Genomic DNA, 115,343 nt, shown 5'->3' with positions numbered 1-115,343 from the left:
GAAACCGGAAGTCCAGAGAGTCTCAGGCACTCGTGCGCCGTATGTGCAGATGGCCCTCGCGGGGGAAGGCGGGCGGTGCCGCGGGCAGGATGGTTTCGAATTCGTAGCGGCTCTTCTGTGCGACCCGGCACGATGCCAGGTTGTCCACCTGGTGCAGGAGTTCGAGACGTTCCAGCCCGAGGGCTGTGAAGGTGTCGAAGGCCCAGCCGGTGAGTGCCTCCAGAGCGCGGGAGGCAACTCCCCGCCCGCGAGCGTGCGCCGCGGTCCAGTAGCCCACTTCGGCAGCCGGTTTGCCGGCAGTCACTTCCTTGAGAACCACGTTGCCCATCAACTCTTCCCGAGCCGAACCGGGTTGTGCCTCAAAGACGGCGAAGCCGAACCGGTCCCCCGCTGCCCAGCCCTGCTGGTGAGCCTGCACCCAGCGTGCCCCGTCGGCGTCGTTGCCCACAACGGAGCTCCCCCACTGGCGCAGTGCGGGATCCCGGCTCACCTCGACCAAAGCGGCAACATCCTCCATGCGCCAGGGGCGAAGAACGAGAGCGGGAGAGACCGGCGACGCGGCCACCTGAAGTACGACCGGGGCATTCATCAACCGATCTTATGCGCCGGAGTTTCCACCCGACTCCAGCCGCGTCCGCCCATGCCGCCTTGCGACCGCCCCGTCACTGCTGTGTCCGGACGCGCAGAGCATGGACGGACCAAGCAAACACTGGAGCCAGGCTCTCCGGGGCCGGCCAGCCGTTGACCACTGCGAGCAGCTGCAGGTATCGCTCCCTGCGTGGATCGTTCACGGTCTCCAGCCGAGTCGCGAGCCGGCGGCGAAGCTCGACATCATCGGGGCGACCGAGGATGTGCGCGTAGTGCGCCGTGAACTCCGCGACGATTCGATCGGCCTGGGGTGAGGCCGGGTCGATGCCCGCGGTCAGGGCCGGGCCGGTGTGGTCACGGACGACTGCGGCGATGTCGCGGCGCGGACCCACGTCGCTTCGGGTCTGCTCGGCCGCCTGGTCCACGGCCATCCGTCGCACGACGGCGCGGAACCCCGGGTCCAGGGACATCTCAGCCAGCTCCACCCACGCCTGGACCTGCTCTGCCTCCGGGTTGTCGGGCAACTCGGGGGTCATCGAGCGCATGACCCCCGCGAATGCGGGGACGGCGTCAAGACCGCCGAAGACGGCGTCGAGGAAATCGCCGATCAGACGTCCGCGTTCGTCCTCGGAAAGCTGGGCCAGCCGGTGCATGAGTTCCGTCTCCTCAGGTGTGGACCCGCGCTCGGCCACCGCCGTCAGCACCGCACGCCGCAGGCGCAAGACGCGAATCTGCACGGCCAGTGCGTCGGCGTGCGCTGCGGCGACCTCGGGAAGCGACAGCTCACGGTCCACGACCTTGCGGATCGTAGGAAGATCCAGTCCCAGCTCGCGCAGGGTCCGCACGAGGTCCAGGCGTGCGACGGCGTCGATGCTGTAGAGGCGGTAGCCGGCCGGGCTGCGGTCCGTCGGCGCCACGATTCCGCGATCGGAGTAGAACCGAATGGTCTTGACCGTGAGACCGGTCCGCCGAGCCAGTTCGCCGATCGAGTAGAGCGAGTCGCCGTCCATGTCCCCACCTTCGTGTCTCCCCCTACTGGAGACTCAAGCCCTCCCGCACACCAGCCGGCTAGCACCCCTCATGCCCAAGTCCTGACAACTCCTCCCCCACGATCGCCGTTGTCCTCCCGGTCCCACGACTGAGCACATCGGCCCTCCTCGTCCGGGAGAAGGTCCACGGTGATGCGTGGGCACGCCGTGTCGAACTCCGCCATCTCCGGACCTGTGGAGTACCAGCCGACTGAGTACCGGCGCAGCAGCCGCGACGGGGCGTCCGGCAGCCGCGTGTCCAGGTCGTAAGTGCGACCTCCCTGGGCGTCGTAGACCGTCAGCCCGACGTAGTCATCCCGCCAAGAGACAAGCCGGACTTCCAGCCCGGCGAGATGATACGGAAAAGGGGCGTGTCGTCAGCGGAGTGAGTGCCGCCTTCCGGGGTAGAACGGCTGTTGGCTCGTGCGGTAGCAGGGGCCGGAGCACGCCCGGAGGACCGGCTGTTCCTAGGCATGAATCGAAGGATCCACCAGTATGGCCAGCGGCACCGTGAAGTGGTTCAACGCCGAAAAGGGCTTCGGCTTCATCGAGCAGGACGGCGGAGGCCCAGACGTCTTCGCCCACTACTCCGAGATCAAGGGCAGCGGGTACCGCGAGCTGCACGAGGGCGAGCACGTCACCTTCGACATCGGCCAAGGACAGAAGGGCCCGCAGGCCCAGAACATCGTCCGGGGCTGACGGACACGGGGATGTCAGAGAGGTGGCGGCCCGCATCGGGCCGCCACCTCTCTCACCAGTGCGGGTGAAGGACCGTAAGGCTGCCTGCCGCATCGCGCGGCGCCACTCCTGAGCAGCCCATCGGCCCCTTGGGGCACTGGCCCGAGTCCGGCGAAGACCCGGAGACGGAACCAGCGGGTCTCGTCGCCGTCGAGCGTGAAGTGGTCGACGACCTTGTCCCGGCCCGGATCCAGGTGGATTCCCGTTCGCGCCGTCGGCGGGCGGCGCGAACGGGACGCGGCTCAGCTAATCGGGCCGAAGATCTCGGTGCGGTCGAAGTCGGCATCCATGCCGTCCAGCACCGCTCCCAATTGCTTCTCCTCGTACTTGAAGTGCGTCTCCATGACCGCCTCGATCCCGTCCAGGTGGCGGTGTGCCACCTCCGGGTCGGTCGAGTTGGCCACCGCCTTCTGCAATCCACCGATGAGGTGCTCGATCATGTTGTGGTCCTGAGTCAGCTTGGCGACCACCGGCGCCAGGTCGGGTCGCGCCCGTACCAGTTCCGGGAACAGCGAACCGTCCTCGGCGCGATGGTGGCCGGACAGGGCAGCGCAGAACCCGTGGCAGAACAACAGCAGGTCGGTGGCGGCGTCGGCGGGGTCGCCGCCGTCCAGTCCCGCCCGCGCCAGCGCCAGCGCATTGCGCAGCTTGCCGTGCACCCGCTGCAGTTCCCCGCCCCAGGCGGTGACGCGGTCAGTCGGCAAGAACGCCCTCCCGTCGCAGCCAGGCCGCGCACGCGGTCGTCCAGGACGCGGTGTGCGGCTCGCGCGCAATGAACTTATGCGGCTCGCCGCCGTATTCCACGCCGTCGGCGAGGCCGATGCCGTGGCTGCCGCCCGGGTAGACGTGCAACTCCACCGGTACCCCGGCGGCCGCCAGCGCCCGGGTCCACTCCAGGGCGTTGGGCAGGCCCGGCGGGTCCTGAGCGGTGGCCCAGACGAAAGTCGGGCACACCGACGCGTCCACATGCTTGGCCGGGGATAGCTCGTCCTTGATGGGCAGCAGGTCGCCGAGCAGGTTCTCGACCACCGGCGGCGGCAGCAGGTCGAGGTCGGCCAGCGCGTAGGCCAGGATCGCGAAGTCCGGTCGGGGCGGGTCGGCGACGCCTTCCTCGATGCACAGAACCTGGCCGGTCATGAGCAGGCCAGCGAGTTGGCCACCCGCGCTTGATCCGATGACGCCGACCCGGCCGACGTCGAGGCCGTGGTCGCCGTTGCGGATGTGGTCCAACCCGGCCCGGGCGTCTTCGAGCGGGGCCGGGAACCGGTCTGGCAGCAGCCGGTAGGACAGGACGAAGGCGTGGATGCCGAGGCCGGACAGCCAGCGCGCGTAGCCTTCGCCCTCGTGTGGTGGAAGTTCCCGAAAGCCGCCACCGGGCAGGACAAGGACGGCGGGTCGGGGGCCGAAGAACCGGTCCTCGGCGGGGTAAAGCGTGATCTTCTGTGAGATTGGGGTGGGAATGGCCGTAGCCACCTTTCGATACGACGCCTCCATGCCTGACGAGCCATCCGCCACCGACACGCGACGCTGCCTGGAACTATAACCGCGAAGACCAAATGGGCGGTTGCGTTGCGCTGCCGCAATGGCGTCAGGGTGAGCACGCAGTCTCCAGGACCGCGAGTCGGCGCCATCGCCTCACATTGCGTTCTCGGCAACATCCCAAGCAGATCCGGGCCTCAATGCCTGACGCGCCAACCCCTCCAGGCTGTGGACCGCATCACCGGTCCACAGCCGCCAGCTGTCCGGGAAAGACGCGCAGCACCCGGTCAAGCGCGCCTTGCGCATGCCGCCTCCTCAAGCAGCCGCGCGGCGGCCCCTCCGACTGGGATGCTGGTTTTCGTAACACCCGGGAAAGGCACACGCCGATGCACCGCAGCGCGTCACAGGCCGGAGCGCCGGCCCTCCAGAAACGGGGCGCCTGGAGCCGTTCACCGCACCCACTCGTACTCGTCGTCCTCCCCGCCGGCGTCGCGGTCGTCGTCGCTGAGGAGGTCGTTCACCTCATCCTCGGTCAGCTCGCAGCGAGAACGGCACGGTCTGCTCCCCGCACCAGCGGGGAGGACGCCACTGCCCGCTTCGGTTTCCTTTCGGTCGCCGGAACGCCCGCGCTTTGCGAGGGCAGGCAGTTAGCTGGCCTCGGTCACAGCCAGCCGTTGCGGCGGAATGCCCGGTACAGCAGCCCTGCTCCCAGGGCCATGAAGGCGAGTGCGCACGGATAGCCGTAGCGCCAGTCGAGCTCGGGCATGTGGGCGAAGTTCATCCCGTAGAGCCCGGCGACCATGGTGGGAATGGCGAGGATGGCTGCCCAGGCGCTGATGCGGCGCATGTCGTCGTTCTGCCAGGTGCCCACTTTGGCGAGATGAGCGTCGAGGACGGAGGCAAGCAGGGAATCCAGGGCGCGGACTTCCGTGTCGGTGCGGGTGAGGTGGTCGGTGACGTCGCGGAAGTACGGAAGGATTTGCGGTGACCAGTCGTCCCGCCCGGTGGTGAGAGGCTGCAGGACGGGGACGAGTGGCTGGATGGCGTCGCGGAACTCCACCACCTCGCGCTTGAGGGAGTAGATCCGCTCGGTGAGGTCGTCCCGGGCGGGCGAGAAAACGCACCGTTCCAGCTCGGTCAGGTCCGTACGGACCCGGGCGGCAGCCTCGGCATAGGCATCGACGATGACATCGGCCACGGTGTACAGGACGGCGACCGACCCGAGCCGTAGCATGTCCGGCTGCCCATGGAGGCGGCGCGCGGCCTCCGCTGTGGGGTCGTTCACGCCGTGCCGTACGGTCAGCGCGAACGAAGGTCCGAGGAAGACCATCACTTCCCCGGTCTCCACGTCCGCGGTCTGTTCGACGAACCACAGCGTCTTCATCGCGACGGCCAACACATCGCCGTAGCGTTCCTGCTTCGGCCGCTGATGCGCCTGGACAGCGTCCTCGACGGCCAGGGGATGCAGCCCGAGGTACTTGCCGAGCCGCTGCAACTCCTCTTGACGGGGTTCGTCCACGCGAATCCAGGCGAACTCGTCCGGCTTCAAGCCCGCCAGACGCTCCAAGGTGACATCACACGCGTCTGCCTGCCCGCAGTCGATCTGCTCGCACTCGCCCGCCGACTTCCGATAAATCACGTACTCCATGCCCCTACGGATGCTTCCGCCACCGCATTCCATGCCTGGCAGTGCGCCATCCGCATCGCCGGTCGGCCGCTGCTTCACCGCAATGCTGGAACACCCCGGGCAGCACGGCAGTCCGATCGCCCAGTGCCTCGACATGCTGCGCGCAGGCACCGCTCGGGGCGGCTGAAGCGCATCGTGTGCTAATCCGTGCTGCGCGACAGCAACGAGTGGTGTGCGGTGCGTGCGGCTGAGGGAGGGCCTTCGAACTGCAGCGGGTGCAGCCGGTTCCAGTAATGGTGCAGCACCTGAGCCGGGGAGTCGGCAGGGGGCATGGTGCGGTCACGGAAAGCCCAGTGCAGTTCCTCGACTCGATCTCCGGCCGGCACGTCCGGAGCACTGTGCGGTGGGCGGCCGCAGCTCCACCAACGCGCGGTCAGAGCAGCTCCGGCGGCTGCCGCAGCGGTAATGATCAGGACCTCACGAAACGGCGTGGTCCGCATGGCACTCCCCCAGTTCCCCGTACTGCACTCGACGCTTGGCTAAGGGGGTGTCCCGCGCAGGACGATTCATTCCCACGCAGCCTGACCCTGCGCCTGGCCTGCGCCTGAGCCGAGTGTGGGGCACAAAGGGCGGCCCGGCCGGCCGCCGCGTCCTGAGCGGGCAGACCGGGCCATGCGCGAGGCGAGCATCCCGATGTCACCGGTGACCGATGCCTCCCAGCGGGCCGTGCTGGAGGACTGGGAGCGTCGGCGCACGTCAACCACGGACCCGTCTGTCGACAGGGAAACCTTCCGCGAAGCGAGAGGTCCGGCGAGATGTCGAGGATCGGGCGGCCTCGCCACCGTGGGCCGCCCGCGGTCCGCGAACTGCTCACCGAACGGACCGCCCGGACACCCGAGGCTGCGTTCTCGCTCGTCTCAGGGCATCATCTCGTACGCCCCCGACAACGCCTCGACGCGCTGCCAGACGCGCTCGGAACGTGCCGCGTCGACGACCGGGCGCCGGACCGCGTCAAGGGCCCACTGCTGCTGCTCCTCGGTCGCGGAGTCCTTGCCGTGCAGCTCGACGGCGTGGGCGGAGAAGTCCCGTACGAGGACGGCAAAAAGCTCGTCGAGCACGTCCTCGTCGAGATGCGAAAGCGCCGCCTGCTCCAGGGCCAGCTGGCCGTGGACGACGAGCGCGAAGAGCTGGCCGATGGCAAGGAGTAGGTCGAGGTCACGGCTCTGCTCCTCGTCAGGAGCGGCCGTGCGGACGAACTCGCACAGTGCGTCCGCCTGTTCACGGAAGCGTGCGACGTTGGGCAGGTGGGCGTACGTGTCGTAGGCCGGTCGCCAGTCGTGGAAGCGGATCGAGCCGAGCCCGCGGGCCGGGCCCTGGCGGAAGAGGAAGTCGTCGTCGGCCGCGTCCAGGCGGGTGGGGACGGGCTCGTAGGGGACCGGATCGAGCAGGTGGTTGCGCATGAACTTGAGGATCAGCGCCAGGTTGACGTGGACAGTGCCCTCCAGCTTGGGCAGGCCCCGGATCTCGACTGCCGCCTGCGCGAAGTAGTTGTCCTTCTCGAAGCCCTTGGCGGCGATGACATCCCACATGAGGTCGATGACCTTTTCGCCCTCCGTGGTCACCTTCATCTTGGTCATAGGGTTGAAGAGGAGGTAGCGGCGGTCGTCGGGGCCCGCGGTGCGGAAGTAGTCCACGGCGCGGTCGCTGAACAGCTTCATACCGACGAGCCGCACGTAGGCGTCGGTCAACTCGCGTCGTACGTGCGGGAAAGCGGTGACGGGGCGACCGTAGAGGATGCGGTTCTGGGCGTGGGTGACAGCCTCATACATCGCGTGTTCGCAGATGCCGATCGAGGCGGTGCACAGGTTGAACTTGCCCACGTTGACGGTGTTGAGGGCGGCGTCGAAGGCGGCGCGGCCGGTGTGCAGGACGTCCTCCGTGGCCACGGGGTAGTTCTCGAGGCGGAACTCGCTGACGTACTTGGAGGAGTCGACGACGTTCTTGACCAGGTGGTAGGCCGGGTGCCGGCTGTCGGCGGCGAAGAAGACGTAGCCGTCGGGGCCCTCGACGTCGGTGCGGCGGCCGAAAACGGAGACGAGGCCCGCGGCGTTGCCGTTGCCGATGTAGTACTTGGAGCCGGTGGCGCGGAAGCCGCCCGTGCCGTCGGGCTCCAGGAGCATGTCGGTGGAGTAGATGTCGGCGCCGTGCGCCTTCTCGGAGAGGCCGAAGGCGAACACCTCACCCCGTGTGAGGAGTTCGGCGGCGCGGGCGCGGGCGGCGGGGTTGTCGCTCTGCCAGACGGGGCCGAGGCCGAGGATGGTGACCTGCCACGCGTACCAGTAGTCGAGGCCGTAGAAGCCGAGAATCTCGTTGAGGGCGGCGATGCGGGCGGTGTCCCACCGCATGTCGCCCTCGCCGTCCGCGGCTGCGGAGGCGGGGGTGAGGAAGGTCGCGAAGAGCCCCTCCTTGGCGGCGAAGGCGAGGAAGTCGCCGAGCCAGGCGCGCGTTCGGTAGTCCTCGATCAGCCGGCGCCTGCCGCGCTCCTCGAACCAGTCGACGGTGGCGCGCAGCAGCCTGCGGGTCTCCGGGTCGAAGTGCGCGGGGTCGTAGGTGCGCGGATTGAAGAGCAGCGCGTCGGCCATGAGTGCCGCCTTTCGGCTGGGAGGGGTGAGGGTGGGGGTCCGCGTTCGGATGGGGTGCGGATGCGGGTCCCGGGCTGGTCTGCTCGGCCGGTCAGCGACCGGTGTCGAGCCGGGCCAGGGTGGCGAGGACATCGTCGAGCCAGGCGATCATCATCCGCTCGTAGGCGATGCCGCCGCGGAGCACGGCGTGCTGGAGCTCCCGCTCGGCGTCGAGCCGGCCGTCCGGCGGTGGGTCGCCGAAATCGCGGGTTTCGCCGGCGAGGTAGTGGGTGAGACGGTCCGTGTGCGCCTGCCGGTGCCGCTCGACCTGGCTGATCAAGGCGGTCGGATCGTCGAAGGCGGCGCCCCGGACCTTCACCGCCAGGTCGTGCCGGACGCTTTCGGGTTCGGTCGGTTCGTTCAGCCACGCGGAGAGCGCGTCCCGTCCGCGCCCTGCGACGGAGTACTCCTTCTTGTCCGGGCGCCCGTACTGGGCAACGTCCCGGACCTCGACCCAGCCGTCGCTCTCCATGCGCTTGAGCACCCGGTAGATCTGCTGGTGGCTGGCGGTCCAGAAGTACCCGATGGACCGCTCGAACCGCCGGGCCAGTTCATAGCCGGAGCCCGGCTTCTCCAGTAGGGAGACAAGGATCGCGTGCTCGAGCGCCATGCGCACGATCTTCCTATGCACTTTGTTGCATAGCAACGTCAGCGAGGTGAGACACGGCTCACGCTGAACGGGTCAGCGAGCAGGTGGCGGGCCTGTGACCGCCGTGGTGACGGTCAGGTCGGGTTGACGGCCCTCGGCTGGGGACAGACGGCGGGAGTGGATACTGCCGTGCATGCAGGCAGGAACGGATAAGGAGCATGGTCAGTGACCAGCGACAGTCGCATAGGACCGCCCTATTTCGGAAGCGAACGCGAGACCCTGCGGGCCTTCCTCGACTACCACCGCGCGACTCTCGCCATGAAGTGCGAAGGGCTCACCGACGAGGAACTGCGACAGCAGTCGATGCCGCCGTCCACCCTTTCGCTGCTCGGTTTGGTGCGACACATGGCGGAGGTGGAGCGTGCTTGGTTCCGTCGAGTGTTCGAGGACAACGACGTGCCCCTGGTCTGGTCCGACGAAATCGACTTCCAGGCGGCGTACGACGCGAGCGCGTCGACCAGGGAGGAGGCCTTCACAGCCTGGGAGGCCGAGGTGGCGAACTCGCGCCGCATCGAGCGGGAGGCTGAGTCCTTGGACCAGGCTGGGTATCAGCCACGATGGGGCGAGGAGGTCTCGCTGCGGATGGTGATGGTGCACGTGCTTCTGGAGTACGCCCGTCACAACGGGCACGCGGACTTTTTGCGTGAGGGTGTCGACGGAACCGTGGGCGCCTGAGTCCGCAGGAGCCAGATGCCGATCCCTTCCGGAGTACACGGCCGGGAAGAGGGAGCCCAATGGCATTGTCTGAAAACAGAGTTGGACTCCCCCGCCACCGCTGCATGTGTCAATCGTGTGTCACATGGCACAGGATCTCGTCGGCCAGGCGCGCATCGAGCGTCGAGGGCAGGGTGTGCCCCATGCCCTCGATCAGCACCAGGCGGGCGCCGGGTATCACGGCGGCGGTGGCCTCGGCGTGGGCGGGCGGGAACATGGGGTCTTCCGTGCCGTGCAGGACCAGCGTCGGCGCCGTCACCGAGGCCAGGTCCGCAGTCGAGCGGCCCGTGCCGGATGCTCCGGCGAACGTGTGGTTCAGCGCGGCCCCGAGGTCGCGGGCCCGCTGGTACACCCGCCTCTCCATCGCCAGGTACTCGTCCCGTGGGAACGGCAGCACTGGCCCATGCAGCACCTTCCACAGCGGCAGCCGGGCGGCGAGGTAGTCCTCGATGCCGCTGCCCGGCTGCGGGAAGGCCGAGGCGAGCGCGGCGAGCAGTTCAGGGGCGGGCGGCGGGAGTTCGTCCCGCAGCGGCGCCTCCCCCGCCATGACCCGCTGCACGGCCGCAGCCGTGTCGGTGCCCAGCGGCTGCGACGACAGGCTCGTGAGGGTCTGTACGCGGTGGGGGTGTGTGACGGCAAGGAGCTGGGCGATGATCCCGCCCAGGGAAGCGCCCACGAGGTGCGCCCGGTCTACACCGAAGGCGTCGAGGACGGCCAGCGCGTCCGAGGCCATGTCGGCAACTGTGTATGGCCGGGCGGCAAAGTCGACGGTGGAGGAGCGTCCGGTATCGCGGTGGTCGTAGCGGACGACGCGCAGGCCGCCGTCGACCAGCCGTCGAACGAAGCCGGCGTTCCACTGGATCCCCTGCGCCTGTGCTCCCATCACGAGGAGCACCGTCGGGTGGGCCGGGTCGCCGATCTCCTGTGCCCACAGCTCCAAGCCGTCCGTGTGCACCATCTGTTCGCGTTGCGGCGTCTGCGTGAGTTCATTTTCCTGCATGGTCGTTCAATATAATGGTCTGGTGCGGTGCGCGCATCTGCTTTGCGGCGGGTGCCCCGTTGGACTCCCGGCCGCATCCCGGGCACCCTGATCCCCATGGCTGGGGTCAAGGGACAGGTGCAGAAGCGGGGCGTGGAGCGGCGCAGGGCCATGGTCGACGCAGCGATCGAACTGTTCGCCCGCCACGGCGTGCGGGGCACCGGCGTGGCGGCCGTCGCCGAGCGGGCAGGGACCACTCCGTCCGCGGTCATCCACCACTTCGGCAGCAAGGACGGACTCGTCCAGGCCGTCCTGCAGGAGGCCGACCGGCGGGCGCTGGAGCGGCTGTCCGTGCCCGTGAACGCGGAACCGACTCTGGAGCAGGCCCTCGACTGGCTTGTACGGGACGCTGAACACACGGCTGTCGCCGAACGGGATCTGGCCGCGCTCCACACGACCCTCACCGCGGAGAACCTGGGGCCGGGCTCGGCGCTGCACACGTGGTTCCTCAACCGCGGCCGGGCACTTCGGACCCACCTGGCCGCGCTGTTCGCGCGAGCCGCGGCCGACGGCTCCGCCCCCGCCGGGGTGGCCCCCGAGGTGCTGGCCGCGGAGGCGGCCGCGTTCCTGGAAGGCGTACACCTGCTGTGGCTGCTGGACCCCGAGCAGATCGACCTGGTCGCCGTGCACCGCAGCTACACCGACGGCCTGATCGCGCGACTGCGGGGCTGAGCCGACTGCTGCGGCGGGCTTTCGTGCGCCGCGCGCTACCGCCGAGCCGGGACGGGAGACGCGTCTCGCCAAGGCGCACCCGCTGCGCCTGACCACACGCTGGAAGATCTCCCCCGGGCTCCTACTCCTTCACCCTCCAGGTCAACGGGCGTCGCTTCCCCGGGGTCGCCTTCACCGTCCTCGGCGCCTGACCCGCGCTCTCGCTCTTCCCGCCCCGATCACCCGTTCCAGCCGTCGCGCGCCGCGGCCCGGTCCGTGCTGTCCGCAACTCCCCGAAGGAGTGATCCGACCTGATCGAACGAGTTTGAGAGGTGACACCCCGGAGCCGGCACGGCCCGACTCCGGCATGCGAACTTGCGTTCTCCGAATGCCCTCCGCTGGGCCGTGACGGGACCGGATCCGCCGCGTTTTTAGAGCATCAGTGCCACACAGACGCCCAGACGGAGGACGCCATGCATCCCACCTTCGGCCCCTTGCAGCAGCCTCCCGGAATCGAACGGCAACCCTGCCCGCTCACGTACCGCGTTGACGGCACACGCATCTCAGCATGTCCGGGTTCGGGGTGGGCGGCATGAGTAAGCCCGTCGATGCATCAGCGGACAGCGTTCCGGGACCGCGCACCACCACCGCGCCGCCCTCCGTCCCCGCCCCCGCGTCCGAGGCGCAGATGCGGTACGTGGACCTGACCGGCAGCCGCGAGGCGGCCGGCCGCTCGATCCGGATGCGCGACATGGCCCGCCGCCTGCCGCAGCTGGTGCGCCGCTCGCTGGCCCTGGCCTGGCGCGTCGACCGGCGGGCGACCGTCGGCCTGCTGCTGTGTCAGCTGGTCACCGGCGTGATGCAGGCCCTGGGCCTGGTCGCCATCGCCGGCACTCTGACCGCCCTGCTACGCGATGGCGACGTCTACCACCGCCTCCTTCAGGCGTGGCCCTCGGTCGCCCTGCTCGCCGGGGCTGCGGGCGTGCGCGCGCTCCTCGGCATCACCGTCAACTGGCTTTCCTCCCGGCTGGGCCCGCTGATGTCCCGCGAGGCCGAGCAGATGCTGCTCACCGGCTGCGCCGAGGTCGAGCTGTGCGCGTACGACGACCCCGACTTCAACCGCGACCGGGAGGCCGCCGACCGCGGCGCCCAGGTCACCGGCGACCTGATCAACGAGGGCCAGGACCTGATCGCCTCGGCCGCCGCCTTCGTCGCCGGGGCCGTGGTGCTGGCCGGCGTGCACTGGGTCCTTCTCCCCCTCCTCGTCGCCGCCAGCCTCCCGCAGGCCCTCGCCCAGGTCAGCGCCGCTCGCGTCCGCTACCTGGCCAACCTCCGCAGCAACGGTGACAACCGGATGCTGTCCGTGCTGCGCTGGCACATCTACACCAAGGACGCCGCCGACCAGATCCGCGCCGGCACCATGGCCGACTTCCTCTCCGGCCGTTACCGAAGCACGGTCGCTCGGATCAACCGTGAGGACCGGGCCGCGGCCGACCAGGGCGCACGGATGTCCCTGGTCGGCGCTCTGTGCGGAGGGCTGGGGTCGGCAGTGGTGTGGGCGGCGGTCGTGTGGCTGCTGGCGACCGGTCGGATCACCGTCGGACATGCCGGCACGGCCGTCTTCGCCCTGCAGACCGTCGGCATGGCGGTCCGCGGGCTGGTGGCAGTCGGCGCCCGCGCGGTGCGGACCGGGCTGTACATGGACGACTGGACCGGATTCCTCGACAAGGCCGGCGGCTTCCGCATGCGCCGCGGCCCGCACCACCCCGCGGCGCCGGAGACGATCGAGGTCAAGGCGGTCACCCATCGCTACGCCGGCAAGGACCGCGACGCCCTGTCCAGCATCTCCCTCACTTTGCGCCGCGGCGAGGTCACCGCACTCGTGGGCTTCAACGGCTCGGGGAAGTCGACGCTGTCGAAGCTGGTCAGCGGCCTCTACCTCCCCACCGACGGGCAGGTGCTGTGGGACGGCGTCCCCACCAGTGACTGTGACCCGCAGGCCCTGTGGCGGCAGGTCGCTCTCGTGCCGCAGGACTACGCACACTGGCCGCTGACCGTGCGCGAGAACGTCACCCAGGGCCAGCCCACCGCGCGGGGCGACGCAGCGGTTCGCGAGGCGTGCGAGGCGGCCGACGCCGACGAGGTCGTCTCCAAGCTCAAAGCCGGCCTGGACACCCTCCTGGCCCGCGAATGGCTCAACGGAGAGGAACTCAGCGGTGGCCAGTGGCAGCGTATCGCCCTGGCCAGGGCGTTCTTCCGCCCAGCCGGTCTGCTGGTACTCGACGAGCCGACAGCCAATCTCGACCCCCGCGCCGAATTCCGCATCTTCCAGCGGCTCCGGACCCTCGCCCGGGAGCGGGCGGTACTGCTGGTGACCCACCGCATCACCAACGTGGCCATCGCCGACCGCATCGTCGTCCTCGACGACGGCAAGATCGTCCAGGAGGGCACCTACGTCCAGCTTTCCCAACAACCGGGCCTCTTCCAGCAGTTGCTGTCCTACCAGGTCACGTCCGATTCAGACGGCGACAAGCACGAGACCCCCACGTGAGCCGCCCCGGCACCACAATCACGCGCCCCGCCAAAGGCGGACGCTTCCACCGCCGCGTACCACCCCGCCCCTCTCCCGCCGTCCCGAGGTGATGACGTGCCGCTCACCCGCTCCCTCACCCGCAGAACCGCCGAGGCGTACCTGACCCACCATCCACACGAACGGGACTCCCCCGCCGGGCTGCTCTCCCTCCTGGACTGCGCCTACGGCCCGGCCGACCAGGCCCCGGCCGAGGAGGCGCATCAGGTCATCGACGCGACTCTCGACTCGGTGAGCGGGATCGCCTATGACTCCGCCCACGGTGACCCCGAGCTGGTCGAGCGCGGCCGGCGGACGCCGGCCCGGCTGCGCGCCGAGCACCATGACTTCCTCCCACCGACAGGAGAAGCCCGGTGAACCCTGACATCGCGCCCAGCGCCGCGGCCAAGCCGCAGGACGCCGCCGGGCGAGTGCCGGTGCGCGCGGCCACCTCCGCTGACGCTGAGGGCATCATCCGGATGCGCTCCGAGCATGTCCTGTCCCAGCCTTTGAGCGAGCAGTGGATCGGGCGGTGCACGGACGAGTTGGCACCGCGGCTGAGTCCGGCCGGTGACGCGCGGGCCTTCATCGTCGACGCCCCGGACGGCACGATGGCCGCCTGCGCCCTCGGCCTGATCCACCCCGTACTCCAGGCACCGGCCCACCCCCGGGGCCTGGTCGCACGCGTGCACGTCGTCGCCACCCACCCCGGCTTCCGACGCCGCGGCTACGCCCGCGCGGTGGTCACCGCTCTGCTCGATCACCTCGGCGACGTCGAGGGCATCACCCTGTTCGAGGTCCACGCTGGCGTGGAAGCCCAGCCGCTCTACCGGGAGCTGGGTTTCACGGGCAGTCCGGCGCTGATGCGGATGACGCGCTTCGAACCGGCAGCCACGGCGGGCACCCCGAACAGCCGCCCGGACTGGCTGTCACCGGAGCAGTACGCCGAGACGGTCCCGAAGGCGACCGCGTTCGCGTGCGTCTACTTCACCGATGAGGACGACCGTCCGCTCCAGCTGCACTCCGTCTACTCCCCCGCCCACCCGTGGCAGCTGGCCGGTGGAACGATGGACCACGGTGAGCGGCCCTTCGAGACGGCCGTGCGCGAGTGCCGGGAGGAGACCGGCCTGACCGTGGCCGGCCCGCCCCGCCTGCTGGCCACCGTGTATGGGCTGCCCGGTGCCCAGTGGCCTTACAGCACCATCGGCATGGTGTTCGACGGCGGCCGGCTCACCGCAGGGCAGATCCGTGGCATCACCCTCGACCCGCAGGAGCACGACGACGTACGTGTCCTGCCCCTGGCCGAGTGGAAGGCGTTGATGCCCACCTGCGACTTCGCGCGCCTGAGCGCGGTGGCAGAGGCCCGCCGCACCGGGCAGGCCGCGTACTTCGGCACCTGGGACTGGGAGAGCGAATGAGCAGCATTGTGTTGATGTCCGACCGGCAGGTGGCAGCGATCCCCGCGCAGGACAGCGGCGAAGGCCCCGTCGACGTCCACGCCGACGCTGCCGGAGCGTGAGCGAGCTGCCGACGGGTGTGCGGCCCGTATCAGGGTGCCCCCGCCCGGCTGACCGCCTGACCCACGCCACACCTTCACCGCCCACGAACAAGCAACCACCGCTCGGAGAGGGAGGCCGACGACTTCTCGCGCTCGGCCTCAAGCCGCTGATCGCGCGACGCGGCACCGAACATGGCTCTGGACTCGGCACCCGACCCTGGGCTGTAGAGCGCGCCTTCGCCCAACTGCACTGGTTCCGCCGCCTGCGGATCCGCTGGGAGATCCGCGATGACATCCACGAGGCCATCCTCACCCTGGGATGCGCACTCATCCCTTGGCGATACCTGTCATTGCTGACCCGAGCCCCCACCCTCCCGCAGTAGCCACTCCCTGACCGAAGGAGCACGGTCAAGGAGCTGGCTGACCTGCATGCCTTCTTCGCGTGAGGTCACCCTCGGCAACGGGTTGAAGTCGGCGGGAAGCACGTCCAGCCAGCTCACCACGCGGTCTCCCGCACGCAAAGTGATCAACAATTCGCACCGCAGCTGGCGTGGGACCTCCGGGCGGTGGGCCAGGCTGTTCCACAGGGCCGGCCACAGGTAGTGGGCGCCATCGAGCGCTGCATTCGCCCGCACCCACGCCGGGTCCAGTCGCGAGTTCAGGCTGAGGTCACACGCCCGCTCCTCCAGCCTGAACAACGAGGCCGAATCGGTGACTTTGACCTCGCGAGGCAGTGGCTGATCGAAGGGCATCACCCCATGCTGCCCGACAGCACCCCACGACGAGGAGCCGACCCCAACACGCCATTCCGCTAGGAGTTCCCGGTGGGGGCATGGAGTCCGTGACCACCTTGCGTACTCCGTCAGGCTGCTCCGAGCTCATCCCAGACCTCAGGACTACTTGGGCTCACCGGACCAGACGGCATCACACATGAAAATGATTTTCGTGTACTGTTGGCATCCGCTCGGTGCGGCCACGGGTGACGGCCCTCGCTTCCGTCGAGGTCCCCCTGGTCCACCGGTCGGCGTGTTCCGCGCCGACTAACCGTCCTGGCTGAGAGGAACGCCCCCATGGCCGTGCCCAAGCGCAAGATGTCGCGTAGCAACACCCGTCACCGCCGGGCTCAGTGGAAGGCTGCGACACCGAATCTGGTGCCGGTCACGGTGGACGGCGTGACCTACCGGGTGCCGCAGCACCTCGTACCCGCCTACCGACGCGGTCTGCTGCGCCCGGAGGACTGACGCTGACGATCGCCCCGCCTGGCCGTACTCGCCGCGCCCGGGCATCCGGCGGCTTAGCGAGGACGGCGGTGTCGGTCGCGCAGTCGCCCCGGATCCCACATCTCGGGCCCGGCACCCTGGAGTCGTGAGGGTCGGCCATCTGACCCACCAGGGCCGGCTCCCGCATCCGCTTTGTCTCCTGCTGGAGCGGTCCCCTTCGCCGTCGGCTGTGGTACCTGGGCGTGAGCCCGGCACAGCACCTCATCGATCAGCGGGGCGTCCGCTGCGGCGGGAGCCGCATCGAGCAACTCACGGACCGGCCAGGCACACGCGGACCCTCGACGGGACCGGCGCCCGCCGCTGGGTGCGGTGGGCGCCGGTGTGCTCGCCGGAAGGGCGGAGCCGGTTCAGCAGGGGTTGATGTTGATCTTGAAGTTGGTGGTGTTCCGGATGTTCTCGGCGTTGTCCTGCATGCGCAGGCAGTTGAAGGTCGCCTCACCCACCGCGGGTCCCTGTCCGGGCTCGGGCATCTCGTTCGCCCAGACACCGATGCCGGACTTGGCGTTCCAGGCGTCGCCGCTCCGCTTCGCGCCCGTGATGGAGATGTCGGTGAAGACGGTGTCCTTCACCGGGTTCTCCGGCTGCGAACCGTTGTATTTGGTCTGGAACATGATGCCGCTGTAGGTGGGATCGACGATGTCCACGTGGCTCACCCGGATGCCCTGGAAGACCTTCGAGGCGGAGAAGAGCCAGATGCCGGGGAAGGTCTGGTTGCCCCAGAAGTGGCCGCCGGCCCGGACGATCGAGATGTTCTCGAAGTTCGTCGGGATGGTCCCGAAGCCGTTCATCGGGTAGCCGAAGTCCAGGGAGGAGATCGTGATGCCGGAGTAGACGAGGGTGTCGGCGATGTGGATGTTGCGGAAGGTGTTGTTGTAGCCGCCGTACACCGCGAGGCCCGCGGCCCGCCAGGTGAGCGTGGTCGTGAGGTTCTCGTAGACGTTGTTCTTCATGTCCGCGCCGCCGGCGTCGATCGCCGAGAAGAGGGCGAAGCTGTCGTCGCCGGTGGCGCGGGCCTCGTTGTTGGACACCAGGTTGTCGGTGGAGCCGTTGGTCATGTTGACGCCGTCGGCGAACATGTTGCGGATCCGCGAGTTCTTGATGGTGATCCGGTCGGTGTTGGCGCCCCAGTAGAGGCACACCATGTGCTCGTTCCAGATGTCGTCGATGACGATGTCGGAGACGTTCTGGAAGTCGAAGACCTTTCCCGGACCGTCGATGCGGGTGACGTAGTTGCCGAAGTAGGCGAAGCCCTTGAAGAGCGAGCCGTTCGCCGTGGCTTCGGCGCGGAAACCGATGTCGGTGTTGTCCTGCGTGGCCGGTGCGTGGAACTTCGTGTACCACGGGCCGGCGCCGACGACCTTGACCGCCTTGCCGTAGACCTGGAACTTGCTCGACGTCCCGTAGTCGCCGGGCGGCAGGTAGACGCCCACGAGCTTCCCGGTGGTGTCCATGCGCACCTTGTCGAGGGCGTTCTGCACATCCTGGTGGGTGAAGCCGGCGGGCACCGTGTAGGTGGCCGGGTCCGGGTTCGCGACCGGCGCGACCTGCTCCAGGTTGATGAAGTCGATCGCGTAGTGGGCGGCGGAGTTCGCGGCGTCCTTCTGGAGGCGGATCCTGCTGCCGGCGGGGATGGTCTCGCCGAACATCAGGTTGGCCTCGTCGTAGATGTGGCGCGGCGCACCGGAGCCCGGGTCATTGCCGGGGCCCGCCTCGGCGCCGTACAGCCAGGCGTACACGGAGGTGAGCGGCAGGGCTTTCTTCAGCACTCCGTCGACGTAGACGTTGAGGGTGGTGTGGACGCCGCCGCCGCTGGGGGCGTCGGGGACGGAGAAGCGGGTGACGAGGGTGTTGGTGGCCGCGCGGGTGGTGAACTCGACGTACTCGCCGGTCGCGTCCAGGGTCACCGCCTTGCGGCCGGACGCTTCACCGGCGATGTCGCCGACGGTCCGGTTGGGGCCGACGACGCTCGCCCCGCCGCCTGCGGCTCCGTCCTCCGCCTCATACATGGTGTACGGCATGTTCGCGCCGCGTCCGACGAACAGCGGCTGCGTCTGCGTGTTGTTCTCGCGCTTGACCGGCGGTTCGTCGGCGTCAGCCGCAAGGACCGTCTTGACGGTGTAGGAGCCGTTGGCGGCCGTCCACGTGCCGAGTCTCACGTCCGCCGACGCTCCGGGAGCCAGCACGCCGCTCTGTACGCCCGTCAGCTTCTTGACCACGTCACCCTGCGGGTTGATGAGCTCCAGTGTGACCGCGCGGTCACCGGCGGCGGTCGGTTCCGTGCCTTGGTTCTTCACCGCGACCTTGAAGGTGACGGTGTCGCCGGCGGTCGGGCTCGACGGCGTGGTCGTCACGGATGTGGCGACGAGGTCCGAGCCGGCGACCGGCTTGACCACGAGCGGGGTGGGCCGGGTGTAGGTGTTGTTGGTCTCGTTCTGTTCCAGGACTCCGTTCGTCTCGTCCGCGACCGCGCTCAGCTCGTAGGAGCCGGAAGCGCGTATGCCGAGGGGGACGGGGACGGTCGCCTGCTCGCCGGCGGCGAGGGCCGGGACCTGTCCGGTCGCGACCTTGGTGCCGCCGAGGCGGACGGCGACCTTGCTGGCCGCGGCGGACGCGGTGCCGTCGTTGCGGACGACGGTGGAGACGATGATCTCGTCGTCCTCCTCGGGCGCGGTGGGCGTCGTGGAAAGGCCGGTGACGGTGAGGTCCGGGTTGGGCGCGGGGACGCCGACGGCCTGGAACTCGGCGATCTGGCCGCCGGGAGCGCCGGTGTTGGCGGTGAACTTGAGCTGGACGTCGGCCAGCCGCGCGGTGAGCGGGAGGGTGACGGTGTTGCCGCTTGCGGGGTCGAAGGAGTAAGCCTTGGCCGCGGTCTTGCTGGTGAAGCCGGTGGCGCTCTGCTCGCGGCCGAGGACTTCGATGGTCTGGTTGCGGGCCTGCCAGGCCTGGGCCGGGTTGAGCTTCAGCACGAGTTTGTCGAGGTCGGCGTTGGCACCGAGCTTGACGGTGAGGGTCTGGGGGTAGGCGCCGCCCCCGCCCTCCCAGTAGGTGGCGGTGTCGTTGTCGTTGGCGTTGGCCGCGGTGAAGGTGCCCGTGGTCGAGGAGGCCTCGATGGCCTTGCCGACGGCGAGGTTGGAGCCGTTCCCGCCGGTTCCGTCGCGGGTGACGCTGCGGGAGGCGACGGAGGTGTTGCCCGCCGCGTCCTTGGCCACCACGTGGTAGGTGACGGTGGCGCTCGCCGGCTGGGTGTCGGTGTAGGTGGTGACGTCGCCCGCGACGCTGCCGCGCAGGACGTTGTTCGCGTAGACGTCGTACCCCGTGACGCCCCTGTCGTCGGTGGCGGCGGTCCAGGTGAGCCTCACCTGGCCGCTCGCGGGCTGGGTGAGGCCGAGGTTCGAGGGGGCGGTGGGGGCCTGGGTGTCACCGCCGTCGCCGATGCGGGTGACGGTGTTGCTGTCCCCGGACTGGTTGCCGGCCGCGTCCTTCGCCCGCACCCGGTACGAGACGGTCTGGCCGGCCGGCCGGTTGTCGGTGAAGCTCGTGACGTCGCCCGCGACGGAGGTCAGCAGGACGTTGTTCGCGTAGATGTCGTAGCCGGACACGCCGACGTTGTCGGTCGAGGCCTTCCAGGTGAGCTTGATCTGTCCGGTGGCGGGCTGGGTGTAGGCCAGGTTCGTGGGGGTGGTCGGGGCCTGGGTGTCGCCGGTGGTGGGGCCGTAGATCTCCAGCTCGGATATCTGCGCGGCAGGCTGGACGGTGTTCGCGGTCACCAGGACGCGCACGTGGCGAGTGGTGGTGGAGTCCAGGGTGATCGTTGCGGTGTTGTCGTTGCCCGCGTCGAAGGTGTAGGTCTGGGAGGCCGACAGGTCGGTGAAGTCGGTGCCGTTGGTGCTGCCCTGGATCTTCAGTGTCTGGCTGCGGGCGCCCCAGCCGGCCGGCAGCTTCAGGACGACCCGGTTCACGGCCACGGAGCTGCCGAGGTCGGCCTGCAGCCACTGCGGCAGGTTGTTGTTGCCGCTCTCCCAGTAGCTGGCCCGGTTGCCGTCGTTGGCGTTGGGCGCGGTGTACACCTCGGTGTGGCTGCCGGCGGTGAGGGTCTTGCCTGCGGCGAGGTTCACCGAGGAGCCCTCGGCCGCGTGCACCTCCAGCTCGGAGAGCTGCGCCGCCGGCCAGCCCGTGTTGGCGGTGACGTCGACGCGGACGAACCGGGCCCGGGTCGCCGGGAAGGCGACGGTGACCGTGTTGGCCGACCCGGGGCTGAAGGTATACGTGGCGGAACTCTTCAGGGTGGTGAAGCTGGTGCCGTCGGCGCTGCCCTGGAGGGACAGGGTCTGGTTCCGGGCCTCCCAGCCGGCAGGCAGCTTCAGCACCACCTCGTCGACACGGGTGGCGGTCCCGAGGTCGGCTTGCACCCACTGGGGCAGGGACGTGCCGGCGCTCTCCCAGTACGAGCCCTGGTTGCCGTCGGTGATGTTGCCGGCGCCGTAGCCGGACTGCGCGCTGCTGGAGGCGGCGGCGTCGCCCAGCGCGATGTTCGGTCCGCCGACGGCGTGGGCGGCCATCACGGGGGCGCCCAGGGCCAGCAGGGTCGTCGCGATCGCGGCGCTCAGGCACCGGGGCCGCCAGGTCGGGGTTCTCATTCTTCCTCGCTTCTCGGACCCGAGCCCGCCGCCTCGGGGATGGTCGGGAGCGGGCCGGGGTCTCGGCTGCTGTGCTGTGGGGGAAGGTGGGGCGCCTGCCTGTGGTGACGGGCGCCCCGGTCTGCGAGGGCGTCAGCCCCGGTTGAAGGCGAACTGCGTCCCGGGCTGGGAGCAGATGTCCCCCTTGGCCGAGTTCGTGACGGTGACGTTGGTCAGCGTGGCGCTGCCGCGGGCACCGGCCATGGCGAGGATTCCGCAGCCGTTGAGCGACTTGTCGATGCGCACGTTCGTGACCTTGACGTTCGGCATGGCACCGCCGCCGGTCTTGAACTGGATGCCGTCGTACGTCGACTCGTGGATGTCGGTGTCCCGGATGGTGACGCCCGGGATGTCGGGACCCTGGGCGAAGAGGGTGATCGCGCCGAACTCCTGGTCCTCGTTCCAGAACGCGCCGCCCGTGCGGTACAGGGCGTTGTCGGCGATCAGGGTCTGCCCGGAGAAGGGCAGCGGGTCGTGGTCCGTGGCCAGCATGATCCCCGGGTAGTTCATGGTGTCGGAGATGACGTTGTTCTCGACGGTGTTGCCGTGGCCGCCGTAGACCGCGATGCCGTTGGCCCGCCACGGGAGCTGGATCGTGTTGTTGCGGAAGTGGTTGTCGTGGCCGACGTCGACCGAGGGGTCCTTGACGTACTTGCTGGCCCAGACGGCGAGGGCGTCGTCGCCGGTGTTACGGAAGGACGAGTTGTGGACGGTGGAGTTGCGGGTGCCGTTGGCGAAGTTGATGCCGTCGGCGTAGGTGTTGCGGATCCGCATGCCGGTGAACTCCAGGCCGTCGCCCGGACCCCACAGCTCGGGGATGTTGGAGTAGTCGCGGCCCGCCCAGACGCCGACGTTGGCATGTTCGATCCAGACGTTGCTGACCTTGGTGTTCTTGCCGAAGCGCCCGTTGAGGCCGACGCCGCCCTCGGCGTTGCCGTCGCCGCCACGGATGGTGCCGGAGCCGAAGATGGCGAGGTCGGAGATCTTGGTGTTGTCGTCGATGTCGAAGCCGAAGTTGCCCTCGTGCGGGTGGTTGATCCCGTTCGCCAGGTGCGGCGGGGTGAGCGTGTGGAGCTGGGAGTGCCACATGCCGGCGCCGCGGATGGTGACGTCACGGATGCCGACCTGGTTGTGGTTGCCCCGGTTCAGCGGGTCGTCGGTGAGGATCTTCTGCTCCTGGCGCCACTGCCCGGCCGGGATCCACACGCAGGGGATGTCGCCCTTCTGGTCGGCGGTGACCGCCCGCTGGAGGGCGTCGGTGTCGTCGATGCCGTCGTTGGGCACCGCGCCGTACTCGGTGATCGAGACGCACTGGGCCGGCTTGGGGGCAGCCGGGGCGACCTGCTCCAGGTCGATCAGGTCGACGATGTAGAAGGCGGCGGTGTCACCGGCGTCCCGCTGGAGGCGGAACTTCGTGCCGGCCGGGTAGGACCGGGTCAGCAGGGCGTTGGACTCGTCGAAGAGGCGCCGCGCGTCACCGCCCGGGGTGTTGGTGAGCCCTTCCGGCTGGTCGGTGTTGCCGTAGAGCCAGCTGTGCTTGGAGGAGAGCGTGAGCTTCCGCACGAACTGCCCGTCCGCGTAGAGGCTCAGCGTGGCCTCTCGGCCGCCACCTCCCGGGGCGTCCGGTATCGAGTTCCGCACGACGATCGAGTTCGATGCGTTGGTGGAGGTGAACTCCACGTAGTCGCCGGTGGAGTTGAGGCGTACCGACTCGCGCCCTGAGGACTCGGTGGCGAAGTTGGTGTGGCCGAACGGGCGGGTGGAGTCGGTGTACAGGAGCGTGCCGCGGTAGGTGGCGTCCTCGGCCTCGTACTCCGTGTACGGCACGGCGGCGCCGCGCCCCACGACGAGGGACCGGCCGAAGACGTTGTTGTTCTCGTTCGTCTCCGGGACGGCGCCGGTGGCGTCGGCTGTCGCGGTCAGCGTGACGCCGCCGTCGGTGGCCGTCCAGGTCCCGGCCGGCGCGACGTGGGCGGTGTCCCCGGCGGCGATGGCCGGGGTCGTGCCGTTCAGGGTGGTGGAGCCGACCGTGAGCCGTGTGACGCTGCCGGCCGGCACGGCGGACGTGCCGCGGTTCTTGACCGCGACCGTGAAGGAGACGGGCGCGCCGACCGCCGGAGCGCCCGGGTTGGAGGTGATCCCGGTGACTGTCAGGTCCGGGCCGGGGGTCTGTGTGACGTTCAGTTTGTTCGTCGCGGTCCGGCTGTTGTTCCCGTTGTCGAGCTCGGGCACCGTGTCGGTCGGGTCGACGGCGGCCGAGACGGTGTAGGAACCCTCCGGACGCTTCCCGAGAGGCACTGAGAGGGCTGCCGACTGGCCGATGGCCAGCGCGGGGACCGGGGCGGAACCTGCCACCGAGCCTTCCACGCTGACGTCGACCGTTGCCGCAGGGGCGGCAGCGGTGCCGGCGTTGCGGACGGTGACCTTGGCGGTCACGTCGTCGGCCTCGGACGGGGTGGCCGGTTCCCAGAGGAGGTCGTTGACGACGAAGTCCGGCGCGGGCGCGGATCTGCCGATCACCTGGATCTCCGCCACCTGGACGCCGGGAGCGCCGTTGTTGGAGAAGCCGGTCAGCCGCAGGTCGGAAGCGCGGCCGGTCACCGGGATGGTGACCGTGTTCTGGCGCGATGCGGGGCTGAAGGCGTAGTCGGCGCGCGCCTTCAGGGTGGTAAAGCCGGTGGCGTCGGAGGCTCGGCCGAGGACTTCCAGGGACTGGGTGCGCGGGCCCCAGGCGGGGTCCGGGTTGAGTTTGACGACCACGGCCTCGATGTCGGCGTCCGCGCCGAGCCTGACGGTCAGTGAGCTGGGGAAGCCGGCCGACTCCCAGTAGGTGGACGTGCTGTCGTCGTTGGCGTTGCCGGCCGTGTAGTTCTGGGTCGTGGAGGTGGCCTCGATGGGCTTGTCGCGGGCCAGGTTTGTGCCGGTGACCGGGTCCTCGCCGTCGGGGTCGCCGTAGACCTCCAGTTCGGAGAGCTGGGCGGCGTTCCAGGCGGTGTTGGACGCCACCTGGACGCGGACGAACCGGGCGGTGGCCGGCGGCAGGTCGATGGTCACCGTGTTGGCGGCGGAGGGGTTGAACGCGCGCGCCTGGGCGGCGCTGATGGTGTCGAACGTGGTGCCGTCGGTGCTGCCGAGGACGGCGAGGGACTGGTTGCGCGCCTCCCAGCCGGTGGGCAGCTTGAGCGCGAGGCGGTCGAGGTCGACCTGAGTGCCCAGGTCGACCTGCACCCATTGCGGGAACGAGCCCAACGGCCCTTCCCAGTAGGACTGCTGGCTTCCGTCGGTGACGTGGGAGGCCGGATGGCCTCCGTGGGCGCCACCGGCCGTAGCAGCCCGGCCGAGCGCGAGGTTGGTGTCTGCCGCGGCCTGCGCGGGGACGGGGAGCAGTCCCAGGGAGATCAGGCCCGCTGTCAGCAGCCCGACCCCCAAGCGCCTGCTCGGATGTGTGCCTCTCATGGTGACCTCTCCGCGATGCGGTCAGCGCTCGTGATCTGCCTTCGCCCGGGTCGGTCCTTGCCGCGTGACGCGCAAGAGACCGGGGGAGTTCGCAGGCTCACGCGCTGGGGGACCTGGCATGACTCCGACAAAGATCGAATAGCGACCAGCCGATTAATTGAGTAACTCTGTTGCACATTTGCGTCGCTAGCCCGCCAGGTTTCTAGTCAGTGGGGCCTTTGTCAACAGTTCTCGTCGCCTGACGAACATCCGACGTCGCGCAGGCACGCCGACGGCACCGGTATCGCGCCGCTCAGTGCGGGATACCGGTGCCGTCAGGGACTTAGTGTTCGGTTATCGGGCGCAGGGCCGAGTCGGGTGGAGAACTGGGACAGGAAGCGCCCGGAGTTCAGCGCGCCGAGGGAGGAGCCGTCGACCCTCTGACGACGAGCTCCGGCTCGAAGAGCAGCTCCCCCAGGTGGTGCTGGGTGCCCTGGATCTGGGCGATCAACAGGTCCACCGCGGCGCGCCCCATCGCTTCGATGGGCTGGCGCACTGTCGACAACGGCGGCTCGGTGACGGTCATGAAGGCGGAGTCGTCGAAGCCGACGACCGAGACGTCCGCCGGCACTGAGAGGCCACGCCGCCGGGCGGCCCTGATCGCACCCAGCGCCAACGGGTCGCTACCGCAGACGATGCCGGTGACGCCACGGCCGAGAAGGCGCGCCGCGGCGGCCCGTCCGCCCTCCAGGGAGAAGACGGACCGCTCGACACAGGCGTCGTCCCACTCCATGCCCGCGGCCGCGGCCGCAGCGCGTGCCGCCTCCAGTTTGCGACGAGAGGGCACGTGATCCTCGGGCCCGAGGACGAGCCCGATGCTCTCGTGGCCGAGGGACGCGAGATGACGCCACGCCTGCTCGATCGCGACGGCGTCGTCACATGCGACGCAGGGAAAGTCGAGCCCTTCGATCGACGCGTTGACGAGGACGACCGGGATGTTGCGCTCCGCCAGCTGGTAGTAGTGCTCGTGCGGAGCGTCGGCCTGCGCGAAGAGACCGCCCGCGAAGACCACCCCAGAGACCTGCTGCTGGAGCAGCAGCTCGACGTAGTCGGCCTCGGAGACGCCGCCCTTGGTCTGGGTGCAGAGGACCGGGGTCAGCCCCTGCTGGGCGAGCGCTCCGCCGATGACCTCGGCGAAGGCCGGGAAGATCGGGTTCTGGAGCTCCGGGAGGACGAGGCCGACGAGTCTGGCCCGCTCCCCGCGCAGTTGCGTCGGCCGCTCGTAGCCGAGCACGTCGAGCGCCGTCAGCACGGACTGCCGGGTCGACTCCGAGACCCCGGGCTTCCCGTTGAGGACACGGCTCACCGTCGCCTCGCTGACCCCCACCTTCTTCGCCACTTGAGCAAGTCGTCGCGTCATGAGCGCAACTCTAACGCAAGTTATGCAAGAAGATTGCGTCCTTTGGTGGTCCACGGCAAGCCCGATTGCGCGTCGGACGCCTCATCCGCCGCAAGCGAGAGGCCGCACATGACCGCCCCGCGGTCGGCGGGGACGGTTCGCCCGACGGACGGCGGACCACCGCCGTGGTCGTCCGACGCTATGGGCCGTGACCCGCACACGGGCAACCGGGGTGTCACCCGTGCGACCACGGCGGGGATCGTGGCCGAGCGGGTCGGGGGTGAGCAGGCCGGCTGGGGGCTGCCCACAAGGAGCCTCCTTCGCTCGGCTCGGATTGCGCCGTGGTTTTCGTGCAGTGCTCAGGCGCGCAGCCAGGCTGCGGTGTCCGCGGGGAGGGTGCCGGCGGGGTCCAGAGGGCCGCTGGCGAGGAGCCGCGCCCGGTGGGCGGGGAGTTCGACGGGGGCGTCGGAGAGGTTGACGACGCAGATCAGGCCGTGGCCCCGGGTGAAGGCGAGAACGCCGTCCGGGGCCGGGAGCCAGGTCAGCGTGCCGTCGCCGAAGCCGGGTTCGGCCCGGCGCAGGGCGAGGGCGGTGCGGTAGAGGGTGAGCATGGAGTCGGGGTCGGTGTTCTGCCGGTCGACCGCGTAGCGGCCCCAGTCGGTGGGCTGCGGGAGCCATGTCCGGGTGCCGGGCGGGGTGCCGAAGCCGTACGAGGGTGCCTCGGCCTCCCAGGGCAGCGGGGCCCTGCAGCCGTCGCGACCGGGATCGGTGCCGCCGGAGCGGAAGTGCATGGGGTCCTGGATGCGGTCGCGGGGGATGTCGGCCTCGGGCAGGCCCAGTTCCTCGCCCTGGTAGAGGTAGACGGAGCCGGGCAGGGCGAGGGTGAGCAGGGCGGCGGCCCGCGCCCGGCGGGTGCCGAGCTCCAGGTCGGTGGGGGTGCCGAAGCGCTTCGTGGCGAAGTCGAAGGCGGTGTCGGCGCGCCCGTAACGGGTGGCGGTGCGGGTGACGTCGTGGTTGCAGAGCACCCAGGTGGCGGGGGCGTGGACGGGGGCGTGTTCGGCCAGGGTGGAGTCGATGGTGGCGCGGAGCCGGTCCGGCTCCCAGGGGCAGGCGAGGAAGTTGAAGTTGAAGGCGGTGTGCAGTTCGTCGGGGCGCAGGTAGCGGGCGAAGCGCTCGGCGTCGGGGAGCCAGACCTCGCCGACGAAGACACCGCCGTACTCGTCGGCTATCGCCCGCCAGGAGCGGTAGATGTCGTGGATCTCGTCGAGGTCGATGTAGGGGTGGGGGTCGACGCCCTCGGTGAAGTCGCGCAGCTCCGGGTCCTTGGTCAGCAGGGCCGCGGAGTCGATCCGGACGCCGGCGACACCCCGTTCGAACCAGAAGCGGAGGACGTCCTCGTGTTCGCGGCGGACGTCGGGGTGGGACCAGTTGAGGTCGGGCTGCTCGGGCGTGAACAGATGGAGGTACCACTCACCGTCGGGCACGCGGGTCCAGGTGGAGCCGGAGAACTGCGACGGCCAGTCGTTGGGCGGGAGTTCGCCGTCCTCGCCGCGCCCGGGCCGGAAGTGGAAGCGGTCGCGTTCCGGGCTGCCGGGGCCGGCGGCGAGCGCCTCCTGGAACCAGCGGTGCTGGTCGGAGACGTGGTTGGGGACGATGTCGACGATGACCCGCAGGCCGAGTCCGGCGGCCTCCGCGATCAGCTTCTCGGCCTCGTCGAGGGTGCCGAAGGCGGGGTCGATGGAGCGGTAGTCGGCGACGTCGTAGCCGCCGTCGACCAACGGGGACGCGTACCAGGGGGTGAACCAGACGGCGTCGACGCCGAGCGCGTCGAGGTGGGGCAGTCTCGCCCGGACGCCCGCGAGGTCACCGGTGCCGTCGCCGTCGCCGTCGGCGAAACTGCGCGGATACACCTGGTAGATGACGGCATCGCGCCACCAGTCGGCGGTGCGGGACGAGGTGGGGGCTGCCACGGAACGGTCCTTTCGGGCAGGGAGGCAGGAAGGGGTTCTCCGCCGTCGTCCCGGAATGCGGGACGGGATGGGCCCGGGACGACGGCGAAGGGCGCGAGGGGCGGGCGCGGGAGCGGCGTCAGCCCTTGAGGCTGCCGGCGGTCAGGCCGCCCATGATGTTGCGCTGGAAGATCAGGAAGACGATCAGTGTGGGAAGGGAGGCGATGGTGAGCGCTGCGATGAGGACGTTCACCGGCACCCCGTTGGAGAGCGAGTAGATGCCCACGTTGAGAGTCTGCTTCGCCGGGTCGGGCAGGGTCAGCATCGGCCAGAGGAAGTCCTTCCAGACGCCGACGACCGCGAAGATCGACACCACTCCGAGGATGGGCCGGGAGATCGGCAGGACGATCGACCAGAGGACCCGCATCGGGCTCGCCCCGTCCATCGACGCGGCGTCGAGGAGTTCCTTGGGGATCGAGTCGAAGAAGCGCTTCAGCAGGAAGATGTTGAAGGCGTTGGTGACGGACGGCAGCCAGATCGCCCACGGGGTGTTGAGCAGGTTCCGCTCGACGATCGGCACATCCAGCACGGTGAGGTACTGGGGGACGACGAGGACGGTCGCCGGGATCATCAGGGTGGCGAGCATCATGCCGAGGATCGCCTTGCCGAGCACCGGCCGCAGCCTGGACAGCGAATACGCCGCCGCGACGTCCAGGATCAGTTGGAAGGCGAGCGCGCCGAAGGCGTAGTAGAAGGTGTTGAACAGCAGCGAGGACAGGTCCATGACCTCCCAGGCACGGCTGTAGTTCTCGGGGGTGAAGCTCTCCGGCACCAGGGTCGGCGGGGTCCTGACGACCTCCTGGGTGTCCTTGAACCCGCTGGAGACAAGCCAGTACAACGGGCCGAGGAACACCACGGTGAAACCGCCGGTGACCAGGGCGAAAGCACTCCAGTAGAGGCGCTTGCCGCGACGCTTGGCGAGCACGGCCGGTGAGATGAGCGTACGTGTGGACATGCGGGTCTCCCGGTCCTACTCTTCCTCGGCGCGGCTGAGCTTGACGTACGCCGCCGAGAAGCCGGCGAGCAGTACGAGCAGGAGCAGGCCGAGGGCCGCCGCGGCACCGTAGTTGTCGAAGTTGAAGGCGTACTGGTAGATGAGGTAGACGACCGTGGTCGTGGACCCCTCCGGCCCGGCGCCGCCGGTGAGCAGGAACGGCTCGACGAAGACCTGCATGGTCGCGATGATCTGCATCAGCAGCATCAGCGAGAGGATCAGGCGGGTCTGCGGGATCGTCACGTGCCAGATCTTGCGGAAGAGCCCGGCGCCGTCGAGCTCGGCCGCCTCGTACAGCTCACCGGGGATGCCCTGGAGCGCGGCGAGGTAGATCAGGGTGGCGCCGCCCATGTTCATCCAGGTGGAGGCGATGACGAGGGCGAACATGGCGATGTCCGCGTCCTGGAGCCACTGCTGTTCGGGCAGGTGGAGGAGGCCGAGCAGCTCGTTCAGGAGGCCGTATCCCGGGTCGTACAGGTACTGGAAGAGGAGGACGGCGGCGACCGGTGGCAGCATCACGGGCAGGTAGACGAGGAGCCGCAGGTATCCCTTGCCGTGCCGGAACTCGTTGATGGTGATCGCCAGGACGAAGGGGACCAGGAAGCCGAGCACCAGGGCGAGCGCGGTGTACCAGAGGGTGTTGCCCCACGCCTGCCAGAAGGCAGGGTCGTTGAAGACGGTGCGGAAGTTGTCCAGGCCGACCCAGACGGACTCACCACTCTCGGTCCTCTGGAAGGCCAGGAGGAACTCCCTGGCCATCGGCCACCAGGAGAACACGGCGAAACAGACGACGGCTCCGATGAGGAACGAGTGGGCCGTTAGGTTGCGCCGCAGGCTCTTGGCGAAGGCGCCGCCGGGGGCGGGGCCCTCCGGGCGAGGAGTGGAGCGGCGGGAGCTCCCCGCCTTGCTCGGGGTCAGGCTGGGGGCCGACATTGCTGCTCCTTGGTACGGGACTGCCGTGTCCGCTGGCGGGTCGGTCGCTCGCGGGCCTCATCGCGCTCGAGGGCTGCGAGGGAGTGCTCTTCTGGGCCGGCTTCGGTGTACGACGTCGCCTCGTCACCTGGGTGAGGGTGCTCGTCCCGGGCGCCGAACCCAGCCGTGCCGCGACCGGTTCGCCCTGGTCGGGGTCGTCGCCGCACGGTGGACCGAGCGGCCCCTGCGGATCGCCGCCGGTACCTTCTCGGTGTCTGCGTGCTCTGCCTGATGGCCCAGGTGTGGAGCGCCGACGGGGGCCCGCGGGGGACAGGTGACGGTGGCGTCCGCCCCACCCGGTTCCGTCACCGGTCGGCCAGGATCTGGTTGACCTGCGTCTCCGCGGTCGACAGGAGCTTGTCGACGTCGGCGTCCTTGTTGGTGAGGAGGCCGGACATGACGTTGTCGAGGATCTTGTAGATCTCCTGGGCCTTCGGCGGCTCGGCCTTGCCCGGGACGGGGTTGTCCATGAAGGCCTTGAAGTTGGCGACCGGCATGGTCGCGTGCTCCACGCGGGCGGCGTCGTCCTTGGTCTTGGACTCGTTCAGCCAGAAGTTGGGCTGCGGGATGCCGACCGGGAGCTTGTCGGCCTTGGTGCGGGCCCAGTCGAACTGGCCCTTGCCGACGGTGAGGTTCTTGAAGTTCAGCCAGGCGACGGCCGCCTTGACCTTGTCGGACGAGATGCCCTTCTTGATCATGTAGCTGTTGCCGCCGGCGAGGGTGTTCTTGCCGCCGGGGATCGGGCCCATGCCGAAGTTCTCGTACTTGGCGCCGAGTTGCTGGACCATGTAGGCGATGTCGTCGGGTGCGGCGAGGAACATGCCGAGCTTGTCGGTGGCGATCTGCTTCTGGAGGTCGCCCCACTTGAGCAGCTGGGTCTTGCCCATGCTGTCGTCCTCCCAGCGCATGTTCTGGAGGTTCTTCGCGACCTGCTTGCCCAAGTCGTCGTTGAAGGCCGCCTTGGTGCCACTCGCGTCGACGATGTCACCGCCGAGGCTGTACAGCTGGGCGGTGAAGTGCCAGCCGCCGGTGTTGCCCGCGCTGTACTCGCCGAAACCGGAGATCCCGTCACCGAGGCCGGCGATCTTCTTGGCTGCCGCTCGGACCTCGTCCCAGGTGCGCGGCGGCGCGTCGGGGTTCAGGCCGGCGTCCTTGAAAAGCTTGCGGTTGACCAGCAGGCCCATCGTGTAGTTGCTGGTGGGCAGCCCATACAGTTTGCCGTCCTGTTTGAGGGAGCCGAGGACGTTCGGGTCGATGTCCTTCAGCGCCGGGACCGTCTTGTCGTTGACGTACGCGGAGATGTCCTCGGCGCCGTCCTCGGACAGGACCTGCGGCAGGTCGGTGAAGTAGGTGTAGAAGAGGTCCGGCTGGGACTTGGCCTTGAGCATGGCGGTGAATCGCGGCGGCTCCAGACACTGACCGGGGGTCGACCGGCCCTCGATCGTGACGTTCGGGTACGTCTTGTTGAACTCGGCGACGTCCTCCTTCCACTCCTTCAGCTCGGCCGCCTTCGCCGTCGGCGGCATGCAGTCGATCGTGATCGTGACCTTGGTCTTCGGATCGAGCGGAGCGGAGGCGTCGGTCGAACCGGTCGGTTGCGAAGTACCGTCGCCGTCGTCGTCGCTGCTGCTCGTGCCGCAGGCGGCGAGCGCGGTGAGCGTCATCGCGGAGACGAGGGCGACCGCGCTGACGCGGCGGGTACGGCGGAGCCTGGCACTTCTCATCGAGTGGTCCCCTTCGGGCAAGAACGCGGAGGTCGCCCCACCGAGGTCGGCGACTGCTGTGTGGGGCGCGGCACACTCAACCATCACTAACAAGGGAGCGCAAGATATCGCGCTCTCTTTGTAATTGCTCGACAACCACCCCATCGCCCTCGACCCCGGCTGCCCGCCTGCCGCATCAACTCCCGCCCGGCCAGCCCGAGCACGTCACCGGACGAGCCATGTGAGCGCACCCCGGCCGACTGACCTCCCCCATCACTCCGACCGCCTGCACCTCACATGCCGTACGTCCCTTGCAACATCTCTTTGCCTTTTTCCATGAGGTCGCTACCTTGGCCAACCGACCCGTCCTTCGCCGGCAAAGGACGATCGCAGTCGCCGTGCACCTCCTGCCTCACGCCCTGATTCCGAACGACCCGAGCCCCCTCCCCCGGCAGTCGTTCAGCGCCCGCTCTCCCAATTCCCTCGCCCCGAGCGGTCGGCCCCGCCGTCCGGTCCGTACGGACGCGTCGTGGACGGCTACGGCCCGTGCCCCCGTGAGCGGTGGGCGGGGGCCGGGTGGTCGGCTCAGGCTTGGCGTCTGGACAGACCAGGACGAGTCGTTGGCTGCCGGCGGTGTGCGATCAGTCGGGTACCGCGTTGACGGTGGCGTAGCTGGGCAGTACCTGGTCTGTGCCGGTCACGGCCAGCATCCGGCGCACCCGTTCACTGGGTGCGATCAATGCCAGGCGGGCGCCAGTGGCCCTGGTCGTGCGGTAGGCCGCGATCAGGCTGGTCAGGCCGGTGGAATCGATGAATGCGATCTCGGAGAGGTCCACCAGCACGCTCTGGTTTCCGTCGCGCAGTAGTGGCTGAAGAGCGTCGGAGAACTTCGGGGCGGTGTGCAGGTCGAGGGAGCCGACAGCCGTCAGAAGGCAGCGGCCGACGCCCAACGCGTCGACGTGGACCTGGAGGGTGTCTGTCCGGTCGGGCTCTTCCGGCCCTCGTGGGCTCATGGCCGCCTCCTTCTCGTCCAGGGGCGCGGTTGTCACGGGATCAGCGTGTGCTGGTGTCCGCCGCGCCACTCGGTGAGCAGCACGGTGGCATCGTCGTCGAGGGCGCCGTCATGATGATCCATGACGGCGGCCATCAGCCGGCGCAGGGTCTCGTGCAGAGTGTGGCGGCCGGAGTGGTGGCGGCGGACGAAGTCGACGAAGCGGTCCCGCCCGAACTCTCTGCCCTGCTTGTCGCGTGCTTCGACGATGCCGTCGGTGTAGAGCAGCAGACGGTCGCCGGGTTCGAATTGTTCGGTGGCCGTGCGGATCGGCAGGCCGAGGTCGGCTCCCATGGGGCCGGCCGGCGGGCAGGCCAGTTCGCTGGTCCAGCGGTTGTCGCGGATCAGGATGGGCAGGTGGTGGCCGCGATTGATCCAGGTCAGCCGACCGGTCTCCATGTCCAGGTCGGCGAGGATCGCGGTGACGTACCGGCTGGTGGCGAACTGCTCGATCAGGGTCTGCTCCACCTGGTGGCTGGTCTCGCTCAACGACGCGCCCTGGCGGCGGGCGTTGCGGCAGGCGGCCACGGCGACGTTGGCGGTGATCCCGGCGGTGGTGTCGTGGCCCATGGCGTCGAAGACACCCAGATGCAGGGTGCTGCCGGCGACCGCGTAGTCGAAGACGTCCCCACCGACCTGATAGGCCGGTTCCATCACCGCGCCCACGGTGGTGCCGAGCCCGGCAAAGGCGGGTGGCGGAGTGAGGTTCCACTGCATCTCGGCAGCCACATTCATCGGCTCGGTACGCACCAGGCGCGCATGCGAATCGCTGAAGGACCGCTTGCTGAGCAACAGCAACGCTGTCATGGAGGCCAGGTCGCGCAGAGACTGGCGGGTGGCCTCGTCGCCGGTCGCCGTGTCGGCCCGCAAGACCCCCAACCGCTCCACACCGTCAGTGATGGCCACCCACCATCGCCGCCCGCCCGGACGGTCGTCCGGCCCGTCCCGTTCGGGCTCGGGAAGCAGTTCTACACGCTGGTAGGCCTGCCCGGGCAGACTCCCCGCCACCGTGAACTCCTGCCCGCCGTCGCCGGCAGCCGGGCCCCGGCCGGTGAGCCGACGCAACACCGTCTCCCGGAGGTCGACCACGAAGACCGCCACATCACGCATGCCCGCCGTGGCAGCATGCTCGGCGATCAACTTCGGAAGCTGCTCCAACGGGGCCGTGTGACTGGCCTGCATCAGCCGCATCAAGGACACCGCACTACTCACCCTCACAAGCCGGCCCCCTCATCGGCAGACCCACGGCAGACTCGCCCGTCCGGCCGCCCTCGACGGCCACGCGGCTTCCGGCCGCACTGGCCGCACAGGTGGGTGACCCTTCGTTCAAGCATCATGTCGGGTACCCGCCTCCTCCTTGCACAGACGCCCCGCACAGGCCGGAAAGAGGACTGTCGACGGTGAGCCGGTGGTGCCTTCGTACACGGAGTGATGCCCGGGGTCCTGGTGCGACCCGGGCCACCGTCACTACCGCGCCTGGGTCCACCCGACTCGCGAGGAGGCTGTGCGGCGCCCGACGCGGCGCCGCGCCTTCGGGCTACAGGGAACCCCAGGTGGTGGCGTGGTCGATGAGACGCGTGCGCAGGTAGTGGACGGGTGGGGCGAGAGGGCCGGAGCGGGTGACGAGGTAGAGGGTGTTGAGTGGTGGGACGGGGCTGCGGTGGAGCTGTTCCAGTGAGCCGTTGTGGAGGGCGGGTTCGGCAAGGTAGCGGGGCAGGACGGAGATACCCGCGTCGGCGGTCACCGCGGTCAGGACCGCGCGGAGGTCGGGGACGACGACGGCCACCTGGTTGGGGGGCCGGCGGCCGAACTCGCTTCGCCAGTATCGGCGGATGATGGGCAGTTCCTTGGCGTAGGCGACCAGGGGGAGATGGGCGAGGGCGGAGACCGGATCTTCGTCGAGGCGGCCGGGATCAATGGACCGGGCCGCGGTGGACGTGCCCACCAGGACGAATTCCTCGTCGACGTACGGCGTCGCGGCCAGCCCTCGTATGGTCAGCGGTGGACGGATCGACGACACCACCAGGTCGAGCCGGTCCTCGGAGAGGAGGCTGAGCAGCGGTTCGGCCTGATCGAGGGTGAACATCAACTCCAGGCCGTGGCGGGTCAGGGGGGCGAGGGCCGACAGCAGGCGGGCGGCGGCGAAGTCGGACGCCGTTCCGAGCCGCACGGTGCCCCGCGGGGCGGTCTCCGCGTCGTCCCGTCTCAGGACGTGGCGCAGGCCGTCCAGGTGGGGGCCGACACGGCGGGCCAGTTCGTGGGCCTGAGGCGTCGGCCGGGCCCCGCTGCGCGACCGGACGAACAGCGCGCCGCCCACCTGTTCCTCCAAACGCATGAGCTGCCCGCTGACGGCGGGCTGGGACAGGCCGAGCACCTTGGCCGCACCCGTCAGTGAGCCGCAGCGGTAGATCTCCAGAAAGGTGGCGAGCAGATCCAAGTCCTTCACGCAACCGACCTTACATAAGCATTCTTATGCCTGCCGTGTGCCGTGCACGCTTTCCCGATGCACTCTGGACGTGCCCTTCCCGGACATCGTCCGTATCGCTCCCTATCGAGGACGTGACTCTCATGGCACAGATCCTGATGATCATTTCGGCGGCCGACACCTTGCCCCTGGCCGATGGCAGCACTCACGCCACCGGTTACTGGGCCGAGGAGGTTGCCGCGTCGCACAAGGTGCTGACGGAAGCGGGGCATACCGTGCGCATCGCCACCCCCGGCGGAGCCCGGCCCACCGTCGACGCGATCTCGCTCGACGAGCGCGGCGGTGTCGACGCCGCCGCCGCGGCCGCGTTCACGGCGTACCTGGACTCCATCGAGGAGGACCTGGCGGCCCCGCTCGACCTCGCCGCGGTCCACGCCGCCGACTACGACGCCCTGTACCTGCCCGGTGGGCACGCCCCGATGACCGACCTCGCCGACGACTCCCGCCTCGGCGCTCTGCTCGCAGACGCCGACAGCCGCGGGCAGGTCATCGCCGCGCTGTGCCACGGCGTCGCCGGGCTTCTCAGCGCCACGAAGGAGGACGGAAGCTTCCTCTTCGCCGGGCGTAGCCTGACCGGCTTCACCGACGAGGAGGAGAACCAGGGCGGACTGGGCGACCAGGCTCCCTGGCTGGTCGAGAGCCGGCTGACCGAGCGCGGCGCCGACGTGAAAACCGGCCCGGCCTGGTCCGACACGGTGATCGTCGACGGCAACCTGATCACCGGGCAGAACCCGCAGTCCAGCGTGACCACGGCCAAGCAGGTCCTCGCGGCCCTGCCGGACGCCTGACCGAGAACCGCCACCCCCGGCCCCGTCAGCCCCGAGGTCTGACGGGGCCGGCCCCTGTCACCGCGGGCGGCGCGAGCATCGTCGCCGTCGCCCGTCGACGCCCCACCCACCCGGCACGCCATGGCCGCAGACCTGTTACGGGGGAGGCCGGCCCTGCTGGAGGGGTCGTTCAGGAGCACTGGGCCATGGGCTGGTGACCAGGACCGACTGGGCCTTCGAGAGGCCCGCCGGGGGCGGGAGACGCGGCGCCGTGAAGCCGGGTGGGGCCCGGCACGCACGGCGAGCATCGATCACGATTCGAGAAGCGCCGGTACCCGCGGCATGGCTAACGTCGAAGCACTTCATATCGCACACGATCTGGAGAGGAAGCAGCGATGAGCGCGAACACCAGCACGGGCAGGGCGGGCTTCTCCGAGGAGGAGCGTGCTGCCATCCAGGAGCGCGCCGCCGAGCTGAGGAAGGAGGTGGATCGTGGCCGGGGAAAGAAGGCAGCCGCCGAGGAACTCGACGTGCTCTCGAAGATCGCCCAGATGGAGGAAGCGGACCGCGCAGTGGCCGAACGCATTCACACCATCGTCACCGCCACCGCCCCGGAGTTGTCGCCGAAGCTCTGGTACGGACAGCCGGCCTACGCGAGGAAGGGGAAGGTCGTGTGCTTCTTCCGCAGTGGACGCGTCGACAAAGAACGTTATTCAACCTTCGGCTTCACCCCTGCAGCGAACCTCGACAACGACAGCGGACTGTGGCCCACCTCCTACGCAGTGACCGAGCTGAGCGAGAGTGCCGCACAGATGATCACCGCCCTCGTCACGAAGGCCGCAAGCGGAGTTCCTTGCGGGCTGTCATCCCGAACCCATGCAGGTGGCGCAGAGCTGTCGGACCCTCGGTGCAACTCCGAGTCGTACAGCCGTCCGTGAAGCCCGGTCGCCGTGGCGGCGCGGCCACCTGCGGCTCCCGGAGCCAGGCCGGCACCAGTCGCTCAACGATCGCCGAGGCGGCAGGCTATCGATCTCGAGAAGAAGATTCACAGTCAACGGCCTTTTCGGCGCTGCTCGTCGAACCGACGCAGCACTCGCACCAGACGCCACATTCCGGCCGTCGCTCCGAGCAATGTGCCTCCGGTCAACACGCCTTTCTTCGCTGAACCAGAGAGGTCGCAGACCAGCGCGAGAGTCAGGGCGGCGACGAAGACCACCGCAGCCAGCGCGACGGCGGTCACCAGGGCGAAAACGATCTCCACCGTCATTGCATCCTTCTCCCACCGCGACTCACGCCCCATGTCCATGCTGGAAGTCTCACATCGCGGTCAAGCCATGACGGCTGCATGGTCGTGTCTTACCTACGGGAGCGCGATCGGCACTCCCGGAGGACCAAGGCGAGACGGCCTTCGGTGTAGGGGTCGCGAAACTCCTCGCTCGAGGGCCCGGTTTGGTCAGCGCTCCCCCATCGACGCGCTTATCCCTGTCGAGTTGCGTCCGTGGCCGTATGGAGCAACGGTTGAAGGGGGCGCTTCCACGTCGATTCCACGTCGGATGACGGCCGCTACGGCACCCGCATCGAACTGACTGCCCTCTGTCCGCGGGAGGTCGAACCACCGTGAGAAGGCACGCTTCACCCACCCGAACCGCGGTGACTCTCGTCGCAGCGGGCGTTCTCTCAGCCACCCTCATCCCCGTCACCGCGTCGCAGGCCCATGCCGTCTCCGAATGCGACAACGCCGCGGCGTATTACGACCGGAGCCCGGGAGGGGGCACCGGTGCACTCGGGACACAGCAAGCCCTGGTCTGTCTCATCAATGCCGAACGCGCACGACATGGGCTCCCGGCGCTCGCACACAATCAGTCTCTGACGAACGCTGCCTTCCAGCACTCCGACCAGGCCGTACGCCTGAAGTGGTGGGGGCCCGGCAAGGACTCGCACACCAATCCGCAGACAGGCTCGACGCCACAGAGTCGTATCAAGGCCGCGGGCTACTGTCCGAACCCCCGGTCCTGGAAGGTCAGCGAGATCACCTACACCGGTTGGGGCGGCGGGGGCACACCACGGGCAGCCGTCAACTGGTGGGTGAACGTCAGCACATGGGGGCACCGCCAGATCGTCCTCGATCCGTCGCTGAGGGAGATCGGGCGCTGGGGTCTGGCAGGCGCGGCTGATCCGGCCGGCGCCGGCGCGAGCGGAGCGGGAACCTACGTCGTGACGTTCGGAAGCTGCCAGCCGGCATGACGAACAAGTCCTCTCGCGGGTGATCGCCTCACTGACTGGGTACTTGCAGCCTGTCCCAGCTGAACCTGCCGGGGACTCCGTCGGCTGCGCTTCCCATGAGGCCCAGTTTCTGCTGCCAGGCGGCGTACGACCTGACATCGCCCGGGCCCCATACGTCGATCGCGGTACCGGTGGCGTACCGGTCGCAGTCCTCGGTGACGAGCCGGCCGTGCATTGCCGCGACAACGGGTGAGGTGCGTCCCTTTCGGAAGAAGGATGCGCCGGGAAAGGGCACGAAGCCCGGAACGGCGGGCGAAGGCGGCTGATCCGGCTGATCCACGAACGGTGGCCATGATCCGGGGTCGATGTGGTCGTTCTCCGGAACCTGGGAATGTCCGTACCATCCGCCCTGTGAGCGCCACTTGTCGTCCGGACACGTGTCGCGGGACAGGGTGGTCGGGCGGCCCATGGGCCAGACGTCCGGTACGCCCCAGGAACTGATCCACGAGTGGAGTTCGGCCCAGCCCTGGCACGGCGTGTCGACCAGCCTGGCGAAAACCTTGCCGTCGACGCGGCAGTGAGGGAAGAACAAAGCCTCGATCTGGATAACGACCTCGCCGGCCCGATTCGTTCGAGTACCACCGGCTGCGTCGGCCACGGCCTTGCTGCGGGACGTGGCGGGGAAGAACTGGGCGAACGCTCCGGCGAAGGGATCCCAGAGGATGTGCGGGGCCTGGCCTCGACCGTCGCCGGTGAAGAACCCTTTGAGATTGGCCAGGGGCAGAAGGTCCCGTGGGGCCCCTGCGGTTGCCTCCAGGTCCGCAGTGATGTGCGCGATCGCCCTTGCCGGGAACTGCGCATCACACGGCGCGTGATCCCCGAGGTCCGTCTTCAGTGCTTGCGGCATCCATGAAGTGGGCATGGTGGGATCCTTCCCTCTCTGGGCGGCACAGGGGCATGTCGCAGCAGAGCGAGGCGGAGGGAGCGAGAAGCCTCGCGGGCGACAGGCCGTGCGGCCGCCCGTCCTTCATGTCCCACGATGCGTCTGGCGGCGGGGTGGGGCAAACCGTGGTGTGCCCTGGGAACGATCTTCCTGCAACGGCTGCGTGTGCACCGGCCCGTTGACTGGGTGGCGGCATGCATGACGGCTCATCAGCCGGGTGGCTCGTGGGACCTCGATGTACAGCCGCACCGCCGCCGTGAAAGGGAACCGTTCTGGACTTTCTCACGTTTGCCGACCCTCGGAGGGAGTCGTAGCGTTGGGGACAGAGAGCAGCACGACGCCAAGTGTGTCTGGAACATCATGGCCAGGATTCCTCGGCGACATGTTTCCCGCGTAGCCACTGCAGCCGTTCTGTCGGCGGCGCTCGCCGTGCCCGTGAGCATGGCGGTTGCCACAGCAGGTTCTCAGGGGGTGTCCGGCGTCCGTGACGCAGCAGCGGCTCAGACCACGGATCCTCCACCGTCCCCTTCACCCAGCGATCCCGCGGAACCACCACCGTCGCCGTCAGATTCTCCATCGCCGACGGGATCGGAGGAACCGTCGGAACCCCCGACTTCCGTCTCACCCACGCCCAGCGACACGCCCGACGATACCCAGCCGACGGACACCGGTGGCACGGACAGGGAGAGTGTCGGTCCTCCGCCGGAACAGAAGACGGAAGTCGACTCGGCGGCAGAAAGTCTGGCAGGGCTGAAGGAACAAGTCCCCGAAGAGCTCACGGCGACCGTGGAAACGCTGATCACCCTCGTCACTACGGCGGCGGGACCGGAAACACGTCCGCAGGACCGGCAGGGAATCGTCGAAAGTGCGGAGCACTTGGCCGCCGCGCTGACCGTCATCAATGATCCGCAGACATCGCCTGAACTGCGAGAGGAGCTGACCTCGGTCGTCAAGCAGGTGACCTCGGCGCTCAAGACGGTCAGCGGCCCGAAGATTTCGCCCGAGGCGCGCTCCATGCTCATCCTGGTGGTGAGGCGTACCTCTGCGACCCTGCCCCTGGCCTGTGATCACCGTACGCGGCAAGAATTGCGGGAGCCGCTGCTCGGGACAGTCGCGGACATGAGCTTCGCGGCAGAGAGCAGCGAGAACGAGGGCGGCTCATCGGATGCCTCCGAGACACTGGCCGGGGGCGGCGGCACGCCAACGGTGTCCAAGGCTCTGTTCGCCGGCAGCACCTCGAACGCTCTCATCCAGGATGCACGGACACCACCTGAGCAACGAGACCAGCTGGTCAAGTCCACCCGGCAGTTCAGCGCGCTGCTGAGGAAGGCCAGTGACCCTCGGGCTTCTCAGGAGGAACGGTCCGAAGCAACGAAGAAACTTGACGAGGAAACTGCTCGTATGAAGGACGAGCAGGAGGAGGCCGCTTCCGCTCAAGAGCGCCCTGCTGAGTCTCTCGGCAAAGCTGCCGCGGTGTGCACCAGCGCCATCTTCGAAACCACCCCGGAAGCCGCGCTCGCACGGGGGTTGAAGAAACTGCTTCCCGCTGAGTGGGAAGCCGAGGGGGTCAAGGATTTCTGGAAGGCGGACGAGAAATCCGACGAAGAGCTCGACGTCCTCGCACAGCTGCGCAACAACGAGCATACCCACGGCCCGTTCGACGTCGTGCCACTCATCACCGAGCTCGCCGAAGTCGTCCCGGGTGACAGACTGTTCGGGACCCTCGCGGGATCTGCGCTCTCGTGTGAACAGGCTGCCGCGTACCTCGAGGAGGACCACGACGTCACCGTGGGCACCTGGCTCTCAAGGACCGCCGAGTGATGGGGCTCATACGCCGGCCGACTCCAGCAGTTCTGCCACGGAGACCTCCGAACCGACTCGTGCTCGAGCGGCGCCGTATCTTTCCATTTCTCGCCTTTCCTCACCATAGTCACCCAATGCCGAGTAGTTGAAGGGGAACGATGAAATGGACGATATGAACCGGCCGCCCGGCGACCAGACGGCCGTCACATAGCGGGGTTTTCGCGTCACGTTGATCAGGTTGTTGTTGTGGCGCACCCTTGCTTCATATATGAGCTGCCCCCCACACGTCGCAGGGTCACAATAGTAGCGTTCGTTCCGCTCGTTCCAGGATGGATGGGCGGATCTGAACGCCTCGACGTCCAGTTTCCCGCGGTCCTTCCTCATGTAGGCGATCTCCAACTCGACAGTCACGGTGTCGTAACCCACGTTTTTGGGAAGCTGAAACACACGCTCGACGGAATGTTCCTGACCTACGTCGAGCGATTTTCCCGACTCGTAGAATCTTCCGCTACTCACCGTGAAATATCTGAGCTTGTCGACGTAGCGCTCGGCCTCCCCCTCACGCGTCCCCTGCTTTCCCACACTGCGCCTCCACTCCCCCATCACGTCTCCCTCCCCACGCGAATACAAGGCAGCTCTTCCGCGCACCGTGTAGATGTCGTTGATGATGTACACCGGGATTCCTCCGGTATTCTTCATGTGCAACTTCATCGGAACATGCACGAAAGGGAGCTCGTCGTCCGCCCGCGCCTTCCCGAACTCCGCTTCGAGGGCAAAGTGCATGGGAGCGGACGCGGGTTGGTACATCGTCGAATATGCCAGGCTGACAGCAGTCAAGAGGGCCGTGGCGACTACCCCGGCCGCGATCTTCTTGGGCTGCGGAACTCCCTCCCATGACTTCTGACGGACAAGTACGACCAGCGCCCATACGGACCAGCAAAGGGCAGGGACGTACACCAGTAGATGGAGAGTGAACTCCCTCTCCTCCAGCCACAGAAGGAAAAGGATACCGTCTGTGGCGAGGGCAATGATCACTCCGATCAGGACAATGGCGCCGGAGAACTTGAACTGTCGCCTCCCCCAGTAATCGAGTGCCGCGATCGCCGAAAGTCCGAGAACTATGCCGGAGAGCACGAAAAGCACTCCCGTGATCCGTTGCGCGAAAGTCAGAGCTCCAGACGCGTCCGGCCAGCCGATGACTGCACTGAACGTCATGGAAGTGAGCAGCCCGGCCAACATGACCGACACGGTCAAGAGCCTTCTCCACCTGCGGTCGGGCCATACTTCGCTGCCACCCCCGCGCCAGCACAGGGCGGTCGAATCATTCAGATCCATATCCCTCGGATATCCAAGACGGCGGAGCACCTTTCGAAGGTCGGCCGGTGACCAGGCGCTGCCGACCGTCTCACCGCCGACGCTGACTCGACGGAGACCACGGTCGTCCGGCGGCTCCACGACGACCCAGGGGCGGATGCTCATGACCACAGACTCGAACCAGTGCGGGCTTCGCGCACGCTGAACTCCCCCGATCGCCGTTCCGTTCCGGCACTCCCCCACCGACGCACCGTTTCGTCCGGAACTTCGAGGCCGGTACCGACGGCATCTCCAGGGTCGTCGCGAGCAAGCGTGTCGCCGCGCCCCGGAGCTGTCCCGAGCGCGGTGCGGCGGTCACCGTTCCCGGGGCAGAGGTCCTACGTCGGAGTGACGGCCGGGGCGCACAGCGGCGTGGCGTTGCCCGGGGCCCGGCCCCGAACGGGCGGCCAGGGCGTCGGCGACGGCGCCGGTGGCGAAGGCGTACACCGTCTTGTGCAGCAGGTCGACGGCGAGTTCGCGGCGCGGCCAGGTCGGAGGCGGGGCGCCGACGCCGGTGGCGTTCTCCAGGATCTGGTCGCTGGTGATGCGGACGACGGCGAACTTCCCAGACGCCCAGGGCCCGCGCAGCCCGGCGTGCGACATGACCGACCGCAGGATCCCGAGGAGGGCGCCCTGCCCCACGTGCATGGCCAGGTTGACCGGCACAGGCTGCCGGCCAGGGTCCTCCCGCATGCCGGTCAGACGTTCCAGGGTCCGGGCGGGAACATGGGAGTCGGGACGGCCGGTCAGCCGCTGCTCCGCTTTCTCGCCCAGTGTCATGACCAGCACGCCTGCCGTGCCGGCCACCGCTCCCTGCCACAGCGCGCGCTTCATCATGCCGCGACGAGTACCCAGGCTTCGCGGCCGCCACCGTTTCGTCCGGGAGCGCGCGGCCCCCCGTGCCGGCCGGCGGCCGCCGGCCGATGAAGAAGCATGTGGGTCACGGGAGAGGGGGCAGAGGATGCGCCGTTCACCCTCCGGCCGGCTCCTGCGCTGAGCCGCCCGGCGTCGGGATCACAGCGCGATCCACGTCGTCCACGACGGTGACTCGGCCACCGTCACCGGGATCGGGATCGGGCATGATCGATTCCGGATCGACGAGGTAGACCTCGTGACCATCCAGAGTCAGTCGACGCACGACCTCCAGCAGTACGCGCCGTGCCACATCGTCGATCGAATAGACCCTCGTCAGGTCCAAGGCCACCCTGACATCCGAAGATGGAATGTCCACGGCTTGCTGGGAAACTCTCTCCGCCCCGGCGAAACCGATGCCGCCTTGGAGTTGCAGGACCCGCAGTGCGTTCGGTCCGCTGCCGACGACATGGTGGGATCGCACGACGGCACGCGCGGCGGCGGGGACCTCCATCACATGAAGACCCATGTCCGAAGAGAATCGTTCGAACAGCGACACTCCGCGCACGCTGTTCCCGTGCGTATCCAGCCGCGGCGAGAACGTGGCCATGCCGATCTGTCCGGGCAGGGCGCCGATCAGCCCCCCGGCGACCCCGCTCTTCGCCGGAATACCGACCTGGGTCGCCCAGTCACCGGCGGCGTCGTACATTCCACAGCTGAACATGACGCTCAGCACCTGACGCACCACCGGTTCCGGCACCACCTGTTCACCGGAGAGAGGGTTCCTCCCACGGTTGGCCAACGTCGCGGCCATCATGGCCAGGTCTCGCGTGGTGACGAGCACGGAGCACTGGCGCGTGTAGCCGTCGACGACGACCCGCGGGTCCTCGGTGAGGACGTCGTGACTGCGGAGCATGTGGGCGATGGCGAGGTTGCGGTGCGCGTGCTCCATCTCCGACGCGCATACCGCCTCATCCGTCTTCAGCTGACGCCCGGCGAACGCCGAGAGTCCCTGGAGCACTCTCTCCACTCGTTCCGCCGGATTCAGGTCCTCGGCGCCGGCCAGCGAGTGTACGGTGATCGCCCCGGCGTTGATCATGGGATTGAGAGGGCGCCCCGTATCACTTTCGAGGGAGATCTCATTGAACGCCTCTCCGGACGGTTCGACACCTACTTTCGCGAGTACAGGGTCGAATCCGCGATCGGACAGAGCCAACGCATAGATGAACGGCTTGGAGATCGATTGGATGGTGAACTCGGTATCGATGTCACCGGCACCATAGACCTCTCCGTCAATCATGGCGAAGGCCGCTCCGAGGTGCTCGGGGTCCGCAGCCGCCAGCTCAGGAATGTATCCCGCCGTTTCTCCGGACGTATCCGGTTTCACGTCAGCGAGTGCCTCGGCCAGGTAGTCCGGAATCATTGACCGCATGCGTCCTCCGTGTACAGCTGGGAATCTTCACCCTGCGATATCCGGGCAGTGATCGCCGTAGTGCCAGATCGTACCTGTGAGCGCTTCGGCGCGTCACCTCTCCGATGCATGAGGGAGATGGCCTCACGTGTCGCCGAGCGTGGCACGTGTGATGACTCCCATGTCGTCTGGTATCGGCCGGCGGAACACACCGCCGCGGGCGGTGAATGTGTCGCCGTGCGCCCGCAGATGGCGGGCGAACATCGGGCAGAGGGGAACGACGACGGCACGGTCGCGGATGCTGTCGGTGAGTGCCTTGCTCACGAGAAGTTCGACCAGATCACCTCCACCGAAAATCTGGTACACCTCGGTATGGAAAAATATCCGCTCTTCGCGCGCATCGGACATGACGACGAAGTCGGCCGTGCCGACGGGCGTTCCGTCGGCGCGTCTGACGGTGTAGGAGCTGATCGGGAAGGCGGGATCGAGCTCGACCGTCATGGATGCCTCGGTGGTTCCGGCCGATTCTCGATTCCTCTGGCTGTCCCTGCTTAAGAAACGTCGCGCAATTGGCACAGTTTCCCCGTTCGGCCGCGGTGCTTGTGTTTTCTGTTACGAGTGCTCGAGAAGTCTTGTCCGAGTGGGGGCGGCGGTGAGAGTACGCAGCCGGTCGGCGTCGACGTTGGCGCCGAAGGCGGGGGTTCCGGGTTCGAGCCGGACGCCCGCCGCGAGATCGCCGATGGTGAGTGCGTCAAATCCGAGGGCGTCTGTCAGCGCGGACACGACGGCGAGGTCCTCCGGCGCGTCACCGGCGATCGCGATGGCCTTGCGTCCGGGGGCGCCGCCTGGACGAGCCTCGGCCTCGAGGTCGTGATAGCCCATGTGGTTGAAGGCTTTCACGACACGTGCGCCGGGCAGGAACCGCTGAACAGCTTCGCTCGACGAGGTAGCGGGCGGGAGGATCGCGGCGCGGGGACCGTCGACCTCCCACCAGTGGTTCATCGCGTCGACGACCAGCTTTCCCTCCAGTTGCGGAACCGGGAGGTTGCGATATTTACCGAGCGGCAGAGCCAGGACCACCACGTCGGCGGCACTCGCGGCCTGGGCCGGCCACACGGCAGTCGCTCCTGGCGTGAGGATCTTGGCGGTGAGCGCGATCTTGGAGGGGTCACCGGACCCTGAGAGCAGGACTCGGAAGCTCGAGGCGACCGCCAGGCGCGCCAGGACGGTACCGAGTTTCCCGGCTCCCAGAATCCCGATCGTGGTGACGGGGTCGGTCATCGCATCGCTCCCGCCGTGGCCGCGGGCTGCTCGGCCAGAAGCTCCCGGACCCGAGGGATGACCTGGGTGCCGTACAACTCGACCGAACGCAGACGTGCGGAGGCGGAAACGGTGCCGGCGGCGGAGTAGATCATGTCGAACCGGCCCGCGTCCAGGGCCCGGACAGCGTGGGCGATCTTGGTCGCGACCGTCTCGACTGAACCGACGTACAGCGACCCGCGCTCCACCTCGGCGTCGAATTCTTCCCGGCGGAGCGGCTGCCAGCCGCGCTGCGCTCCGATCCGGTCGCGGATCTCCCTGTAGCCGGGGTAGAAGAGTTCTTTCGCCTCCTCGTCGGTGGCGGCGACAAAGCCGGGTGAATGCATTCCGACCGGCTGTGCGGTCGTGCCGAACTCCTCGCCGGCACGCCGGTACAGATCCACATAGGGCGCGAACCGGTCGGGGGCACCGCCGATGATGGCGAGCATGAGCCCGAAGCCGTACTGAGCGGTGCGGAGCACGGACTGGGGCGTCCCGCCGACCCCTACCCAGGTGTTGAGGCGACCCGAATCGGTCTTCGGGTACACGTCCGCATGGTGCAGGGCGGCCCGTGTGGTGCCTTCCCACGTGACCGGCTTCTCGTCCAGGAGCCGGTGAAAGAGGTCGATCTTCTCCTCGAACAGCACCTCGTAGTCCTTGAGGTCGTACCCGAACAGGGGGAACGACTCGGTGAAGGAACCGCGTCCGAGGATCACCTCGGCCCGGCCGTTCGAGAGCGCGTCGACCGTGGCGAATCGCTGGAACACCCGCACCGGGTCGTCCGAGGACAGCACGGTCACGCCCGAGGCGAGCCGGATGCGCTTCGTGGCGGTCGCGATGCCCGCCAGTACGGTCTCGGGGCTGGAGATCGCGTACTCGGACCGGTGATGCTCACCCAACGCGACCACGTCGATGCCGACTTGGTCGGCAAGGACCGCTTCGGTCACCGCAGCGCGGATCGCCTGCGCGTGCGAGACGATCGCCCCCTTCTCGTCTCGGGGCCGGTCACCGAAACTGTCGATACCGAACTCGATCTGCGAGACATCCATCGTGTCCACCTCGTCAGCGCTTTCGTCGTGTCGGGCTGTGATGGTGCGTGGCGTGCGACGACCGGGTGGGCCTCCGTGCCGGTCGACCTGGCCTTCGATCTCCCGCTCGCTCACGCGGTGCAGGTGCGAGCCTTGTAACGTCACCCCGCCCATCAGGACTCGTCCCGCGGGCCCCTTGTCACCCACACCATCTCCAACGATCTAGTTGATACGTAAACATGACACCTAGTGGTTGTCATGTCAACTAGATGGGGGTGCGGCGGGTGTCTCTGCACGTCAGCGTGCGCACTGCTGCCTGATCCATGACCGGGCCGCCCGTGACGGTTACGCCCGAGTGAGGGGTTGTGTGGTCGAGATGCCGGGCCGACCGCATGTGCGTATCAGCCCTTACGCGCCGAACGGCTGCCTCGGACGCGCCGCGCGGTGCGGTCGCCGATCTCCACCCGCTGCGCACGCGCACCGCAGAGGCCGCACAGAGATCGTGCGATGGTGATGCCGGGCGGACGGGTCCAGTCGTCGCGTGAATCCAAGACGGGCGGATCACCCGGTCCCCCTGCCGCCTGGGGCCGGTCCCAGCTCCCGCGCCGACGGGTCGCTCGCCCTCGGAGAGGTGCGCCGAGAAACCGTCCTGTCGACCGGGACGGTCGCCATCGCCGGCGAGTGCCCCTGGCCGGAGACACCGTCCGCGCCCGAGGGGGCCCGCGGAAGATATGACCCGCCGGTCGACCCTCCGATCCCGGACGAGTGGCTCAACGATGAGCGGCGCGTCCGGTCAGTCCGAGTGCTTCTCCATGTGGTCCAGGACGCGCTTGCTGAGCCGGGCCAGTGTGCCGAGCTGGTTCGGGGTCAGGGCGTCGATGAACAGCTGGCGGACGTGCTCGACGTGCTGGGGTGCGGCCTCTTCGATCGCGCGATAGCCGGCCGGGGTGGCGACGATGAACGCTCCGCGCCCGTCGTCGGGGCATTCTTCCCGGGCCACGAGCCCGCGTTTCGCCATCCGAGTGACCTGGTGGGACATCCGGCTCTTTTCCCACTCCACGAGTTTGGCCAGGTCCAGGAGACGCATCCGCCCGTCGCCCCTTTCGGTGAGGCTGACGAGCACGATGTAGTCGGAGGCGGACATTCCGGAGTCGGCCTGCAGGCGGCGGGACAGCCGTCCGATGAGCTTTTCCTGCATGCGGATGAAGTTGTCCCAGGCGACCTTCTCTTCCGGGTCGAGCCAGCGCGGCGGTGCGTCCATGAGCGCAGTGTAACGAAATTGTTGACAACTCATCCACTTACGAAGGCGGCAACCTGGGCCCGGGCGAGGTCTCCGGCCGGAAGTCGGGGCTAGTGACGCCAGCCGGTCCCCCGATTAAGTTGATGCATCAACCTGATGCGGTTAAGCTGCCGTTCCGGCTGACGGGATTCTGCTGGGTTCAGCGGGATCGGACCGCACGAGGAGGACACATGACGGTCGACGTGAGAGACGCGCCCGAAGCAAAGCGCTACGAGGCCCGCGTCGCGGGAGAGTCCAAGGTGGCGGGCATCGCGCAGTACATCCGCACAACGGAGCTCATCGCGTTCGTGCACACCGAGGTCGCAGCGGAGTACGAGGGCGCGGGAGTCGGGTCCGCGCTGGTCCGCACCGCCCTTGACGAGGCGCGCGCCGCGAACCTGCGGGTGCTGGCCACCTGTCCCTTCTTCGCGGGCTGGATCAGCCGGCACCCCGAGTACCAGGACCTGCTGTACCAGTCCCGCAGCAAGGTCAGTGACTGAGAAGCCGAACACGGCGACAAGTGGAGGCGGGCATGAGCCGCGAATCCGAGCAGAAGACATACCGGGCGGAGTCGATCACGGTGACCTTCGAGGCCAGACGTTGCCTCCATGCCGCCGAATGCGTCCACGGCCTGCCTGAGGTGTTCGACACGGCGAAGCGGCCCTGGATCCAGCCGGATGAGTCCACGGCCGAACGCCTGACTGAAGTGGTGCGGCGCTGCCCCTCGGGCGCGCTCCGGTACGAACTCGTAGGGGGCGGATCGGAAGCCCCCGACCGACCCACCACGATCACCCGCAGTGCCACAGGGCAGCTGACCGTACGTGGGGAGCTGAGTGTGGACACGCCGCAGGGCGCACGCGCCGAGACGAGGGCCGTGCTCTGCGGTTGCGGGCAGAGCGGCCTCCAGCCGTACTGCGACCACGCGGGGCCCTGCGGTCGGTGACACGACCGCGCGGCTGCCCGCGTACGGCACTCCTGACCTGCTGCGCATGCTCGATGTTCCGTGAGCAGGGTCTGCGGCGGCATGGCCCGCGGCCACCGCAGGACCTTCGTTCGTCCACACACCCGCCTGGCCCGGCGAATTCCCGCGCCCCTGCCGGCCGGATCCGAGGCAGGGGTCAACGCACGTCTCACGCTCCGCGCGGTCAACGGCGTAGCCGCGGGCGTGCACTCAGGGCGCACTGCTCCGCGGAGGCTTCGCTGCGGACGTCGGCACCGCGTACTCGCACGTAAGCCCGACGAGGGAGCCGTTCCGCGCCTTCGCGGCATCCTGCACAGAAGAGCACCTGGTGCTGCTCACGGCTCCGTCCGGCTGATCGTTCACAATTCCCGACAAGACGAGAAGAGCGTGAAGGCCATCATGACCACGACCTCCACCGCATTGGACCGCTACATAGGTCTCTCCGACCGAGCGGTCCACGACGAAACGGCCCTCAACGAACTGCTCGCGCTCTTCACGGCGGACGCGACCGTCGAGATCGGCCCGGAGCCGGCGCGCGGCGACAAGGCCGTCGCAGCCTTCTATCGCGCCCACTTCGCCGACCACGCCGAGATGAAGCACTTCTGGAAGACCACGGTCCTCGATGACGGAACGCTCAGGGCGGAGTGGGTGTGCGCGGCACGCAAGACGGACGGCGACCTCATCACCGTCGCCGGGGTGGAGCACGCCACGCTCGATGCCCAGGGGCTCATCAGTCATCTCCACAATGAGTTCACCCGCCTCCCCGGCTGAGCCGGCCGGTCGTCGCGGCTCCGGGCCGGCTCAGCTGAGGCGGTGGTCATAAGCAGTGCGGCGGGCCTGCCCGATCAGGCATGCGCCGCCTGCACCGACCTGCGGCACCTGTCGACCGGGCGGCTACCTGTCGTGAAGCTGGGTCACCGGGTGCTTGCTCATGATCGACACGCGATTGAACGCGTTGATGGTGACCGCCACCCAGATCGCGACCGATATCTGGTCCTCGGAGAGAACCTGTCGCGCGTCCTCGTAGGCGGCTGTCTGGGCCGCGGCGTTCACCGGATCGGTCGTGGCCTCGGCCAGAGCCAGAACGGCTCGCTCCGAGGCAGTGAACAGGCCGGTGTCCCGCCATGCACTCAGAACCCCGAGTCTCTGCGGTGAGTCACCGGCGCGCAGGGCCGCTCTGGTGTGCACGTCCAGACAGTAGGCGCAGCCGTTGAGTTGCGATACGCGGAGGTTGATCAGTTCCACGGTGGTGCGGTCGAGGCCGGCTTCGGCGGCTGCCGATCGGACCGTCTCCGAGACCTGAATCAGGGCCTGGAAAGCCTTGGGGCTCTGCTTGTCGATGAAGATCCTGCGGGGCGGGGAGATGGGGGTAGGGGTGGGGTCGCTCACGTCCGGGCCTCCTTCGGGGCCACGTTCGGAGTGGCCTGTGATGGTGGGGTGCATGGGCCGTCGGCCTGCCCCGTGACACTATAGTTGACGTGACAACCAGTTTGGCTGGGCAGTGTTCTCGGTGAGCTGACATGAGGATGCCCGGGGAAAGACCTGCCGCACGCCTGGTGCGTTGCGGGACCCGTCGGCAGCCTGATGTCACGCCAGGGCGGCCTCTTTGCGGCTCGACCGGTCGGGCCCCTCGACATAATGCAGGTCAGTCAACTGCGGTCACGCGCATAGGAGTTCAACCGCGATTGAACCCATCGCGATCTAGTTGACACATCAAGTGCTGGTGCTAATGTGGATGACACGTCACCTACTTGATCGGTCGGGCTGCCGTCACCGAGGCCGCACACCGGTCTAGGCAGAGGCCGAGTTCGCAAGCGACTCGATGCCGGCCGACGCAACGTGGTGATGGGGCCGAATCGGCTTCGAGAGCGACCGCGCGGACGCGTACGGCTGCATTCCTGCATCGATGTCACCGGCGTCCGCCCGAGCGCTCTGAATTCGCGGACACAAAGACCCGGAGAGGGACCCATGAGTAACGGAACGAAGTCCGGACTGCAGGCACTGCTGACGCCCGAGGAGAGCGTCGTCGTCCTGATCGACCACCAGCCGTTCCAGTTCGCCAACCTGAACAGCCATGAACCCACGATGGTCGTGAACAACGCTGTCGCCCTGGCCAAGGCCGCCAAGGGGTTCGACGTGCCGACCATCTTGACGACCGTGCTGGAGGAGCGCGGCGGCTACCTCATCAAAGGTCTGCAGGACGTGTTCCCGGAGCAGAAGCCGATCGACCGCACGCTCGTCAACACCTGGGAGGACGAGCGCGTCGTCGACGCGGTCAAGGCGACCGGCCGCAAGAAGCTGATCATCGCCGGCCTCTGGACGGAGGTCTGTGTCGCGATGCCGGCGATACAGGCGGCGGGTGAGGGCTTCGAGGTCTTCGTCGTCACCGACGCCTCGGGCGGTGCCTCGGCGGAATCCCATGACATGGCCGTGCGGCGCATGGTCCAGGCGGGAGTGGTGCCGATCACCTGGATGGCCGTGGTGAGTGAGTGGCAGCGCGACTACGCGCGTGAGAAGACCCTTCCGGCCCTGACCGAGGTTCTGCTGCAGCACGGGGGCGCCACCGGCGTCGCCTTCGGCTGGGAGACGCAGTTGCTCGCCACGGGGCGCGCCGGAAACGACGTCTGACACGGCTGAGGAGCGGGCGCCCGTCTCCTCCAGAAGCCGTTGGCCAAAGCAGTGACCGACGGTGAGCAAGGAGGTCGGTCAGTTCGAACATGCACTGCGCGGCGGCGTACTCGGTGATCAGCTCGGGAGGCTGCGCGCCGTTGTCACTACCAGCGGTTCTGTCGATCGAGCGGGAAGTCTCCGCAAGACTTCCCGCTCGATCGAAAACCCGCTGCAGTCCGCCGGCCGGCGAATGGCCGAGGCAGCCGGCGAAGTCGAGTCCTGTCGGTGGAGTACCAGCCCTCCGCTGCCGGCGATCCGGTTCGCGGACGGTGCCTCGCCTCGTGCGGTCCGACGCTCAGGCGATCGACAACCACACCGCGTTCCTCCCGGAGACGCCTGTGGTGTGTGCATCTCCTCCGTCTAACGGTTGACGGACCGCATGCCTGCCTCGTCGTACCGCTCACCGGCCGCCTCGGGCAGCTCCGCGTCGATGCGCGCCAAGTCGTCCTTCGTCAGGTCGACGTCGACGGCGGCGGCGTTCTGCTCCAGGTAGGTGCGGCGCTTGGTACCCGGGATCGGCACCAGGTTGTCGCCCTGGGCCAGCACCCAGGCGATGGCCAGCTGAGCCGGCGTCACGTCCTTCTCGGCGGCGATCTCCTTCACCTTCGCCGCCAACCGCAGGTTCGCCTCCAGATTGGTGTCCTGGAAACGCGGGTTCTGGCGGCGCCAGTCGTCGGCGTCCAGGTCTTCCGGTGAGGAGAACCGCCCGGCGAGGAAGCCGCGGCCGAGGGGCGAGTACGGGACGAAGCCGATGCCCAGTTCCCGGCAGGCGGGCAGCACCTCGGCCTCCACATCCCGCGACCACAGCGAGTACTCGCTCTGCACGGCCGTCAGGGGGTGCACGGCGTGCGCACGCCGGATGGTCCGGTCGCTCGCCTCGCTCAGACCGATGTAGCGGACCTTGCCCTCCGTGACCAGTTCGCCCAGCGCGCCCACCGTCTCCTCGATGGGCACGTTCGGGTCGATCCGGTGCTGGTAGTACAGGTCGATGTGGTCGGTGCCCAGACGCTTCAGGGAACCGTGGACGGAGCTGCGGACGTGTTCGGCCGAGCCGTCCTGCGGGCCGACCGTGCTCATGTCGCCCGGTACGGCGTCGTCCATCCGATAGTTGAACTTCGTTGCGATCACATACTCGTCGCGGCGTCCCTGGATCGCCTTGCCTACGAGGGACTCATTGGTGAGCGGGCCGTACATCTGCGCGGTGTCGAGGAAGTTCACCCCGAGGTCGAAGGCGTGCCGGATCGTCGCGACGCCCTCCTCCTCGTCGGCGGTCCCGTAGAAGGCGGACATGCCCATGCACCCCAGGCCGATGGCCGATACCTGCAATTCCCGCAGACTACGCTTCTGCATGTCGTGTCCCAGCCTTCCCTGCACGCTTGAACATCTCTGCACGCTTGATCGTCGTTCGGGCGGCACGAGGTCTCCCGTCCATCCAGGCACAGATGTCACCAGCCGGCATCCCCGGGAATGGCGGGCGCTTGAGACGCCGACCTCGTGCGCCGTCGTGTCCTCGACGCTACGACTTCGAGCGCACTCCATGGCAAGTGCTGGTTGAGGTAGGTCCGGCTCGTCCGCGGTGCGGGATGCGGCGCCCGGGACCCGGGTGATGCCGGCAGCCGCCGGTGCGCAGGACGACGCTGCCGGCGACGGTGTGCCACGTGTCCGCTCTCCCCTACGGGTGGGCAGTCACCCGGGAGCGACCGCCCGGCCGCTGTTCCCTGCCAGACGATGTTGACCGTGGTCACTTCCGGTCGGCGCATGCTTCAGGCGTGGAGGGTCGCCTCTGGGAACGGAGTCTCCGTGGCCTGCATCTCCTTCGCGGAGTCGGGGCGAAACAGTGGGGAGAGCAACGACCGCGGAGGAGGGAACGTGACCGACACGGGCGCGGGCCGGGGCGCAGTGCTGCCGGGCAGCGTGATGTCGAAGGGACGGGCCGGTGATCACCGATGACGAGATGGACACCCCGACCCGATGGCGGACGGCCCTCGGGGAAACCCTGCTCCCACACCTGGACGGCGGACCCACCCCCGCTAGGTGAGACGTGCGCGTCCTGCGCAGCGCGCGAACGCGCACCGGCCGACCTGCTGCTGTGTCTGACCTGCGGCCACGTGGGCTGCAGCGACAGCTCCCGCGGCGCTCACGCCACGGCCCACTTCGACTCCAGCGCACACCCGGTGGCACGCACCCTCGCGAGCGGCCGGGCATGGGCCTGGTGCTACGAGGACGAGGTGTATCTGGACCCGCTGGAAAAGCCCGTGTCGCGGTCCACCCCGCGGCCGCCCGAATCGGTCTGGGACTACCCGCGGCCGCCTGTCCTGCGGGAGGACGACCGCGACGTGCGGGTGGAGTGCGCCGGGCAGGTGGTGGCCGAGACCCGCAGGGCCGTCCGGGTACTGGAGACCAGCCATCCCCCCGTGTTCTACGTCCCTCCGCAGGACGTCCGCACGGAGCTCCTGTTCCCGGCGGTCGCGGGCCGGATCTGGTGCGAATGGAAGGGATCGGCCCGGTACTGGGACGTCATCGTGGGAAACGACGTGTGCGCTCGCGCCGCTTGGAGCTATCCCCGTCCCGAGCCCGGCTACGCACCCCTCGCCGACTTCGTCGCCTTCTACCCGAGCCGCATGGACCGCTGCACGGTCGACGGAGAGATGGTCACAGCGCAGAAGGGGGACTTCTACCTTTGATCTTGCGCAGTGCTCCGCCCTTCAGGGCGGAGGCATCTCAGAATTGCTCTGACCTTTGCTGTGGGCACGGATCCGCGCCGTTGGCCGGCGCCCGCGACGGCCGTCACACGGGGCGCTGTTGATTCTCGATGTACTGGCGGACGACGGTCAGCGGCGCTCCGCCGCAGCTTCCGGCAAAGTAGGAGCCGGACCAGAAGTGACCACCCCACAGGTGGCGGCGGACGTGAGCGTCGTACTCCTTGCGCAGGTAGCGGGAGGAGACGCCCTTGAGGGAGTTGACCAGCTTGGAGAGCTGGACTTTGGGCGGGTAGTGCACGAGCAGGTGGACGTGGTCCTCTTCTCCGTTGAACTGCTTCAGTTCAGCCTCGAAGTCCTCGCAGACCTCTTGCATGATCTCTTCGCAGCGCGTCAGCATCTCGCCTGTCATGGCCCTGCGCCGGTACTTAGTGACAAACACCAAATGGACATGAAGGTTGTGCACGACGTGACGGCCGGTGCGCACATCGGGATTTGGATTCCAGCGCGGTGACATAGACTGAAAGGTACGGTGTTCGCGTGGCAACGGAGCGTGCACAGGAGAAGCGACAGTTCGGGCACCGCGCCCGGCTTGCATTGACCCCTGCACAGATCCGGCTCGTCGACACCCAGGCGCACGCCGCCCGTACGACGTGGAACCTCCTGCACGACTGGTGGACGATGCTGCCGAAGGGCAAGCGCACGCTTGCCGCGGCGGACGCCGCGATCCGCCAGGCCCGCAGGGACATCGACTGGCTCGCGGCCCTTCCCGCCCAGGCCGCCCAGGCGGTGTTGAAGACGTACTTCCAGGCGTGGAAGAACTGCTGGGACGGCCGGGCCGAAGCGCCGAACTTCAAGGCGCGTTTCCGCACGGTGATGAGCGTGGACGTCCCGCAGGGTCGCGACCTCCAGATCAAGCGCGTGCACCGCCGGTGGGGCATGGTCAACGTCCCCAAGATCGGCCGCGTACGCTTCCGCTGGACCAAAGACCTCCCCATCGGCAAGACCGCCAGCATCGACAACAAGCTCACCGGCGCCCGGCTGGTCAAGGACGCGCTCGGCTGGCACATCGCCTTCCGCGTCCAGACCCTCAACGCCGTGCCCGAGCCGCACACCGGTCCCGAGGTCGGCATCGACGCCGGAGTCAACATCCCCCTGGCCCTGTCCGACGGCAACCACCAGGACCACGGTCGCCCCGCCCGCCTCCCGGACGGCACCGCCGACCGGGACAAGTGGCTCAACCCCGACGAAAAGACCAAGCTGCTCCGCCTGGAACAGCGGGCCGCGCACCGCAAGAGGTTCCGCAAGCCGGACCGGAAAACGTCCAACCGGCTGAAGCGGACCTATGACCAGATCGCAAGCCTCCGCGCGACAGCCAAGCGCAGGGCGAGTGACTGGCAGCACCGGACCACCACCCACCTCGCCCGTACCTACGGCGTGATCGTGGTGGAAAAACTGGACATCCCGAACATGGTCAAGAGTGCCAGAGGCACCATCGAGAACCCGGGGACGAACGTCGCCCAGAAGTCCGGCCTCAACCGTTCCATCAGCCAAGAGGCGTGGGGACGCACCGTGACGATGCTGACGTACAAGGCCGCCCGCCACGGCGGCACCCTGCACAAGGTTCCCGCCCCCGGCACCTCCCGGCGCTGCTCGATGTGCGGCTTCACTACACCGGGCAACCGGGAGTCCCAGGCCGTGTTCGTATGCAAGAACGAAGACTGCGGCTGGTCCGACAACGCCGACCACAACGCAGCCCGGAACGTCTTGCACCTGTACCGGATGGGCCACGCGCTCGTCCCGGCTGCCGGAAGGGCAGTCGGCAGGCGCCCACGAGGCGTCAAGCCCGCCACCGCAAGGTAGGAGGGAATCTCCCGGCTTCAGCCGGGAGAGCACTTCAAGGCGGCTGGGTCACCACGGAGGTGCGTGGGCCGTGCAAGGGCGCCCCGGGCACCCAACTGTGGTGAGGCGGTGACGGTGAGTACCGTCGAGTCCGGGTTCGCGGTCGTCTCCATCTCGCCCAGGGCGTCGGGCACGAGGAAGGGGCGACCCCCGATCAGGGTCGATGCCGAGCGCCTTGTGGCGCCTGCCCGGCGAACGCGGCCGGGCACGGCGCCGGCCACGGAGGCACACTTCAGTCCCCACCTTCGGCCGGCGGTCAGCGCGGCGGTCTCAGCCACGGGGGAAGCGAGTCCCCGGCACCGGGACCGGCACCGTAGGAAGCCGGGCGGGTCAGGGAGGGCCGCCCGGGGCCGGGGCGGGACTCAGCCGGGAGCTTCGCCGCTCGTGGCCGCCTCGGCGGCGGCGACGGCGAGGGGCAGCGGCGGCAGGCGCCCTGCCGGTGCACCCGGTCGCGTTCCAGAAGGACCTCCACTCGCGCCCGGACGTCCTCCCGCGAGCTGTCGAGCAGGCCCCGCAGGAGACAGGGGGTGCCGCGGAGCGCGCTGAGAGCGGTGCCGCGGACGCCGGGGTCCGGGTCGTCGGCGAACGGCGGGAGCGCGTCATCGGGCAGGGCGTCGAGCATGCGCAGGGCGGACAGGGCGCGGGCGCGGACCCCGGCGTGCGGGTGACGGAGGAGGGGGTGCAGCAGGGCTGCGTCCGCGGGGTACCCCTGCTCGGCCAGGCCGAGGACCGCGGTCGGAACGACGGTGGCCGGGTCTGCGCACAGGGTCTGATAATGCGCGCGGAGGTCGTACCCCTCCGTCAGGAGTTCCCGGCAGGCCGTCACGCGCACGCGTCCGGAAAGGTCCGTCAGGTGCCGGGGCAGTTCGTCGCCGCGGCCGGCATGGCGCAGTCGTCCCACGGCGGCGGAGCGCACGAAGGTGTCCCGGGCGCAGAGCAGGCGGTCGAGGACCGCGTCCCCTTCCGGGTGGGCGAGGACGGCCGCGCAGGCGTGGCGCCGGATCTTCCGGTACCGGTGGGTGGCGGCGAGAGTGGCGAGGTCGTCGGCGGTCAGGAAGCCGGTCTCCACGGCGGTGGCGAAGGTGCTGAGGCGGACACCGTAGGCGCATTCTCTGTCGAGGTGGGCGGAGAACCGGGCCCTGGCGTCGTCCAGGACCGCCCGCTCTCCGGAGGCGAGCGCCAGTCGTATCGCGGTGCGCACGCCCAGCGCACGCACGCCCTCGTCGCGGTCCTTTTCCGCCAGCGCCCAAGCCCGCTCCATGGCCGGCAATCCGTACATGGCGGCCGCCGTCAGGCCGGCGAGCCGGGACTCCCGGGTGCTCGTCAGGAGGTGGGTGAGCGCCTCGTCGGACAGTGCGCCGGGGCGTCCCGGGAGGGCTTCCCGCGCCCAGGCGCCGTACCGCCTCCGCATAGCCACCAGGAGGGCCAGTGAGGCCAGTTGACGCGGCAATGGCTTGTCGCAGTCGTCGAGCACACGGTCGAGGACGGTGCGGGCGAGGGTCCGCACACGTGCGTCGGTGTCCGCGCTCCGGATCAGGACGAGCGGCAGGACGGAGGCGGGCAGTTCCGCCGACTCCTCGAGGGCCAGCGCCGCCGCACGCATGCGGGGATCCCCGTGACAGAGGCCCAGAGCGATCTCGGACTCGGTCGGCGGAAGGCTCCAGGATGGGGCTCCTGTCCCGCTTGGGCCCTCCTGCCAGTACGGGGCCAGGTCCCAGTCCGCTGTCTCCCGTGCACTCACCGACCGGAAGCCGACACGTACCCAGGAAGTCGACCTCCCGCCGCGGAACGCCTTGTCAGAGGTGGCCCGATGGACACGTCTGTCGAGCCGGATCCAGTCCTCGGCCTCGCCGGCCCCAAGCGCGGACTGCACGCCCTTGCCGTGGAGCAGTCGCTCGGCAGGGGCGTAGAGCTTGGTGGGGCCGAGCTCGTACGTTGTCATGCCCGACTGTAGCCCGGCCGCCCGCCGTTCCCGCCAGCGGATTCCCAGGACGGACGAGGGCGCTCTGCTGCCGCTCACCGCCCTCCGGGGCATCACCCGCCGCGAGGGCCGTGGCTTCGCCACCTGGAACCCGCGCGAGACCCACCTGCGCGGCCTCGGCGTCGTGGGTCAGCCGGGCCCGAGCCGGCCCGTCGGCCAGCCTCTTGCGCAGTTCGGCCAGCGCCGAGTCCGTTTCACACTCCGCCACTCGAAGTGGTGAACAACCGGGGGCCGTGGAAAGCGTTTACACGGTATGCATCGCACACGTCGCGCCGCAGCCGCTCTGCTGCTCGCTCTTGCCACTTTCGCCTACTCGGCTCCCGCGCAGGCTGCCGCAGCGCCTCCGGCCTGTACTGAGGAGGGCTTCTTCGCCGATCCTGACGATCAGTCCAAGTTCTATCGCTGCGTGAACATGAACGGCGACGGCGAGGAGCTCACTCGCTTCGACTTCCAGTGCGGCCCGGGCACGCTGTTCCACCCCGAACTGGTGGCGTGCGTCCACCCGTGGCAGATGCCTTTCAACGAGGCGTCCGAAAACTCCTGAGGGCAGGCATCGCGGCGGCCGGGAAGGTGGCTCCTCCGCCTCCGCAGTGGTGTCCGCGTCCTCGCCCCGCCCGTGTTGGCGAGAACCTGCCCGGCAGCCGCGCCTGCGGGCAGCGGCCGCCGGGCCCGTGAAAGCGCCGCCGGGCGGGTCCGCGGGCGACCACGGGTCTTGCGGGTGGTGGACGCCCTCCCCGATCGTCGTCCCATGGGGATACTGACGACCTGCCTGATCTCGCTGGCGGCCGTGAACATCGCGATGTGGCTGATCCGATCGTGGCGACGCTCGGTCGAAGCCCGAGCGGTCGCGCAGGTGCGGGCCTGGCCGGGCCTCGACATCTATCACGCGGAACTGCTGAGCTCCGGGCAACGGTTGTGTTCCACCGACCACCAACCCGGCGACCTCGAACGCAACTCCTGTCGCGCGGCCGCTGTGGCCGTCCGCCTGATGCGACAGGAGGGCCTGATCGACGAATCCACCATGAAAGTGGTCCCGGACGCGGTCGAACCGACCCACCCGGTCACCGCGGCCGCATTCCGTTGCATCGACCAGTCCTACATCAACCCCAGTGAGCTGCGCACCGGGGACGTGGGCCGTGACTCCGACTTCCAGGCCGCCGTCCGTGCGCACCTCAAGGAGCTCTTCGTCCACGCCCCCACCACCCGCCGCCACCCGGCCACCACCACCGTGCAGGCAGCCATGTGGACCTACGGCATCGGCGCGGCGGCACCGGCCGTACACGTCTACCTTCTGCTCAGCAGTTCCGCGCCCGGCGACCCGGACACCGCGAAGGGCTCGTTCGTGGTGGCCTTCCTTGTCTTCGTGGTGGCCCTGATCGTCCTCACCGCCCAGGCGGGCAACACCTGGCACCCCCTGGAGGACACCGGGGTACCCGCCGGCCTCAGGGAACTGTCCCCGCCACAGCAGAGCGATCTTCCACCGGCAAGGGGGTGAACCAGCGCCGCGATCGCGGGCCGGGGGGAGATTTGAGGGATGGATCGGCTGGGGCAGCGTCATGATTTTTCTTCTCACCTCGCGGCGCGGCCGATGAGTTTGTGGCTTTCGGCCGGTCCAAGCTCATGACAGTCTGGAATAGGAGATCGCCATGTCGGAGCTTCTCGTCGACTTCATCACCTCCCTTGACGGCTATGCATCAGGAGAGGGCTGGCCCGGGTTCTGGGGCCTCGAGGGCCCGGAGTACCTCGCATGGCTCGGCGAGCAGCCCGAGGTCACCTACCTGATGGGAGCGAACACCTACCGCCTGATGTCGGGCTTCGCCTCAGGCGAGGTCCCGAAAGGCCAAGACGAGTTCAGGCCCGAGGAGGAGGCGTCCGTCGACGAGCTCACACAAGCGTCCAAAGTGGTGTTCTCCTCCTCACTCGAGGGACCCCTGACGTGGGCCAACTCCACACTGGTCCGTGACGACGCCGTTGAGGCGGTCCGCTCCATGAAGTCGAGCGGCTCCGGGCTCCTCAGCACGATCGGCAGCCTCAGCCTGTCCCGGTCCCTGCTACGAGCAGGACTCGTCGACCGCTTCCGGGTCGTGATGTTCCCGGTGATCACCGGAGCCACGGGCGAAGAGCGCATCTACGACGGCTATCCGGACGTCGCCCTGGAGATGATCGAGCACCGCACCTTCGACGGCCGCATCCAGCTGGTCGAGTACAAGCCCCGCGTCCTCGAGCACCCACCGCTCGGTGCCCCTGCGTGACGTCGCCCCCTTCCGAGATCCTGACTGGGCCAATGCCGTCCGGTCATGCCACTTGCCGTACAGCTGCGGTCCGCACCTAGCCGCAGCGCCTTGGCGTCGGCGTTTCGGCCAATCCGCCGTGGACGCGGACGCTTGCGCGGCAACGGTCGGTGCACTGCGCGCCTTGAGACAACCGCTCATCCCCGGGGTCCGCAACGCGTCCGAAAGAGCCGGTGTTCGACATGAGGGCTGCGTCGTTGAATACGGCGACGCCACCATCACGTCCACGGGGGAATCGCATTGTCGTCAGCCGAACAAGACACCGGCAAGGTCGAGAACGTGTCGGAGGCGGCAGCCGCGAATGGCGCCGACAGCACCCAGCCGACCGAGCCGGTCAACGCGTCCGCGATTATCCACGACGGCCAAGGCCGCTACCTGCTCCACCTACGTGACGCCAATAAGCCGTGGATCTGGGAGTCGGGCTGCTGGTCGCTGCTCGGCGGCGGCCGGGAGCCGCAGGACCGCACCCCCCTCGACACGGTCCGTCGGGAGCTGCGCGAAGAGGCCGGCCTGACCCTCCCGTGCCTGGAGCCGTACGCGGTGGAACACGTCACCGGCGCCGACGGAACCCGCGTGCCGATCCAGTTGTTCTCCGGACGCTGGAACGGCGACCCGACCCGGCTCTCCCTCACCGAAGGCGTGATGCTTGCCTGGGTGCGGCCCGAGAAGTTCCCGTACATGACAATGTTGCCGTCGACCAGGACGTTGCCGGAGCGGCACGCCGCCGAGCACCCCGCGCCCGCCGACGAATCCGCGCAGGCCGCAGGGGCCAAGTCGATGGAGGCGCCGGCCGGGACCGTACTGAACGTCGTCGGCGTCCACCTCTACCTGGAACGCGACGGCCAAGTCCTGCTGGGCCTGCGGCACCACGACTCGGCGTATGCGGGCGGATCCTGGCACGTACTGGCGGGCCATTGCGAGGCTGAAGCCGCAACCGCATGTCTCGTGCGGGAAGCGTTTGAGGAAGCGGGACTTGTGATCGACCCGGCCGACGTCGACCTGGTCCACACCGTGCACATGAGGGATCAACCCACTTCCCCGCCCCGGATCCAGCTCTACTTCCGCGCCCGCCACTGGGTAGGCACACCGGCGCTGCGGGAGCCGGACAAGTGCGTGGCCTGGCAGTGGTGGAGCGCCAAGGACCTGCCTGAGCCGATCGTCCGCTACACCCGGGCCGCGATCGAAGGCATCCAGGCCGGCCGCGTCTACACGGAACTGGGATGGGAGCGCTGACCGGAGCGCTGCAGGCGGCCGCCGCGCTGTGGTCTCCCCTCCCCCCGTCCGCCGCCTCATCAGGATGCCCGCACCGCCTCTCGCAAAGGACGGCCCTCATGTCCCCTGATCTCCAGGTCACCGACGCGAGCAGCCGGCGTGCCGCGCTGGTCGAGCGACTCACCTCCGCGGGCGTGCTCACCGACCCGCAACTGCGCGATGCCCTGCTCCGCGTGCGTCGCGAAGTGCTGCTGCCCCACGCCTACGTACGGGTCAGCGGCCCGGGGACCGAGCCGATCGACTGGCGCCTCCTCGACGGCTCCCACCCCGAGGACCGTCAGGAGTGGCTCGACCTGATCCACGGCGACGAGTCGGTCCTGCTCCAGCGCGACGGCGAACCCCTCGACACGCTCACTCGCGGTCCGGTGACCGGCGGCCGCATGACCTCCATGTCGACCTACACACCCGCCACCATCGAGGCCCTCCAGTTCCTTGGGCTCGCGCCGGGTCTGCGCTACCTGGAGCTCGGACCCGGTCCCGGAGTGTCCCTCGCGCTCGCCGCCGACATCACCGGCCCCGGGCTCGCCACCGGCGTGGAGCGGGACACGCACATGGCTGCCTTCGTGCAGCGGAACCTCCACCGGCTCGGCATCGACGCGGCAATCGTCGAGGCCGACGCGCTCGACGGGCACGAGGCCCGGGCACCGTACGACCGGATCCACTCCGGCATCGGCGTGCCGTGCGTCCCCTTTGCGTGGGTGAAGCAGTTGGCCCCCGGTGGACGGTTGCTGTCCACGCTCGCGACCCGTACGCCGAGCTGGCCCGGCCAGCTCCTCGTCACCCGCTCGGACCGGGGACGGGTTGAAGCTGTCCTCCGTGGCAGGCCGCGGGGATACCGGCCGATGCGGGGATACCGGTGGCTGTCCGCCCTGGAGCACCGTGCCCGCATCGAGGCCGACCCGGGCACGGCGCGACCCACCCGGCTCGTGCCACCGTCGGACGACGCCTATGGCTTCTGGCTCGCCGCCGCCTACCTCGCACCCGGTCTGGTGAGGGACTTCCAGGCCCGGACGCTGACGATCGTCGCCCCCGAGGACGACTCCTGGGCCGTGGCAGGCCCCGGCGACGGGACTGTTCGCGTCCACGGGCCGCGCGACGTATGGGCCGAACTCGAAGACCTCCACGTCCGCTGGCAGGACGCCGGCCGGCCGAACGCGTACCAGGTCGACCTCACCGACGGCACCGGAGCCCAGACAGTCACATCCGGCCCGGGGCCGCAGGCGCTGACCTGGACGCTGCCTCCCCTCGCCACCGTCCCCCGGCCGACGCCGTGACCTCGCCGCGTAGACCGCAGGTGCCTCGCACACCAGCCGTTCGGTGAACAGGAGTGCCGATGCCCCACACTCGACTCGGCGAAACTGCACCTGCACGGGAAGCGGGATCCTCTCGGGCGCCCGGGTCGCACCCCGGCACTCTGGACGACGAGCAGGTCGGGGGCGCCAGGTCCAGTGGGCCGCTTCTTCAGGTGTCCGGATGACGTGGTGGCGCCGCCTGGGCCGGTGTGATGTCCGGCAGGTAGTGACGGGCGAAGAGGGTGGCAACCAGGTCTCGGCGGCTGCGGACTCCCGTCTTGTCGAACACCGCCTTCAGGTGGTCCTGGACCGTGTGCGGTGACAGGCCGACACTGCGGCTGATGTCGGCTGTCGTCCGCCCCCGCAGCACCAGGGCCGTGATGTCCCTCTCGCGAGGGGTGAGCCCGTACGCTGCGACGATCAGCGCGATGTGCTCGGTGGGACCGGCCCGTTCGACAACGACAGCGGTGCGGGCAGAGGCCGCAGCGGGCTCGTGCAGGCGCCAGGCGTGCAACCGTATCCGCCCGTGCCTGCGGCTGTGCATCCATGAGGTGCGGGAGGCCGCAGCTCCCGCACCCTGCACCGCCGCTGCCAACGCGTACACCGCGGGAGGCAGTCCGCTGCCACCGGGTGGCACGGGGTCGTCGAACCACGTGGCCACGGTGGGCGTCCCATGGACCACCTGGTGGTCGCTGTCCAGCAGTACCAGTCCCGGCGCCGGACCTGCCGTGCTCTCCTCGGCGAGCCGCGTCAGGTGCAGCCGGCGCAGCGCGTCCCCCAGCGGCTGGGCCAGCGACGCCGCCACGGTCAGTTCCGGGGAGCCGAACGGGGGCGCGTCGTCCGCGCGGCCCATGATCAGGGCGCCCCATGCGCCGTGGCGGTCGCGCAGCAGCACACGTAACTCGTCGCGGAAGCCGAGGGGCCGCATGATGTCGCGGTAGCGGGGACTGAGGTCGAGGTTCCCGCTCGTCTCCCGGCTGAGCAGGCCCACCGGCGTCCGTCTGGCCGCCAGGTCCGACAGGTCGTTGGCGTCCCCCTCGCGGTACTCGATGTCGAGCATGCGCGGCATCATGGCGGGGGGCAGGCCGTCTCGGTAGTCGCCGCCGGTGTTCATCAAGGTCTGCGGATCCACGGTCAGACAGGCACAGATGTCGAACCGCAGAGCAGGCCGTATGACGCGTTTCACCGCCCCGAAGAACTCCTCGACACTCCGCGCGGACTGCGCCGCCCGTGCCGCCGTGTCTCCGATCCTGCCGGCCTGCGTCGTTCCCCCGTGGCGCCTCATGGTCCGAGGCTAAGCGTGTACCACGGTTCCCGGGCCCGGTTCGCACAGGCGTCTGTGCCTCCGCTTACCGTGCCCGGGAACTGCCGGTGTCCGATCCGAGACGTCCGGTGGACGCCTCGGTCCGGGTCAGCGGTTGTTGTGCAGGACGAGGTTGAGCTTCGCCCAGTCCTTGCCGCCGTTCTCCCCGTTGCGCAGCGTGATCTCACTGACCGTCGAGGTCTGGCCCGCGGGGACGTAGCGGTTGAAGTTGTACTCGGCGTCGAGGTCGGTGTTGGTGTCGTTCGTGCCCTCGTAGAACTGCAGCGTCACATGGATCCTGACTCCGCCGGTGCTGTCCGTCTCCGCGGAGACGTGCTTCTCCACACGGATCTCACCCCCGCACGTGGTCTCCCACCACACCGACGGTGTGCGGACCTCGTTCACCCAGCCCTCGGAGGCGACGTTGCCGCTGCAGTACGTACCGGCGGCGAAGATGCCTTCGTCGTCGCGGATCGTGTACGTGCCGGTCAGCGCGATGTTCCGCCACACGGAGGCCGTGGCCGCGCTGCCCGCAGCGGACGGCGTCGCAACAGCGGCCGGAGCTCCCGCCACCATCAGGCCGGCGGCGGTCGTGGCCGCGGCCAGCATCCCGACGGCCTTTCTTCGCATGGACATCTCTTCCCCCTCGTTGTCGTGACCGAATGCGCCGGAGGCTGCTCGCCTCCCCCGGCCGGGTAAAGAGTGCCGCAGCCGGCCGGCGCATCCCATCCCAGATGTCTGGGGGGTCTCACTGTTGGGGGTCGTGGGTGAGCAGCCGAAGCCATGGCAACTGCCCTCTCACCGTGCGGTGTTCCTGGATGGCCGTGGCTGCGCCATCTCCCTGAGGGTGTCGGCGACGGCGCGGGCGCCGGGTGCTCCGGGTTCGATGAGGGTGTAGTGGCCGGTGCCGGGAAGGACGACCGTCCTGAGGTCCCGGTGCACGGCCGCGTAGTCGCTGAACTGGGTGAGCGGGACCTCCTCGTCGGCGGCGCCGTGGAGCAGGACGGTGGGGACGCCGGTGGTGCCGGCGTCGCGCAGCAGGGTGAGGGGGTCGACCTCGGGCAGGCGTGCGGTGAAGTGCTCCTCGCCGCCTAGGAGTTGCAGGGCGGCGTCGTCGCTGAGGCGGTCGCGGCGGGTGGCGGTGAGGTCGGTGATCGGCGCGAGGGCGAGCACGCTCGTCGGCAGGGTACGGGTGTGCCAGCGGGAGCCGGGCGGCAGCAGGCCCCGGGCGGCGCACCACAGGGCCAGGTGCCCGCCGGAGCAGTGACCCGCCAGGACGTAGGGACGCCCTTCGGGCAGGGTGTCCACGATGCGGGCGACGTCGTCGAAGGTCTCGGGATGGCCGCCCGCGCCGCCGGACCGGCGGAAGCCGGGGAGCAGCACGTCGAACCCCTGTGTGGAGAGCCACGCCGCGAACGGGGTCAGGTGCATCCGGTCGTAGCGCCAGTATCCGCCGTGGAGCAGGATCACCAGCGGGGCGTCGGGGTCCTCGGAGGGCCAGGCGTCGTAGGAGTGGTGGGGGTGGTTCCCGTAACGGCCGCGCACCGGTGCCAGGACCGGCTTCAGGCTCAGGACCCGCTGCTCCTCCTCGGCCGCGAAGGCGGAGATGGTCCTAGACGTCACCGCGCACCTCCCACAGGTCGGGGAAGACCGGCCGGGCCGCGCGCTGTTCCAGCCAGGCCAGGCCGGCGGATCCGGCGCTGCCCGTTTTGGCTCCCATGGCACGGCGGACCACCAGGACGTGGTCGTACCGCCAGCGGGTGACGAGTTCGGCGATGTCGGTGAGCAGTTCGCCCAGGGCGAGGTGGGGATGGTGCTGCGGTCCGGTGTAGACGTGCCGCCAGGTGTCCACCACGCCGGGGTCGCCGTCGTAGGGGCTGGTGACGTCCCGCTCGCGGACGTGGCGCGGGACGGGCAGGCCCTGGCGGTGGAGGTGGGCCAGCACTTCGTCGTACAGGGACGGTTCGCGGTAGGTCTCGGCGAGCGCCTCGTGGACGGCGGGGTCACCGCGGTGGGAGCGCAGCAGCCCGGCGGACTTGTCGCCGAGGAGGAACTCCATGTGCCGGTACATCGCCGACTGGAAGCCCGACGCCCGGCCGAACGCGGCGCGGAAGCCGTTGAAGCGGGCAGGGGTCAAGGCTGCGATGGGCGCCCAGGCGCCGCTCAGGGCGGTCAGCGCACGGCGGCTGCGCTCCAGCGCGTCCATGGCGGCGGGCAGGTCGTCCTTGGCGAAGGCCACCTTGGCGGTGCGCCACTCGTGCACGATCAGGGTGAACCACAGCTCCATCACCTGGGTGGTGACGAGGAACCCCATCTCGTCCGGGGCCTCGGTGAGCGGTTGCTGCAGGGTGTTCAGGACGGACGCGTGCACGTACGCGTCGTAGGGACTGGCGCCTTCGAAGGGGCGGGTCAGGGCGTCGTCGGTGACCGGCCCGTCGAGGGTGGTCGTGCTGTCGTTCATCACATCTCCCAGGGGTGCGGACGGGTCACACACCGAGGTGGGCGCCGCCGGAGGCGTCGATCCACTGGCCGGTCACCCAGCGGGCTTCGTCGCTCGCGACGAAGGAGACGACGTCGGCGATGTCCACCGGGTCGCCGAGCCGGCCGAACACCGAGGCCTCGGAGTAGCGGCGCCGGATCTCCGGGACGGCGAGGGTCGGGTTGATCTCCGTCTCGGTGTAGCCGGGTGCGACGGCGTTGACGGTGATGCCGCGGGGGCCCAGCTCCTGGGCCAGGGAGAGGGTGAGGTAGTCGAGGGCGGCCTTGGTCATGGTGTAGGAGACGATCGGGGGAAAGGCGACGCGGGTCGCGACGGAGGAGATGTTGACGATCCTGCCGCCGTCCCGCAGGCGGTCCAGTCCGCGCTGGATGATGAAGAACGGCGCCTTGGTGTTGATCGCGAAGACGCGGTCGTAGTCGTCCTCGGTCACCTGGGCGATCGGGCGGGGGACGGTGATGCCCGCGTTGTTGACGAGGATGTCCAGGCCCGTGGGGGCGTCCTGCTCCGCCAGGGCCGCGTCGAAGGCGGACCACAGGGTGTCGGCGTCGCCGGGGACTCCGAGTTCGGCGTGGACGGGGAAGGCGCGTCCGCCGTCGGCCTGGATCTCCTTGACGGTCCTCTCGGCGGCCGTGAGGTCGTGGCCGTAGTGGACGGCGACGAGGGCGCCCTCGCGGGCGAGGCGGTGGCTGATGGCTCTGCCGATGCCCCGGCTGCCTCCGGTGACCAGGGCGGTCTTCCCCGTGTGGCGGGCGCTGGCGGTCATCGTGGGTCTCCTTACGCTGAGGGGGTCTGGCGGGGGGTCGGGCGTCGGCATCGAACGTGGTCGCGGGGTGCGCGTCAGGCGTCGAAGTCGAGGGTGATCTCGGGGGTGCGGGGCCGGGCGCGGCAGACGAGGGTGTAGCCGGCGGCGCGGTCCCGTTCGTCCAGGGCGTGCTGACCGTCCGCGGTCACCTCTCCGGACAGGACCTTCGCGCGGCAGCTGCCGCACACGCCCTCACGGCAGGCGTACGGCACGTCGGGGTGACCGCGCAGCAGTGCGTCGAGGAGGACCGGGTCGTGGGGCAGCACGGTGGCGGCACGGCGGCGCCCGTCGAGCAGTGCGGTGACCCGGTACTCCCCCGCCGTCGGGGCCCGTCCGGCCGGCGGCTGCGGCTGCGGCTGCGGCTGCGGCTGCGGCTGCGGCTGCGGCTGCGGCTGCGGCAGGGTGCCGTCGGCGGTGAACAGTTCCCAGCGGACGAGGGCGGCATCGGCTCCGAGATCGGCCAGGACGTGCCGTGCGGTGGCGATGAGACCGGGGGGTCCGCACAGGGCGAACGTGGTGTCCGGGCCAGGCCGGGCGTCCACGGCCGCGAGCAGGCGGCCCAAGGAAGACGCGTCCAGCCGCCGTGCGAACGGGCCGCTCCCCCGGTCCTCCCGGGTCAGTACGTACAGGACGGTGAGACGGTCGAGGAACTCGTCCTTCAGCGCGGCCAGTTCGTCGGCCAGTACGGCGTCGGCGGAGGTGCGGACCGAGTGGACGAGGCTGACGCGGCAGGCGGGGTCCCCGCGCAGCGCCCCGGTGGCCATCGGTGCCAGCGGGGTGATGCCGGTGCCGGCCGCGAGGAGGACGTGGTGGGCGCCCGGCAGCTCCGGCAGCGCGAAGGTGCCGGTGGGCGGGGAGACGTCGAGGCACTCTCCCGGGGCGAGCCGGGTGGTGGCGTGCTCACCGAAACCGCCGGGGCCGGACCGCTTGATCACCAGGCGGAGCGCCCCGGGTGTGTGCGGCGGCGGGCAGATCGAGTAGCTGCGCCGCAGTGCGGTGCCGGCCCGGCGGTGCCGGACGACGACGTGCTGGCCGGGGTGGTGGGCGAACACGTCGCGCAGCGCGGTGGGCACGTGCAGGGTGACGGCGACCGTGTCGGCGCTCAGCTGACGGACCTCGGTGACGTCGAGGGGGTGCCAGCCGGTGCGGCGGGGCGGACCGGCCGGCGCCGCGTCGAGGAGGGCGGGCGGGGTGGTGTTCACGGTCGGCCTCGCAGCGCGGGCGGGTGGGGAAGGGTCACGGTCGTCCTCACAGCGCGGTCAGGTGGGGGAAGGGCTCGCGGCACGCCGTGCACCACAGCACCGACTGGCAGCGGGACGGCCCGAAGGCGCTGTGCGGCCGGGTGGCCCGGGAGCCGCAGTGCGGGCAGGGCACCGCACCCAGTGCGACGGGCACCGGGCCGTCGGGCGCCGGGGTCACGGGTGGGGCGATGCCGTGTGCGGCGAGTGCGCGTCGCCCGTCGGGGGTGATGCGGTCCGTCGTCCAGGGGGGCGACAGGACATGCCGGACGCGGCCGTCGGGGTGGCCGCAGGCGGCCAGGACCTCCCGCACACCGGCGGTGATCTCGGGCAGCGCGGGGCAGCCCAGGTAGGTGGGCGTGATCTCCACCTCCAGCACGCCGTCGGCGCCGGGGGCGACGGAGCCCACCACGCCGAGGTCGCCGAGGCCGATCACCGGGAGTTCCGGGTCCGGCAGCGCGGCCACCTGCTCGCGCACCTCCTCGGCGGAGAGACGGGCCGTGACCGGTGCGCGCTCGCTCACCAGGTACCTCCCGGGAACTGCCGTCGCACGGACTGCAGTTCGGCCAGCAGCGGCCCGAACTCCTCGGTGTGCAGGCCCGTGCGGCCGCCGGTGGCCGACCAGGTGGGGGCGGGCACGGCGAGTCCCGCCCCGGTGACGACCTCGGTGATCCGTCCGAGCCAGGTCTCCCGCAGGGGCGCCGGTGAGGGCACGGTGCCGGACGCGGCCAGGCGGCGCACCACGTCGTCCTCCTCGAAGAGTTCACCGGTGTAGGGCCACACCCGCTCCAGGGCGTGCCGCATGCGGCGCGCGCTCTCGGCGGTGCCGCGTCCCAGCGTCACCGTCCAGCGGTCGGCGTGCAGCCGGTGGAACGCGACCTCCTTGGCGGCCCGGGCCCCGAACGCGGCGAGTTCGCGGTCGGGGCAGTGCGCGAGGGCCTCGTAGTGGAGGACGGCGTAGTGGGTGTAGGCGAGTTGCCGGGCCACGGTCACGGCGAAGTCGCCGTTGGGGAGTTCGGTCAGCAGGGCGTTGGTGAACTCGCGTTCCGAGCGGGCGTAGGCGAGGTCGTCCTCGGTGCGGCCGGTTCCGTCGAGGCGGCCGGCGCGGGTGAGCAGCACGCGGGCGTGGCCGATCAGGTCGAGGGCGATGTTGGACAGGGCCAGGTCCTCGTCGACGGTCGGCGCGCGGGTGATCCACTGGCACAGTCGCTGGCCGAGGACGAGGGCGTCGTCGCCGAGGCGTGTCAGGTACCGGGCGAGGTCGGGACCGGCGGCGGTCGGCGTTTCGCCCGGCGGGCGGCCGGGACGCACCGCCGTGACGTCACTCGTGGTGCTCACCTTGGGGGCCTTTCTCGGTCAGCGGCGCGTAGTGCTCGGGGTAGCGGTACGGCTTGTGGCGGGCACCCGCGAAGTACGGGTCGCGTTCGTCCGGGGAGGCCGTGTGGACGGCGTCGGAGCGGACCACCCACAGCGACAGGGGTTCGCCCCGGCGGGTGTACAGGTCGCGGGCGGCGGCCAGCGCCGCGTCCGGGCCGGCGGCGCGCACCGACCCCACGTGCTGGTGCGCCAGGCCCCTGCGGGCCCGCAGGAACACCTCCCACGACGCCGGCGCTCCCTCCGGTGCGGCGGTCATGCCGCCGCTCCTCGCGGCTCGTCCGTCCGCGCCGCGTGCGCGACGGCGGCCTCCCTGACCCAGGCGCCGTCCTCGTGCGCGGCCAGGCGGTGCGCGATGCGCTGCCGCGCCCAGTGGGTGTCGTCGCCCAGGGCCTTGCGGTACGTGTCCCAGTCGACGGGCGTGAAGTCGTAGTGGCCGCGCTCCTCGTTCCAGCGGATCACCGGGTCGGGCAGCGTCAGGCCGAGGCGTTCGGCCTGCGGGACGCAGGTGTCGACGAAACGCTGGCGCAGTTCGTCGTTGGTGTGGCGCTTGATGCCCCAGGCCATCGCGCGGCGGGAGACCGCGGCGCCCAGCGCGGCGGTCCGCGCGTCGGCGCCGCCCGCCTCGGTGTCGGGTGGCCCGAACATCAGCGCCACGGCGGGCAGCCACCAGCGGTTCACCGCGTCCTGCGCCATTTCCTTCTGCTCCGGGGTCCCCTCGCACAGGGCGCGCATCAGGTCGTAGCCCTGCCGCACGTGGAAGGCCTCCTCCTGGCAGACGCGGCGCATCGCCCGGGCGTAGGGCCCGTAGGAGGTACGGCACAGGGGTGCCTGGTTGATGACGGCGGCGCCGTCCGTCAGCCAGGCGATGGCCCCGGTGTCCGCCCAGGTCAGCGCGGGATGGTTGAAGGTGGCCGAGGCGCGCTGGCGGCCGTGGTGCAGTGCGTCCAGCAGATCGGCGCGGTCCACGCCGAGCGTCTCGGCGGCGGAGTACAGGTACAGGCCGTGGCCCGCCTCGTCCCCGACCTTGGCGAGCAGGACCGACTTGCGGTGCAGGGACGGGGCCCGCGTGAGCCAGCCGCCCTCCGGCTGCATGCCGATGATCTCGGAATGGGCGTGCTGGGCGATCTGCCGGACCAGCATGCGGCGGTAGCCGTCGGGCATCCAGTCGCGCGGTTCGATCGTGCGGCCGTCGGCGATGAGGGCGTCGAAGTGGGCGAGCAGTTCGTCCTCGTCCGCGCGGGTGGCCGACGCGGTCACCGGGCACCGTCCGTGCGTCCGGCGACCGTCGCGGCGGTGCCGTGCTGCGGGCACCGTCCCGGGGCCCGGACCCGTACCGGCTGCCTGGGCACGCGCATCACTCCTTCGGCTCGGGAACCGCCCGCGCGAGGCGCCGGGCGGAGCGGGTTGCTTCGTTGCGGTAAGAGGCGGGGCGCGCGGCCCGGCTATCCCCGCCGTGTGAGGTTCGGGCGCGTGACAAAGGTCACGGGACGCGCGGGGAGTGAGGCCGGGCGCCGTCGCCTCTTGAGGGGGTGACAGTCGTGGACCGCGGCGGCCGGCACGCCGGGGCGAAAGGGGAAACCATGAGCACCATCAGGGAGTTGCTGGTCGAACTCACCGGCACGGCCGAGTACGCCGACCGGATCGGTGACGACGCAGACCTGGCCGCCAGCGGTATCGACTCCGGGGATCTGGTGCGCCTCGTGCTGCTGGTCGAGCAGCGGCTCGGCGTCGAGATCACCGCCGAGGACATGGAGGAGCTGCGCACGATCGGCGACTACGAGCGTTTCGTGGCCGAGCGCGCGGTCGCCGGCGCGAGCGGCGGTGCGTGATGTGGCTGACGCAGCTGCTGGAGCGCAACCGCCAGTGCCGGCCCGGCCGGACCGCGCTGGTGGACGAGGAGCGCAGCGTCACCTGGGCCGAGCTGCATGATCGTACGCTGCAACTCGCCTACGGGCTTGCCGAGTTGGGAATCCGGCGCGGCGACCGGGTCGCCGTGCTCGCCAAGGACCGGATCGAGGTCCTGGAGAGCTACTTCGCGCTGGCCCGGCTCGGCGCGCTGTTCGTGCCGCTGAACCACAGTCTGGCCGAGCCCGAGGTCGCCGGGATCATCGAGCGCGTCGGCGCGGTGGCGGTCCTCGGCGAGTCCGGGCTGCTGGACCGGCACGCGGACCTGCCGGGTTCGGTGCGCGTCCGGGTGGCCCTCGACAAGCCCGCCTTCGCCGCGCTGGGCACGCTCGCGGCCGAGCGGGAGCTGCCGGACGTCGCCGACACGGACCCGATCGCCGTGCTGCACACCTCGGCGACCACCGGGCAGGCCAAGGGGGTGACGGTCGACAGCGCGTCGTTCCGCGCGATCGCCCTCGGCTGGCTGGTGATGGCCCGCCCCACCGACGACATCGTCATGGTCAACTGCTGCCCGCTGTACCACGGCAGCATGGTCGTGTCCCTGACCTACCTGGCGGCCGGCGCGACCGTCGTACTGATGCCCGGATTCACCCCGCAGGGGGCCCTGTCCGCGGTGGAGCGGCACCGCGCCACGCACATGTGGCTGGTGCCGCAGATGCTGCGCTTCATGCTCCAGGCGAAGGCGTCCCGGCACACCGACCTGTCCTCACTGCGGGAGGTCCTGTACGGGGCCGCCCCCATGCCGCTCGACGTCTACGCCGACGCGGTCGAACGGCTCGGGTGCGGTTTCCGGCAGGTGTACGGCATGACGGAGGTGGGCGGCCCGTTCGTCACGCTCGGTCCCGACGAGCACCCCGCTCCCGGGGACGTCACCGCCCGCATTCCGTGCGGGCGGGTCGTGCCGGGCATGTCCGCCCGCGCCGTGGACGGGGCAGGCCGGGAACTGCCGCCCGGTGAGATCGGCGAGATCGTGGTGCGCGGGCCGGGCGTCATGCAGGGCTACTGGAACGACCCGGAGGCCACCAGCGAGATCACCCGCGACGGCTGGATCAGGACGGGCGACCTCGGCTTCATGGACGAGGAGGGCCGCATCAGCCTGGTGGACCGCACCAAGGACGTGATCATCCGCGCGGGCCAGAACGTGTACCCCTCGGAGATCGAACGCGCCCTGATGACCCACCCGGCGGTCCGGGACGCGGCGGTCGTCGGCATGCCCGACGAGGACTACGGTGAGGTGCCGCTGGCGTACGTCGCCCTGGAGGCGGGTGCGGAGCCGGCCGCGGCGGAGTTGCTCGCGCACGTCGCGGGCCTGCTCGCGCCGTACAAGCGGCCGCGGCGGGTGGAGTTCATCGAGCAGGTGCCGCGCAATCCCGCCGGGAAGATCGTCAAGAAGCTGCTGCGGGTGTGAGCGCGTGCGACGGCGGACGGCGATGACCGGGCGCCCCGCACGTTCCGGGCCGGCCACGACGGAGACGTCGCGGCCGGCCCGGGCCGCTGCGGGGCCCGTGTCGGCGCCCGAGGAGGGCGGAGGGCCCGCGGGGACGAGCCGGGCCGGTGTGCAGGGCCTGCGGGGACGGCCCGGGCCGGTGGGGAGCCCGCACGGCGGCCCGCCCGCCGCCGACGCGAGCGCGCCGTGCCGGGACGGGACCGCTCAGGGACTCCCGTGGTCGGCCGGGGTCGATGCGGGGCGTCCGTGGAGGGGCCGGCCCGGTGGAGAGCCGGTGGCGCTGGTGAGTGGTGACGTGGCCGCACTGCGGTCGCTGCTGGACTCCGTCGGACTCGGGCTGGGTGTCGCGGATGTCCGGGAGCCGAGTCCGCGACCGGCCGGGCCGGCCGAGGCCGCCGCCGCGGCGTCGATGCCGGCGCGGCGGCGGCTGGAGTTCCTGGCCGGCCGGCGGGCCGCCCGGCGGGCCCTGCGTGCGGTGGGGCTGGACTGCGGTGAGATCCCCCGCTCGGGGCGTCTGCCGGTCTTCCCGCCGGGACGGGCCGCGTCGATCTCGCACAGCGCGGGGATCGCCGTTGCCGTGGCGTGCCGTCCCGGCAGGGACCTGCCCCTCGGCTGTGACCTGGAACTGGGGCCGCTCCCCCGCGAAGCGGCCCGCCTGGTGCTGCGCGCGGACGAGGAGGCGCTGCTCGCGGCCCGGTCGGTGACGGAGTTGTTCTCCGCGAAGGAGGCGGCGTGGAAGGCCCTCGCCGTGGCGGAGGGGGGCCTGAGGGAGCTGCGGGTCTCGCCCGTCGGGGACGGGCTGCGTGTGTGGCCGCGCGCCGATCCCGCCCGCGCGGTGCGGGTGCGGGTGGTACGGGTCGGTGGGGGTGTGTTCAGCTGTGTCGTCGGCCGGGCCTGAGCGCGGACGTGCCGGCCCCCGGCGCGCGGGGCGCACCGGGGGCGGGCGGTGGGTGGGTGGGTCAGTGTCCCTGTGTACCGCCGTCGCGGTAGGAACGCCGCGCCGCGTCGGCGGCCTTGTCGGTCTTGGCGTCGTACTTGTGGCCCGTGCGCTCGTCGACCATGCGCTCGGCGCCCGAGACGCCCTTGTCGGCGTGGTCGGGGTGGCCCTTGGCCATCTGCTTGGCCTTGTTCATCATGTCGCCCAGCTTGCCCATGGGGATACCTCCGGAAGGTGCGCGTGCGCCGTACCCCGCCGCAGGTACCCCTCAGGACGCGGGCGAATCACCCTATGTCGCCCACCCGGGCGGCCATGTTCCCCGCCGGGTGCCGGTTGTCGTGAATGAGCTGGTGGGCGAGCCCGATCTCGTCGAATTCGAAGGTCCGTGACAGGCAGGGGTCGATGATTCCCTGGTCGATCAGCCGGGTGACCTCACGTGCCTCGCGAGCCGTCGCGACGTGCGAGCCCTGCAGGCGCTTCTGCCGCATCCACAGGAAGCGCAGGTCGACGTCGCCGTTGTAGCCGGTGGTGCCGCCGCACAGGACGACCATGCCGCCGTTGTCGCACAGGTACAGGGATGTGGGGATGGTGTCGGCGCCGGAGTGCTCCAGCACGACGCGCGGGCTGCGGCGCTCGCCCAGCACCTCCCAGAAGGCCCGCCCGAAGGCGCGGGCGCCCGACAGCCAGCGGCCCATCGCCGCCTCGTCGGTGGTGTCCGGCAGCCGCCCCCAGTGGTCGAACCGCCGCCGGTCGATGTAGCCCTCGGCGCCCAGCTTGAGGCAGAACTCGCCGCGCTCCTCGCTGGAGACGACCGCGACGGGGATGCCGCCGACGTGCCGGACGAGCTGGATGGCGATGCAGCCGAGACCGCCGGCGCCGCCCCAGATCAGCACCGGGTCGCCGGGGCGCACCGTGTGCGGCGGCCAGCCGAAGAGCTGGCGGTAGGCGGTGGCGGCGGTCGCCATGTAGCAGGCGGCCTCCGCCCAGGACAGCCGGGCGGGCTTGGGGTGGCACATGTAGTCGTCGACGACGGCGAACTGGGCGAAGGACCCGTAGTTCTCCTCGTAGCCCCACACCCGCTGGCTGGCGGACCAGGTGGGGTCGCCGCCGAGGCGGATGTCCTCGGCTCTCTCGTCCCAGCGGTTGGCGAGGACGACGACCTCGTCACCGAGCCGCACCCCGCGCACGTCCTCGCCGACCGCCCACACGATCCCGGACAGGTCGGAGCCGCCGATGTGGAAATCCTCGGTGGCGCCCGCCTTCTGCCGGGCGGCGATCACGTCGAGCGGCGAACCCAGCGCCGCCCAGACGTTGTTGTAGTTGATGCCGGCCGCCATCACCTTCACCAGGACCTGTCCGCGGCCCACGGGCGGGACGTCGACCACCTCGGTGCGGAAGGCGTCTACGGGCTGTCCGTAGCGTTCACGGCGGATGAGCGAGGCGTACATCTGCTTCGGGACGGTGCCGATCTCGGGTGCGTCGCCGAGTTCGTAGAGGGCCTGGGTCGCGCTCACGCTGGTTCTCCTCAACGCGTTCAAGGGGAAGGGGGTGTGGCGGCCCGGTCACCGAGGCCGCGCAGGGCCTTGGCGACCGCTTCGCCGATGCGGGCGATGGGTTCGGGTTCGGTCATCTCGTAGTGGCCGCAGGGCACGTGGTGGTCGTGGAGGGTCCCGTCGACGTGGGGCCGCCAGCTGTCGGCCTTGCCGGGCAGCACCGCCAGGTCGGCCGGGCCGTCGGTGGGCCGTTCCTCGGCGGCGCTGAAGAACAGCACGTCACCGCGGTAGACGCCGGGTACGAACCCGGGCGCGATGCGCAGGTTGTTGCGCATCACGGTGGCGATGGCGGCGGCCTCGGCGCGCGTGACGGGGGCGCTCGCCGGGTCGGCCGTGACCCGGGCGTCGATCCGCTCCAGGACGGCGTCCACCGGAGCTGCCGGGTCGACGGGGAGGCCGGCCACCCTGGACAGCAGGGCGGCGACTTGGCGTTCGGCCGCGTCGGGGTCGTGGGCCGTGCCGTGCGGCTGGGGTGCGTCGAGCATCGCGAGCAGTTCGACCCGCTCGCCGTCGCGCTGCAGGGCGCAGGCCATGGCGTGGGCGACGAAACCGCCGTAGGACCAGCCCAGCAGCCGGTAGGGGCCGTGAGGCTGCACCTGGCGTACCAGGTCGAGGTAGTGGGCGACCATGGCGGCGGCGTCCGGTGCGGGCGGTCGGGTGCCGTCCAGGCCGGCCGCCTGGATGCCGTGGACGGGCTGGTCGCCGCCGAGGTGCGGCAGCAGGCCCGTGTAGCGCCAGGCGACGCCCGCGCCGGGGTGGACGCAGAACAGGGGCGTGGCGGTGCCCTCGGCGCGCAGCGGCAGCAGCGGGCCGAGCGCGGAAGCGCGGCCGCCCGGCGACGTCCCGTCCGGCTGGTCGGCCGCGGCGAGGACCCCGGCCACGGTCGGCGCGGCCAGCAGGGTCGCCGCCGGGACGTCGAGGACACCGGCCTGGCGCAGCCGGCCCGCCAGCAGCACGGCGCGCATCGAGTCGCCGCCGAGGTCGAAGAGGTTGTCGTGCAGCCCGATGCCGCCGACGCCCAGGATCTCCTCCCACAGCCGGGTGACCTGCCGTTCGCGGTCGGTGCGCGGTGGTACGTGCTCGGTCGTCAGCCGGGGCCGGGGGGCGAGGCCGGGGTCCGCCGCGGCCGGGGTGTCGTCGGACGTGCCGGGGTCCGTCCGGGCACCGGGCGCGTCGATCCAGTGGCGCCGGCGGTCGAAGGCGTACGGCGGCAGCGGCGCCCGCCGGGGCGTGCCCGGAACCGGGGGCAGGGCGCTGTCCACGCCCGCGCTCCACAGCCGTCCCAGCGCCTCGGCGAGGACGAACCCGTCGGACGCCTCGGCCTTGGCGTGCCGCATGGTGGTCACCGTCACCGGTGCCTCGCCGGTGAGCCGGCCGGTGGCGAGCTTGGTCAGGGTGTCGCCCGGGCCGATCTCCACGAGGACGGGGTGCAGCCGGCCCCACAGGGCGGTGATGCCGTCGGCGAACCGCACGGTGCGGCGGGTGTGGTCGATCCAGTGCGGTACGGAGGTGGCCTGTGCGTCGGTGACCCAGGTGCCGGTGACGTTCGTGACGTAGGGGATGCGTGGCGGGCGCAGGGCGACCTGGCGCAGGTGGGTCTCGTAGGCCGGCAGGACCGGGTCGAGGACGTGGGAGTGAGCGGCGACGGGAATGCGCAGGCGGCGGAACGGGACTCCGCGGCGGGTGAGTTCGGCCTCGAAGCGGGTGACCGCGTCGAGGTGGCCGGCGACGGTGCAGGCGCTGGGGCCGTTGTCGGCGGCGAGGGCCAGGCCGGCGTCGAGCAGTGGCCGGATGTCCTCGGCGGGGGCGGCGACGCCGACGGTGGCTCCGCCGGCGGAGCCGATGAGCCGGATGCGTTCGGTGACCAGGGGCAGCATGTCCGCGAGGTCGATGACGCCGGCCAGGCAGGCGGCCGTGTATTCGCCGAGCGAGTGGCCGATCAGCGCGTCGGGGCGTACGCCGGACTCCATGAGCGTGCGGGCCAGTGCGTACTCGGTGACGACGAGCCCGAGGAACGCGGAGGTGGCGTCGGGCCGCCGGTCCTCGAAGAGGGCGGTGCGCAGGTCGGCGCCGAGGACGGGCCGCAGGATGCGGGCGCACTCGTCGACGGTGTCGCGGTAGACGGTGTGGTCGCGGTACAGCTCCTTGCCCATGCCGGGGTACTGGGTGCCGCCGCCGGGCAGCAGGAACGCGACCCGGGTGGGGTCGTCGGAGGGCGGCGGGGTGTCCGGGGCGGCGGAGCGCAGCGCGTCGAGGGCCTCCTCGCGGGTGGCGGCCGTGACGGTGAGCCGGTGGCGCAGTGCGGGCCGGTCGGTGCGCAGGGAGTGGGCCACGTCGTCCAGGCGCAGTTCCGGGCGGCTTTCGAGGTGCCGGGCGAGTGCCTCGGCCTGGCCGCGCAGGGCGCCGGCGGTGCGCGCCGACAGCGGCAGCACCAGGCGGCGGGCGTCCTCGGGCGGACGCGGTGCGGCCGGGGTGGTGGGCGGTGCCTCCTCCAGGACGACGTGGGCGTTGGTGCCGCCGATGCCGAAGGCACTGACGGCGGCGCGGCGGGGATGGTCGCCCCGGGGCCAGTCCTCCAGGGCGGTGGGCACGCGGAAGGGGCTCGCGTCGAAGTCGATGAGCGGGTTGGGCCGGTCGAAGTGCAGGCTCGGCGGGATCTGCCGGTGTTCCAGGGCCAGGATCGCCTTGATGAGTCCGGCGATGCCGGCGGCGGCTCCGAGGTGGCCGATGTTGGACTTGACCGAGCCGAGCGCACAGAACCCGGTGCGGTCCGTGCTGTGCCGGAAGGCCTCCGTCAGGGCGGACACCTCGATCGGGTCACCGAGTCTGGTGGCGGTGCCGTGCGCCTCGATCAGGCCGAGGGTGCCGGCGTCGATCTCGGCCTGGGCCTGCGCGGCGAGGATGACCTCCGTCTGTCCTGCGGCGCTGGGCGCGCTGAAGCCGACCTTGCGGCGGCCGTCGTTGTTGACGGCGGTGCCGCGGATGACGGCGCGGACGCGGTCGCCGTCGGCGAGGGCGTCCTCCAGCCGCTTGAGCACGACGGCTCCGACTCCGTCGCCGGAGGAGGTGCCGGCGGCGTCCGCGGCGAACGCGCGGCAGTGACCGTCGGGCGAGAACGGCCCGTCGGGCACGTGCCGGTAGCCCAGTACGGCGGAGGGGTTGAGGGAGACGGCGGCGGCCAGCGCGGTGTCGCAGCGGTGGTCCAGCAGGTCCTGGCAGGCGGTGTGCACGGCGACCAGCGCGGTGGAGCAGGCCGTCTGCAGGGAGACGCTGGGGCCGGTGAGGCCGAGTTCGTAGGAGACGCGGGTGGCGAGGGTGCCCAGGGAGTTGGCGGTGGCGGCGTGGACGAGCGCCACCGAGCCCGGCTGCCCGGCGTGGCGCGGGTACACGTGGGCCGGGTAGTACCGGCTGTCGCCCGCGCCCGCGTACACGCCGAACGCCTCGCCCCCGCGGTCGCCGTGGAGGCAGCCGGCGTCCTCCAGGGCGTGGTAGGCCGTCTCCAGCAGCAGCCGCTGCTGGGGGTCGACGACGGCGGCCTCGGCGGGGCTGTAGCCGAAGAACCCGGCGTCGAAGCGGTCGATGCCCTCGACGACGGACGCCATCCGGATCAGCGTCGGGTCGTCCAGGTCGCCCGGGTCGCCGCCGGCGGCGAGGAACTCCTCGTCGGTGACGGGCCGGACGGACTCCCGTCCGGCGGCGAGGTTGTCCCAGAAGGCGTCGAGGTCGTCGGCGCCGGGGAAGCGGCCCGCCATGCCGATGACGGCGACGGCGGGGAGGTCGTCGTCGTGAGGTGCGGTGGTGTCGTGCACGGTCTGTGTCCCGTTCTCTCCCGGCTCGGTGCTGTGCCGCATGGATGTCGCCCCGTTCTCTCCCGGCCCGGTGGGGTCAGGCACGGTCACGGTCCGTGCCGTGTCGTGCGGACCGGCGGGCGCGGGCGGCGCGTTGGCGTTGTGCCTGGTCCTTGGCGCGGTCCCGGGCGCTGCGCGGCGAGGGGGCGGACTCGGGCCGCGGTGCCGGTGCGGCGTCGGGCGTGGTGCCGGCCCCGAGGTGTGCCGCCAGGTGGCGCGCCAGGTCCCGGACGGTGGGGTGGGCGAACAGGTCGACCACCGACAGGTCGGTGCCGAAGGCGCGGTTGACGTCGGTCTGGGCGGTGACCAGGAGCAGGGAGTTGCCGCCCAGGTCGAAGAAGTTCTCGTCGCGGCCCACCCGGTCCCGGCCCAGGACGGCGCACCACACCTCGGCGAGCCGGTCCTCCAGCCGCCGCAGCTCCTCCCCCGCCCGCGTCGCCTCGGGGCGTGCCGCGGTGCCCGCGGAGCGCAGCTCCCACGCGTCGGACAGGCCGGCCGCGCGGATCCCGTCGGACGCCGCCCGGTACAGGGCGCCCAGGTCCGTGCCGTCCGCCAGGCCGACGCGGGCGGACAGGCGCCGCACCTGGCGGACGGGGGCCACGACGTGGCTGCGGACCCAGGGGGCGGTGCGGTCGGCACCGATCAGCAGGTGCGGTTCGTCCAGGGAGCGGGCGAGGTCGAACGAGCGCAGCGCCGCGGGGACGTCGAGCAGCCGGTAGCCGCGGGCCTCGGTGAGCGCGGTGAGGCCGTAGCCGCGGCTCATGCCGCGCTCGCGCCACATGCTCCAGGCCAGGGACTGCGCGGGCAGGCCGAGACCGCGGCGGTAGTGGGCGAGGGCGTCCAGGCAGGCGTTGGCGGCGGCGTAGGCGGCGTTCATCGCGCCGCCGAAGAAGCCGTTCACCGAGGAGAAGGTGACGAACGAGCCGACCGGGTGGTCGGCGGTGACGCGGTGCAGCGTCCACGCGCCGCGCACCTTCGCCTGCAGCGCCCGGCGCCACGTCGCGGTGTCCAGCTCGGCCACGGGTCGTTCCACGAGGGTGCCGGCCAGGTGCAGCACCGACCCCAGGGGCACGCCCCACGCCTCGGTGGCGGCCTCCACGGCGGCGCGCACCTGGCGTTCGTCGGTGACGTCGGCACGGGCGTAGCGGACCTCGCCCAGCTCGCGCAGCCGCGGCGGGATCACGGCCTCGGCTGCCGGTGTGCGGCCGACGATCAGCAGGCGGGTGCCGGAGGTGCGCAGCAGATGCGCCGCGATCTCGGCGCCGACGCCGCCCAGCCCGCCGGTGAGCAGGGTGAAGCCGTCGTGTCCGGGCACCCCCGCGTGCGGCAGGGTGCCCGGCAGGGGGGCGAGGCGGCGTACGTACCGGTGTCCGTCGCGGTACGCCACCTCCGCCGCGTCCGCGGTGACCGTCACCTCGGCCAGCAGGACCGGCAAGGGGTCCGCCCCCTCGTCCGCCGCCAGGTCGAGGTGCGCGGCGCGCAGCCGGCCCGACTCCTCGGACAGCGACTTGAGGAGCGCGCCCGCCATGGCATGGGCCGGGGAGGCAAGCTCCCCGGGACGTACGGCCTGCGTGCCCGCCGTGACGTACAGCAGGTCGACGGGGCGCTGCCGGCCGGGCCGGGCGGCGAGGGCGCGGGCGAACGCGAGGAGCCGCTCCGCACCGGTCGTGTCGTCCGGCGCCGTCCCGGGCCCCGCCGTGCCGCGCGGTCCGTCGAGGTACACGACGGCGTCGACCGGGCGCCGGTCGCGCTCCAGCTGACCGAACAGCGCGGCGTGGTCGGCTTCCTCGGCGGGCCGCACGCGGTGGCGCGCGGCGTCCAGCCGGTCGTACGACGTCCCCTCACCGACCACCGTGCACAGGCCCCCACCGGATCGCAGCGCCCCGGCGAGCCGTTCCGCGAGCTGGACGGCCTCCGGGTCGCCGCCCGCCAGGACGAGGGTGTGCCGGCCGGCCGTCGCCGTACGGGCTGCGGGGCGTTCCGCCCGCTGCCACACCGGTCGCAGGAACCAGTCGGGGACGGTGGCCGCGGTCCCCAGCAGCAACTGGGTCCGGCGGACCTCCTCGTCGAAGTCGCCCGCCTCGAAGCCCTTGCGGAGCCTGGTGCGCTGGATCTTGCCGATCTCGGTCTTGGGGACGGTGTCCCGCCCGACCGGGATCAGGAAGGCGGGGCTGACGCCGATCTCCCGGGTGACCTTGCCGGCGATCTCGCGCAGGGGGCCGGCCGGGTCGGCGGCGGCTTCGGCGGTGAGGTGGAAGAACAGGGCCAGTTCGTCGGTGGGCGACGACGGGTCGGTGCGCACCGCGACCGCGGCGGTGAAACTCCGCTCCACGCACGGCAGTTCCTCGACGCAGGCCTCTATCTCGTGGCTGTAGTGGTTGACGCCGTTGACGATGATGACGTCCTTCGCCCGGCCGGTGATGTACAGCTCGCCGGCTCGCAGGAACGCCAGGTCGCCGGTGTCGAACCAGCCGTCCCCGGTGAACGCCTCCGCGTTGGCCGCCGGGTTGTCGTGGTAGCCGCCGGTCACCGAGGTGCCGCGGACCTGGAGCCGGCCGGCGTCCTCCTCGGCGCGGACGGCGCCGGTGTCGTCGACGATCCGCATGGCGAAGCCGGGGTAGGGCCGGCCGCAGCTGACGAACGTGCCCTCGCCGGGCCCGGGTTCACCGGGCAGGACGGCGTCGGTGACCACGGAGCAGGTCTCGGACATGCCCCAGCCGGGGTGCATCACGTCCTGCGGCAGGCCGAACGGCCGAAGGGTGTGCAGGAACCGGCGGGCGGCGGAGGCGACGACGACCTCGCCGGCGTTCATCACCAGCCGCATCGGGGACAGGTCCCAGGCGCGGCCGGTGAAGCGGTGGGAGTGCTCGGCGAGGAGGCCGAAGGCGAAGTTGGGCGCCCAGGTGACGGTGACGCGGTGCCGGTCGGCGAGGTCCATCCAGCGCAGCGGGTCCTGGAGGATCCAGGAGGTGGGGGCGTGGATCTGGCGGCAGCCCAGGTACACGTCGCGCAGGTGGAACATGACCACGCCGGTGACGTGGTCGAGCGGGATCCAGTTCAGGGAGACGTCGTCGGCGCCGAGGCCGTTCATCTGCTCGGTGGCGGCGGAGCGGGTCAGCACGTTGCGGTGGGTGAGCCGCACCGCCTTGGGCAGGCCGGTGCTGCCGGACGTCATGAGCATCAGCAGCAGGTCGTCCGGCTCGGCGGGGTGCCAGTCGTGGTCCTCGGGCGCCTCGCGCAGCGCGTCGGCCGTGGTGATGCGCGGCCCGGGCCAGTCCTGCCGTGAGGCCAGGGCGCGCAGCCCCGCCTCACGGCCGGCGGAGCACACGATCCACGGCCGGCCGAGCATCCGCCAGATGCCCTCCAGCTTGGTCAGGGCGGCGGACGGCGTGTCGTAGGAGGCCGGGACGGTCAGCGGGACGGCGACGAAGCCGCCGAGGACGCAGCCCCACAGCACGGCGAGGAAGTCCTCGGTGGCGTCGCACTGGAGGATGACCTGGTCTCCCGGGCGCAGTCCCGCCCGGCGCAGGCCGGCCAGGACGCGGGAGGCCTCGGGGATCAGGGACGCGTAGGTGCGCCGGTGTTCGCTGCCGTCGGCACGGACGTGGACGATGTCGCCCCGGTCCCGTTCGGCGGCGCGCCGCAGGGCCTCGGCCCAGCTCGGCACGGACGGCTCCCGCAGTGCGGGGCCCTCGCTGAGCGCCGGGACGGCGGACGTGCCGGCGGTGCGGGTGGCGGGGGCGGGGTCGGCGGTGCGGTCGGGCAGTCCGGTGTGACGGCGGTCCAGTTCCTCGGGTGTGTTCTCCACCGACACCTCGGCGGCGGTGACGCCGGCGAGGGCGGTGAGGCACTCCCGCCAGGTCCCGGCGGCCGTGCGGTCGACGGCGGGCAGGGCAAGCAGCGCCTCGGTGTCGACGGTGCCGTCCTCCGTGCGGGGCAGCGCGTTGACCGCCGTGACGCGGACGGTGCCGTGGCCCGCGCGGTCGAGGGCGTCCTCGAGGCGTTCGGCGGCGTCCGGCCGCCCCGGCACCGCGTACAGGCGCGGTGGGGTGCCGTCGCCGCCGGGCAGGGCCCGGGCGTCGCGGATGCCGGGCACGGCGAGGGCCGTGTCCTCCAGTTCGGCGGGGTCGAACGCCGCCGTGGCCGGGGTGCGTTCGGGGAGTGCGGGCAGGTCCGTGAGGCGGACGTCCGGTGCGGCGCCCACCGTGCGCAGAGCGTCGTGCAGGGCGTGCGCGAACGCCTCGGCGGTGCCGGCGTCGTAGAGGTCGGTGGCGTATTCGACGTGCAGTGTCAGGCCGCCGGGGGCGCCGTCGGGGGTGTGGTGTTCCTGGACGTCCACGAAGAGGTCGAACTTGGCGGTGCCGGTGGCGGTGGGCCGCAACTCGGCCCGGGTGCGGTCGAGTCCGAGGACGGCGGGTGCGTTGTTCTGCAGGGCCAGCATCACCTGGAACAGGGGGTGCCGGCCGGGGGTGCGGGGCGGGTTCAGTTCGTCCACCAGCCGGTCGAAGGGCAGGTCCTGGTGGTCCAGGGCGGCCAGGTCGGCGGTGCGCAGCCGGGCGAGGAGGTCCCGGAAGGCGGGGTCGCCGGAGGTGTCGGCGCGCAGCACCAGGGTGTTGCTGATCAGGCCGATCAGCGGATCGAGGGCGGGTTCGGTGCGGCCCGCGACGGGTGTGCCGAGGACGATGTCCTCGCCGGCGCCGCAGCGGGTGAGCAGGGCGCTGACGGCGGCGTGCAGCACCATGAACAGGCTGGCGCCCTCGCGGTCGGCGAGGCGCAGCAGGGCGCGGTGCAGGGTGGCGTCGACGGATGTCTCGACGTGCGCTCCGGCGCCGCGCGGCGCGGTGGGTCGCGGCCGGTCGCCGGGCAGGGTGCACTCCTCGGGCAGCCCGTCCAGCGCGGTGCGCCAGTGGGCGGTGAGCCGCTCCAGCCGTCCCGCCCCGTCCGGCGCGGGGGCCAGCAGGGCGCGCTGCCACAGCGCGTAGTCGGCGTACTGCGCGGGCAGCGGGGCCCACTCGGGTGCACGGCCGTCGCGACGGGCGGCGTAGGCGGTGCTCAGGTCCTGCGCGAAGGGGCGCAGCGACCAGCCGTCGGCGGCGCTGTGGTGCAGGACGAACAGCAGCGTGGTGTCCAGGAGCCAGACGGCGAGGGGGCTTTCGGCGGTCAGGTCGAAGGGGTGGCGCAGCGCGGCGGTGACGTGCGCGGCGGTCTCCGTGGCGGGGCAGTCGACGTGCCGCAGCACCGGGCGGAGCTCCCCCGGCGGCAGGATGCGCTGGCAGGGGGTGCCGTCGTGTTCGGCGATCACCGTCCGCAGGATCTCGTGGCGGTCGGCCAGGTCGCCCAGGGCCGCCTGGAGCGCCTCGGTGTCGAGATCGGCGCCGGCGGGGACGAGGAGCGGGATGTTGTAGGTGGCCGCGCCCTCGTCGAGCCGGTGCAGGACCCACATGCGTTCCTGGGCGAAGGACAGCGGCACCCGCCGCGGGCGCGCGAGTCCGCCGAGGACCGGCCGGGGCGGGGCGCCGTCCGCCCCCGCGGCGACGCGCTGGGCGAGGGCGGCCGGTGTCGGCGTCCCGAACAGGGCGGTGATGGGGATCTCGGCGCCGGTCTCGTGCCGCAGCCGGGCGAGCAGACGGGTGGCGAGGAGGGAGTCGCCGCCCAGGTCGAAGAAGTTGACGTCGATACCCACGGAGCCCTGGGGCAGCTTCAGCACGTCCTCGAACAGGCTGCACAACAGGCGTTGTTGTGGTGTCCCGGGGCGGGTGCCGGAGGCGGCGGCGGTGAAGTCGGGGGCGGGCAGGGCCTGGACGTCGAGCTTGCCGTTCGCGGTCAGCGGCAGCGCGTCCACGGGGACGCAGACGGCCGGCACCATGTGCTCGGGCAGGTGGGCGGCGGCATGGGCCCGCAGTGCGGCGGGGCTCGCGGGTTCGCCGCCCTCGGGGACGGTGTAGGCGACGAGGTGCAGCGCGCCGTTGCCGGAGCGGCGGGGCACGACGGCGGCGCGCGCGACGCCCGGGTGGGCGGCGAGGACCGCCTCGATCTCGCCGGGTTCGACGCGGAAGCCGCGCAGCTGTATCTGGGCGTCGGCGCGGCCGAGGTATTCCAGCGTGCCGTCGGGGCGGCGCCGGGCCAGGTCGCCGGAACGGTACATGCGGGTGCCGGGCGGGCCGTAGGGGTCGTCGAGGAAGCGTTCGGCGGTCAGCTCGGGCCGGTTCAGGTACCCGGCGGCGACGCCGGCGCCGGAGACGTACATCTCGCCGGTCGCGCCGGGCGGCACCGGGCGTCCCCCGGCATCCAGCAGATGGACGCGCAGGTCGGCGAGGGGGGTGCCGATGACGCTGCCGCGGCGCGGGTCGTCCAGGTCGGCCCGGGTGAGGCGGTGGTGGGTGACGTGCACGGTCGTCTCGGTGATGCCGTACATGTTCACCAGCGCCGGGCGGTCCAGACCGTGCCGGTCGGCCCAGGGCCGCAGCCGCGCCGGACGCAGGGCCTCGCCGCCGAGGACGACGTGACGCAACGCCCCCGTGTCCCCGCCCCGTTCGAGGTCGGCGTCGACGAGCTGCTCGAACGCGGACGGCGTCTGGCTGAGGACGGTCACCCCCTCGTGGTGCAGCAGCTCCAGGAACTCCCGGGGCGAGCGGCTGACGGAGTACGGCACGACGACGATCCGGCCGCCGTGCAGCAGGGCGCCCCAGATCTCCCAGACGGAGAAGTCGAAGGCGTAGGAGTGGAACAGCGTCCACACGTCGTCGTCGCGGAAGTCGAAGTGTTCGGCCGCGGCGGCGAAGAGCCGCACGACGGCCGCGTGCGCGACGGGCACGCCCTTGGGGCGGCCGGTGGAGCCGGAGGTGTGGATGACGTACGCGATGTCGGACGGGTTCACCGGCCCGTGCCGGTCGGTGTCGCTCAGGTCGGCGTCGGAGCGGCGGGCGAGGTCGGCGGCGACCGCCGGGTCGTCCAGCAGGACGGCGGGGACGGTGTCCCCGGCGAGGTGGGCGTGGGCCCGCTCGGTGACGAGGACGACGGGGGCCGTGTCCTCGACGACGAGCCGCAGCCGTTCGGCCGGGTGGCCGGGGTCCAGGGGCAGGTAGGCGGCGCCGGTCTTGAGCACGGCCAGCAGGGCGGGCAGCAGCCGCGGCCCGCGCTCCAGGGCCAGGGCCACCACCCGGCCCGGGCCGGCACCGCGCCCGGTCAGCAGCCGGGCCAGGCGGTTGGCCTCGGCGTTGAGCGCGGCGTACGTGAGCCGTTCGCCCCCGCAGGTGACGGCGGTGCGCTCGGGACCGGCCGCCACGCGCTCCTCGAAGAGCTCGGTGAGGGTCCGCTCGACGGGAAACGCGCGTGCGGGGGTGTCGCGGGGGTGTTCGCCCGGCAGCAGGAGGTCCGTGTCGCGCAGCGGTGTCGTCGGCTCCGCCTCGGCCAGCCGGTGCAGCAGCATGACGAACCGGTCCCGGTGCAGCGCGAGTTCGTCCTCCTCGTACAGGGCTGGGTTGGCGTCGAAGGCCAGCCACAGCCCGCCGGAGCGGGCACCGGGGCGCACCGAGATCTGCAGGTCGTCGACGGCTCCGCCGGACAGGTGGTGCCAGGTGGTGGGGTGACCGCCGAAGACCGGGGACTCGTCGAACGGGACGATGTTGAGCACCGGCCCGTACAGCCGGCGTCCGGTGCCCAGCAGCCCCAGGTCGCGGCGGAGGAACTCGCCCCGGTAGCGCTGGTGGCGGCGCACGGCCTCCAGTTCGTCCGCGACGGACCGGGCCAGCTCCGCCAGGGGGGTGCCGGGTGCGGCGGCGACGCGCAGCGGGAGGACGTCGGAGGCGGTGCCCGGGGTGCGCAGGGCGGCGCCGCCGAGCCGGCTCATCGTGGCCAGGCCCAGCACCAGGTCGGCGGCGCCGGTCATCCGGTGCAGGTAGACGGCGGTGGCGGCGGTCAGCAGGTCGGTGCGCCGGACGCCGAGGCGGGCCGCGGCGGCGTCGAGTGCCTCCGTCTCGGCGGGTGTCAGTTCGGCGGTGCGGCGCAGGAAGGGCACGGCGGGGGCGGCCGTACGGGAGGTGAGCCGGGCGGGTTCCGGCAGGCCGGCCAGGCGCCGCGCCCAGTGGTCGCGGTCGCGGGCGTACGCCTCGGAGGCGCGGTAGGCCGCCTCCTCCTCCTGGAGCCGGCTCACCGGCGCGAAGCCGCAGGGGTCGGGCTCCCGCCCGTCGGCGAGGGCGTTGTACGTGTCGGCCAGGCGCCGCCCGAGGAGCTTGTAGCTGTAGCCGTCGAGCAGCAGGTGATGGGCCCGCAGCAACCAGAGGTGGCGGTCGGGGGCCAGGGTCAGCAGGGTGTGGGCGAACAGCCGGCCCTTCTCGAGGTCCACGGGGGCGGCGAGATCGGCACGGACGTGGGCCCATGCGGCGGCCGCGGGGTCCTCGGCGCCGCTGACGTCGACCCGGTGCAGGGTCCAGTCGTCCGCGTCCGGGGCGAGCCGGCAGTGGGGGCCGTCGTCGCCGTCGGCGAAGCGCAGGGCGAAGGTGTCGGCCTCGCCGACGGTGCGCCGCAGCGCGGTCTCGAACAGGGCGGTGTCGAGGGGGCCGTGGATCTCCACCGCCTCCGCGGTGTTGTACGCGGCGCTGTCCGGTGCGAGTCGCCCCGCGTACCAGAGGCCCTCCTGGGCTCCGGACAGCGGTCGACGTGCGTCCTCCTGGAGTGACATAGCACAACCCTCACGTGGCAAGCCGTAATGTCCCGGACGGCAGCGGCCCGGCCGGATCGGACGGGTGCGGCCACCGCTCCGTGCCGCCCTCGCGTGGGTGAACGCGCAGGGCCGGCCCACGGAGCGGAACAGGGTGCCGCACGCCGGGGGCGGGGGATGGGTCACCCGCCCCGGTCTCACGGCACAGCACGGTGGGGCAACGGAACCCGCCGGGTCAAGGCGAACCGGCTTCCGGGACGCCGATTCAGGGGTTTCCCTGAAAATCGCGGAGCCGGGGAGTGCACTCCCCGGATCAACTTCTAGGGAAATCACGCGACTTCGCTTCTCAACGGGTTCTCCGCTGGATTCGGCCGCGTTCCGCCGTGCACTCTCGAAAGGTCCCCCGACACGCCCCGCGGACGGCCGCGGCGGCACACCGATGCCGGGCCCTTGGATTCCCGGAAACGAACGACGGAAAGAAGGCTGACGGCATGCACCGTGCGCTGTGTCCGGTCGAGACCCTCTACGTGGGCCAGAGAAGCAGAGCCGTGCTGTCCTGCGCTCTGCGCGGGCCCGTGGACGTGGCGGCGCTGTCGGCCGCGTTCGACGCCACCACGGAGGCGAACCCGCCGCTGCGCTCCCGCATCGAACAGGACGGCGAGGGCCACGTACTGCGTCTGCTCGGCGAGGACGAGCGGCCCCGGCTGGTCACACGGACCGGCGACGCGACGGACGCCTACACGGCCGAACTGAACCGGCCCCTCCCGGTCGGGGGACCGCTGAGCCGTGCCGTCCTGGTCAGCGCGCCGGGCGGCGAGAGCCACCTGTTCGTGCTGGTGGTGGACCACACGGTCGTCGACGGCCACAGCAGCATCACGCTGCACAACGCCGTGTGGGACCGCTACCGTGCCCTGGTCGACGGGCAGCCCGGGGCCGGGACCGCCGACCCCGGCCTGCCCCGCTGGCCCGAGCCCGTCAGCCGGCTGCTGCCGCCGGCCGACGACGCCGACACGGCGAAGTACCTCGACGGCCGCATCGAGGAGATGCGACGGCACCCGGTCGAGCTGGTGCCGTACGACGTGCCGCGCCCGTCCGCGGGCGCGCGGGAGCCCGCCCCGCACGGCCGCGTCGAGGTCCGCAGGCTGACCCTGGACGCGGACCTCACGTCGCGGCTGCGCCGGACGGCGCGCGGCGCGGGCGTCTCCGTGCACGCGCTGATCGCGGCGACGCTGCTGGCGACGGCCCGGCGGCGCCTGGACGGCGACGGGCCCCGCACGCTCGGCTGCCTCTCCCCGGTCGACCTGCGCTCGCGGCTGACCCCGCCGCTGCCCGCCTCCGCGCTGGTCCCCGCGGTCACCACCCACCTGCAGACCCTCGAGGTGTCCGAGGCCTCCGAGCCGCTCCGGCTGGCCCGCACCGTGCACGGGCGTCTGAGCGACTTCCTCTCCCGCGGCGACCACTTCCACGAGATGCGCATTACGCCGGAGATCCCCCGCAACCCCGCTCTGCAGCTGGCCACGGTCATCGCCACCAACATGGGCGTCGTCCCCGGCCCCCGCCTGCCGAGCGGGCTGCGCGCGGTCGACGTGCGTCTGGTGCCGGCCCGCGAGCACTACTTCCCGCAGGCGGGACGCAGCCCCGTCATGGCGTGCGTGGTCTCCTTCGAAGGCCGGCTCTCCATCGAGTTCCCGCACTCCACCGCCTGTTACAGCCCGTCCTTCATGAGGGCGTTCCGCGACGACGTGCGCGCCGGGCTGCTCCGCTTCACGACCGGGGCAGACGCCGGGCACCCCCCGGCGGCCACGGGCTGAGCCCTTCCCCGCTCCCCCATCCGCCCGGCTGCCGTAAGGAGGCCCTCCCCCGACATGACCACCGTCAGCGAACTCCCCTCCCCCCTGACGCTGCTCCCCCGAGCCCAGGCGGGCGACGAGCACGCGATGAACCACCTGCTGACCTCCATCACGCCCTACGTCGCGCGCATCTGCCGGTCCATCACGCACGACGACGGTGCCGACGCCACGCAGGAGGCGCTGCTCGCCGTCTACCGCGGCCTGGGCACCCTGCGCGAACCGGCGGCGTTCTACGGCTGGGTGCGCTCGGTGACGGTCCGCGAGGCCGTCCGCACCGCCAAGCGCTTCGGCGAGGAACGCTGCTGCTCCCAGGTGGAGTCGCGGCACGAGACGAACCCGCTGGACGCGGTGCACATCAGCGACGTGCTGGAGCGTCTGTCCCAGGCGCACCGGCAGGTCCTCACCCTGCGGGCCTACGGGCTCAACGAGGAGGAGATGGCCGAGGTGCTCGCGCTGCCCGTGGGCACGGTCCGCTCCCGTCTCTTCCGTGCCCGCCGCCGGTTCCAGGAGGCGTGGCAGCCCTCGGCGGCGTGAACCCGGCGTCGGCGCACCGCGGCCGAGCCCGGGGCGGCGGCCGCGGCGGTGTGTCACCGCCGCGGCCGCCGCCCCGGGCTCGGCGAGCCCGCTCCGCACTACGACCGAACGCGTTCGGCACGCACGCGCGGGGGCCACTGCCCCGCGGCGAACATCCCCAGCGCGTGCGCCCGCGCCACCAGGGCGGGGCGGTTCGGCGCGTCGAAGCGCCGCAGCATCTGCCCCACCCGGTACTCGATTCCCTGACGGCTCAGATAGAGACGGGAGGCCATCTGCACCGTGGACTCACCACTCGCCACACCCTCCAGGACCTGCGCGTCGAGGGCGCTGAGCACGGGCCCGCCGGACATCGTGTCCTCGGGCCGGCGCAGGAAGACCACGACACCGGCGATCTCACCGGAGGGATTCCTGACGGCGGTCGCGGTGACGTCGGCCGGGACGTCCCGGCCGTCGCCGTCCCGGGCCATCACCCTTTCCGTGAATCCACGACCGTGCCCCGAGGAAAGGACGGTGAACCGTTGCCGCAGTCGAGCGGGAGCGGGAGAACGGAGAAGGTCGAGAAGACAATACCCGCATATCTCGTCGGCACTCAGGCCGAATTGGCGGGCGAATTCGGGTTCCGCGGCCGTGACGGCCAGGTCCCCGGGGGAAAGGTAAGCGGTGCAGGCACCCGCCGGGGCGGCACCGTCCGGCGCGCCGCTTCCGGTCGGGTCGCGGCGGGCAGGGGCAGCCGGGGTGGCGGCGATCTTCTTCTTGCGGGGCGAGGCGTCGGGGTAACTCGTGGTCGCCACGGACGTACCGTCCTTCTTCCTGCGCGTGAGGGGCTGGGAAGGGTGTGCGAACGCGGAACGGACCGACGCGCTGTGCCTGGGTGTGGACGAGCGCCCGGTGACGGCACGCACCACCTCGCCGGTGGCAGGAGCCGCGTGTCCGCGTCGTCCCGGGAGTCCGGCGCCGGGGCGCCGGACTCCCGGGCAGGTCAGGATGAGCAGAGGAAGCGGCGCCGAGGCGACCGGCATCCGACTGCCGTGGAAAACGTTGTCATGGTCACTCGAGGTCGGGACCCGGCATCGAAGACGAGTCACCGGGCGGACCGGCCGACCGTACGTCCGGCCGTCGCCGGGATCCCGGGCGGAAACTGCGCGGCATGAAAACCTCCACATGACGAAAAGAGGATCGCATCAAGGGGGCGCCATTGAGATTAGGGGTCGACAACCCCTCTGGCAAGGGTTTGCCAGGTGACCTCGGCAACGTGGCAAGTCCTGTGCATGCGGGCGGAATTCGGGCAGCGAAAAGCGTCATTCAAACATTGCCCGGGGAGCCCGGGACCGCCTCGGCAACGGTCGGTTGACCTGCGTTTAACCGCTTGTCGCCCGTTGCCGCGCTTCCTAAAGTGTTGCCGAACCGCGCGCCCGACCGGGCAGTCGGGGACCCGCGCAGACCCTTTCGATCGCGCCACGGAACAGAGGGGGAGATGCTCGAACAGCCGCATTTCGGCCGTCGGCTGAAGAGACTCCGGCTGGCACAGGGCCTGAGTCAGGCCGGTCTCGTCGGCGAAGGCATGTCGACGGGATACCTGTCACGCCTGGAGTCGGGTGAACGGCCCCCCACCGAGCGCGCGGTGACCTACCTCGCCCGCCGGCTCGGGGTCGACACGTCCGCCCTCACCGGTCCGTGGGACGGCAGGTCCCTGACCGGGGTCCTGGCCTCCGTGACCTCGGCCCCGCCGGGATCGGACGAGACGGCGGCTCTGTTCCGCGCCGTCGAGGAGGACTCGGGCGAGGATCCCGCCGCCCGCTGGCAGGCGCTGTGGCTGCTGAGCTGCGCCGCCGGCCGGGACGGCGACCACGAGCTGGAACGCACACGGCTGCTGGAACTCGTCGAGCTCGGCGATCTGCTGGAGGAACCGGAGTTGCGGGTGCGGTCGCGTGTCCGCTACGCCCGCTGTGCCCGGGACTCGGGCGACATGCGCGCCGCGGGACCGGCGGCCGCGGAGGCGCTGTCCCTCGCCCGCGCCGCGCAGCTGTGCGTGTCCGACACCCTGGCCGCCCTGACGGTGCTGGTCAGCGTCGAGACGGAGCTGGGCCACCTGGAGGCGGCCGACCTGCACGTCGTGGAGCTGGAACGGGATCTGCTGCCCCGGGCCACAGCCGCCCAGGCGGCCGAAGCACTGTGGGTGGCAGCCGGGGTGAGCACCCGTCAAGGGGACGGTGCGACGGCCCGGGCCCGGCTGGAAGCGGCCCTGGGCATGCTGAAGGGCCAGGACGACCTCACCCTGTGGACCCGGCTGCGGACCGCCGCCACCGCCACCGTGCTGCAGATGTCACCGCCCCGGGTGGACGCCGCCGAACGCTGGCTGGAGGAGGCCGCCCCCGTCCTCGACCTGATCGGCACCCGGCCACAGCTCCAGGAGCTGCGCGCGCTCCAGGCACATCTCGCCTTCCACCAGGGCCGGTTGGAAGACGCCCGCGCCCTCACCCGGTCCCTGATCACCGAGGAGGACCTGCGCCTGACCTACCGCGACCGGGTACGGCTGTCGGTTCTCGACGGACGGCTGACGATCCTGGCGGGTCGCGCCGACGAGGGCATCGCCGCCCTGCAACGACTGGGACGGCAGGCGACGACGTCCGGGAACCTCGACCTGGCGGCGTACGTCTGGCAGGCCCTGGCCACGACCCTGGCCGACGTCCGCTCACCCGAGACCCGCAGGGCGACGCCGACACCGGACGTGCCCGGACGACGCGGCTCCACGAGCTGCTGAACGGCCGGTGTGCGCGCCCGGCACTCCCTGGCGCACGGGCCGGCCGGACGCCCGGAGCAGGCACCTCGACGGTTCCCGCTCCGAGGGTCCTCCCCTCACCGGGCAACGCCTGTCAGCACCTTGTCCACGGAGATCCCGGGGTAACGTCCCTGGCATGGCTTCTCACACCACCGTTGAGCGCGCTCAACGCCTCAAGCAGTTGCACGCCCAGTACAAGCCGCTCGTGCTGCCGACCGTCTGGGACGTCTGGTCCGCGCGCACGGCCGTCGCCGCCGGCTTTCCCGCGCTGACGATCGGCAGCCATCCCCTCGCCGACTCCCGGGGTGCCGACGACCACGAGGGGCAGACCCTCGAGGAGGTGCTCACCGCCGTCAAGCCGATCATCGCGGCGGTCGACGTCCCTGTGTCCGTGGACCTTGAAGCCGGGTACGGGCAGAAGCCCGCCGATCTCGTCGCCGGACTCATCGAGGTCGGCGGCGTCGGTCTCAACGTCGAGGACACCGTCCACTCGGACGGTGGCCGCGTGCGCAGCACGCAGGAGCACGCGAGCTACGTCGCCGGTCTGCGCACGGCGGCCGACGACGCGGGAGTCCCGGTCTGGGTGAACGGGCGCACCGACCTCTTCATGCACGCGAAGGACGCCTCCGACGTCCTCGACGAGGCGATCGAGCGACTGCGGGCCCTGGAAGAGGCCGGTGCCGACAGCGTCTACCCGGTGGGCATCCAGGACAACGACGACCTGCTCACGGCGGTGACCGGCGCCGTCACCGTTCCCGTGAACTCCACGGCCCACCCCGTCAGGCACGACCTCGATCGCTTCCGCCGCCTCGGCGTGGGCCGGATCACCTACGGCCCGTTGCTGCAACTCGCCCTGACGGACACGGTGAAGGACATGCTCAAGCCGTGGGCACCCTGACCGGTTGACCGGACGACGGGGCCGGCCACCGGTTGCCTCCACCCCGCGCCCGAGCGGCCGTTGCCGGCCTTCGGGAGGGTGCGGTCCCGTCGTACCGTGAGCCCGGGCAGTTCGCCACTCGCTCCACGGTGGCCGGCGACGTGAGGGGAAGATGTTCCTGTGCACCTGTACGAAAACCCCGTGATCAGCGGGTTCCACCCCGATCCGAGCGTGTGCCGGGTGGATGACGACTACTACCTGGTGTGCTCCAGCTTCGAGTACTTCCCCGGGCTGCCGCTGTTCCACAGCAAGGACCTCGTGCACTGGGAGCAGATCGGCAACGTGCTCGACCGGCCCGGGCAACTGCCGCTCCCCCTCCCCGGCGCGAAGGCGTCCGGAGGCCTCTACGCTCCCACCATCCGCCACCACGACGGCCGTTACTGGGTCATCAACACCAACGTCGACGGGGGCGGCAACTTCGTCGTCTCGGCCGAGCGGCCCGAGGGGCCGTGGAGCGACCCGGTGTGGATCGACCTGACCGGGATCGACCCCGACCTGGCGTGGGAGGAGGACGGCACCTGCTGGTGCGCCTTCTCCGGCCCCGAAGGGGGCATCCACCTGGCCAGGATCGACCCGGTCGAGGGCGAGGTGCTGGAGGGGCCCTTCGCCACCTGGTCCGGCAGCGGCCTCAAGTACCCCGAGGCGCCGCACCTGTACCGCATCGGCGACTGGTGGTACCTGCTGATCGCGGAAGGCGGCACGGAACGCGGCCACAGCGTGTCCATCGCCCGCAGCCGCTCGCCGCGCGGCCCCTGGCAGGGCGCACCCGCCAACCCCCTGCTGTCACACGGCGGTACTGCCCGCTCCATCCAGAACACCGGCCACGCCGACCTGGTGCAGGCTCCCGACGGCAGTTGGTGGATGGTGCTGCTCGGCGTCCGCCCCCGCGGCTTCACGCCCGACGTGCACGTCCTCGGTCGCGAGACCTTCCTGACCCCCGTGGAGTGGGACGCGGACGGCTGGCCCGTCGTCACGCCGGTCCCCGAGAGCCACGCCGCCCCGGGCGGTGCCTGGCATCCCGTACCGGTCCCGCCCGCCCGCGACGACTTCGACGGGACCGCCCTCGCGCCGCACTGGATCTCGCCGTTCGCCCGCCCCGAGGGCTCCTGGTCGCTCACCGAACGTCCTGGCCGGCTGCTCCTCCACGCCACCGGCCCCACCCTCGACCGCCCCGGCCACACCTTCGTCGGCCGCCGCCAGCAGCACCACGACTGCCGCGTCACCACCATGATCGACCCCGGCGCGGGACGTGGTGGTCTCTGCGTACGCCTCGACGAGGCCCACCACTACGAACTGGAGGTCGGGGACGGGGAGGCCGGCGTCGTCGCCCGGATCGGGCCGCTGCGCCAGACCGTGGCCCGCCGCCCGGTCCCGGCCGGCCCGCTGCGCCTCACCGTCACGGTCCGGACGTCAGGCCTCGTGCCGGCGTCACCGGAACTCACCGACGGCGGCACCACGGGCCCCGACACCATCGCCTTCTGGCTCGACGACCCCGGCGCTCCGGGCTCCCGGCCGCTCGCCGAACTGGACGGGCGCTACCTGTCCACCGAGGTCGCCTGCGGCTTCACCGGCCGTGTGATCGGCATGTATGCCGTCGAGGGCGCGGTCGCCTTCGACTGGTTCGAGTACGCCCCCGCGCCGTCCGTGTGACGCTCGGCGTGCGGGTGCTCCCCCACGACGTCGCGGAACTCCGTATTGCGGCGGCCGGATTCACCGCGGCGCCGCACCGTCGAGGACGACATGACGGCCCGACAGGTCCAGGGCAGGTCCGGGCAGGGGTATCCGCACGGGTCGGCGCCCGGCGTCGTAGCGGCCGAGACCCAGACCCGATCCCCAGCCCCACAGCCCGCCGTCGGTGTCGAGGGCGAGTCCGGTGAGTCCGAAGGCGGCGATCCGGCGGATCTCGGGAAGGCCGTCGACGCGGACCCGTCCGGCGGAGGCGTGCTGTGACGTGTCGCCGTCGCCGAGGGCACCGCTCGCGCCCCGGCCCCAGGCCCGGACCACGCCCTCACGGTCCAGCGCGTAGGCGACGTCGCTGCCCCCCGCCACCTGCACCACGTCACGCAGCCCCGCGACGAGCACCGGGCGTCCCCTCCGGCCACCGAGCGGCTCGCTGCCCAGGAGGCCGTGCGCGTTGCTCCCCCAGGCGCGGACCCGCCCGTCGGCCGTGACGGCGACCACGGCACCGCCCGCCGACGCCACTCCGGCGACGCCGCGCAGGCGAGCGATCGTGGTGGGCCGGGTGCCGCGGGTGTCGCCGAGCACAGACGTGATGTTGACGCCCCAGCCGCGGACCCGGCCGTCGGATCGCAGGACGAAGGCGTTGAGGCGGCCGGGGCCCATGGCGACGACGTCACCGGTGCCGGGCACGCGCCGTGGGACCGGTACGCCGCCGCGGCCCTCTCTCCTCCCGCCGTTGACCAGGAAGCGGTCGTGGCCCCAGGCCGTCACCGTGCCGTCCCCGCGCAGGACGTAGAACGTCGGACCGTTGCCGTACACGGCGCGTGCGTCGTCGATCCCGGTCACCGGCCCTGGCCGGTACACGTGGCGGCGTTCGAGGAAGCCGTGTCCGAGGGATCCGCCGACGTTGGTGCCGTAGGACCACGCCGTGCCGTCGGCCCTCACCGCCACGGTCGTGAAGCCGGTGTCCGCGATCGAGACGACGTCGGTCCAGCCGGGCACCGGCCCCTCCGGGCGACTGCCGGCAGGCGCGTCGAAGTGCGGGGCCCACGCCCACACGGTCCCGCCGGTCGTCGGCCGGGGTGACGGGTGCGGGGCGGGAGCCTGCGGTCGTCGGTCCGCACCGGCGGTCGCGCGGTGCCACGACCTGGCGGCCATGTCGTCCTCCACTTCCCCGCGGCCCGCCCTGGACGCCGTGCGGCGCGTGCCACGGTGGGCGCGACGGGCCGTCACCATGGTGCCGCGCACGGCTCCGGCACGGTCAGGGCAGAGCTGCTCAGCCTCGACGGCGGCCGGTACGGAACCGACCTGAGTAGTACCGCGCAGCCCGGCATCCGCTCTCCTGGGCACGATGGCTCAGTGACTGCCCGTCCGGACAGGGGCCGGATCAGGGCGGTGCGTCACCGCGGGCCTGCTCCTGGTCGCGCACCTCATCGAGGTCGTGGAGCCGTTGCAGCTGACGTACCGGCTGGGCCGTACGGTGGTTGCCGCCGAGCCGTTCCCGGTGCCGGTCGAGGAAGGTCCAGTAACCGGCGGTGTAGGGGCAGGCCCGCTCACCGGTCCGGTCGCCCGGCCGGTAGGGGCACGGCCCGCACAGGTCGCTCATGCGGTGCACGTAGGCGCCGCCCGACGTGTAGGGCTTGGTCGTCATCCGGCCGCCGTCGGCGTACTGCGACATGCCGATGACGTTGGGCATCATGACCCAGTCGTACCCGTCCACGAAGCAGCGGTGGAACCAGTCGGTCAGGGCGGCGGGGTCCCAGCCCCGTTGCAGGGCGTAACTCCCGAGGATCATCAACCTCGGGATGTGGTGCGTCCATCCCGTGTCCCTCACCTGGGCCAGCACCGTGCGCAGGCACCGCGCCCGCACGGCGTCGGCGTCGAGCTCGTTCCACCAGCCGGGCAGCGGGGCGGTGTGGGCCAGCACGTTGGAGCGCCGGTACTCCTCACCGAAGTGCCAGTACAACTGCCACACGTACTCGCGCCAGCCGGCGATCTGCCGGACGAACCCTTCCACGCTGTTCAGCGGCGCCCGGCCGGCGCGCCACTCCGCCTCCGCACGCTCGACGCACTCGGCCGGGCTCAGCAGGCCGAGGTTGAGCGAGGACGACAGCAGGCTGTGGCTCATCACCGGGTCGGCGGCCAGGAGGGCATCTTCGTAGGGGCCGAACGAGGGAAGACGGTGGGTGAGGAAACGCTTGAGCGCCGCTCGTGCCTCGGCGCGGTCCGCCGGGAACATGCGGGGGGCGTCCCGCCCGACGAAGGAGACGTCACCGTCGCCCTCCCAGCGGTCCAGGTCGTGCCGGACCTCGTCGTCGATCTCGTCCTCCCGCGGCCGGTACGGCGGTGGTACCGGCAGGGTGCCGTGCTCCCGCGGCGGGGGCTGCCGGTTGTCGTGGTCGAGGTTCCACCGGCCGTCCGCCGGGGCGTCGCCGTCCATCAGCAGGCCGTGCTCACGGCGCACCCACCGGTAGAAGTCCTCCTGCCGCAGCCTGCGGCCATCCTGTTCCGCCACCCACGCCTCGAAGGCGGTCCTGGGCACGAGGAAGCCCCGGGCGGGACCCACGGACACCTGGCTCAGGGACCGCACCAGCCGCGCCGCGGCGTACGACGTCGGGTGGTGGACCGTGAGCGGGCGGTCACCCACGCTCCGCGCGATCCCCTGCCGGTAGGTGTCGGCCCGGACATAGGTCACCCGGTCCCCCAGTTCCGCCGCACGGTGACGCATCGCGGACAGCACGAGATGCGCCTTGGCGCGGTGGAATCGGCGGCGCCGGAACACCGACCGGGCCTCGATCATCAGCAGCGGGGTGTTACGGCCCGGGCCGGCCTCGCCGGAGTCGCCGGCGTCGAGGAAATGGGGACCGAGCTGGTCACCGAAGAGCCAGTGCACTGCTTGTCCTTTCCCGGTCGCGTCCGCGCTTCCCGTTCGCGTCCGCGGTCGCGGGGAAGCGGTCACGGAGAAGCAGTCGCCAAGAAGCGGTCACGGAGACGGCGATAATCGTCCAGGATCCGCCGGGTCAGCGGCCCGCACCAGATCACGGACCCGGCAGGGTGACGGAGTCGTCCCACCCGACGTCGCCGGTCGAACACGTCGACTCGCCGTCCGGTGGCCAGACGTGCCGTGCCGGCCCGGGTCGCCGCGGCATCTGCGTGGCCGCAGGTCCTACGAACGCGGCTCGGGAGCGCCGGGTGTCAGCCGTCGGCGCTGTGCCGGGGGTCCGGCCGGGTGGGGTGGACGTCGGCGACGGGGATCAGGGCGTGGACCGGTCGTCCGGCGGGGACGGAGCCGAAGAGGACGACGTCACGCGTCCCACTCACGTCGTCGCCTGCGGCCGGCCCGGGGCGATCTCGGCGATCAATCCCTCGACCAGGGTCTTGATCTCGTCGCGGATCGGGCGGACTGCCTCGACACCCTGCCCGGCCGGGTCGTCCAGCTTCCAGTCCAGGTAGCGCTTGCCGGGGAAGACGGGGCAGGTGTCGCCGCAGCCCATGGTGATGCACACGTCGGACTCCTTCACCGCGTCCACGGTGAGGATCTTCGGGACCTCGGCGGAGATGTCGATGCCGACCTCGGCCATCGCGGCGACGGCGGCCGGGTTGACCTGCTCCCCCGGGTCGGAGCCGGCGGAGCGGACCTCGACGCGGTCCCCGGCCAGGTGGGTCAGCCAGGCGGCGGCCATCTGGGAACGTCCGGCGTTGTGGACGCAGACGAACAGGACGGACGGCTTCCCGCTGGGGCTCTCGGACATGAGGGTGCTCTCCCGTCTCGCGGCGGCTGGACGCCACCATGACATCAGCATCCGCTGGTATCAGCGAACGGTGATGTGACAGTATCAGCGCATGCTGACTTCAGTCGATCCTGATGTGATTCGGGCGCTGGGCGATCCCCTCCGACTGCGGATCGTGACCCTGCTGGCGCGCGAGACGCTGTGCACCACGCACCTGGTGGAGGAGACCGGGGCCAAGCAGACGAACCTGTCCAACCACATGAAGGTGCTGCGTGAGGCCGGGCTGGTGGAGACCGAGCCGTGCGGCCGCTTCACCTACTACAGGCTCAGGCCCGACGTGCTGGCCGGCCTGTCCGAGCAGTTCGCCGGGCTCGCCGCCTCCGCCCGCACCGCCGCCGAGAACAAGAGGGCCTGCCCGTGACGTCCACCGAGCCCACCACCGCCCGATCCCGGAGCACTGATGCGGCCGGGGACGACTCGATCGTCGGCAAGCTCTCCACCCTCGACCGCTACCTCGCGGTGTGGATCCTGCTCGCCATGGCCGTCGGCCTCGGGCTCGGCCGGCTCGTCCCGGGCATGAACGACGCCCTGGCCGAGGTGGAGATCGGTGGGATCTCGCTGCCGATCGCGCTGGGCCTGCTGATCATGATGTACCCGGTGCTGGCGAAGGTCCGCTACGACCGGCTCGACGCCGTCACCGGCGACCGCAAGCTCATGGTGTCGTCGCTGGTCGTCAACTGGGTGGTCGGACCGGCGGTCATGTTCGCGCTGGCGTGGATCTTCCTGCCGGACCTGCCCGAGTACCGCACCGGGCTGATCATCGTGGGTCTGGCCCGCTGCATCGCCATGGTGATCATCTGGAACGACCTGGCGTGCGGCGACCGCGAGGCGGCCGCCGTTCTCGTCGCCCTGAACTCGGTGTTCCAGGTCCTCGCGTTCGGCCTGCTGAGCTGGTTCTACCTCGACCTGCTGCCCGGCCGGCTCGGCCTCGGCGACGGCGAGCACCTCGACATCTCCGTGTGGAAGATCGCGCTGAACGTGGTGATATTCCTCGGCGTCCCGCTCGCCGCCGGGTTCCTCACCCGCCGCCTGGGCGAGAGGAAGCTCGGCCGCGCCGACTACGAGCGGAAGTTCCTGCCGAAGATCGGGCCGTGGGCGCTGTACGGGCTGCTGTTCACGATCGTCGTCCTCTTCGCCCTCCAGGGGAAGACGATCACCTCGCAACCGCTGGACGTCGCCCGGATCGCGCTGCCGCTACTGGTGTACTTCGCGGTCATGTTCTTCGGCACGTTCGCCTTCGGCAAGGCGATCGGCCTGGCCCACGACCGGACCACCACCCTCGCCTTCACCGCGGCGGGCAACAACTTCGAGCTGGCCATCGCGGTCGCCATCGCCACCTTCGGCGTCACCTCCGGCCAGGCCCTGTCCGGTGTCGTCGGCCCGCTCATCGAAGTGCCGGTCCTGATCGGCCTGGTCCACGTCGCGCTCGCCTGGCGCAGGAAGTTCACCCCCGACACGTTGACGACGGCCCCGTGACGCGGCACACGGATGTGGTGGTCGTCGGTGGCGGCCAGGCAGGTCTCCCCGCCGGTCACCACCTGCGTCGCCAGGATCTGGACTCCGTGATCCTGGACGCCGGTGCGGCGCCGGGCGGGTCCTGTTCGATGTCGCCACCGCCCGCCGCCGCGCCCTCGACGCCGGCCGCGCCGACACCGGTGGGGTGGCTTCGCTCGGCGACATCGTGGCCGTGCCGCCCGTCCGCGCCGCCCGCGACGCCGGACTCCTGACCGCGCAGCCGATGTTCGCCCGACTCACCGCTACCGGTGTCCGGTGGGCCGACGGCAGCCGGAGCGACACGGACGTGGTGATCTGGTGCACCGGCTTCCGCCCGGCACCGGCTCACCTCGCCCCGCTGAACCTGCGGGGCCCGCGCGGCCGCATCCCCACCGACGGCACGCGCGCCCTCGGCGAGCCGCGGTTGCACCTGCTCGGCTACGGCGACTGGACCGGCCCCGCCTCGGCCACCCTCATCGGCGTCGGCCGCCCGGCCCGCGACGCCGCCCGCGCGATCGCACAGCTGCCCTGACCGGGTCAGGTGGTGGCGGGGCTGCGGCGTTCGGCGAGGACGACGTCGCGCCGGACGCCGTGCGGGCGCCCCGTCCGCCTCCCCAGGTCACCCCCCTCCCCGTCCCGGTCAGGCTGCGGCCGGCAGGGCGAGCAGCTTGCCCATCGCCGCCAGCACGGAGGGCTCCACCCGGTAGTAGACCCAGGTGCCGCGTCGCTCGGAGGTGAGCAGCCCGGCCTCCTTGAGCTTCTTCAAGTGGTGGGACACCGTGGGCTGGGAGACGCCGACGTCGGAGATGTCGCACACGCACGCCTCGCCGCCCTCGTGGGAGGCCACGGCCGAGAAGAGACGGAGGCGGACGGGGTCGCCGAGCGCCTTGAACATCCGCGCGGCGGTTTCCGCTTCCTCGGCGGTCATCGGGCGCTCGGTCAGCGGCGGGCAGCACGGCGTGACGCCCCGGCCGTCGGCTTCGAGCAGCGGCAGCACCTTCGTGTTCGACATGCGTCTATGTTGACACACGTCGAACCAGGCGGGCAGAGGGTCACCGGCTCCACAGGTGCGCGGTCGGGCGGCGAGCGATCCGGGTGAGGTGATCCCGGCCGTTCCCGCGCGGCCTCTCGAGGACGGAGGCCGCTGCCACTCCGACGCCACGAACGCCGGTCCGGCGCGGCGGACCGAGGCGCCGCCGCGGTGGCGCGGGTGCCACCCGGCGGGGCGTCAGCGGCGGCGAGGCCGGACTGCCCCCCGCCCACCACCGTGACGTCGGCGCGCTGCATGCGCGATCTTTGATTTCGATGAATGTCTATGTTGACGCCTATCGATACAGGTGCCATGCTGGGCCGCGCAAGCCATCGACGGATGTCGAAATACACGCTAGGAGTCGCCGTGAACGCCCCCGTCACCACCGAGCTGCCCGTCATCGTGATCGGCGCCGGACCCACCGGCCTGGCCGCCGCCGCTCACTTGCTCGAGCACGGCGTCGAGCCCTTGGTCCTCGAAACCGGCCCGGCCGCCGGCGCGGCAGTGCGCGAGTGGTCGCACGTGCGCCTGTTCTCCACCTGGGGCGAAGTCGTCGACCCGGCCGCCGAAAGGCTCCTCGCCCCCACCGGCTGGACGCGGCCCGACCCGGCGACCTACCCCTCCGGCGGCGACTGGGCCGACCGGTACCTGCGGCCGCTGGCCGACGCCCTCGGCGACCGCGTGCGCACCGGCGCCGAGGTCGCCGGCGTCTCCCGCGCGGGCCGGGACCGGATCGTCGACGCCGGGCGCGCCACCCAGCCCTTCGTCGTCCACGTCAGCTACGCCGACGGCCGCGAGGAGCGGCTGTCCGCCCGCGCGGTCATCGACGCCTCCGGCACCTGGACCACCCCGGGCCCCGCCGGCGGCAGCGGACTGGCCGCACTCGGCGAGCGCGCGGCGGCCGACCGTGTCACCTACCGCGTCCCCGACCTGAAGGACCCGGCCGTCCGCGCCCGGTACGCGGGCAGGCGCACCGCCGTCATCGGCTCCGGCGCCTCCGCGTTCACCGCGCTCGCCCACCTCGCGGACCTGGCCCAGGCCGACGACGGGACCGGCACCACGGCCGTGTGGATCCTGCGCCGCGGCATGTCCGGCTCCACCTTCGGCGGCGGCGAAGCGGACCAGCTCCCGGCACGCGGTGCCCTGGGCCTCGCCGCCAGGGCCGCCGTCGACCAGGGATACGCGGACGCGGTCACGGGCTTCCGCACCGAGGCGATCGAGCGCCACGCCGGGCAGCTCGTGCTCGTGGCGGAGGACGGCCGCCGCCTCGACCCGGTCGACGAGGTGATCGTGCTGACCGGCTTCCGCCCCGACCTGTCCTTCCTGTCCGAGATCCGCCTCGGCCTCGACGAGCGCCTCCAGGCCCCCGTCGGGCTCGCCCCGCTGATCGACCCCAACCAGCACTCCTGCGGCACCGTCTACCCCCACGGCCACCGGGAGCTCTCCCACCCCGAACAGGGGATCTATCTGGTCGGCATGAAGTCCTACGGCCGCGCCCCCACCTTCCTCGCCATGACCGGCTACGAGCAGGTCCGCTCGGTCGCCGCCGCCATCGCCGGCGACCTCGAAGCAGCCGACCGCGTCGAACTCACCCTCCCCGAGACCGGAGTGTGCGGAGGCGCCGGCCTCTTCGACGCCCCCGAAGCCGACCGGAGTGGCGGCGGATGCTGCGCCCCGGCGCCCCAGCTCGTCCAGCTCGGTGCCCCCGCCACGGTGGCCGTCGGCGCCACGGCGGCCGAGGAGGCCCCGGTGGGCGGCTGCTGCGGCGCCTGACCGGCGTCAACACCTCGGCTCGCGGGGCCGCGACCGGATCGGGGGACCGGTCGCGGCCCCGCGCCGCCCGCCCCGCACTCTCATCGCCTCCAGTGGGGCTGCCGCCGTCCGACGGTCATGCCTGGAACTCGGTGAGGTCGATGGCGTGAACGCGCAGTGGATGGCCGTGGACCGGGTGCGCCGTCTCGCGCTCGGGCAGCATGCCGAGCTTGTGGATGACCTTCTCGGAGGCGTTGTCGCCGATCCGGCTGATGCTGATGACGCGGTCCAGGCCGCGGTCCTGGAGCGCGAACTCCAGCGTGGCCTGCGCGGCTTCGGAGGCGTATCCCTGGCCCCAGAACGGTGAGCCGAGACGCCAGCTGATCGCCACGGCGGGCATCACCTCCGGCAGGAACTCGGGCACCGACAGCCCCGTGAAGCCGATCAGTTCGCCCGAGGCCAGCAGTTCGACGGCGAAGAGACCGAAGCCGTCCTCGTCCCACTCCTCCTCCCAGCGCTCGATCTCCTCGGCCGTGTCGTCCAGGTCGCGCACCGAGCCGTCGTCGATCCAGCGCATGACCCGTGGGTCCGCGTTGATCTCCGCCATCGGCGTGAGGTCGTCGTCGTGCCAGCCACGGAGGAGAAGACGGGGTGTACGGATCTCGGTCATGCGCCCATCCTGCCGAACGCGGGGGCCTCAGCCGAAATCCGACGCCACGGGCGGCGACCCCGCGAGCCAGGTCCGGGTCAGTCCCGGCTGCTGTGCGGAACCGGTCCGGCCGGCGCCGTCCCCTGAGGGGCGGGCGCTGCCTTCTAGGGTCGCGTGGGAATCCGGCGGTGGATGTCGTCCAGCAGGTCCCGCATCGCCATGCGGAAGACCTCCGCCTGGTGATCGCCGATGAAGGCGGTGTGCCCGAAGGCCTCCAGGACGACCATGCCGTGCATGTGCCCCCAGGCTCCGAGCAGAAGAGCGGTCGCGGGAGGCGGCAGGGCTTCCGAGCCGTGCGCGAACAGGGGTTCCAGGTGCGCCCGCAGGGCCGGTGAGAGCGCGCGGGTGTCGGCCGACGCGAGCTGCGCCGTGGTGTACCCGTCGAACATCTCGCGCTGGAAGACCGTGCCCAGGCGGCGCATCGCCAGGGTGGTCGGGCCCTCGACAGGCGCCTCGTAGTGGCGCAGCGGCGCACCGTACAGGAGCTGGAAGCGTTCGACGTGGGTGACGGCCCAGCGGCGGTAGCCCTCGGTGGCGGCCAGGAACCGCCGTGCGGCCGGTTCACCGGACGCCGCGTCGACGGATGCCGTCACGGCATCGGCCAGGTCGTCGTACGCCTTGGCCACCAGCGCCGTGACGAGGGCGTCCCTGTTCGGGAAGTAGTGGTAGAGACCCTGCACGGTCATGCCGAGGCTGCGGGCGACCGCTCGCAGCGACAGGGCGTGGGGCCCGTGCTCGGCGATATGACGCTCGGCGGCCTCCACGATCTCGCGCGTGGCGGTGGCGCGGCGTCGCTGGCGCAGGGACGGCGGGGCCGTCGCGGGCTCTTCGGCGAACATGCGGCGATCCTACGGCGGTTGAGGAGACGGGGCGCCGGAGAACCGTGCTCGTCCGGAAAACCTGACAGTGTCAGGTAAATCTCCTTCTGCTCAAGAACCCATTACGTCACTAGCGTCGGTCTCGGCGGCGGCGAGCTTGTCGCCGCGCCCTCCGTGACGGGGTGATGGAGCTCTGTGGCGCATGCCCGCGGCTCACACCCGGCCGGCACCTTCCGCCTTTCCCGAAGAACCTGAAGGAGATCCACGCGTGTTCGAACGTATGGCCGACTTGGCGATCCGCCGGTCCCGGTTGGTGCTGGTCGTCGCCGCCCTGGCCGTGGCCTTGATGGGAGTGGTGGGCGCCGGCGCCTTCGACAAGCTGAAGGGGGGCGGCTTCGACGACCCCGCCTCCCCGTCCACGCGAGCGGCGAACGTCATCGCCGACAAGTTCGGCGGCGAGACCAATCTCGTCCTGCTGGTCCGCTCCGACGGTCCCGTCGACGCCCCCGCCGCCGAGGAGGACGGCCGCAGCCTGGTGGCCGAGCTGAGGCAGGACGACCGGATCGGCAACGTCGTCTCGTACTGGGAGACGGACAGCCCCGACCTGCGCGGCGAGGACGGCCGACAGGCCCTGGTCCTCGCCCATGTGAAAGGCGACAGCACCGCGCAGCGGGAGAACGCCGTCGCGATCCTGGACACCTACAGCGGTGCCTACGAGGACACCCTGACCGTCCGGGCCGGAGGAGGCGCCGCCGTAGGGGCCGACCTGTCGAACCAGGTGGTCGAGGACCTGATCCTCGCCGAGGCGATCGCCCTGCCGTTGACCCTCCTGCTGCTCCTGATCGTCTTCGGCAGCGTCGTCGCGGCACTGCTGCCGCTCGCCATCGCCGTCATCGCCATCATCGGCTCGTTCGCCCAGCTCTTCCTGCTCGGCAGCGTCACCGACGTGGCCGACACCGCCACCAACCTCACCACCGCCCTCGGGCTGGGACTGGGTATCGACTACGCCCTGTTGATGGTCAGCCGCTTCCGGGAGCAGCTCGCGGCCGGGACGGGCGTGGACGAGGCCGTCCGGCGGACGGTGCACACCGCGGGCCGCACCGTCGCCTTCTCCGCGGCGACCGTCGCGGCGGCCCTGGCGGCCCTGATGGTGTTCCCGCAGTACTTCCTGCGCTCGTTCGGCTTCGCCGGCGTCGGCGTCGTCGCCATCGCCGCCCTGAGCACCCTGTTGGTGATGCCGGCCCTGTTGAAGGTCCTGGGGCACCGGGTCGACAGCGGGCGGATGCCGTGGGCGGGGTCGCGGCGCTCCGAGGCGCAGGCACCCGTGTGGGGCCGGCTGGCGCGCACCGTCATGCGGCGGCCCGTGCTCTCGGCGGTGCCCGTTCTCGCCGTGCTGCTGCTGGCGGCGAGCCCGCTGCTGAACATCACCTTCGGCACCCCCGACGAACGCGTACTGCCCGAGGACGCCGAGAGCCGCCAGGTCTCGCAGGTCCTGCGGGAGGAGTTCGGCGGCAGCAAGGACTCGGCCCTCTTCATCACCATCGACACCGCCGTGGACGAGGCCCCGCTGGCTTCGTACGCGGGGCGGCTGGCCGCCTTGGAGGGCGTCGAGCGCGTCGAGACGAGCGCGGGCACCTACAGCGCGGGGCGGCCCGTCGTGACCGGCCCGGCCGACTCCGCCCTCGGCCGGCCCGACGCGCAGCGGATCAGTGTGGTGAGCAGCCTGACGCCGAAGTCGGAGGCCGCCGAGGCCCTGGTCGAGCGGGTACGTTCGGTGACCGCGCCCCCGGGAACCTCCCCCTTGGTCGGCGGCAACGACGCCGTACTGGTCGACGCCAAGGAATCCATCGCCGCCAAGCTCCCGCTGGCCGTGGCCCTCATCGTCCTCAGCACCTTCCTGCTGCTCTTCCTGTTCACCGGCAGCGTCGTGCAGCCGTTGCGCGCGCTGGTGCTCAACCTGATCAGCCTGGGAGCCACTCTCGGCGTGATGACCTGGATCTTCCAGGACGGCAACCTCTCCTCGCTGCTCGGCTTCACCGCCCAGCCGATGGAGCTGGCGATGACCGTGCTGATGTTCTGCATCGCCTTCGGCCTCTCCATGGACTACGAGGTCTTCGTCACCAGCCGGATCAAGGAGCTCCACGACCAGGGAGCGGACAACGAGACCGCCGTGATCAACGGTCTCGGCCACACCGGGCGCATCGTCAGCGCAGCCGCCTTCCTGCTCGCGGTGAGCTTCTTCGCCTTCGGCACGTCTCGGCTCAGCTTCATGCAGATGTTCGGCCTCGGCAGCGGCCTGGCCATCCTCATTGACGCCCTCGCCGTGCGCGGCGTGCTGGTGCCCGCCGCGATGCGCCTGCTGGGCGGCTCGGCCTGGTACGCGCCCCGCTTCCTGCGCACGCTCCACGCGCGCTACGGCCTCAGCGAGAGCGGTCCCGAGCCGACGACCGTCCCCGAAGCGGCGTCCGTCCCCGGGCCCGCGGCATCGGCTCGGGGCGGCGCCAAGGACTCGACCATGGTGTGACGCGGCCGAGCAGCGCTCAGCGACCCACGCCGCGCGGCCCGTACCGGGCGCGTCGCAGCCGGTGATCAAGCCGGCTGCGACGCGTTCCGGCGGTGGAGGGGTCACGCACGGTCGTGGGGACGGCGCGGCCGACAGCATCCGGCGAGCAGCGGGCCGGGGGACGCGTGCGAACGGCGACCGGGGATCCCGGCGGGGTGGCTGTGCGCGGGGCGGTCAGCCGAGCGCTCGCAGAGCCAGCCGCACCACGCTCACGATTCCTCGCACGACCCACGCGAGCAGCCCCGTCTCCACCACCAGCTCGGCGGCGTCCGCGGCCGCGTCGCCACGGTCCGACCGGGCCGGGCACCGGGAGCACGAACGAGGCCAACGGCGCTTTTGCGCACCGCACTTCCTGCACATCGTCATGGCCCCATTCTCTCCCGGCCCCGGGGCCTTCCGTACCCACCAGGTGCATCCACGGGCCCCGGTCGTCCGGAAGTACCCACGTCATGCCTGCCAGCCGGAGGGGTGTGCCCAGGGCTGCAGGAGGACACAGTGATCCACGAAGCCGTTCCAGCCGACCGGAGACGCCGGCTCCTTGTGGAACGCCGTACGGTCGACGGGGTCAGCGTCGTCGCCGTGCGCGGCGAGATCGACCACGACGTGAAGGATCAGCTGCGCACGGCTCTGCTGGTCCAGGACGATGCGGTGCCGGCACTGATCGTCGCCGAACTCAGCGGGGTGACGTTCATGGACTCCAGCGGCATCAACGCCCTGGTCGCCGCCCATGTGCGGATGCGCGCCGCGGGCGGACTCCTGCGCATCGCCGGCGCCCGGCCCCGTGTGCGGTTCGTCCTGGAGGTGGCCGGCCTCGACACCGTCATCCTCTGCCACCCGGGCGTCGAGCAGGCCCTCGCCGCCCATCCCCGGCCCGCGTGGGTCCGTCGCGCTCAGCGCGCCGCCGTCGAGCGCGCCCCGCACGCGCAGCGGCACTCGGGCGTGTTCCGGCAGTGAGGCGAAACCGGCCGAGGAGTGCTGACCGGCGACAGGGCGCTGCGCCATGGCGGCCCAGGAGACGAGCAGCCGCTCCGGGAGGAGCCCCTCAGGCGTCGGCCCGTTCCGTGAAGTGCTGGAGCAGGGCCGACTGGATGTGCTGGAGGAACAGGGTGTTCTGCTTGATCTGGGACAGCCGGGTCGTGGCGTGGGCGGCGTACTCAGGTCCTTCCACGGCCGAGGCCAGGAGGTAGGCAGCCAGTACGTCGATGCCGCGCGCCGTATCGGCGAACCGGCCCACGGAGACGAGGTGACGGTCGAGCGGGACGGCGCCGCCGGCGATCATGTCCGTGACCAACGACGGATGCCAGTCGTCCGCGTTGTTCAGCGAGTGATGGGTGTCGAACCGCACGGTGACCGTCTCACCGACGGGTACGTCCACGCTGTACGAGCCGTCGTCGTCGGTGAAGACACGGTCGACGAGCGTGAGGTCGGGGCGGTAGACACTGACCTTGATCATGCCGATCGGCTCGTGCCCGGTGATGGATCGCACATGCCCGTGCATGAGAGTCTCCTCTGGAGCGCGGCCGCCGTACTCGTCGCGGACGTGCGGGAGGCGGCCGACGAAGAGCACAAGTTCCGTCGCGACGCGTGTCTCTGAGGTCCGTTCAGCGCACCGATTCCAGCTTCAGCCGGTGCGAAGGCCGTGTCAATCCGGGTCGGCACCCGCACGTCCGCGCTGTGCGAAGTACGCACGCTGCTGCGTTTGCCAGGCGCCGTGAGCGGCGGGAAAATAAAGATATTCGCGTGGTCCTGCTGTGAGACAAAGGGGGCTGGTAGGAACCGACGCTCGTCATGTTGCTGCTGCCTCACGGTGCAGATTGCTTTTGCTGCTGCGGCCCCTCACCAGCCCGATGTACTCGGGAGGCCCCCGTGACGACGCTGCGACTGGCAACATTCAATGTGGAGAACCTCTTCGCGCGCTGGCGGTTCAAGGAGAACGTCGACCCGGCGAGTGCGAACTCACGTGGCTGGATCATCGACCAGACCCGGTTCCAGGAACTGGGCGTCGATGACAAGGCCATCACCGGGGCAGCGGTGCGGGAGATCGGCGCCGACGTGCTCTGCCTCCAGGAAGTGGAGAACATCGACACCCTCAAGCACTTCCGGGCCCAGGCACTGGGCGGCAGGTCCCAGTACCCGTACGTGGCCGGGGTGGACGGCAACGATCCTCGTCTGATCGACGTCGCCGTACTGTCCAAGTGGCCGATCACCCACGTCCGCTCGTACCAGCACTTCATGGACCCCGCGAGTCCGACGGCCGCGCTGTTCTCCCGCGACTGCCTGGAGGTCGACGTCGAGATCGAGGTGAGCCAGGGGCGGAGGACACCTGTCACTCTCTTCGTCAATCACTTCAAGTCGATGCTGGGCGGACGCGCGGAAACCCGGGCGAAGCGGGAGCGGCAGTCCGCCAAGGTGATGGAGATCGTCACCGACCGCTTCGGGCAGGAGCCGGGAGCCCGTCCGTTCGCGGTGCTGGGAGACCTCAACGACTATCTGGAGCCCGACGGCAACGGGAGTTCCGGCATCGATGAGCTCGTCAAGTGGGACCAGGTCCACAACGTGGTGACCCGCCTGCCCGCGGCCGACCAGTGGACGCACTACTGGAGCGGCGGCGACGAGTACCGGCAGCTCGACTACATCCTGCTGTCGACCTCCCTCGCCGAGGCGGCCCCGGAAGGGCTGCCCGAGATCTTCCGCAAAGGGATGCCGCTGCGCGCCACCAAGTACAAGGGCCCGCGCTTCCCGGGCGTGGGGCAGGACAAGCCCAAGGCGTCGGACCACAGCCCCGTCGTCTGCAACCTCGAGGTGGCGTAGGCGCCGCAGTCGGCGCCGGCCGTCGACCTGGCGGCCATGCACCACCACTGCGCAGAAGGAACGCTTCTCATGTCACCGCTCGTACTCCTCTCCCACGTCAAACCCGGGGCGAAGAACGACAGCGTTCTGGTCGTCCAGAAGGCCCTGGCGGCGGCCGTGGGACTCGACTTCAGCTCGGGCCCCGGCGTCTTCGGCCGGCTCACCCAGGACGCGTACGCCAAGTGGCAGCGCCACCTCGGCTTCTCAGGCGCGCAGGCGGACGGTGTTCCGGGGGAGGCATCGCTCAAGAAACTCGGCGACCGCTTCGGCTTCAAGGTCGGTCCTGACCCTCGCCGGTCACCGGGCACCCGGGTGGCCTCGCCGGTACCCGGGCACCCCGTCACCTACCGCTTCGGGGTCAAGAACCCCCGCTACAAAGCCGGTTACCACACCGGGGACGACTATGCCGCGAGGCAGGGGGCCGCCGTGGTCGCCGTCCGCAACGGCACGATTCAGTGGTCGAACGACAACGGGGGTGCGTACGGCGACTGGATAGGCCTTCGAGCCGACAACGGCCGGGTGTACGTCTACTGCCACCTGTCGTTGCGAGACGTCCACCCGGGCAACCCGGTCAAAGCGGGCCAGAAGATCGGCAAGGTCGGGGACACCGGCAAGGTCACCGGCCCGCACCTCCACTTCGAGGACCACCCGGCGGGCCCGTTCGTCTACGCCAAGTGCCGCAAGCCCTCCTGGTAGCAGCCGTCCGTCCGGCTCAGCGGGTCCGGCCGAGCAGGGTGGAGCGGACCCGGTGGGTGACCCGTCGGGGCGTCCGCCGCCCGGGCGGCCGGCGGAGCCGGGGACCGCGGCCGGTGGAACGCCTCACCGCAGCGGCCGACAGGAGCCGGTCGTCAGGGACTCGCCCCACGGCGCACGGGTAACCGGTACCCATGACGATGGGACACCTGCTCGTGATCACGCCCGGCATCCGCGCCTACCGTGAGTACTTATTGGAGTCGATCAGCCGCGACTTCCGCGTCCACCTGATTCTGACCGAACCGGCCACGTGGGAACCGGCGTACACGACCGGCCACACCATGGTGGCCGACCTGGCCGACGTCGACGGGCTCGTACGGGTGGCCCGGGCGGTGCACGCCGAGGAGCCGCTGGACGGCGTCATCTGCTGGGACGAGACCTGGATCGAGCAGACCGCGCAGGTCGCCGCCGCCCTCGGACTGCCGGGCGGGGACCGGGAGTGCGTCGAGCGGTGCCGGGACAAGTACCGCACGCGCGCGGCCCTCGACGCCGGCCGGGTGCCGCAGCCGCGCTCGGTACTCGTCTCCGGGCCGCAGGAGGCCCTCGCGGTGGCCGGGGACATCGGCTATCCGGTCGTGGTCAAACCGCGTGCGCTGGCGGGGAGCTTCGGTGTCGTGCGGGTCGACTCGCCCGCCGGCCTGGTGGAGGCGGTCGAGTTCACCGACGCGAGTGGCGCATCGGCGCCCGACCTGCCGACTCACGAACGCAACATCCTGGTCGAGGAGTTCGCCCGGGGACCGGAGATCAGCGTCGACAGCGTGGTGCACCGCGGCAGGGTCACCCCGGTGTGCATCGCCCGCAAGGAGGTCGGGTTCGAGCCCTACTTCGAGGAGACCGGGCACGTCGTCGACCCGGAGGACCCGCTGTGGTCCGACGGGAAACTGACGGACGTCGTCGTGCGCACGCACGCCGCGCTGGACTTCACCGACGGTGTGACGCACACGGAGATCAGGCTGACACCGACCGGGCCGAAGGTCATCGAAGTCAACGCCCGGATAGGAGGGGGCATGATCCCCCTGCTGAACCTCCTGGGCGGCGGCCCGGACCTCGCGCTGGCCGCCGCCGACGTCGCGTGCGGCAGAGCGCCGGGGCTGCGGACGGCCACCGGGCACCGGCAGGTCGCCGCCATCCGCTTCTACTACCCGCCCGAGAACGACTCCCTCATCGCGGACGTCCGCTTCGAGGAGTCGGAACTGCCGGAGCAGGTGGCGCGCTGCGGCCCGCTGGCGGCGGCGGGAGACATCAAGTCACCACCGCCCCGCGGACTGATGGACGGCCGGGTCGCCTACGCGATCGCCCTGGCCGGCAACGCGGACAGCTGCCGTGCCGCACTGGACAAAGCCGGCCACGCCCTGCGGGTGCGGGTGAGCTGAGACGGGCGGCCCGGGGCCCGGCCCTGGACCCGGCCGTCAGGCCGGGTCCGCTCAGGGCGTGCTGGCGGGCGTGGCGGCCCGGGCTCCCTCAGGGGGCTCGGGCCGCAGACCGTCCAGGGTACGGATCGTGCGCAGCGGGGACAGGATCAGGAAGAGGCTGGTGCTCAGCAGGCCCACGGTTCCCACCACCATCGCTCCGCGCAGCCCCAGGTGGGTGCCCAGCCAGCCGCCGAGCAGCGCACCGACCGGTTTCATGCCGAGCGCGACGAAGAGGTAGGCGGCATTGGTGCGCCCCAGCAGCCGCTCCGGGGTCACCATCTGGCGGATCGTCATGGTGTGCACGTTGCAGGCGGTGATGCCGAAGCCCTGCACGAAGAAGGCGACGGCGAACAGGGGGGCCGCCCAGGTGCCGCGGTGTGCCACCGGCAGCAGCAGCGGGGCCAGGTCGCCGATCACCGCGGCGATCACCAGGGTGCGGCCCAGCCCCACCCGGTGGGCGAGACGGTCGGTGAGCGCCGCGCCGAGCAGCGCGCCCACCGCGCCGACGGACAGCACGAAGCCCAGCGTGCCCGGGCTCATGTCCAGTTCCTTCACCGCGAACAGGGTGAGGATCGTCAGAACGATCTGCCAGCACAGGTTGTAACTGGCGGCCTCGCCGAGTGTGGCCCGCAGGTAGGCGTTGGAGAAGGTGAAGCGGAAACCCTCGGAGACCTGGGACCGCAGCGGCGCGGGATCGGTGCGGACGGCCTTCTCGCGCTTGCGCACCGCCTTGAAGCCCAGCGCGGAGGCGAGGTACGACACCGCGTCGACAAGCAGGGCGAAGGGCGCGCCCACCAGTTGCACCAGCGCCCCGCCCAGTCCCGGACCGCCGATCTCCGCGACCGACTCACTCGCCGTGAGGCGGGAGTTGGCCCCGGTCAGGTGTTCCGGTGGCACGATCGCCGGCAGGTAGGAGCGGTAGGCGATGGTGAAGAACACCCGTGCCGCGCCGGCCGTGCAGGCCAGTGCCAGCAGCCGGCCGAACGTCAGCAGGTCCAGTGCCGCCAGCAGGGGGATGGCGCCGATCGACAGCGCCTGCCCCAGGCTGGAGAGGATCAGCACGCCCCGCCGCTGCCACCGGTCCACCAGGACGCCGACGGGGAGGCCGAGGAGCACGTACGGCGCGAACGTCAGAGCGCCCAGCAGCCCCAGCTGTGCGGGGTCGGCATCGAGGGCGAGTACCGCGGTCAGTGGCATGGCCAGCTGGTACACCTGGGTCCCGACGAGCGAGGCGGTCTCGCCCGCCCAGACGAAGTTGAAGTCCCTGCGCCAGCCCTCGGCCACGATGCTCCTAGGTGTCGGTCCTGTCGCCGGTGCCGGACGGCGTCGGCGCGGCCGCTCCGGACGGGTTCGTCCGGTAACGGAGGTGAGGGTGTCTCAGTGCCCCGGTTCCACGTCGTAAAAGCCGAACCCGTCCAGATAGCAGACGGTGGCGAAATCCTGCAGGAGGACGGAGCGGTCCTGATGGATCAGGCCCACCGTGACCGGTTCGCCCTCGTCGTCGATCGTGCGCACCAGGCGTTCGCCCGGC

96 protein-coding genes and 3 pseudogenes (1 of these 99 only partly in view) are annotated in these 115,343 nt (G+C 70.8%); 42 read left to right on the top strand and 57 right to left on the bottom strand.

Annotated features, from left to right (window positions below; genetic code table 11):
• Nucleotides 1-22: 22 nt before the first annotated feature.
• Both IE118_RS28215 and IE118_RS28210 read right to left on the bottom strand, forming a co-directional pair.
• On the bottom strand, nt 23-589 hold the full coding sequence (locus IE118_RS28215; protein WP_189560892.1) for a GNAT family N-acetyltransferase: 567 nt from the start codon (nt 587-589) through the stop codon (nt 23-25).
• 73 nt (nt 590-662) lie between these two features.
• On the bottom strand, nt 663-1,598 hold the full coding sequence (locus tag IE118_RS28210) for a MerR family transcriptional regulator (RefSeq protein ID WP_189560891.1): 936 nt from the start codon (nt 1,596-1,598) through the stop codon (nt 663-665).
• A 513-nt stretch (nt 1,599-2,111) separates the two neighbouring features.
• Between IE118_RS28210 and IE118_RS28205 the strand changes: the two genes are divergently transcribed.
• Nucleotides 2,112-2,315, top strand: a complete 204-nt coding sequence (locus IE118_RS28205) for a cold-shock protein (RefSeq protein ID WP_189560890.1) — start codon at nt 2,112-2,114, stop codon at nt 2,313-2,315.
• A gap of 281 nt (nt 2,316-2,596) precedes the next feature.
• Here IE118_RS28205 and IE118_RS28200 read toward each other — a convergent pair whose 3' ends face one another.
• From IE118_RS28200 to IE118_RS28180, 5 genes are all read right to left on the bottom strand, one after another.
• Nucleotides 2,597-3,058 (bottom strand): hemerythrin domain-containing protein, encoded by a 462-nt coding sequence (locus IE118_RS28200; RefSeq protein ID WP_189560889.1) that lies wholly within the window; start codon nt 3,056-3,058, stop codon nt 2,597-2,599.
• Nucleotides 3,048-3,875 carry an alpha/beta hydrolase gene (locus IE118_RS28195; protein ID WP_229846966.1) on the bottom strand — a complete coding sequence of 276 codons (828 nt, stop codon included), beginning with the start codon at nt 3,873-3,875 and terminating at the stop codon, nt 3,048-3,050. Before IE118_RS28195 ends, IE118_RS28200 begins: the two co-directional genes overlap by 11 nt.
• Before the next feature lie 619 nt (nt 3,876-4,494).
• Nucleotides 4,495-5,481, bottom strand: a complete 987-nt coding sequence (locus IE118_RS28190; protein WP_189560888.1) for a magnesium and cobalt transport protein CorA — start codon at nt 5,479-5,481, stop codon at nt 4,495-4,497.
• An 896-nt stretch (nt 5,482-6,377) separates the two neighbouring features.
• Nucleotides 6,378-8,102 (bottom strand): acyl-CoA dehydrogenase family protein, encoded by a 1,725-nt coding sequence (locus tag IE118_RS28185; RefSeq protein WP_189560887.1) that lies wholly within the window; start codon nt 8,100-8,102, stop codon nt 6,378-6,380.
• Nucleotides 8,103-8,193: 91 nt separating this feature from the next.
• Nucleotides 8,194-8,751 carry a PadR family transcriptional regulator gene (locus IE118_RS28180; protein ID WP_189560886.1) on the bottom strand — a complete coding sequence of 186 codons (558 nt, stop codon included), beginning with the start codon at nt 8,749-8,751 and terminating at the stop codon, nt 8,194-8,196.
• Nucleotides 8,752-8,955: 204 nt separating this feature from the next.
• Here IE118_RS28180 and IE118_RS28175 point away from each other — a divergent pair, with 204 nt between their 5' ends.
• Nucleotides 8,956-9,465 carry a DinB family protein gene (locus IE118_RS28175; RefSeq protein WP_189560885.1) on the top strand — a complete coding sequence of 170 codons (510 nt, stop codon included), beginning with the start codon at nt 8,956-8,958 and terminating at the stop codon, nt 9,463-9,465.
• Between the two features lie 109 nt (nt 9,466-9,574).
• Here the strand turns inward: IE118_RS28175 and IE118_RS28170 are convergent, their stop codons facing one another.
• The gene (locus IE118_RS28170; protein WP_189560884.1) at nt 9,575-10,504 is read right to left on the bottom strand and encodes an alpha/beta fold hydrolase; all 930 of its coding nucleotides are present in this window, start codon (nt 10,502-10,504) and stop codon (nt 9,575-9,577) included.
• 96 nt (nt 10,505-10,600) lie between these two features.
• Between IE118_RS28170 and IE118_RS28165 the strand changes: the two genes are divergently transcribed.
• The 5 genes and pseudogenes from IE118_RS28165 to IE118_RS34185 form a co-directional block, all read left to right on the top strand.
• The gene (locus IE118_RS28165) at nt 10,601-11,215 is read left to right on the top strand and encodes a TetR/AcrR family transcriptional regulator (protein WP_189560883.1); all 615 of its coding nucleotides are present in this window, start codon (nt 10,601-10,603) and stop codon (nt 11,213-11,215) included.
• 667 nt (nt 11,216-11,882) lie between these two features.
• Entirely contained in the window at nt 11,883-13,745 is a 1,863-nt protein-coding gene (locus tag IE118_RS28160; protein ID WP_189560922.1) for an ABC transporter ATP-binding protein, read from the top strand.
• 96 nt (nt 13,746-13,841) lie between these two features.
• On the top strand, nt 13,842-14,141 hold the full coding sequence (locus IE118_RS34645; RefSeq protein ID WP_308431850.1) for a hypothetical protein: 300 nt from the start codon (nt 13,842-13,844) through the stop codon (nt 14,139-14,141).
• Nucleotides 14,138-15,181, top strand: a complete 1,044-nt coding sequence (locus IE118_RS28150) for a bifunctional GNAT family N-acetyltransferase/NUDIX hydrolase (protein WP_229846965.1) — start codon at nt 14,138-14,140, stop codon at nt 15,179-15,181. The genes IE118_RS34645 and IE118_RS28150 overlap by 4 nt, the downstream gene beginning before the upstream one ends.
• 217 nt (nt 15,182-15,398) lie before the next feature.
• A pseudogene (locus IE118_RS34185) lies at nt 15,399-15,644 on the top strand (hypothetical protein); the annotation flags it as partial.
• Here the strand turns inward: IE118_RS34185 and IE118_RS28140 are convergent.
• Nucleotides 15,609-16,013, bottom strand: a complete 405-nt coding sequence (locus tag IE118_RS28140; protein ID WP_189560881.1) for a hypothetical protein — start codon at nt 16,011-16,013, stop codon at nt 15,609-15,611. The pseudogene IE118_RS34185 and the gene IE118_RS28140 overlap by 36 nt on opposite strands.
• 318 nt (nt 16,014-16,331) lie before the next feature.
• Between IE118_RS28140 and rpmF the strand changes: the two genes are divergently transcribed.
• Nucleotides 16,332-16,502 (top strand): 50S ribosomal protein L32, encoded by a 171-nt coding sequence (gene rpmF, locus IE118_RS28135; RefSeq protein WP_189560880.1) that lies wholly within the window; start codon nt 16,332-16,334, stop codon nt 16,500-16,502.
• Between the two features lie 386 nt (nt 16,503-16,888).
• Here rpmF and IE118_RS28130 read toward each other — a convergent pair whose 3' ends face one another.
• The 10 genes from IE118_RS28130 to IE118_RS28085 all read right to left on the bottom strand — a co-directional run bounded on the left by IE118_RS28130 (nt 16,889) and on the right by IE118_RS28085 (nt 35,226).
• Nucleotides 16,889-21,178 (bottom strand): discoidin domain-containing protein, encoded by a 4,290-nt coding sequence (locus IE118_RS28130; protein ID WP_189560879.1) that lies wholly within the window; start codon nt 21,176-21,178, stop codon nt 16,889-16,891.
• A 132-nt stretch (nt 21,179-21,310) separates the two neighbouring features.
• On the bottom strand, nt 21,311-24,673 hold the full coding sequence (locus IE118_RS28125) for a CARDB domain-containing protein (RefSeq protein WP_189560878.1): 3,363 nt from the start codon (nt 24,671-24,673) through the stop codon (nt 21,311-21,313).
• Between the two features lie 388 nt (nt 24,674-25,061).
• A complete protein-coding gene (locus IE118_RS28120; RefSeq protein WP_189560877.1) occupies nt 25,062-26,072 on the bottom strand; it encodes a LacI family DNA-binding transcriptional regulator in 1,011 nt (336 codons plus the stop codon).
• Nucleotides 26,073-26,410: 338 nt separating this feature from the next.
• Complete coding sequence (locus IE118_RS28115; RefSeq protein WP_189560876.1) at nt 26,411-28,021, bottom strand: glycoside hydrolase family 13 protein; 1,611 nt, start codon at nt 28,019-28,021, stop codon at nt 26,411-26,413.
• A 118-nt stretch (nt 28,022-28,139) separates the two neighbouring features.
• Entirely contained in the window at nt 28,140-29,015 is an 876-nt protein-coding gene (locus tag IE118_RS28110) for a carbohydrate ABC transporter permease (protein ID WP_189560875.1), read from the bottom strand.
• Nucleotides 29,016-29,030: 15 nt separating this feature from the next.
• Nucleotides 29,031-29,987, bottom strand: coding sequence for a carbohydrate ABC transporter permease (locus IE118_RS28105; protein ID WP_189560874.1), 957 nt, complete (start codon nt 29,985-29,987; stop codon nt 29,031-29,033).
• 344 nt (nt 29,988-30,331) lie between these two features.
• Nucleotides 30,332-31,750, bottom strand: a complete 1,419-nt coding sequence (locus IE118_RS28100; RefSeq protein WP_189560873.1) for an ABC transporter substrate-binding protein — start codon at nt 31,748-31,750, stop codon at nt 30,332-30,334.
• A 620-nt stretch (nt 31,751-32,370) separates the two neighbouring features.
• Nucleotides 32,371-32,778 carry an STAS domain-containing protein gene (locus IE118_RS28095; RefSeq protein WP_229846964.1) on the bottom strand — a complete coding sequence of 136 codons (408 nt, stop codon included), beginning with the start codon at nt 32,776-32,778 and terminating at the stop codon, nt 32,371-32,373.
• The gene (locus tag IE118_RS28090) at nt 32,775-33,971 is read right to left on the bottom strand and encodes a PP2C family protein-serine/threonine phosphatase (RefSeq protein ID WP_189560872.1); all 1,197 of its coding nucleotides are present in this window, start codon (nt 33,969-33,971) and stop codon (nt 32,775-32,777) included. The genes IE118_RS28095 and IE118_RS28090 overlap by 4 nt, the downstream gene beginning before the upstream one ends.
• 346 nt (nt 33,972-34,317) lie before the next feature.
• Nucleotides 34,318-35,226: a LysR family transcriptional regulator gene (locus tag IE118_RS28085; protein WP_189560871.1), complete on the bottom strand. Its 909-nt coding sequence runs from the start codon at nt 35,224-35,226 to the stop codon at nt 34,318-34,320.
• A gap of 122 nt (nt 35,227-35,348) precedes the next feature.
• On the opposite strand from IE118_RS28085, the gene IE118_RS28080 reads away from it, so the two are divergent.
• Both IE118_RS28080 and IE118_RS28075 read left to right on the top strand, forming a co-directional pair.
• Nucleotides 35,349-36,053 (top strand): type 1 glutamine amidotransferase domain-containing protein, encoded by a 705-nt coding sequence (locus IE118_RS28080; RefSeq protein WP_189560870.1) that lies wholly within the window; start codon nt 35,349-35,351, stop codon nt 36,051-36,053.
• Nucleotides 36,054-36,427: 374 nt separating this feature from the next.
• Complete coding sequence (locus tag IE118_RS28075) at nt 36,428-36,970, top strand: iron chaperone (RefSeq protein ID WP_308431849.1); 543 nt, start codon at nt 36,428-36,430, stop codon at nt 36,968-36,970.
• A gap of 113 nt (nt 36,971-37,083) precedes the next feature.
• Here the strand turns inward: IE118_RS28075 and IE118_RS28070 are convergent, their stop codons facing one another.
• Nucleotides 37,084-37,338, bottom strand: a complete 255-nt coding sequence (locus tag IE118_RS28070; protein WP_189560869.1) for a DUF6332 family protein — start codon at nt 37,336-37,338, stop codon at nt 37,084-37,086.
• Nucleotides 37,339-37,682: 344 nt separating this feature from the next.
• Between IE118_RS28070 and IE118_RS28065 the strand changes: the two genes are divergently transcribed.
• Entirely contained in the window at nt 37,683-38,276 is a 594-nt protein-coding gene (locus IE118_RS28065; protein ID WP_229846963.1) for a CAP domain-containing protein, read from the top strand.
• 28 nt (nt 38,277-38,304) lie between these two features.
• Here IE118_RS28065 and IE118_RS28060 read toward each other — a convergent pair whose 3' ends face one another.
• Nucleotides 38,305-39,177, bottom strand: coding sequence for a peptidoglycan-binding protein (locus tag IE118_RS28060; RefSeq protein ID WP_189560867.1), 873 nt, complete (start codon nt 39,175-39,177; stop codon nt 38,305-38,307).
• A gap of 807 nt (nt 39,178-39,984) precedes the next feature.
• Between IE118_RS28060 and IE118_RS28055 the strand changes: the two genes are divergently transcribed.
• Complete coding sequence (locus tag IE118_RS28055; protein ID WP_189560866.1) at nt 39,985-41,019, top strand: hypothetical protein; 1,035 nt, start codon at nt 39,985-39,987, stop codon at nt 41,017-41,019.
• A 6-nt stretch (nt 41,020-41,025) separates the two neighbouring features.
• On the opposite strand, the gene IE118_RS28050 is transcribed toward IE118_RS28055, so the two are convergent.
• The 7 genes from IE118_RS28050 to IE118_RS28020 all read right to left on the bottom strand — a co-directional run bounded on the left by IE118_RS28050 (nt 41,026) and on the right by IE118_RS28020 (nt 48,205).
• On the bottom strand, nt 41,026-42,480 hold the full coding sequence (locus tag IE118_RS28050) for a hypothetical protein (protein WP_189560865.1): 1,455 nt from the start codon (nt 42,478-42,480) through the stop codon (nt 41,026-41,028).
• Between the two features lie 189 nt (nt 42,481-42,669).
• The gene (locus IE118_RS28045; protein ID WP_189560864.1) at nt 42,670-43,191 is read right to left on the bottom strand and encodes a hypothetical protein; all 522 of its coding nucleotides are present in this window, start codon (nt 43,189-43,191) and stop codon (nt 42,670-42,672) included.
• A 133-nt stretch (nt 43,192-43,324) separates the two neighbouring features.
• Complete coding sequence (locus IE118_RS28040; protein ID WP_189560863.1) at nt 43,325-44,638, bottom strand: glutaminase; 1,314 nt, start codon at nt 44,636-44,638, stop codon at nt 43,325-43,327.
• Nucleotides 44,639-44,761: 123 nt separating this feature from the next.
• Nucleotides 44,762-45,118, bottom strand: coding sequence for an N-acetyltransferase (locus IE118_RS28035; RefSeq protein WP_189560862.1), 357 nt, complete (start codon nt 45,116-45,118; stop codon nt 44,762-44,764).
• A 111-nt stretch (nt 45,119-45,229) separates the two neighbouring features.
• Complete coding sequence (locus tag IE118_RS28030) at nt 45,230-45,898, bottom strand: NADPH-dependent F420 reductase (RefSeq protein WP_189560861.1); 669 nt, start codon at nt 45,896-45,898, stop codon at nt 45,230-45,232.
• A complete protein-coding gene (locus IE118_RS28025) occupies nt 45,895-46,965 on the bottom strand; it encodes an LLM class flavin-dependent oxidoreductase (protein ID WP_189560919.1) in 1,071 nt (356 codons plus the stop codon). Before IE118_RS28025 ends, IE118_RS28030 begins: the two co-directional genes overlap by 4 nt.
• A 772-nt stretch (nt 46,966-47,737) precedes the next feature.
• Nucleotides 47,738-48,205, bottom strand: a complete 468-nt coding sequence (locus IE118_RS28020) for a MarR family winged helix-turn-helix transcriptional regulator (protein WP_189560860.1) — start codon at nt 48,203-48,205, stop codon at nt 47,738-47,740.
• A 209-nt stretch (nt 48,206-48,414) separates the two neighbouring features.
• Here IE118_RS28020 and IE118_RS28015 point away from each other — a divergent pair, with 209 nt between their 5' ends.
• The 3 genes from IE118_RS28015 (at nt 48,415) to IE118_RS28005 (ending at nt 49,955) form a co-directional block, all read left to right on the top strand.
• Nucleotides 48,415-48,723: a GNAT family N-acetyltransferase gene (locus IE118_RS28015; RefSeq protein WP_189560859.1), complete on the top strand. Its 309-nt coding sequence runs from the start codon at nt 48,415-48,417 to the stop codon at nt 48,721-48,723.
• Between the two features lie 32 nt (nt 48,724-48,755).
• The gene (locus tag IE118_RS28010) at nt 48,756-49,166 is read left to right on the top strand and encodes a (4Fe-4S)-binding protein (RefSeq protein WP_189560858.1); all 411 of its coding nucleotides are present in this window, start codon (nt 48,756-48,758) and stop codon (nt 49,164-49,166) included.
• A 417-nt stretch (nt 49,167-49,583) separates the two neighbouring features.
• Entirely contained in the window at nt 49,584-49,955 is a 372-nt protein-coding gene (locus tag IE118_RS28005) for a nuclear transport factor 2 family protein (RefSeq protein WP_229846962.1), read from the top strand.
• A 123-nt stretch (nt 49,956-50,078) separates the two neighbouring features.
• On the opposite strand, the gene IE118_RS28000 is transcribed toward IE118_RS28005, so the two are convergent.
• Nucleotides 50,079-50,573 (bottom strand): carboxymuconolactone decarboxylase family protein, encoded by a 495-nt coding sequence (locus IE118_RS28000; protein ID WP_229846961.1) that lies wholly within the window; start codon nt 50,571-50,573, stop codon nt 50,079-50,081.
• Nucleotides 50,574-51,152: 579 nt separating this feature from the next.
• On the opposite strand from IE118_RS28000, the gene IE118_RS27995 reads away from it, so the two are divergent.
• The gene (locus IE118_RS27995) at nt 51,153-51,812 is read left to right on the top strand and encodes a hydrolase (protein ID WP_189560856.1); all 660 of its coding nucleotides are present in this window, start codon (nt 51,153-51,155) and stop codon (nt 51,810-51,812) included.
• A 402-nt stretch (nt 51,813-52,214) separates the two neighbouring features.
• Here the strand turns inward: IE118_RS27995 and IE118_RS27990 are convergent, their stop codons facing one another.
• Entirely contained in the window at nt 52,215-53,204 is a 990-nt protein-coding gene (locus tag IE118_RS27990) for an aldo/keto reductase (RefSeq protein WP_189560855.1), read from the bottom strand.
• A 596-nt stretch (nt 53,205-53,800) separates the two neighbouring features.
• On the opposite strand from IE118_RS27990, the gene IE118_RS27985 reads away from it, so the two are divergent.
• Nucleotides 53,801-54,538: a DUF427 domain-containing protein gene (locus IE118_RS27985; protein WP_189560854.1), complete on the top strand. Its 738-nt coding sequence runs from the start codon at nt 53,801-53,803 to the stop codon at nt 54,536-54,538.
• 103 nt (nt 54,539-54,641) lie between these two features.
• Here the strand turns inward: IE118_RS27985 and tnpA are convergent, their stop codons facing one another.
• Entirely contained in the window at nt 54,642-55,070 is a 429-nt protein-coding gene (tnpA, locus tag IE118_RS27980) for an IS200/IS605 family transposase (RefSeq protein ID WP_189560853.1), read from the bottom strand.
• A 23-nt stretch (nt 55,071-55,093) separates the two neighbouring features.
• Between tnpA and IE118_RS27975 the strand changes: the two genes are divergently transcribed.
• A complete protein-coding gene (locus tag IE118_RS27975; RefSeq protein WP_229846960.1) occupies nt 55,094-56,416 on the top strand; it encodes an RNA-guided endonuclease InsQ/TnpB family protein in 1,323 nt (440 codons plus the stop codon).
• Between the two features lie 295 nt (nt 56,417-56,711).
• Here the strand turns inward: IE118_RS27975 and IE118_RS27970 are convergent, their stop codons facing one another.
• Nucleotides 56,712-58,058 (bottom strand): hypothetical protein, encoded by a 1,347-nt coding sequence (locus tag IE118_RS27970; RefSeq protein ID WP_189560852.1) that lies wholly within the window; start codon nt 58,056-58,058, stop codon nt 56,712-56,714.
• 337 nt (nt 58,059-58,395) lie between these two features.
• Between IE118_RS27970 and IE118_RS27965 the strand changes: the two genes are divergently transcribed.
• The 6 genes from IE118_RS27965 (at nt 58,396) to IE118_RS27940 (ending at nt 63,273) form a co-directional block, all read left to right on the top strand.
• Nucleotides 58,396-58,656 (top strand): hypothetical protein, encoded by a 261-nt coding sequence (locus IE118_RS27965; protein WP_189560851.1) that lies wholly within the window; start codon nt 58,396-58,398, stop codon nt 58,654-58,656.
• A 33-nt stretch (nt 58,657-58,689) separates the two neighbouring features.
• Nucleotides 58,690-58,980, top strand: a complete 291-nt coding sequence (locus IE118_RS27960) for a chitin binding peritrophin-A domain-containing protein (RefSeq protein WP_189560850.1) — start codon at nt 58,690-58,692, stop codon at nt 58,978-58,980.
• A gap of 204 nt (nt 58,981-59,184) precedes the next feature.
• On the top strand, nt 59,185-59,931 hold the full coding sequence (locus tag IE118_RS27955; protein ID WP_189560849.1) for a hypothetical protein: 747 nt from the start codon (nt 59,185-59,187) through the stop codon (nt 59,929-59,931).
• A gap of 151 nt (nt 59,932-60,082) precedes the next feature.
• Complete coding sequence (locus IE118_RS27950) at nt 60,083-60,688, top strand: dihydrofolate reductase family protein (RefSeq protein ID WP_189560848.1); 606 nt, start codon at nt 60,083-60,085, stop codon at nt 60,686-60,688.
• Nucleotides 60,689-60,967: 279 nt separating this feature from the next.
• On the top strand, nt 60,968-61,960 hold the full coding sequence (locus IE118_RS27945; protein ID WP_229846959.1) for an NUDIX hydrolase: 993 nt from the start codon (nt 60,968-60,970) through the stop codon (nt 61,958-61,960).
• Nucleotides 61,961-62,058: 98 nt separating this feature from the next.
• Complete coding sequence (locus tag IE118_RS27940) at nt 62,059-63,273, top strand: methyltransferase domain-containing protein (RefSeq protein ID WP_189560847.1); 1,215 nt, start codon at nt 62,059-62,061, stop codon at nt 63,271-63,273.
• A 187-nt stretch (nt 63,274-63,460) separates the two neighbouring features.
• Here the strand turns inward: IE118_RS27940 and IE118_RS27935 are convergent, their stop codons facing one another.
• The 10 genes from IE118_RS27935 to paaA form a co-directional block, all read right to left on the bottom strand.
• Complete coding sequence (locus IE118_RS27935) at nt 63,461-64,576, bottom strand: helix-turn-helix domain-containing protein (protein WP_189560846.1); 1,116 nt, start codon at nt 64,574-64,576, stop codon at nt 63,461-63,463.
• A 126-nt stretch (nt 64,577-64,702) separates the two neighbouring features.
• Nucleotides 64,703-65,230: a hypothetical protein gene (locus tag IE118_RS27930; protein WP_189560845.1), complete on the bottom strand. Its 528-nt coding sequence runs from the start codon at nt 65,228-65,230 to the stop codon at nt 64,703-64,705.
• Between the two features lie 162 nt (nt 65,231-65,392).
• Nucleotides 65,393-66,217 carry an alpha/beta hydrolase family protein gene (locus IE118_RS27925; RefSeq protein ID WP_189560844.1) on the bottom strand — a complete coding sequence of 275 codons (825 nt, stop codon included), beginning with the start codon at nt 66,215-66,217 and terminating at the stop codon, nt 65,393-65,395.
• Nucleotides 66,207-67,055: a tryptophan 2,3-dioxygenase gene (locus IE118_RS27920; RefSeq protein WP_189560843.1), complete on the bottom strand. Its 849-nt coding sequence runs from the start codon at nt 67,053-67,055 to the stop codon at nt 66,207-66,209. The genes IE118_RS27925 and IE118_RS27920 overlap by 11 nt, the downstream gene beginning before the upstream one ends.
• A gap of 25 nt (nt 67,056-67,080) precedes the next feature.
• Nucleotides 67,081-67,857 carry an SDR family oxidoreductase gene (locus tag IE118_RS27915; protein WP_189560842.1) on the bottom strand — a complete coding sequence of 259 codons (777 nt, stop codon included), beginning with the start codon at nt 67,855-67,857 and terminating at the stop codon, nt 67,081-67,083.
• A gap of 74 nt (nt 67,858-67,931) precedes the next feature.
• Entirely contained in the window at nt 67,932-69,098 is a 1,167-nt protein-coding gene (locus IE118_RS27910; RefSeq protein ID WP_189560841.1) for a ferredoxin--NADP reductase, read from the bottom strand.
• Between the two features lie 46 nt (nt 69,099-69,144).
• A complete protein-coding gene (paaD, locus tag IE118_RS27905; RefSeq protein WP_189560840.1) occupies nt 69,145-69,657 on the bottom strand; it encodes a 1,2-phenylacetyl-CoA epoxidase subunit PaaD in 513 nt (170 codons plus the stop codon).
• Complete coding sequence (gene paaC, locus IE118_RS27900) at nt 69,654-70,472, bottom strand: 1,2-phenylacetyl-CoA epoxidase subunit PaaC (RefSeq protein WP_373303234.1); 819 nt, start codon at nt 70,470-70,472, stop codon at nt 69,654-69,656. Before paaC ends, paaD begins: the two co-directional genes overlap by 4 nt.
• A complete protein-coding gene (gene paaB / locus IE118_RS27895; RefSeq protein WP_189560839.1) occupies nt 70,456-70,767 on the bottom strand; it encodes a 1,2-phenylacetyl-CoA epoxidase subunit PaaB in 312 nt (103 codons plus the stop codon). Before paaB ends, paaC begins: the two co-directional genes overlap by 17 nt.
• Nucleotides 70,764-71,768 (bottom strand): 1,2-phenylacetyl-CoA epoxidase subunit PaaA, encoded by a 1,005-nt coding sequence (paaA, locus tag IE118_RS27890; RefSeq protein WP_189560838.1) that lies wholly within the window; start codon nt 71,766-71,768, stop codon nt 70,764-70,766. Before paaA ends, paaB begins: the two co-directional genes overlap by 4 nt.
• Nucleotides 71,769-72,091: 323 nt before the next feature.
• Here paaA and IE118_RS27885 point away from each other — a divergent pair, with 323 nt between their 5' ends.
• The 3 genes from IE118_RS27885 (at nt 72,092) to IE118_RS27875 (ending at nt 74,761) form a co-directional block, all read left to right on the top strand.
• Nucleotides 72,092-72,340, top strand: a complete 249-nt coding sequence (locus tag IE118_RS27885; protein WP_189560837.1) for an acyl carrier protein — start codon at nt 72,092-72,094, stop codon at nt 72,338-72,340.
• Nucleotides 72,340-73,824, top strand: a complete 1,485-nt coding sequence (locus IE118_RS27880; protein ID WP_189560836.1) for a class I adenylate-forming enzyme family protein — start codon at nt 72,340-72,342, stop codon at nt 73,822-73,824. The genes IE118_RS27885 and IE118_RS27880 overlap by 1 nt, the downstream gene beginning before the upstream one ends.
• Nucleotides 73,825-74,137: 313 nt before the next feature.
• Complete coding sequence (locus IE118_RS27875; RefSeq protein WP_229846958.1) at nt 74,138-74,761, top strand: enterobactin synthetase; 624 nt, start codon at nt 74,138-74,140, stop codon at nt 74,759-74,761.
• Between the two features lie 61 nt (nt 74,762-74,822).
• Here IE118_RS27875 and IE118_RS27870 read toward each other — a convergent pair whose 3' ends face one another.
• From IE118_RS27870 to IE118_RS27855, 4 genes are all read right to left on the bottom strand, one after another.
• Nucleotides 74,823-75,017 carry an antitoxin gene (locus IE118_RS27870; RefSeq protein WP_189560835.1) on the bottom strand — a complete coding sequence of 65 codons (195 nt, stop codon included), beginning with the start codon at nt 75,015-75,017 and terminating at the stop codon, nt 74,823-74,825.
• Between the two features lie 67 nt (nt 75,018-75,084).
• Nucleotides 75,085-76,314 carry a crotonyl-CoA carboxylase/reductase gene (ccrA, locus tag IE118_RS27865; RefSeq protein WP_189560834.1) on the bottom strand — a complete coding sequence of 410 codons (1,230 nt, stop codon included), beginning with the start codon at nt 76,312-76,314 and terminating at the stop codon, nt 75,085-75,087.
• A gap of 20 nt (nt 76,315-76,334) precedes the next feature.
• The gene (locus IE118_RS27860; RefSeq protein ID WP_189560833.1) at nt 76,335-80,204 is read right to left on the bottom strand and encodes a type I polyketide synthase; all 3,870 of its coding nucleotides are present in this window, start codon (nt 80,202-80,204) and stop codon (nt 76,335-76,337) included.
• Nucleotides 80,205-80,238: 34 nt separating this feature from the next.
• Entirely contained in the window at nt 80,239-88,881 is an 8,643-nt protein-coding gene (locus IE118_RS27855) for a non-ribosomal peptide synthetase (protein ID WP_189560832.1), read from the bottom strand.
• Between the two features lie 470 nt (nt 88,882-89,351).
• On the opposite strand from IE118_RS27855, the gene IE118_RS27850 reads away from it, so the two are divergent.
• Nucleotides 89,352-90,671 carry a phthiocerol/phthiodiolone dimycocerosyl transferase family protein gene (locus IE118_RS27850; protein ID WP_189560831.1) on the top strand — a complete coding sequence of 440 codons (1,320 nt, stop codon included), beginning with the start codon at nt 89,352-89,354 and terminating at the stop codon, nt 90,669-90,671.
• A gap of 54 nt (nt 90,672-90,725) precedes the next feature.
• Nucleotides 90,726-91,244 (top strand): RNA polymerase sigma factor, encoded by a 519-nt coding sequence (locus tag IE118_RS27845; protein WP_189560830.1) that lies wholly within the window; start codon nt 90,726-90,728, stop codon nt 91,242-91,244.
• Nucleotides 91,245-91,342: 98 nt separating this feature from the next.
• Here the strand turns inward: IE118_RS27845 and IE118_RS27840 are convergent, their stop codons facing one another.
• Nucleotides 91,343-92,263, bottom strand: a complete 921-nt coding sequence (locus tag IE118_RS27840) for a PAS domain-containing protein (protein ID WP_229846957.1) — start codon at nt 92,261-92,263, stop codon at nt 91,343-91,345.
• Nucleotides 92,264-92,718: 455 nt separating this feature from the next.
• Here IE118_RS27840 and IE118_RS27835 point away from each other — a divergent pair, with 455 nt between their 5' ends.
• The 3 genes from IE118_RS27835 to IE118_RS27825 all read left to right on the top strand — a co-directional run bounded on the left by IE118_RS27835 (nt 92,719) and on the right by IE118_RS27825 (nt 96,610).
• Nucleotides 92,719-94,005, top strand: coding sequence for a helix-turn-helix domain-containing protein (locus IE118_RS27835; protein WP_189560828.1), 1,287 nt, complete (start codon nt 92,719-92,721; stop codon nt 94,003-94,005).
• A gap of 154 nt (nt 94,006-94,159) precedes the next feature.
• A complete protein-coding gene (locus IE118_RS27830; RefSeq protein WP_189560827.1) occupies nt 94,160-94,921 on the top strand; it encodes an isocitrate lyase/PEP mutase family protein in 762 nt (253 codons plus the stop codon).
• Between the two features lie 159 nt (nt 94,922-95,080).
• Entirely contained in the window at nt 95,081-96,610 is a 1,530-nt protein-coding gene (locus IE118_RS27825) for a glycoside hydrolase family 43 protein (RefSeq protein WP_189560826.1), read from the top strand.
• 60 nt (nt 96,611-96,670) lie between these two features.
• Here the strand turns inward: IE118_RS27825 and IE118_RS27820 are convergent, their stop codons facing one another.
• The 4 genes from IE118_RS27820 to IE118_RS27810 all read right to left on the bottom strand — a co-directional run bounded on the left by IE118_RS27820 (nt 96,671) and on the right by IE118_RS27810 (nt 100,392).
• Complete coding sequence (locus tag IE118_RS27820; RefSeq protein WP_229846956.1) at nt 96,671-97,642, bottom strand: RCC1 domain-containing protein; 972 nt, start codon at nt 97,640-97,642, stop codon at nt 96,671-96,673.
• A gap of 385 nt (nt 97,643-98,027) precedes the next feature.
• Nucleotides 98,028-99,533 (bottom strand): cryptochrome/photolyase family protein, encoded by a 1,506-nt coding sequence (locus IE118_RS27815; protein WP_189560824.1) that lies wholly within the window; start codon nt 99,531-99,533, stop codon nt 98,028-98,030.
• Nucleotides 99,534-99,835: 302 nt separating this feature from the next.
• Complete coding sequence (locus IE118_RS34530; RefSeq protein WP_268248975.1) at nt 99,836-99,961, bottom strand: hypothetical protein; 126 nt, start codon at nt 99,959-99,961, stop codon at nt 99,836-99,838.
• Nucleotides 99,958-100,392, bottom strand: coding sequence for an arsenate reductase ArsC (locus tag IE118_RS27810; RefSeq protein ID WP_189560823.1), 435 nt, complete (start codon nt 100,390-100,392; stop codon nt 99,958-99,960). Before IE118_RS27810 ends, IE118_RS34530 begins: the two co-directional genes overlap by 4 nt.
• Before the next feature lie 91 nt (nt 100,393-100,483).
• Here IE118_RS27810 and IE118_RS27805 point away from each other — a divergent pair, with 91 nt between their 5' ends.
• The 4 genes and pseudogenes from IE118_RS27805 to IE118_RS27795 form a co-directional block, all read left to right on the top strand.
• Nucleotides 100,484-100,792 (top strand): ArsR/SmtB family transcription factor, encoded by a 309-nt coding sequence (locus IE118_RS27805; RefSeq protein WP_189560822.1) that lies wholly within the window; start codon nt 100,484-100,486, stop codon nt 100,790-100,792.
• A complete protein-coding gene (gene arsB / locus IE118_RS27800; protein ID WP_189560821.1) occupies nt 100,789-101,907 on the top strand; it encodes an ACR3 family arsenite efflux transporter in 1,119 nt (372 codons plus the stop codon). The genes IE118_RS27805 and arsB overlap by 4 nt, the downstream gene beginning before the upstream one ends.
• Nucleotides 101,904-101,984: pseudogene (locus IE118_RS34180) on the top strand (hypothetical protein); the annotation flags it as partial. The gene arsB and the pseudogene IE118_RS34180, both read left to right, overlap by 4 nt.
• A 35-nt stretch (nt 101,985-102,019) precedes the next feature.
• Nucleotides 102,020-102,457: pseudogene (locus IE118_RS27795) on the top strand (pyridine nucleotide-disulfide oxidoreductase); the annotation flags it as partial.
• Between the two features lie 108 nt (nt 102,458-102,565).
• Here IE118_RS27795 and IE118_RS27790 read toward each other — a convergent pair.
• Entirely contained in the window at nt 102,566-102,937 is a 372-nt protein-coding gene (locus IE118_RS27790; RefSeq protein WP_189560820.1) for an ArsR/SmtB family transcription factor, read from the bottom strand.
• Nucleotides 102,938-103,321: 384 nt separating this feature from the next.
• Here IE118_RS27790 and IE118_RS27785 point away from each other — a divergent pair, with 384 nt between their 5' ends.
• Entirely contained in the window at nt 103,322-104,728 is a 1,407-nt protein-coding gene (locus IE118_RS27785; protein WP_189560819.1) for an NAD(P)-binding domain-containing protein, read from the top strand.
• 115 nt (nt 104,729-104,843) lie between these two features.
• Here the strand turns inward: IE118_RS27785 and IE118_RS27780 are convergent, their stop codons facing one another.
• Nucleotides 104,844-105,377, bottom strand: a complete 534-nt coding sequence (locus IE118_RS27780) for a GNAT family N-acetyltransferase (protein ID WP_189560818.1) — start codon at nt 105,375-105,377, stop codon at nt 104,844-104,846.
• A 143-nt stretch (nt 105,378-105,520) separates the two neighbouring features.
• Nucleotides 105,521-106,255, bottom strand: coding sequence for a TetR/AcrR family transcriptional regulator (locus tag IE118_RS27775; protein WP_189560817.1), 735 nt, complete (start codon nt 106,253-106,255; stop codon nt 105,521-105,523).
• 247 nt (nt 106,256-106,502) lie between these two features.
• Between IE118_RS27775 and IE118_RS27770 the strand changes: the two genes are divergently transcribed.
• Together IE118_RS27770 and IE118_RS27765 are read left to right on the top strand one after the other, a co-directional pair.
• Entirely contained in the window at nt 106,503-108,758 is a 2,256-nt protein-coding gene (locus IE118_RS27770; RefSeq protein ID WP_189560816.1) for an MMPL family transporter, read from the top strand.
• 579 nt (nt 108,759-109,337) lie between these two features.
• Nucleotides 109,338-109,751, top strand: coding sequence for an STAS domain-containing protein (locus IE118_RS27765; protein ID WP_308431848.1), 414 nt, complete (start codon nt 109,338-109,340; stop codon nt 109,749-109,751).
• 88 nt (nt 109,752-109,839) lie between these two features.
• Here IE118_RS27765 and IE118_RS27760 read toward each other — a convergent pair whose 3' ends face one another.
• Nucleotides 109,840-110,295, bottom strand: a complete 456-nt coding sequence (locus IE118_RS27760) for a carboxypeptidase-like regulatory domain-containing protein (RefSeq protein WP_189560815.1) — start codon at nt 110,293-110,295, stop codon at nt 109,840-109,842.
• A 368-nt stretch (nt 110,296-110,663) separates the two neighbouring features.
• On the opposite strand from IE118_RS27760, the gene IE118_RS27755 reads away from it, so the two are divergent.
• The 3 genes from IE118_RS27755 to IE118_RS27745 all read left to right on the top strand — a co-directional run bounded on the left by IE118_RS27755 (nt 110,664) and on the right by IE118_RS27745 (nt 113,773).
• Complete coding sequence (locus IE118_RS27755; RefSeq protein WP_189560814.1) at nt 110,664-111,608, top strand: endonuclease/exonuclease/phosphatase family protein; 945 nt, start codon at nt 110,664-110,666, stop codon at nt 111,606-111,608.
• A 69-nt stretch (nt 111,609-111,677) separates the two neighbouring features.
• A complete protein-coding gene (locus tag IE118_RS27750; protein ID WP_189560813.1) occupies nt 111,678-112,343 on the top strand; it encodes a M23 family metallopeptidase in 666 nt (221 codons plus the stop codon).
• A gap of 191 nt (nt 112,344-112,534) precedes the next feature.
• A complete protein-coding gene (locus IE118_RS27745) occupies nt 112,535-113,773 on the top strand; it encodes an ATP-grasp domain-containing protein (protein WP_189560812.1) in 1,239 nt (412 codons plus the stop codon).
• 51 nt (nt 113,774-113,824) lie between these two features.
• Here IE118_RS27745 and IE118_RS27740 read toward each other — a convergent pair whose 3' ends face one another.
• A complete protein-coding gene (locus tag IE118_RS27740; RefSeq protein ID WP_189560811.1) occupies nt 113,825-115,096 on the bottom strand; it encodes an MFS transporter in 1,272 nt (423 codons plus the stop codon).
• Nucleotides 115,097-115,189: 93 nt separating this feature from the next.
• Nucleotides 115,190-115,343 carry the 3' portion of an ATP-grasp domain-containing protein gene (locus tag IE118_RS27735; protein ID WP_189560810.1) on the bottom strand. 1,100 nt of this gene lie beyond the right edge of the window, so 154 of the gene's 1,254 nt are visible here — the last part of the coding sequence; its start codon lies off the right edge, out of view; the stop codon is at nt 115,190-115,192.

It is taken from the genome of Streptomyces pilosus (assembly GCF_014649835.1).
Taxonomy (GTDB): Bacteria; Actinomycetota; Actinomycetes; order Streptomycetales; family Streptomycetaceae; genus Streptomyces; species Streptomyces pilosus.
The sequence above is the reverse complement of the archived record's forward strand: the minus strand, read 5'-3'. Positions and strand labels throughout refer to the sequence as shown.

Coding starts and splice junctions, on each gene's coding strand:
- IE118_RS28215 (WP_189560892.1), bottom strand. CDS start 589: ATGAATGCCCCGGTCGTACTTCAGGTGGCCGCGTCGCCGGTCTCTCCC.
- IE118_RS28210 (WP_189560891.1), bottom strand. CDS start 1,598: ATGGACGGCGACTCGCTCTACTCGATCGGCGAACTGGCTCGGCGGACC.
- IE118_RS28205 (WP_189560890.1), top strand. CDS start 2,112: ATGGCCAGCGGCACCGTGAAGTGGTTCAACGCCGAAAAGGGCTTCGGC.
- IE118_RS28190 (WP_189560888.1), bottom strand. CDS start 5,481: ATGGAGTACGTGATTTATCGGAAGTCGGCGGGCGAGTGCGAGCAGATC.
- IE118_RS28185 (WP_189560887.1), bottom strand. CDS start 8,102: ATGGCCGACGCGCTGCTCTTCAATCCGCGCACCTACGACCCCGCGCAC.
- IE118_RS28180 (WP_189560886.1), bottom strand. CDS start 8,751: ATGGCGCTCGAGCACGCGATCCTTGTCTCCCTACTGGAGAAGCCGGGC.
- IE118_RS28170 (WP_189560884.1), bottom strand. CDS start 10,504: ATGCAGGAAAATGAACTCACGCAGACGCCGCAACGCGAACAGATGGTG.
- IE118_RS28165 (WP_189560883.1), top strand. CDS start 10,601: ATGGCTGGGGTCAAGGGACAGGTGCAGAAGCGGGGCGTGGAGCGGCGC.
- IE118_RS28160 (WP_189560922.1), top strand. CDS start 11,883: ATGCGGTACGTGGACCTGACCGGCAGCCGCGAGGCGGCCGGCCGCTCG.
- IE118_RS28140 (WP_189560881.1), bottom strand. CDS start 16,013: ATGCCCTTCGATCAGCCACTGCCTCGCGAGGTCAAAGTCACCGATTCG.
- rpmF (WP_189560880.1), top strand. CDS start 16,332: ATGGCCGTGCCCAAGCGCAAGATGTCGCGTAGCAACACCCGTCACCGC.
- IE118_RS28130 (WP_189560879.1), bottom strand. CDS start 21,178: ATGAGAACCCCGACCTGGCGGCCCCGGTGCCTGAGCGCCGCGATCGCG.
- IE118_RS28125 (WP_189560878.1), bottom strand. CDS start 24,673: ATGAGAGGCACACATCCGAGCAGGCGCTTGGGGGTCGGGCTGCTGACA.
- IE118_RS28120 (WP_189560877.1), bottom strand. CDS start 26,072: ATGACGCGACGACTTGCTCAAGTGGCGAAGAAGGTGGGGGTCAGCGAG.
- IE118_RS28110 (WP_189560875.1), bottom strand. CDS start 29,015: ATGTCCACACGTACGCTCATCTCACCGGCCGTGCTCGCCAAGCGTCGC.
- IE118_RS28105 (WP_189560874.1), bottom strand. CDS start 29,987: ATGTCGGCCCCCAGCCTGACCCCGAGCAAGGCGGGGAGCTCCCGCCGC.
- IE118_RS28100 (WP_189560873.1), bottom strand. CDS start 31,750: ATGAGAAGTGCCAGGCTCCGCCGTACCCGCCGCGTCAGCGCGGTCGCC.
- IE118_RS28090 (WP_189560872.1), bottom strand. CDS start 33,971: ATGCGGCTGATGCAGGCCAGTCACACGGCCCCGTTGGAGCAGCTTCCG.
- IE118_RS28080 (WP_189560870.1), top strand. CDS start 35,349: ATGGCACAGATCCTGATGATCATTTCGGCGGCCGACACCTTGCCCCTG.
- IE118_RS28075 (WP_308431849.1), top strand. CDS start 36,428: ATGAGCGCGAACACCAGCACGGGCAGGGCGGGCTTCTCCGAGGAGGAG.
- IE118_RS28070 (WP_189560869.1), bottom strand. CDS start 37,338: ATGGACATGGGGCGTGAGTCGCGGTGGGAGAAGGATGCAATGACGGTG.
- IE118_RS28060 (WP_189560867.1), bottom strand. CDS start 39,177: ATGCCCACTTCATGGATGCCGCAAGCACTGAAGACGGACCTCGGGGAT.
- IE118_RS28050 (WP_189560865.1), bottom strand. CDS start 42,480: ATGAGCATCCGCCCCTGGGTCGTCGTGGAGCCGCCGGACGACCGTGGT.
- IE118_RS28045 (WP_189560864.1), bottom strand. CDS start 43,191: ATGATGAAGCGCGCGCTGTGGCAGGGAGCGGTGGCCGGCACGGCAGGC.
- IE118_RS28040 (WP_189560863.1), bottom strand. CDS start 44,638: ATGCGGTCAATGATTCCGGACTACCTGGCCGAGGCACTCGCTGACGTG.
- IE118_RS28035 (WP_189560862.1), bottom strand. CDS start 45,118: ATGACGGTCGAGCTCGATCCCGCCTTCCCGATCAGCTCCTACACCGTC.
- IE118_RS28030 (WP_189560861.1), bottom strand. CDS start 45,898: ATGACCGACCCCGTCACCACGATCGGGATTCTGGGAGCCGGGAAACTC.
- IE118_RS28025 (WP_189560919.1), bottom strand. CDS start 46,965: ATGGATGTCTCGCAGATCGAGTTCGGTATCGACAGTTTCGGTGACCGG.
- IE118_RS28020 (WP_189560860.1), bottom strand. CDS start 48,205: ATGGACGCACCGCCGCGCTGGCTCGACCCGGAAGAGAAGGTCGCCTGG.
- IE118_RS28015 (WP_189560859.1), top strand. CDS start 48,415: ATGACGGTCGACGTGAGAGACGCGCCCGAAGCAAAGCGCTACGAGGCC.
- IE118_RS28010 (WP_189560858.1), top strand. CDS start 48,756: ATGAGCCGCGAATCCGAGCAGAAGACATACCGGGCGGAGTCGATCACG.
- IE118_RS28005 (WP_229846962.1), top strand. CDS start 49,584: ATGACCACGACCTCCACCGCATTGGACCGCTACATAGGTCTCTCCGAC.
- IE118_RS27995 (WP_189560856.1), top strand. CDS start 51,153: ATGAGTAACGGAACGAAGTCCGGACTGCAGGCACTGCTGACGCCCGAG.
- IE118_RS27990 (WP_189560855.1), bottom strand. CDS start 53,204: ATGCAGAAGCGTAGTCTGCGGGAATTGCAGGTATCGGCCATCGGCCTG.
- IE118_RS27985 (WP_189560854.1), top strand. CDS start 53,801: ATGACGAGATGGACACCCCGACCCGATGGCGGACGGCCCTCGGGGAAA.
- tnpA (WP_189560853.1), bottom strand. CDS start 55,070: ATGTCACCGCGCTGGAATCCAAATCCCGATGTGCGCACCGGCCGTCAC.
- IE118_RS27970 (WP_189560852.1), bottom strand. CDS start 58,058: ATGCGTGCGGCGGCGCTGGCCCTCGAGGAGTCGGCGGAACTGCCCGCC.
- IE118_RS27965 (WP_189560851.1), top strand. CDS start 58,396: ATGCCCGACTGTAGCCCGGCCGCCCGCCGTTCCCGCCAGCGGATTCCC.
- IE118_RS27960 (WP_189560850.1), top strand. CDS start 58,690: ATGCATCGCACACGTCGCGCCGCAGCCGCTCTGCTGCTCGCTCTTGCC.
- IE118_RS27955 (WP_189560849.1), top strand. CDS start 59,185: ATGGGGATACTGACGACCTGCCTGATCTCGCTGGCGGCCGTGAACATC.
- IE118_RS27950 (WP_189560848.1), top strand. CDS start 60,083: ATGTCGGAGCTTCTCGTCGACTTCATCACCTCCCTTGACGGCTATGCA.
- IE118_RS27940 (WP_189560847.1), top strand. CDS start 62,059: ATGTCCCCTGATCTCCAGGTCACCGACGCGAGCAGCCGGCGTGCCGCG.
- IE118_RS27935 (WP_189560846.1), bottom strand. CDS start 64,576: ATGAGGCGCCACGGGGGAACGACGCAGGCCGGCAGGATCGGAGACACG.
- IE118_RS27930 (WP_189560845.1), bottom strand. CDS start 65,230: ATGTCCATGCGAAGAAAGGCCGTCGGGATGCTGGCCGCGGCCACGACC.
- IE118_RS27920 (WP_189560843.1), bottom strand. CDS start 67,055: ATGAACGACAGCACGACCACCCTCGACGGGCCGGTCACCGACGACGCC.
- IE118_RS27915 (WP_189560842.1), bottom strand. CDS start 67,857: ATGACCGCCAGCGCCCGCCACACGGGGAAGACCGCCCTGGTCACCGGA.
- paaB (WP_189560839.1), bottom strand. CDS start 70,767: ATGACCGCCGCACCGGAGGGAGCGCCGGCGTCGTGGGAGGTGTTCCTG.
- IE118_RS27885 (WP_189560837.1), top strand. CDS start 72,092: ATGAGCACCATCAGGGAGTTGCTGGTCGAACTCACCGGCACGGCCGAG.
- IE118_RS27880 (WP_189560836.1), top strand. CDS start 72,340: ATGTGGCTGACGCAGCTGCTGGAGCGCAACCGCCAGTGCCGGCCCGGC.
- IE118_RS27870 (WP_189560835.1), bottom strand. CDS start 75,017: ATGGGCAAGCTGGGCGACATGATGAACAAGGCCAAGCAGATGGCCAAG.
- IE118_RS27860 (WP_189560833.1), bottom strand. CDS start 80,204: ATGCGGCACAGCACCGAGCCGGGAGAGAACGGGACACAGACCGTGCAC.
- IE118_RS27855 (WP_189560832.1), bottom strand. CDS start 88,881: ATGTCACTCCAGGAGGACGCACGTCGACCGCTGTCCGGAGCCCAGGAG.
- IE118_RS27850 (WP_189560831.1), top strand. CDS start 89,352: ATGCACCGTGCGCTGTGTCCGGTCGAGACCCTCTACGTGGGCCAGAGA.
- IE118_RS27845 (WP_189560830.1), top strand. CDS start 90,726: ATGACCACCGTCAGCGAACTCCCCTCCCCCCTGACGCTGCTCCCCCGA.
- IE118_RS27840 (WP_229846957.1), bottom strand. CDS start 92,263: ATGCCGGTCGCCTCGGCGCCGCTTCCTCTGCTCATCCTGACCTGCCCG.
- IE118_RS27835 (WP_189560828.1), top strand. CDS start 92,719: ATGCTCGAACAGCCGCATTTCGGCCGTCGGCTGAAGAGACTCCGGCTG.
- IE118_RS27830 (WP_189560827.1), top strand. CDS start 94,160: ATGGCTTCTCACACCACCGTTGAGCGCGCTCAACGCCTCAAGCAGTTG.
- IE118_RS27810 (WP_189560823.1), bottom strand. CDS start 100,392: ATGTCCGAGAGCCCCAGCGGGAAGCCGTCCGTCCTGTTCGTCTGCGTC.
- IE118_RS27805 (WP_189560822.1), top strand. CDS start 100,484: ATGCTGACTTCAGTCGATCCTGATGTGATTCGGGCGCTGGGCGATCCC.
- IE118_RS27790 (WP_189560820.1), bottom strand. CDS start 102,937: ATGTCGAACACGAAGGTGCTGCCGCTGCTCGAAGCCGACGGCCGGGGC.
- IE118_RS27780 (WP_189560818.1), bottom strand. CDS start 105,377: ATGACCGAGATCCGTACACCCCGTCTTCTCCTCCGTGGCTGGCACGAC.
- IE118_RS27775 (WP_189560817.1), bottom strand. CDS start 106,255: ATGTTCGCCGAAGAGCCCGCGACGGCCCCGCCGTCCCTGCGCCAGCGA.
- IE118_RS27760 (WP_189560815.1), bottom strand. CDS start 110,295: ATGCACGGGCATGTGCGATCCATCACCGGGCACGAGCCGATCGGCATG.
- IE118_RS27750 (WP_189560813.1), top strand. CDS start 111,678: ATGTCACCGCTCGTACTCCTCTCCCACGTCAAACCCGGGGCGAAGAAC.
- IE118_RS27745 (WP_189560812.1), top strand. CDS start 112,535: ATGACGATGGGACACCTGCTCGTGATCACGCCCGGCATCCGCGCCTAC.